The following is a 113,740-nucleotide window of genomic DNA, read 5'->3' on the forward strand; positions in this document are numbered from 1 at the left end:
CACCGAACCAACCATAAAGCCCGCATTCGCGGGCTTTGTTGTTTGTGGCGCCGGTCGGGCCTGTACTGATGCGGCCGACTCTGTCGCCTCTGCCACCGCCATGTAAAAAGCCCGCAGTTGCGGGCTTGGCTGCTTCTGTTGTCGGGCGGTCACGGGGGGTTAACGTATCGCTACGTCGCTGCCGACGGGGCTGCGAACCTGGTTCAGCAGCGTGGCGAGATGATGGTCATCATCACCCCAGTAGCCAAGGCGCGACAGGCAATCGATGGCAACCAGCGCGGCATCGCTCATGAATTGACCGTTGATGATGTGCTGTTCAACTTCCGTGAGGGGCAGCAGGATGTGTGCTTCTACTTCGCCGTCCTGATTTTGCGGAATTTCCTGTGGGCTGAGCCACAGATCAAAGACGTGCAGCCATTCGCGATGCAGGCCGCGTAACACGGGGCGTTCAGCCAGTAGCAGGGCTTGCTGTGGCAGCAGTTCGAGCTTGCTGGCAGGGATGCCGGCCTCTTCCCAGCCTTCGCGCTCGAGTGCAATCTGCAAGGTTTCGCCGGCCGCGATCCCGCCACCCATCAGGTTGTCTAGCCGATTTGGCGCCACGTCCTTGAATGGACTACGGCGGCCAATCCACATATGAATCTCACCGTTGGGCAATTGGCACAGGCCGTTCAGATGGACTGCACGGCTGGTAAGCCCCAAGGGGCGGAAAGCGGCGCGCTCCATTTCAAAGCAGGGGGTGCCGTCTTGCAGGTACGCCATGAACTTTTCATCGCGCCAGCCGTTCAGCCAGCCGCTATCGCGCCAGGTCAGCGCGGCGGTGTGCAGTTGTTGGCTGCGGCTGGTAAAGTCTGTGGCGCCGTCTAAACCATGCAACACGCCATGGCGCAGCTCAAACAAGTCTTTGTGTGCGGTGATCAGGCGTTGCAGCCACTGTTGGTTGACGCACCCAATGGACTCACCGGCAATAACGAGTGGTACATAACCACTGTTATCGTAATGAATGATCTGCTCGAGAGCACTGGCGACCGTTCGCGCTTGCATGGTTTTTCCGCGGGCATTTGACGAAGGCGACATCTTACGGATAAACGCTATGTCAGTGCAGGGGCTTTGTTTTATTTGCCGCGCTTTTTTGCTCAGACGCTTTTTACTGTTGCGATAGTTGTCAGTAGCCGATTCAGGACGGAATGAAAAGATTGGCGTGGCAATCTACCGTTGAGGGATTTGGTTGTGGCGGTGGTCGCGGCTATTCAAGTCGGCAATGCCAGTGGGCGTTGTGCTGCCGTCAATGAATTAAAGCGATATATCGGCGTACTGGTGAAGGTACGAGGAGCGGGCGCAGGAGTATGGCTGTGATCAGTAAAACAAAACGCCTTGTGCAATGGCAGCAAGGCGTGGGAGGGTGGCGTACCCGACTGGAATCGAACCAGCGACCTTCAGCTTCGGAGGCTGACACTCTATCCAACTGAGCTACGGGTACAAGCCGAGGCGCGAATATAGCGTAAGCGCATCACTGCGTCCAGTATCCATTGCGTTTGCGCAAACTTGTGGCTGGCGTGTTTTGCTTAGCCTACTCGCTTTAACGTATAATTCCCCTAATTGAAAAGTCATTATTCATCAGGTGAGGCTGGAATGAGCAACGAAACCAAAGCCCCGGGTCAGATAGTCGGCATTCTGCTGGGTGTTGTCGTGTTGGTAGTGGTGGCGATCTATCTGCTGGCCAAATTGGCTACCAGCGGCTTCGACGTCAATGCAGAAGTGATGACCAAAGAGGCTGTTGCCGCTCGCCTGAAACCGGCTGGCGAATCCGTCGCCAGCGATGCACCTCCCGGGATGAAAACCGGCGAACAGGTGTACAAAGCCATTTGTATTACCTGTCACGGCGCCGGTCTGGCCGGCTCGCCGAAGTTCGCTGATGCCGGTGCCTGGGGCGCGCGCGTAGCCAAGGGTTGGGATGTACTGACCCAGCATGCGCTGCAAGGCTTCAACGCCATGCCGGCCAAGGGCGGTGCAGCCGACCTGACCGACGACGAAGTGAAGCGTGCGGTTGCCTATATGGGCAATGCCGGTGGTGGCAAGTTCACCGAGCCGCCGGTAGGTGGTGCCGAGGCCGGTGCCGCGCTGGATCCGGCCGTAGCCGGCAAGAAGGTTTATGAAAGCGTGTGCGTTGCCTGTCATGGCTCCGGTGCTGCCGGTGCGCCGAAGTTTGGCGACAAGGCTGCCTGGGCGCCGCGCCTGCAGCCGGGTCTGGACGAAGTGGTGAAGATCGCCACCAAGGGTCTGAACGCGATGCCGCCGAAAGGTGGGTTCGGTGGCTCTGACGCCGAGTTTCGTGCCGCGGTTGAATACCTGACCAACGCCGCCAAGTAAGCTGCTCTGGCCAAAAGAAACGCCGCGATTATTCGCGGCGTTTTTGTTTGATGGCGGGCACAGGTTGGCCGCAGCGGTGCGGCCAACCTTGGGCTAGGAACCGTCGCCGCCTTTTTGCACCTTGTTGTCCAGCGAGGCCATCAGCCCGGCCAGTCGGCTCTTGCCCTCGTTCTTGCTGACAATCGGCTCGGCGCCTTTCTTGCCGAAGTGGCGTAGATCGTCGCCACTGATTTCGGCAATGAAACGCGATGGCTCCACGAACAGCCACTCGCCGCCGCGGCGGCGTTTCACGCAGTAAGTCAGCGTCAGGCCACGTTGGGCACGGGTGATGCCGACGTACATCAGCCGCCGCTCCTCCTCCACCATGCCGTTGTCGACCGACTCGCTGTGCGGCAGGATGCCTTCCTCACAGCCGACCAGAAACACATGCGGGTACTCCAGCCCCTTGGAGGCGTGCAGCGTGGACATGTGCACCGCGTCCACCTCGCCCTCGTCACGGCCTTCCAGCATGGTGATCAGCGCGATGGTCTGGGTCAGCTCTAGTAGGTTCTTGCTGTCCTGCTCGCCCTTGCGCTGCAGCCAGGCCACCAGTTCGAACACGTTCTTCCACTTGCTCTCTGCCGCCTTGGGGCTGTCCTCGCTATCGTATAGCCAGGCTTCATAGCCGATGGCCTTCAGCATTTCCATGGTCAGTTCGCCCGGCGGCTCGCGTAACGCGCGATAGGCCAGCGCGTTGATGAAGCGGCAGAACTCGGTCAGCGGTGCCAGCTGCGCCTGGTTTACCTGTAGCTGGAAGCCTTCCTCATGCGCGGCGGCGAACAGGCTGCAGTTGCGCTGCCCGGCCCAGGCGCCCAGCTTTTCCAGCGTGCCGGCCCCCACGCCACGCTTGGGCGTAGTCAGCGCACGGATGAACGCCGGGTCATCGTCCGGGTTGGTCAGCAGTCGCAGGTAGGCCAGCACGTCCTTAATTTCCGGCTTGTCGTAGAAGCTCTGCCCGCCGGCCATCTGATAGGGGATGCGCTGGTTGCGCAGCGCCTGTTCGAATACGCGCGACTGGTAATTGCCGCGGTAGAGGATGGCGTAGTCCTTGAACTCGGTGCGGTGCTCGAACTTGTGCGCCAGCAGGCGCTGTACCACCACCTCGGCCTCGTGCTCTTCGTCCTTGCATTGCACCGCATGGATCGGCTCGCCCAGTCCCAGTTCGCTCCATAGCTGCTTCTCGAACAGTTTGGGATTGTTGGCGATCACCGAGTTGGCCGCACGCAGGATGCGCGCGGTGGAGCGGTAGTTTTGCTCCAGTTTGATCACCTTCAGCCGCGGAAAGTCATGCTGCAGCAGGCGCAGGTTTTCCATGTTGGCACCGCGCCAGGCATAGATGGACTGGTCGTCGTCGCCCACCGCGGTGAACATGCCGCGTTCGCCAGTCAGCAGCTTTACCAGCTGATACTGGCAGGTGTTGGTGTCCTGATATTCGTCGATCAGCAGGTAGCGCAGCTTGTGCTGCCACTTCTGCAGCACCTCGGCGTTGCTGGACAGCAGGTTCACTGGCAGGCGGATCAGGTCGTCGAAGTCCAGTGCCTGGTAGGCGGTGAGCGTGGTCTGGTAGGCCACGTAAGTCGTGGCCGCTACCCGGTCGAATTCATTGTCCGCCGCCACCAGCGCGGCATCCGGGCCGATCAGGTCGTTCTTCCACAGCGAGATGCGGCTCTGCACCTTGCGCACTTCGTCCTTGTGGGTGGATTTGAGGATGTCGGCGATGATCTTGGCGGCGTCGTAGCTGTCGAGGATGGAGAACTGCGTCTTGTAGCCCAGGTGTGGCGCCTCCTGGCGCAGAAACTGCATGCCCAGCGAGTGGAAGGTGGACACGGTGATGCCCTTCAGCTCGCGGCTGTCCATCAGCTTGCCGACACGCTCCAGCATCTCGCGCGCCGCCTTGTTGGTAAAGGTGATGGCGGCGATGTTACGGGCGTCGAAATTCGCCTCGCGGATCATGTAGGCGATCTTCTGCGTGATGACCCGTGTTTTACCGGAGCCGGCGCCGGCCAGTACCAGCAGCGGGCCGTCCAGCGACTGGATGGCGGCGCGTTGTTGCGGGTTGAGTAAGGCGAGGGACATGGGCTGTCGTCAATCTTTCATGGTTAGCGCGCATTGTAGTGCCAGCCGGCGGGGGAGGCCATGCGCGCGACGGCGGGGCGGGCAATCCAGTATCATTCTTGCGCGGCACGAATCAGGGCCTGTTCATGATCTTTTTACGGCTGCGGCCGGCTTTTGCCGGATGCAGCACTAGGAGAGAGTCCTGCCGCAGTGTCATTCACGGCAAAGGACGATCGACAACATGGTGCGCCGGCAGAAGGCGGCCTCGAAGGGCTGGCCCGGCAAACGGCCATCTGCGGCGTTGGCCGGCTTGGCCTTAGAATGACTAAGGCCGGCACCGTCCGTCTTGCATCTGGCCATTTGGCGGGCCAGCGCAGTCGCCAAAAGATCATGAACAGGCTCTTGGCCAAGGTTGGCCGCAGCGACTGACAGGAAAACAAAATGGCCACCTATGCTATTGGTGATTTGCAGGGCTGCTTTACGCCCTTCATGGCGCTGTTGCGCCAGATAGAATTCAATCCCGGCCGCGATACGCTGTGGCTGACCGGCGATCTGGTCAACCGCGGCCCGGAATCGCTGCAGACCCTGCGCTGGGTGTTCGAGCACCAGGACTGCGTACAAACCGTGCTGGGCAACCACGACCTGCACCTGCTGGCGGTAGCCGAGGGCTATGGCAAGGTGCATGCCGACGACACCATTCAGGCGGTGCTGGATGCCGGCGACGCCAAGGTGCTGCTGGAGTGGCTGCGCTGCCAGCCGCTGATGATCTACGAGCAGGGCTTTGCCATGGTGCATGCCGGCCTGCTGCCGGAGTGGAGCGTGAAGAAAGCGCTGCGCCTCGCCGAAGAGGTGGAGGACGAGCTGGCCGGCAAGCAGCACCGCAGCTTCTTCTCCAGGCTGTACGGCAACAAGCCGCTGCGCTGGCAGGACGACCTAAAGGGCATGGACCGGCTGCGCATGATCGTCAACGTGATGACGCGCATGCGCTTCATCACCCGTGATGGCGAGCTGGATCTGGCCTACAAGGGCGAGCTGGACGGCGCACCGGCGCACCTGATCCCGTGGTTCGAGGCCGACAATCGCCGCAGCGTGGATACCCCCATCGTCTGCGGCCACTGGTCGGCGCTGGGCCTGATGCTGACCGAAGATGTGCTGGCGATCGACAGCGGTTGCCTGTGGGGCGGTAGTCTCACCGCGGTGCGGCTGGAAGACCGCGCGGTGTTTTCCTTGCCGTGCCAGGCCTACCGCGAAGTCAGCAAGTAAACGTTGGCCGCAGCGTGCGACCAACCTTGCGGTCGATGCAAAAGCCCCGCTGCATGAGCGGGGCTTTTTGCTGGGCGGCAGCGAAAGGCTTAGCTGAGTTCTTCTGCCACTTCGCGTGCCAGGTGCGGCGCCTGGGTCGGCACGATGCCGGCGATCGGCGTCGGGTTGGCCAGCTCGCGCTGCATTTGCGCGGCATCCAGCGATTTTTCCCACTTGGCGACTACCACGGTGGCCACCGCGTTGCCAATCAGGTTGGTGATGGCGCGTGCTTCGGACATGAAGCGGTCGATGCCGAGGATCAGTGCCAGGCCGGCGACCGGGATGTCCGGCACCACTGCCAGGGTAGCGGCCAGGGTCACGAAGCCGGAGCCGGTGACGCCGGCGGCGCCCTTGGAGGTCAGCAGCAGTACGCCGATGATGGTCAGCTCCTGGGTCAGCGTCAGGTCGATGTTGCAGGCCTGGGCGATGAAGATGGCGGCCATGGTCAGGTAGATCGAAGTGCCGTCTAGGTTGAAGGAGTAGCCGGTGGGCACCACCAGGCCAACCACCGGCTTGGCGCAGCCCAGCTGTTCCAGCTTGGTCATCAGGCGCGGCAGCGCGGACTCGGACGACGAGGTGCCCAGCACGATCAGCAGTTCTTCTTTGATGTACTTGATCAGCTTCCACACGCTGAAGCCGTTGGCACGGGCGATGCTGCCCAGCACCAGGCCGACGAACAGCACGCAGGTCAGGTAGAAGCTGCCCATCAGTGCGGCCAACTGCGCCAGGCTGGCCACGCCGTACTTGCCGATGGTGAAGGCCATGGCACCGAAGGCGCCGATCGGGGCCAGTTTCATGATGAAGCCGATCACCGCGAACAGCACGTGCGACACTTTTTCAAAGAAGCCCAGCACCGGCTTGCCGGATGCGCCCATCAGCGACAGGCCGGCGCCGAACAGCACCGAGAACAGCAGCACCTGCAGGATCTCGCCGTCGGCAAAGGCGCCGATCACACTGTTGGGAATGATGTGCATGATGAAGTCCACCGTGCTCTGGTCGGCGGCTTTCTCGGTGAACTTGGCGATGGCGCCGGTATCCAGCGTGGCCGGGTCGACATTCATGCCGGCGCCCGGCTTCAGCACATTCACCACGACCAGGCCGATCACCAGCGCCAGCGTGGTCACCACCTCAAAGTACAGCAACGCCTTGCCGCCGACGCGGCCAACCTTCTTCATGTCTTCCATGCCGGCAATGCCGACCACGATGGTGCAGAAAATGATCGGCGCAATCATCATCTTCACCAGCTTGATGAAGCCATCGCCCAGCGGTTTGAGCTTGGCGCCGAATTCCGGCATGAAATGGCCGACGGTGATGCCGAGGATGATGGCCACGACGACCTGGAAATACAGGCTGTGGTGAAGTTTTTTGGCTGACATAGCGCTCTCCGTGTAGTTGGCAGTGTGGCTGCCTTGTCTTGCTCGCTTGGCACGATCATGCGCGGCGAGCGGAGGGCGCAAAATTGGGAATTTCCCGATTGGGGAAAGCCGCATTGCGGAAAACCCGCATGCGGCGCGCTGGGGCGAGGTTGCCGGCTCAGGCGTCGGCGGGCAGCGCCAGCGCGGTGGCGATGGCGCGGCGCGAGCCGTCGGACAGCGCGAAGCGGCTGGCCTCCGCCGCCGGCAGCGGCGCGGTATAGCTCAGCTCCACCACCATGGCGCGGGTGGACAGGATCGCCCACAGGCTCTGGCCGAAGCTGGTATCGCCGGCATAGGCCGCCGTCGCGCAGTAGTGGCCGCCGGGCGACACGTAGCGGATTGCCACCGGCTGCACGGTGGCGCCGGCCAGGCGTGCCGCTTCGAACAGCGACGGCTTGAACGGCAGCAGGCCGGTGCCGTCCGAGGTGGTGGCCTCCGGGAACACCGCCATGCAGTCGCCGGCATGCAGCGCGCTGGCCAGCTGCTGGTTGACGCGGCTGGCGTCGCGGCGGTTGCTGCGGTCGATGAACAGGGTGCCGGCGCTCTTGATCAGGAAGCCGGCCACCGGCCAGTCGCGCAGCTCTTTCTTGGCCACGAAGCGCGATACCGTCACGCTGTTGAGCGCAAAAATATCCAGCCACGAGACGTGGTTGGCCACCACCAGCGTGTGCGGCGGATAGGTGGCCGCCGGCGCCGCGCCCTGCACTTTGACCTTGATGGCCAGGATGTGCAGCAGCTGCTGCGACCAGCGCTGGGTGATGACGGCTTTTTCCGGCTGCGACAGCCGGGGATACAGCCGGGCAATGGTGAGTACGCCGCGGCACAGGTGCAGCACGAGGCGGAGCAGGCGAAGCAGGCGGATGGGCAGGGAAGTGGTCTGGTGCACAGTAAGGACGGTTCGTGGACGGTTAATGGCAGTGTAACGTGCTTGGGTGGCAGCCGTTTTACAGCGGCTGGCAGTGCGGGCAGAAGCAGGTGCTGCGCTGCCCCTGGCGGATCTCCATGATCAGCGCGCCGCAATCGTGGCAGGGCAGCTCGCGGCGGCCGTACACCTTGTAGCTTTGCTGGAAGTAACCCGGCTTGCCCTTGGCGTCCATGAAATCGCGCAGTGTGCTGCCGCCGGCGTCGATGGCGCGCGCCAGCACCGCCTTGATCTCTGCTGCCAACCTGTCGCACTCCTCGCGGCTCAGCGAGTTGGCCGCGCGCGCCGGGTGGATGCCGGCATAGAACAGCGATTCGTTGGCGTAGATATTGCCCACCCCCACTACCACGTGGTTGTCCATGATCAGCAGCTTGATAGCGCTACCTTTGCGGCGGCTGGCGGCAAACAGTACGCCGCCGTCGAAGGCGTCGGCCAGCGGCTCCGGCCCCAGGCTGGCCAGCAGCGGGTGTGCCAGTGCCGGACCCTGCTGCCACAGCATGGCACCAAAACGGCGCGGATCGCGATAGCGCAGAACCGTTTGCCCCAGCACGATGTCTACATGGTCATGTTTTTCCGGCGGCGTACCCGGCGCCACGAAGCGCAGGCTGCCGGACATGCCCAGGTGCACGATCAGTGTGCCGTGTTCGAAATCCAGCAGCAGGTATTTGGCGCGGCGGCTGACGCTGCGCACGCGACGACCGGCAAGGTTGGCCGCCAGTTCCGGCGGAATCGGCCAGCGCAGCCGGGCCTCGCGTACGATGACTTGCAGTACGGTGGCACCTTCCAGCTGCGGGGCGACGCCGCGGCGCGTGGTTTCGACTTCTGGCAGTTCGGGCATGGCGGGTGTAGGCATGATTAACGTTAATGGCGTGGTATTCTACCCGCCTGTGATGAATACAGGTTCTGTGCATGAACGCTCTGCTCCGTCTGTTTGCCGTGCTCACGCCGCTGGCGCTGTCCGCCTGCGCCAGCCTGCATCCGTCCGCCGCGGCGGCCACTACGCCCGCAACGCAGGCGGCGGCTGCCGATGCCGACGATGACGCGGCGGTGCCGCGCGACGAGGACAACCCGGCCATTCCACATCAGCAACTGCGAGCGGAATGGTTTTATGGCCTGCTGGCCGGCGAGCTGGCAGCCCAGCGCGGTGGCGCCGCGCAGTCGGCCGAGACCTATCTGGCGCTGGCCCGCGACACGCGCGACCCGCGCATTGCCCGCCGTGCCGCCGAATTCGCGCTGTACGCTGGCCAGTTGCAAAGCGCCAGTGCCGCGCTGAGCCTGTGGTTGGAACTGGACCCGGAGGCCGAAGCGGCACGGGAGCAGCTGATCATCGCGCTGCTGCGCGCCGGCAAGCTGGTGGAGAGCCGCCCGCTGATCGACGACATGCTCAGCCGGCAACCACAACGGGCGGCCGCCATCTTCGTGCAGCTGGCACGATTGGCGGCGCGTCAGAGCGACAAGCAGGGCGCTGAGCAGCTGATCAGCGAGTTGGCCGCACGCTATCCGGACTTGCCGGAGGCGCGCTTCGCCCTGGTCGCGGTGGCAGCGGAAGCCGGTGATCAGGCGACCGTGAATGCCGAATTTGCCCGCCTGGCGCGCATTGCGCCGCAATGGGACTTGCCGGTGCTGTGGCAGGTGGACCGCCTGCGCCGCCAGTCGGCCGGTGATGCCATCAGCTTCCTCAAGCAGGAGCTGGCGCGGCGGCCGCAATCCAGTATCGATCTGAACACCAGTTATATCCGCCTGCTGGCGGGCGAGAAGCGCTTTGCCGAGGCCGAGGCGCATGCCCGCAGCCTGCAGGGGCGCTTTGCCGGCAATGCCGAATTACTGCACCTGCATGGCTTGCTGGCCTACCAGACCGGCAATTTCGCTCTGGCACGCAAGCAGCTGGAGGCCGCGCTGGCTGCGGGCTTCAATGATCCGAACACCCTGCGTTACACCCTGGGGCAGCTGGCCGATGAGCAGAAGCAGCCGGCGCTGGCGCGGCGCTGGTACCAGCAGGTGGATGGCGGTGACAATCTGCTGCCGGCACGGGTGCGGGCGGCGCAGATGCTGGTGGGGGAGGGTAAGTGGCAACAGGCCATCGACAGCCTGAACGAGCTGGCAGCCGATGCGGACAACTGGCTGCGCGTCACTCAGGCGCAATCGATGCTGGCGCGTGAGGCCAAGCAATACGATGTGGCGTTGAAGATTCTGGGCGCGGGCCTGCAGCAGTCGCCGGAGCAGGCGGATCTGTTGTACGAACGTGCGCTGCTGCTGGATCAACTGGGGCGTTCGGCCGAGGCGGAGCAGGATCTGCGCAGCGTGGTGCGGCAGAAGCCGGACGACGTCCAGGGGCTGAATGCGCTGGGTTACGTGATGGCCAACCGCGGCCTGCAGCTCAAGGAAGCGCAGGGCTATATCGAGCAGGCGCTGAAGGCCGAGCCGGACAATGCCATGATCCAGGACAGCCTGGGCTGGGTGCTGTTCAAGCAGGGACGACTGGCCGAGGCGCTGCAGCAATTGCAGGCATCCTACAGCAAGCTGCCGGATGCCGAGGTGGCCGCCCATCTGGGCGAGGTGCTGTGGGCGCTGGGCCGCAAGGATGAGGCGCGCATGGTGTGGGGTGAGGCGGGCAAGCGCGCGCCGGATGATCCGGTGTTGAAGGAAACGCTGGATCGCCTGAAGCCATGACGCTATCCCGCTGGCTGGCGTCGGCGTGCCTGCTATTGCTGGCCGCCTGCGCCACGACTCCCGAAATCGCCCAGCCGATGCCGGCCCCTGCGGCCAACGTTGTCGACAGCCCGTTCAGCGTCAGCGGCCGGCTGGCGGTGAATTATCAGGGCAAGGGCCATGTTGCCAATTTCGACTGGCAGCACACCGCTGGCAGCGATCAGCTCAACGTCAAGACGCCGATCGGCACCACGGTGGCCCGCCTGGCCCGCGATGCCGATGGCGTGCGTCTGGTGGCGGACGGCCAGGAGCGGCAGGCGGCCGATGTGGAAAGCCTGACCGAGGCGACGCTGGGTTGGCCGTTGCCGCTGTCCAACCTTGCCTGGTGGGCGCGCGGCCTGGCCGCACCCGGCATCCCCGCCGCGCAAGCCGCCGATGGCCGCCTGCAGCAGCAGGGCTGGCTGATCCGCAATCTGAAAGATGCCGCCACCAGCCAGCCGCGCCGGCTGGAGCTGGAGCGCGACGGCCTGAGCATTCGCCTGGTGTTCTCCGCGTGGCGTGCCACTGATGCTTCATCCCCGCTATCGACTCAACCATGAATCTGCATTTCCAACGTTTTCCCGCACCGGCCAAGCTCAATCTGACGCTGCTGATTACCGGCAAGCGCACCGATGGTTACCACCTGCTGGACAGTGACTTCCGTTTTATCGATTTTGGCGACGATATCGACATCGCCGTGCGCGACGATGGCTGCATCGTGCTGGAAACGCCGACGCCGGGAGTCGAGCCAGAGTCGGATCTGACCGTGCGCGCCGCACGCCTGCTGCAGCAGGCCAGTGGCAGCCGGCTGGGCGCCAGTCTGCGCGTGACCAAGCGCATCCCGATGGGCGGTGGGCTGGGTGGCGGCTCGTCCGATGCCGCCACCGTGCTACTGGCACTTAACAAGTTGTGGGGCTGTGGCCTGTCGCGTCAGCAGCTGATGACGCTTGGCGTGCAGCTGGGGGCCGATGTGCCGGTATTCATTTTTGGGCGCAATGCGCGTGCGCGCGGCATTGGCGAGCAGCTGGAGGCGATCGATTTGCCTGCGGCGTGGTATGTGGTATGCAAGCCACCGGTGTCGGTGCCGACTGGGCCTGTTTTCCAGCTGTTCTCGCAAAAGCTGTTGACAGGAGAGGTTCGATTCTCCATAATGCGAAGCCTGTTCGATGCGACGCAAAAACAAAACGATTTGCAGTCGGTCGTAACAGCAATGTATCCAGCGGTAAATGAAGCACTGAATCGGCTAAATGAGTACGGTTCGCCGTTGATGACAGGTTCGGGAGCATGCGTGTTTCTGGAGCTGGAAAGTGAAGATCAAGCAAAATCAGTATTCCAGTCCTTGTCGAAAGATATGGTCGGATTTGTTGCCAAGGGGTTAGCGACTCATCCACTGTACGACGGGGAAGCGTAAAGGATACTGGGGAGTCGCCAAGTTGGTTAAGGCACCGGATTTTGATTCCGGCATTCGAAGGTTCGAATCCTTCCTCCTCAGCCAAATCTCTGCATGACTGAAAGAATACTGGGGAGTCGCCAAGTTGGTTAAGGCACCGGATTTTGATTCCGGCATTCGAAGGTTCGAATCCTTCCTCCTCAGCCAAACTTCCAGCAGTGAAGTAAGAAAAAAAGCGTGTAAGTTTCCCTTACACGCTTTTTCTTTATCTCCCGATCCAAGGCATAGAGTTATGGCGGCATACGACAGTTTGATGGTCTTCACCGGTACCGCAAATCCGGAACTTGCACAGAACGTGGTCAAGCACCTCGACATCTCCCTCGGCCGTGCCGATGTGGGCAAGTTCAGCGATGGTGAAGTGGCAGTGGAACTGCTGGAGAACGTGCGCGGTCGCGACGTGTTCATCCTGCAGCCGACCTGTGCTCCGACCAACGATAACCTGATGGAAATCTTGACCATGGCCGACGCGCTCAAGCGCGCCTCTGCCGGTCGTATTACCGCAGCGATTCCGTACTTCGGCTACGCCCGTCAGGATCGCCGTCCGCGCTCTGCGCGCGTGCCGATCACCGCCAAACTGGTGGCCAACATGCTGACCAGCGCCGGCATCGACCGCGTACTGACCGTTGACCTGCATGCCGACCAGATCCAGGGCTTCTTCGACATGCCGGTGGACAACGTGTACGCCACCCCGGTACTGCTGAAAGATATCCGTTCGCAGCGCATTGACGACCTGATCGTGGTGAGCCCGGACGTGGGCGGCGTGGTACGCGCTCGTGCCGTGGCCAAGGCGCTGAACACCGACCTCGCCATCATCGACAAGCGTCGCCCCAAGGCCAACGTGGCCGAGGTGATGAACATCATCGGTGACATCGAAGGCCGCACCTGTCTGATCATCGATGACATGATCGACACCGCCAATACCCTGTGCAAGGCGGCTTCCGCGCTGAAAGAGCGTGGTGCCCAGCGCGTACTGGCCTATGCATCGCACGCCGTGTTCTCCGGCCAAGCCGTAGACCGCATCAATAATTCGGACATCGATCAGGTTGTGATCACCGATACCATCCCACTGGTAGCCGCTGCCAAGCAGAGCAGCCGCATCCGCGTGGTATCGATCGCCGGGCTCATCGCCGAGACCCTGCGTCGCATCAACAACGAAGAATCGGTGTCCTACCTCTTCAATGAAGAGCTGGTTTCGGCAGGCGCTGTCCTGCCGTAAACGTCGGCCCCGCTGGTCGCGGCGGGGCGGGCGACTTTCAATGAAACTGGAGTAATACTCAATGGCAATCGAACTGATCGCTGCCAAGCGCGAACTGGAAGGTACTGGTGCGAGCCGCCGCCTGCGTCGCGCTGGCCAAACCCCGGCTGTTGTTTACGGTGCAGGTAAAGAAGCCGTATCCATCACCCTGGACCACAACACCATCTACCACGCTCTGAAGAACGAAGCTTTCCACAAGGAAACCATCGAACTGGTGATCGACGGTCAGAAGGAACTGGTAAAAGTTGCCGACTTCCAACTGCACCCGTTCAAGCAGCTGGTTCTGCATCTGGACTTCGCTCGCGCGTAATGCATGCGTGCCGCTCTGTCTGACAGAGTGGTGACAGGCCCGCTGACCGGTTATCTGGCAGCGGGCTTTTCATTGGAACGACACCCATGGCGATCCGTCTGGTAGTCGGGCTGGGCAACCCCGGCCCGGAATACGAAAAAACCCGGCACAATGCCGGCTTCTGGCTGGTGGACGAGCTGGCCTGGCAGCACAAGGCCGGGCTGCGTGCCGAAAGCAAATTCTTTGGCGAGGCGGCGCGTGCCGCCGTGCCCTCCGGCGAGCTGTGGCTGCTAAAGCCGATGACCTACATGAACCTGTCCGGTCAGGCGGTGGCAGCGCTGGCGCGCTTCTACAAGATCGCGCCGGAAGAAATCCTGGTGGTGCACGACGAGCTGGACCTGCCGCCGGGTGCGGCGCGCCTGAAGCAGGGTGGCGGTCACGGTGGTCATAACGGCCTGAAAGACATCATCGCCCGCCTGGGCAGCCCCGCGTTCTGGCGGCTGCGGCTGGGCATCGGTCACCCGGGCGACCGCAATGAAGTGGCCAACTTCGTGCTGAAGAAAGCCCGTGCCGAAGAGCAGCAGGCGATCGACGATGCCCTGACCAGGTCGCTGCAGGTGATGCCGGAAGTGCTGGCCGGCAATATGGCGGCGGCGATGAAGACGCTGCACACCGCAGCCAAGTAATGTGTTGCGGCCAACCTTGGCCGCAACATTGCGCAAAATACAGGCAGCCGAAGTGTTAAAATCGCTGCCTTTGTTGCCCCGCCTCGCTGGCGGGCCGAACACAACGAGGAATTACCATGAGTCTGAAGTGCGGTATCGTCGGCCTGCCCAACGTCGGCAAGTCCACCCTGTTCAATGCGCTGACCAAGGCCGGCATCGAAGCGGCCAACTACCCGTTCTGCACCATCGAGCCGAACGTCGGCATCGTGGAAGTGCCGGATCACCGCCTGGCCGAGCTGGCCAAGATCATCAACCCGCAGAAAATCCAGCCGGCCATCGTTGAATTCGTCGACATCGCCGGCCTGGTGGCGGGCGCTTCCAAGGGCGAGGGCCTGGGCAACCAGTTCCTAGCCAACATCCGCGAGACCGACGCCATCGTCAACGTGGTGCGCTGCTTCGACGACCCGAACATCGTGCACGTGGCCGGCAAGGTAGACCCGATCGCCGACATCGAAACCATCCTCACCGAACTGGCGCTGGCCGACCTGTCCTCGGTGGAAAAGGCCGTGTCCCGCGAAGGCAAGAAAGCCAAGGCCGGCGACAAGGATGCGCGCGCGCTGGTAGCCGTGCTGGAAAAACTGGTGCCGCACCTGAACGAAGGCCAGCCGGCGCGTTCACTGGCCCTGTCCGACGAAGAAAAAGTGCTGCTCAAGCCGCTGTGCCTGCTGACCATCAAGCCGGCCATGTACGTGGCCAACGTGGCCGAGGACGGCTTCAGCAACAACCCGCTGCTGCAGCGCGTGGAAGAATACGCCGCCAAGGAAGGTGCGCCGGTGGTGGCACTGTGCGCGGCCATTGAATCCGAAATCGCCGAACTCGACGATGCCGATAAGGCCGAGTTCCTGGAAACCCTGGGCCTGGAAGAGCCGGGTCTGGATCGCCTGATCCGCGCCGGCTACAAGCTGCTGGGCCTGCAGACCTACTTCACCGCCGGGGTGAAGGAAGTGCGCGCCTGGACCATCCACATCGGCGATACCGCCCCGCAGGCGGCCGGCGTGATCCACACCGACTTCGAACGCGGCTTCATCCGTGCGCAGACCATCTCCTACGCCGACTTCATCGCCCTGGGCGGCGAAGGCAAGGCCAAGGAAGCTGGCAAGATGCGTGCCGAGGGCAAGGACTACGTGGTGCAGGATGGCGACGTACTGAACTTCCTGTTCAACGTCTAAGCGCTACGCCATAAAAACACCCCGGAGGTTGGCCGCAGGGCCGCCGTCCGGGGTGTTTGTATTGGTGCGCTGCCGAGAGCTGGCGCCGGCTGGTTTACGTGGTGACGCGTGTTGTCCGGCCGCCCCGCGGCCGGGCGCCGGCAGCGGACGCGCTTGCTACGGCACAAAACAAAAACGGCCAACCCACAGGTTGGCCGCATGGTGGAGCGAGTGGGAGTTTATTCCACGCGTTCGCCGTGCAGGACCACGTCCAGACCTTCGCGCTCTTCTTCTTCGCTGACACGCAGACCCATCACCGCATCGACGATCTTCAGCAGGATGAAGGTCAGCACGCCGCAGTAGATCGCGGTGGCGCCCACGCCGATGGCCTGGGTCATCAGGCTGCCTTCCACGCCGCCGATGTCTTTCAGCGCGAACACGCCGGTCAGCAGCGCGCCGATGATGCCGCCAACACCGTGTACACCGAAGGCGTCCAGCGAGTCGTCGTACTTCAGCATGTGTTTCAGGCTGGTGGCGCTCCAATAGCACACCACGCCGGCAACCAGGCCAATCACCAGGGCACCCTTGGCATCAACAAAGCCGGCGGCCGGGGTGATGGCCACCAGACCGGCCACTGCGCCGGACACGATACCCAGCACCGATGGTTTGCCTTTGGCGATCCATTCCGCGGCCATCCAGCCGATCGCGGCGATACCGGTGGCGACTTGTGTTGCCACCATGGCCATGGCGGCGCGACCGTCGGCAGCCACGGCGGAGCCGGCGTTGAAGCCGAACCAGCCCACCCACAGCATGGAGCCACCCACCAGGGTCAGCACCAGGTTGTGCGGCGGCATGGCTTCCTTGCCGAAGCCGACGCGTTTGCCCAGCACCAGTGCGGCAACCAGACCGGCGATACCGGCGTTGATGTGCACCACGGTGCCGCCGGCAAAGTCCAGCACGCCCTTGTCAAACATCCAGCCGCCTGGCGCCCATACCCAGTGTGCAACCGGGACATAGACCAGCAGCGACCACAGCACCATGAATACCAGCATGGAGGAGAACTTCATGCGTTCGGCAAAGGCGCCGGTAATCAGCGCCGGGGTGATGATGGCGAAGGTCATCTGGAACATCATGAACACGCCTTCCGGAATGGTTCCAGCCAGCGGGTGCACGGTCAGCTTGCCGGCATCCTTCAGGTACAGCATGCCATCCAGCAGCACACGGTCCAGGCCGCCAATCAGACTGTTGCCCGGGGTGAACGCCAGGCTGTAGCCGACGACGGTCCACAACACGGTCATCACCGCGCAGATGGCGAAGCTCTGCATCAGGGTGGCCAGTACATTTTTCTTGCGCACCATGCCGGCATAGAACAGCGCCAGGCCGGGGATGGTCATGAACAGCACCAGGGCGGTGGATGTCAGCATCCAGGCGGTATCGCCGGCGCTGATGGTGCTGGTGGCGACCAGGGTCGGAGCGCCATCCGCCAGTGCCGGCAGGGCGGTGGCCAGCGCGGCGGTGCCGGCGGCAGCAAGCAGTTTCTTGTTCATATACAGGTTCCCTCTATCGCTCTTGGTTGTGCTGGTTCAGACGGCGTCGGCACCGGTTTCACCGGTACGGATGCGCACCACCTGCTCCAGGTCGAACACGAACACCTTGCCGTCGCCGATCTTGCCGGTGCGGGCGGCGTTTTCGATCGCTTCTACCACCTGATCCAGCAGTTCATTGGCGATGGCGATTTCCAGCTTTACCTTGGGCAGGAAGTCCACGACATATTCCGCGCCGCGGTAGAGTTCGGTATGGCCTTTCTGACGGCCAAATCCTTTGACTTCGGTAACGGTGATGCCTTGCACACCGATGGCAGAAAGTGCTTCACGCACTTCGTCAAGCTTGAACGGCTTGATGATTGCACTGACCAGTTTCATGGCGACTCCTCGATAATTGCCGAATGGCTGCGTGGTTGGAGAGACGACGGCTGCTATGCATGAATCGTGCCAGAATAAAATTTCTTTTCTTTTCAATTGACTACTGCATCTTGGTGCATTCCGCGGTGCGGCGCCGCAGTTGTGCACCATTTAGGCGGTGGCTTGTGCGCCGCATTGGTGCACGGTCTGCTTTGTGCAGTTATAGAGGCTTTTTGCTAAACTCAAATTCTCTCCGCTCATGACAAAGTCAAGGTCTCGCCATGCTTAGCCAGAAACTGTTTGATGAAATCAGCAACAAGATCAGTGAAACCATCGCCGCCAGCCCAGCCAAGGACCTGGAAAAGAACGTCAAGGCCATGATGGCCGCCACCTTTACGCGCATGGATCTGGTGACGCGAGAGGAATTCGATATCCAGCAAGAGGTGCTGGCGCAGACCCGCGCCCAGCTCACCGCCATGGAGGTACGCCTGCAGCAGCTGGAAGCGGTGCTGCCGCCGGCCGTGGCGGCGCCGGAAGCCGATGCCGACGCGCCGTCGCAAGACTGAGCGATGTCGCTTGCCGTCTGTCTCAGCCGGGCACTCGCCGGCGTGCATGCGCCAGAGGTGGCGGTAGAAGTCCATCTGGCCAACGGCCTGCCGGCATTTACGCTGGTGGGGCTGCCGGATACCGAAGTAAAGGAAAGCCGCGAGCGGGTGCGCGCAGCGTTGCAGCAATCCGGTTTCGACTTTCCGGCCCGCCGCATTACGGTCAACCTGGCGCCGGCCGATCTGCCCAAGGAATCCGGCCGCTTCGATCTGCCCATCGCAGTGGCGCTGTTGGCCGCCGCCGGGCAACTGCCGGCCGAGGTGCTGAGTGGTTACGAGTTGGCGGGGGAGCTGGCGCTGGGGGGCGAATTGCGACCGGTGCGCGGTGCCTTAGCCATGGTGGCGGCGGCGCGTGACAGTGGCCGTAAATTCATCCTGCCCCGGCTTAGTGCACAGGAGGCCGCACTGGTGCAGGGGGTGGAGATATTCGCTGCCGACAGCCTGTCCGAGGTGTGCGCCCATCTGGCCGGCCTGGCGGTATTGCCGCGTTGTTCTCCGACGCTGGCCGCAAGCGGGCTGGCAACTTATCCGGATCTGCTGGATGTCCGTGGCCAGGGCGCAGCCAAGCTGGCGTTGGAGGTAGCGGCGGCTGGCGGGCACAGCCTGCTGATGCAGGGACCACCGGGTACCGGCAAGTCCATGTTGGCCGCACGGCTGCCCGGTTTGCTGCCGCCGATGGCACAGATTGAGGCGCTGGAAAGTGCGGCGGTGCAGTCGCTTGCCAGTGGCGGCTTCGTTGCCGCCAACTGGGGGCTGCGCCCCTACCGCCATCCGCATCACACGGCGTCGGCAGTGGCGCTGGTCGGCGGTGGCTCCGATCCGCGGCCGGGAGAAATTACGCTTGCCCATCGTGGGGTGCTGTTTCTCGACGAATTGCCGGAATTTGACCGCAAAGTACTCGAGGTGCTGCGGGAGCCTCTGGAAACCGGGGAAATCCATATCTCGCGCGCGGCCCGGCAAGTAACTTTTCCGGCGCGCTTCCAGCTGCTGGCGGCGATGAATCCATGCCCTTGCGGTTATTTGGGGCATGCCCGGCGCGCTTGTCGCTGTACGCCCGAACAAGTGACGCGATATCGCGCTAAAATATCGGGCCCGCTGTTGGATCGTTTTGATTTGATGGTAGAAGTAGGCAGCCTGCCGCTGGAGGAATTGCAGCAGCTGCCGGGTGGTGAAGCCAGCGCACAGGTGCGCGCCCGCGTGGTTGCTGCGCGCGAGCGCCAATGGCAGCGGCAGGGCAAGGCCAATGCCGAGTTGCAGGGTGGGGAACTGGATGACGCATGCGCTTTGCCACAGGCCGAGCGCAGCTATCTGAACCAGCTACTGGAACGGCTGGCATTGTCGGCACGTGCCTACCACCGTGTACTGCGCGTGGCGCGTACACTGGCGGATCTGCAAGAAACGGCGCTAGCCCGGACTCATTTGCTGCAGGCGGTGCAGTTCCGCCGCGGCTTGGCCGGTTTTGGCAGTAATGAATGACAGGGTCGAACCGACTCGGATCAGTGGGTTTCATGAGTAACAAAGATCATAAGAATTCACGTGGCAGCCGTAGTGCTTCGTCACGCAAGGGCGGCGGTGGCCTGATGGCCGGGGTACTGGTCGGCTTGATTATCGGCATCGGTGTGGCCGTCGGCGTGACGATGTACCTCAGCCGCTCCTCTACGCCGTTCAGCAATCTGGAACGCATGCAAGGCAAGCAGCAGGCATCGTTGCCGGAAGCCGAACTGCTGGAGCCGGGGGCCAAACTGTCCACGGTGACGCCACCGTCAGCCAAACCGGCCGCCGTGCCGGCGCCAGCATCCGCCCCGGTTGCGGTCAAGCCGGCACCGGCCACCACCACGACCCAGTCACCGGCAGATGTCGATGGCCAGCGTTTCGATTTCTACAAGATATTGCCGGGCCAGCAGGAAGCCTTGCCCAACACCGACAAGGGAACTGGCGATGCCTCCAGTGGCTCCAACACGCCAGGTCCGCGCCTGTTCTTGCAGGCGGGGGCATTCCAGTCGGAAAGCGATGCCGACAATATGAAGGCGCGACTGGCATTGATGGGGGTGGAAGCCAAAATCCAGTCGCTGTCGATGCCGGAGAAGGGGCTGATGCACCGGGTGCGTATCGGACCGTTCGAGCGCCAGGAAGAACTGGACGCGTTGCGCGCCAGATTGCGCCAGGATGGCATCGAAGTCTCTGTTGTGAAACTCCCTGCGAAATAAACGAAAGAAAACCATGAAGAAATGGCTGTTTGCAGCGTTGTTGATGGTGGCGGGCGTGGCCCAGGCCGCCATTGTGGAAGGTAAGGACTATGTGCTACTGGCCAAGCCGCAGCCGGTGGCGACGCCGGGTAAGGTGGAGGTGATCGAGTTTTTCTCGTACCACTGTGTGCATTGCTTCAATCTGGAGCCGTCGATTGCCGCCTGGTCGAAAAAGTTGCCGAAGGATGTGAGCTTCCGTCGCGAACAGATCGTCTGGGGCAAGCAGATGGAGCCGCTGGCACGCCTGTTTGCAACCTTCAACATCACCAAGACGCTGGATCGACTGCATACGCCGGCGCTGACGGCCATGGTGCAGCAACGGATCAATCTGGCTGATGAAGCGGAAATGAGCAAATGGCTGGCGACGCAGAAGGGCGTGGACAGCAAGGCCTTCATGCAGGTGTACAAATCGTTCGGCGTGAATTCGCAGGTCGCCCGTGCGACTCAAATCACCCGTGACTATGCCATTCAGGGCACGCCGACCATTGTGGTGGCGGGCAAGTACGCCACGTTGGCCGCAGAGCCGGCGCAGCTGCTGAAAGTGGTCGACGAGCTGATCATCAAGGCGCGCAGCAAATAAGCTGTCTTACGCGCTACCTTCAGGCCGCCCAGTGCGGCCTGAAATCATTTTAGAAAGGGAAAAAGTGGACACTTTGTTACTGGCGCAGGCGCTGTTACTGGGTATTGTGGAGGGTTTGACCGAGTTCCTGCCGGTGTCCAGCACCGGGCATTTGATCGTGGTCGGCGATCTGATCGGCTTTCACAATGCTGGCAAGGTATTCGAGATTGCCATCCAGTTTGGTGCCATTCTGGCGGTGCTGTTCCTGTACCGCGAGCGCTTCACTGCCGTGGTGAAGGGGCTGGGGAGTGAGCCCAAGGCACAGCGCTTTGCGGCCAACCTGATCATTGCCTTCCTGCCCGCCGCCATCATGGGGCTGTTGTTCATCAAGCAGATCAAGCTGTACCTGTTCAACCCGGTCAGCGTTGCCAGTGCGCTGGTGTTGGGCGGGCTGCTGATTCTCTATGCCGAGCGCCGGCAGCATGTGGCGCGGGTGCACGATGTAGACAATATTGGCTGGCGTGAGGCGCTCAAGATTGGCTGCGCGCAGGTCGTGGCCATGATTCCGGGTACTTCGCGCTCTGGCGCCACCATCATCGGCGGGGTATTTTTTGGCCTGGACCGCAAGGTGGCGGCCGAGTTTTCCTTCTTCCTGGCGGTGCCGACCATGTTTGCAGCCACGGTGTACGACCTCTACAAGCACCGTGACCTGTTATCGATGGCCGAGCTGCCGATGTTTGCCATCGGCTTCGTCGCGGCATTCCTGAGCGCCTTGCTGGCGGTGCGCACCTTGGTGCGTTTTGTCGGCAGCCACAGCTATGAAGTCTTTGCCTGGTACCGTATCGCTTTCGGTCTGGTGATTCTGGCGACATGGTATTGGGGCCTTGTGGACTGGACTGTATAAAAGATTTGACAGCTATCTTTAGATTGGCTATTATGTGTTCTCTCTGACGCGGGGTGGAGCAGTCTGGTAGCTCGTCGGGCTCATAACCCGAAGGTCGTAGGTTCGAATCCTGCCCCCGCAACCAAATATGAAAAGTCGCAAATCTACTGGATTTGCGACTTTTTGCATTGTTGCCCAATTGGCTAGGCTTGCTTGTCGCATGCGGTAGGCGGGGATGCAAAAAAGCCACCTTGCGGTGGCTTTTTTGCTGTGCGGCTAACGTATCAGATACGGCGGGCCAGCTCTTCTGCCTTGCCAACATAGCTGGCCGGAGTCAGTTCCAGCAGGCGGGCTTTTTCTGCCTCCGGGATTTCCAGGCCCTTGATGAAGGCGGCCAAGGTATCGCGGGTGATGCCATCCTTGCCGCGGGTCAGCTCTTTCAGCTGCTCGTACGGGTTGGGCACGCCATAGCGGCGCATCACGGTCTGGATCGGCTCGGCCAGCAGTTCCCAGGTGGCGTCCAGATCGGAAGCCAGCATGGCTGGGTTGAGTTCCAGCTTGTTCAGGCCCTTCATCAGTGCCTTGAAGCCCAGCAGGGTGTAGCCAAAGCCGACGCCCATATTGCGCAGTACGGTGGAGTCGGTCAGGTCACGCTGCCAGCGCGACAGCGGCAGTTTTTCCGCCAGGTGGTTCAGCACGGCGTTGGCCAGACCCAGATTGCCTTCGGAGTTTTCGAAGTCGATCGGATTGACCTTGTGCGGCATGGTGGAGCTGCCCACTTCGTCCTTCTTCACCTTCTGCTTGAAGTAGCCCAGCGAGATGTAACCCCATACGTCACGATCCAGGTCGATCAGGATGGTGTTGATGCGGCTCAGTTGCTGGTACAGCTCGGCCATGTAGTCGTGCGGCTCGATCTGGATGGTGTACGGGTTGAAGGTCAGGCCCAGGCCGCTGACGAAGCGCTCGGCCAGGCTTTCCCAGTCCACGCCCGGGTAGGCGACGATGTGGGCGTTGTAGTTGCCGACGGCACCATTGATCTTGCCGAGGATTTCCTGCTTCACCAGCTGCTCGCGCTGGCGCTTCAGGCGGTACACCACGTTGGCCAGCTCCTTGCCCATGGTGGACGGGGTGGCCGGCTGGCCGTGGGTGCGGCTCATCATCGGTACCGCGGCCAGGTCATGTGCCAGCGTGCTCAGTTTGGTGATGACTTCATCCAGTGCCGGCAGCATTACGGTGTTGCGTGCGGTTTTCAGCATCAGCGCATGGCTGAGGTTGTTGATGTCTTCCGAGGTGCAGGCGAAGTGGATGAACTCGCTGGCGGCCATCACTTCCGGGTTGCCGGACAGACGTTCTTTCAGCCAGTACTCGATGGCTTTCACGTCGTGGTTGGTACGCGCTTCGATGGCCTTCACTTCTTCGCCGTGCTGCACGGAGAAGTTGGCGATCACGTCGTCGATTTCACGGATGGTGGCGTCGGAGAACGGCTTTACCTCCTCGATGCCCGGTTCTGCGGCCAACATTTTCAGCCATTCCAGCTCTACCTTGATACGCGCCTTCATCAGGCCGTATTCGGAGAAGGTGGCGCGCAGTGCTTCGGCTTGGCCGGAGTAGCGGCCGTCGAGCGGGGAAAGGGCGGTCAGCGTGGTCAGATTCATCACTCAGTGCTTCCAGGTTGCTGGCCAGCTGGTGCTGGCCGGTTGCTTCAAATAAAAAACGAAAACTTAAGCGTGCAGGCGGCGGGCAATACCCGCGGCCAGGGTGTCCGCTGCCGGCGGGTTGAAGCGGAAGAACAGCTCCGGTTCGATCATTTCCAGTTCCATGATCGCCAGCTGGCCATCATTGTCGCGGATCAGGTCCACGCGGGCGTACAGTACGTCGAATGGCACTGCCGCCACGGCGGCTTCGGCGAACAGAATTTCGTCGGCGCTGGCATCGTATTGATGCACGCTGCCGCCGTGGTCATCCTGCACGCGGAAATCGCCGGCCTTGGCCGTTTTGCGGATGGCGTGGGTGTATTTGCCGTCGATGATCATCAGCGACAGCTCGCCGCTTTCCTGAATGTTGCGCTGGAACGGCTGCAACATCAGCGCTTCCTGCTCGATCAGTTCGCCGAACACGCATTCGTACTGCTCGCTGGCGGTGGCGGTAAAACGGTAGGTATGCCGCGCGGCGCCGGAGACGACGGGCTTCAGGATCACGTCCTGCCAGCCCGTTTCGGCCACGATATGCGCCAGTGAACGGGAGTCGCCTCGTTCGATATAGACTGTGGGGACGATATTGACGTCTTTTTCTGCCAGCGCACCCAGGTAGTGCTTGTCGATATTCCAGTGCACCAGTGCCGCCTCATTGAACAGGCGGGTGGTTTCACTGGCCCGCGCCAGCCACGGCGCGAATTCGCTGAAGCGGTGGTAATAATCCCAGGTGGTGCGGAATACAGCGCTGCGGCAGTCTGCCCAGTCGAAGTCCGGGTCGGCCCAGTCCTTGCGGCCAACCTTCAGCCCTTGTCTTTCCAGTGCCTGCAGTACCAGGCCGTCTTCGGTGTGTACCTGGCGGCTGTACCAGTCGGCATCGTTCAGCTGCAGCAGCTCGTGGTCGGTCAGGACGATTACGTCGTATTGCATGGTGTCTTTAAGATCCGCGCGTAAAAAACGGGCGTCCACGACGCCCGTCCTGCTATCCATTACATGCCCGGCAGCATGCCCTTCATACCCTTGAGGCCTTTCAGCATCTTGAACATGCCGCCCTTGGACGAGAACATCTTCATCATCTTCTGCATCTGCTCGAACTGTGCCAGCAGCTTGTTCACTTCTTGCACCGAGACACCGGAGCCGGTGGCGATGCGGCGCTTGCGGCTGGCCTTGATCAGCTCTGGCTTGCGGCGCTCGTCCATGGTCATGGCGTTGATGATGCCCTCGATGCGGCGCATGGATTTTTCCGCCTCGGCACCTTGTACGCCCTTGGCCAGCTGCCCCAGGTCGCCCGGCATTTTTTCCAGCATGCTGGTCATGCCGCCCATCTTTTTCATCTGCTGCATCTGGGTCTTGAAGTCTTCGAGGTCGAAGCCCTTGCCGGACTTCAGCTTCTTGGCCATTCTGGCCGCTTCTTCCTCGTCGATGCCTTTTTGTACGTCCTCGATCAGGGTCAGTACGTCACCCATGCCGAGGATACGGCCAGCCAGACGGTCGGGGTGGAACGGCTCCAGGCCGCTGACTTTTTCGCCCACGCCGATGAACTTGATCGGCTTGCCGGTGATATGGCGCACCGACAGCGCGGCACCGCCACGCGAGTCGCCATCCATCTTGGTAAGCACCACGCCGGTCAGCGGCAGCGCTTCGTTGAAGGCCTGGGCGGTGTTCACCGCGTCCTGGCCCTGCATGGCATCGACCACGAACAGGGTTTCGATCGGATTGAGGCAGGCATGCAGCGCCTTGATCTCGGCCATCATCGCTTCGTCGATGGCCAGGCGACCGGCGGTATCCACCATCAGTACGTCAAAGAAGTGGCGCTTGGCGTAATCCACGGCGGCGCGGGCGATGTCTTCCGGTTTCTGGCTGCCATCGGACGGGAACCACTCCACGCCCACCTGTTCTGCCAGCAATTTCAGCTGTTCAATCGCCGCCGGACGGTACACGTCGGCAGACACCACCAGCACTTTTTTCTTCTGCGTTTCTTTCAGTAGCTTGGCCAGCTTGCCCACCGTGGTGGTCTTACCGGCACCCTGCAGACCGGCCATCAGGATGATGGCGGGCGGAACGGCGGCCAGATTCAGCGCGTCGTTCTTTTCGCCCATCAGCTTGACCAGCTCTTCGTTCACGACGCCGATCATGGCCTGGCTTGGCGTCAGGCTGCCCAGCACCTCCTGGCCCAGCGCGCGTTCCTTGACGCTGGCAATGAAGGTTTTGACCACGGGCAGCGCCACGTCGGCCTCCAGCAGCGCCATGCGTACTTCGCGCAGCGCGTCCTGGATATTGGTTTCGCTAAGCCGCGCCTGACCGCGCAAGGTTTTCAGCGCACTGGTTAGGCGTGAGGATAGGTTGTCAAGCATGGGGTGTCCTTATGGTCTGCCAACTGCATTCTGCTTGGTGTAGACTTCTGCAATCGTCCATTTTACCACGACCCGGCGCCGGGGCGTGGCGCTCCCCCCAATCAGATGAGTGGCATCCTGTTGATTTTGGTCATTTTGCTGGTGTCCGGTTACCTCGGACTGTCCTGGCATTTCATCGGTCATTGGCGTGGCGTATCGCCGTGGCCGCGCCAGCCCGGGCGTGAACACTTCCTGTTGGGCGCGTTGCTGGTGGTGCATGCCCTGGTGTTGATGCTGCCGGTACTGCGTTTTGGGGCCTTGAGCATGGGGGTAGGCACGGCGCTTTCCCTGTTGGCTTGGATCATGTTGCTGATTTTCTGGACCGGCAGTTACTTCGCGCGCATGGATGGCTTGCAGGTTTTCCTGGTGCCGTTGGCCGCCATCGGGGTACTGATGGCCGAAGTGCTGCCGATTCCGCATACCTTATATGAGATCAATAACCCGGCTTTCCTGCTGCATCTGCTGGTGTCGCTGCTGGCGTACAGCCTGTTTGCCATTGGCGCCTTGCTGGCGGTGCTGATGCTGTTGCAGGAGCGCGCATTGCATGACCGGCGCTTTGCCTTGGCTCGCCGCATGCCACCGTTGCTGGTGCTGGAAAACCTGATGTTTCAGACGCTGGGCACCGGTTTCGTGTTGCTGACCTGCAGCCTGATCAGTGGCGTGTTCTTTGCGGAAGAGGTGTTTGGCCGCGCCGTGCCGTTGAGCCATAAGGTGGTGTTCGCATTCCTGTCCTGGCTGGTGTTTGGCGGCTTGTTACTGGGTCGCAAACTGCATGGCTGGCGTGGCCGCATCGCCATTCGCTGGACGCTGGCGGGCTTTGCGCTGTTGTTATTTGGGTATATCGGCAGCAAGGTGGTGTTGCAATTCTTTTTGCATAAATTGTAGTGTTTTGACATAGTGGTATCTCCATTTTTTGTCATGAAGACGGGAGGGTTGGCCATGAAAAAGCTATTTGCCGCATTATGTGTGCTGTTTGTAACGCTGTCGGCCTGGGCCGCAGTGAACGCCAATACCGCCACGGCGCAGCAGCTGGAAGCGCTTAACGGGATTGGCCCGGTCAAGGCCAAGGCTATTGTGGATTTCCGCACCAAGAATGGCCCATTCAAAACCTATGCCGATCTGGAAAAAGTGCCGGGCATTGGTCCGAAAACGCTGGAGAAACTGAAAACGGAGCTGGTGGTCAGTGGTGGTGCCGTGCCGCCGGCGGCACCGGCAAAAGCGGCGCCTGCCGGTACGGCCAAGGCGGCTCCGGCAACCCCGCCAGTGAAGAAACCGTAAGCGTTCCATACACAAGAAAAGGCCCGACAATGTCGGGCCTTTTTATTTTTTGCCGAACAGCGTCAGCGCCAACTCGCGCTGAGTGGCATGCTCCACGATGGGGGCCGGGTAGTCGCGTCCCAACTGAAAGTCGCTGGGTAGCGACTTGGCCTGCCACGGCGCATGTATGGCCTTGTTGTCCAGTGCGGCCAACTCCGGTACGTAGCGGCGGATGAACTTGCCTTCCGGGTCGAATTTCTCGGACTGGCTCACCGGGTTGAAAATGCGGAAGTAGGGCTGGGCATCGCAGCCGGTCGAGGCGGCCCACTGCCAGCCGCCATTGTTGGCCGCAAGATCAAAGTCCAGCAGCTTCGCCGCAAAATAGGCTTCGCCGCGGCGCCAGTCGATTAGTAGATCCTTTACCAAGAAACTGGCCGCGACCATGCGCAGGCGGTTGTGCATGAAGCCGCTGTGGTTAAGCTGGCGCATGGCGGCATCCACAATGGGGTAGCCGGTATTGCCCTGGCACCAGGCATCAAACCAGCTGTCCTGCCCAGGAAAAACCAGCTGCCGGTACTCGGCTTTGAAGCTTTGTTCGACCACAGCGGGAAAGTGCCATAGCAGTTGTTGATAGAACTCGCGCCAGATCAGCTCGTTCAGCCAGCTTTCCGCTCCCTCGCCCTCTTCACTGATTGCCAGCTGAACGGCTTCTCGTATCGAGATGGTGCCAAAGCGCAGGTGGGCGGACAGGTAGGACACACCTTTCACCGCGGGGTAATCGCGCGCGGCTTTGTAGTGCCTGATGCGCTGGGCAAAGTCCTGTAGTAACGCTTCCCCGCCCGAGCGGCCGGTTTGCAGTCGCAATAGCTGCTGCGAGGCCGCTGCAAATCCCAGTGTCGCGAGCGAGGGAAGGCCTTGTGCCGCAGAGGGTGGAGCCAGGGCGCCGGCCATCGGTGTCGGCAGGGTCTGAGCCAACGCCGGAGTGAAACGCTGGCGCCAGGCCCGTATATAAGGGGTAAAAACGGTATACGGCTTGCCTTGCTTGGTCAGTACTTCGTCTTGCTCGAAAATTACCTGGTCCTTGACGCTGCGTAGTTCACATCCCTGATCACCTAACAGTGCGGCAACTTTCGCATCGCGCTCCCGGGCGTAGGGTTCGTAATCCCGGTTGCAGTACACCGCATCGCAACGCAGTTCTGCGGCCAACTGTGGAATTAGTTGGGTCGGGTTGCCCTGCAATACGCGCAGACCGCCGCCTTGCTCGCGCAGTGTGGTGTCCAGCTCCTGTAGTGCGGCATGGATGAATGCTACTCGCCTGTCGTCATGAGGGAGATGGCGCAGGATGTTGGTATCGAAAACAAAAACGCAGTGAGTGGCTTCGTGTTGCCGCAAAGCCTGTGAAAAGGCCGCGTTGTCATAGGCGCGCAAGTCGCGTCGAAACCACATCAGGCTGGCTGATTTCATCGTGGGAGGCTCGAGGTGTCGTTAGAAAACAACGCTTTTGTAGGTGTTGTACGCATTGTTGTCTAGTGGCAACAATGAATGTTTCGTTGAAAAATTCAACTAATTCAATGGCTTGATGTTTTTTTTTGCGTGAGTGTTGAAGTGGCTATGAGTACGGGATTTGTTTTTTCGCAACGCCACGTTTATAGTCCGCCACAGATACCGCCGGAATGCCGGTGGTCTGGACAGCCCTACCGGAGCCAAGGTTTCGGATAAATCCACGGGCAATATTCGTGATCTCTGAAAGGAACACACATGAAAAAGCTGATCGTTCTGGCTACCCTGGCTGCCCTGCCGGCAGTTGCACTGGCTGACGTTACCATCTCCGGTGACATCGGTGTTTCCATTGTGAATTACAATCACAAAGACGGCGACAAGACCTCTGAAAACGCCATGAATCGTCAGACCGGCCAGATCGTATTCTCCGGTTCCGAAGACGTGGGTAACGGCCTGAAAGCTATCTGGCAAGTTGCCAACCGTATCGATGCTTCCGGCGACGAGAAAAACTCGTGGGGCGGTCGTGATACCTTCGTTGGTCTGCAGGGCGAGTTCGGTAAGGTTCGCTTTGGTAAGCTGAGCAACCCGGCTAACTCCGGTTACAGCCGTCAAGAGCCGTTCAACGAAATCTCCATTCATGGTGATGGCGTTGGTGCCGTGGCTGAACAACGTACTGCGAACACCATCCGCTTCGACAGCGCCAACTACGCCGGTTTCGAGTTTGCTGCCTCTGCTCAGCTGCGTCCGGAGTCCACTGGCCATTCTACCAGCGCGGTTGCTTATGTTAATGACGCTGGCACTCCTGCTGACACGACTGATGACTTCGCCGACATCAAATTGGTTGATGCATACAATGCCGCCGCTCCGCATGTATGGGGCGCTGGTGTGAAGTACGCCAACGGCCCGTTCAGCGCCAACTACAGCTACACCAAGCTGGTTGACACTGAGCTGACTCTGGACAGCGATGCAGAAGCTTCCGCTGTTGCTGGCTCCAATACCCGTGTACATGTAGTTAGCGCCAACTACGCCATCGGCGACCTGACCCTGGGTCTGGGCTACGCTAACGCCAAGGTTACCGCTGATGATGGTAGCTTCGGTAAGCAAGCTGGCTGGGGCGTAACTGCTACCTACGCACTGGGCAACCTGACTCCGAAGGTTTCCTACTGGAAAGAAGGCAAGCTGAAGACCGAAGACGGCGATGCGCTGGGTAGCTACAACGTATTCTCCGTTGGTGCTGACTACGCCCTGTCCAAGCGCACCAGCGCTGGTGTTGAGTTCCAATTCCAAGGCGCTCGTAAGGACTACTCTGATAACACCAAGTCCGGCAAGAAGAACACCTCTGCTGTATACCTGACCCACGCATTCTAATCATCACTTGATGATTGTGTGAGTTGTGAAAAAGGCTGCTTCGGCAGCCTTTTTTTATTGCATTCAGAAACTGCAGGGCATTGCCAAAGCTGGGTGAGCGGTTAATATGCCGCTATAACGGATAGCAGGATGCAATTCATGCAAGTGGCAGGGGGGCGTATGGAGAATGTAGCCATTTCTGGTTTGAGCCGGGCATTAGTTCAGAATGAGTTACTGCTGGCCAGTGATGCGGAGTCCATCGTCAAGCTGGCGCAGACTGGTGGTATTTCGTTTGTCGAGCAGCTGGTGCAAAGCAAGAAAATGTCGGCGCAAGAAGTGGCGCTGTTCGCCTCGGCCACCTTTGGCCTGCCTTTGTATGACCTGAGCCGGCATAATAGTGACTCAATGCCACGAGGCCTGCTGGAGCAGGATTTCATTGCAGCCAACCGTTTGTTGCCGTTGTTTCGTCGTGGCAACCGCCTGTATATCGCCATTTCCGATCCGACGCAGAGCAGCGTGCTGCATGCGATTACCTTTAAAACCGGGCTGACGGTTGAGTGTGTTGTTGTTGAAGATGATAAGCTGGGGGCGCTGGTCGGGCGTCTGGCTGAAAACTCGATGGCAGCTATCAATAGCCTGGCTGCCGAAGAGTTTGGTGAACTGGAAATTGCCGACCCGGATGCCGAGCCAAGCAGCGATGGTTTGCCTGATGTCGACGACGCCCCCGTGGTCCGCTTTGTTAACAAGCTGATGGTGGATGCGATCAATGGTGGCGCATCGGATATCCACTTTGAACCGTATGAAAAGTTCTATCGTATTCGCTACCGTGTCGATGGTGTGCTGAAAGAAGTGGCACAACCGCCGCTGGCGATCAAGGAAAAGCTGGCTTCGCGGATCAAGGTGGTATCCAAGATGGACATCTCCGAACGCCGAGTACCGCAGGATGGCCGCTTGAAGCTGGTACTGTCCAAGCACAAGGCCGTGGACTTCCGGGTAAGCACCTTGCCTACGCTGTATGGCGAGAAGATCGTGATGCGTATTCTCGATTCTTCCGCTGCATCGCTAGATATTGAACAGTTGGGCTTTGAGCCGGAACAAAAAGAGCTGCTGTTGCGGGCGATTGCCCGACCCTACGGTATGGTGCTGGTGACGGGGCCAACCGGTAGTGGTAAGACGGTGTCGCTGTATACCTGCCTGAATATCCTCAACAAGCCCGACAGCAATATATCCACCGCGGAAGATCCGGTGGAAATCAACTTGCCGGGCATCAATCAGGTCAACGTGAATGAAAAGGCGGGCCTGACGTTTGCCTCGGCGCTACGGGCTTTTCTGCGTCAGGATCCTGACATCATCATGGTGGGTGAGATTCGCGACTTTGAAACCGCGGATATTGCGATCAAAGCGGCCCAGACCGGGCACTTGGTGTTTTCAACGCTACATACCAACAATGCGCCGGCAACGCTTAACCGCTTGCTGAACATGGGCGTGGCGCCATTCAACATCGCCAGCTCGGTGCTGCTGATCATGGCGCAGCGTCTGGCACGACGTTTATGCAGCCACTGCAAGCAGCCGGTGGAAATTCCGCCGTCCGCGCTGCTGCGTGCCGGCTTCAAACAAGAAGAACTGGATGGCAATTGGACACCTTATGGTCCGGTGGGGTGTGATCAGTGCCGAGGCACCGGTTACAAAGGACGTACCGGCATTTATGAAATCATGCCGATAACCGATGCGATGATTCGACTGATCATGAGTGATGGTAATGCCGTACAGATCAATGATCTGGCACGGGAGGAAGGCATGGTTGACCTGCGTCGTGCCGGGTTGCTGAAAGTAATGCGTGGCGTGACTTCGCTAACCGAAATTGAAGCCGTAACCAACGAATAATCGACAGGATGCAAGCATGGCTGGGACGGTAAGCAAGAAAGCGGTTGCCCATATCTGGAACTGGGAAGGCAAGGATCGTACAGGCAAGTTGATCCGCGGCGAGATCCGGGCGGAGTCCGAGATCGTCGCCAAGGCGCAGCTGCGACGGCAGGGCATCAATGTCAGCAAGGTAAACAAGCGCAAGCCCAAGTTTGGCCAAAAAGTGACGGAAAAGGATGTCGCGCTGTTTACCCGTCAGTTGTCCAGCATGATGAAGGCCGGGGTGCCGTTGCTACAGGCATTCGACATTGCGGCCAAGGGCCTCAGCAATGCGCTGTTTACCCGCATTCTTCTTGATGTGCGTTCGGAAGTGGAAATCGGTAGCAGTCTGGCCGATGCCTTCCGCAAGTATCCGCTGTATTTTGACGGCCTGTTCTGCAACCTGGTCGCCGCCGGTGAGGCCGGGGGGGTGCTGGATGCGCTGCTGGAGAAGCTGGCGACCTATAAGGAAAAAGTGCTGGCGATCAAGGGCAAGATCAAGTCGGCGCTGGTGTATCCGGCAGCCATTATCGCCACGGCTTTCATTATCACGGCGGTGATCCTGATTTACGTGATTCCGGCATTCAAGGAGTTGTTTTCCAGTTTTGGTGCCGACCTGCCGACGCCGACCCTGATTGTTATCAAACTGTCGGACGTGTTTGTTGAATACTGGTGGATGATTTTTGGCACGCTTATTGGCGGTATCTGGGGCATTGCCTACACCTATAAGCGCTCGGCGAAAATGCAGGAAGGGCTTGATCGCATCATTCTGAAGGTGCCGGTGATCGGTGAAGTGGTGCGTAAGGCCACGATTGCCCGTTGGTGTCGCACGCTATCCACCATGTTTACCGCGGGTGTGCCGTTGGTTGAGGCGCTGGATTCGGTAGGTGGCGCGGCAGGCAACAAGGTGTACGCCGATGCCACCAAGGTGATCCAGAATGAGGTGATGACTGGCTCGACGCTGAATGCTTCCATGCAGCGCAGTAACCTGTTCCCCAATATGGTGTTGCAGATGACGGCCATCGGTGAGGAGTCCGGTGCGCTGGATGACATGCTGGACAAGGTTGCGGACTTCTACGAAGAAGAAGTCGACAATGCCGTGGCCTCGCTGTCCAGCCTGTTGGAACCGATGATCATGATCATTCTGGGGGTGCTGATTGGCGGCCTAGTGGTTGCCATGTACATGCCAATCTTCAAGATGGGTCAGGTGGTTGGTTGATGCTGGACGCAATCACAATGTTGCCGCAGATGGCACAAATCGGGCTGGCTCTGGTGTTTGGCTTGCTGGTTGGCAGTTTTCTCAATGTGGTGATTCATCGTCTGCCCAAGATGATGGAGCAGCGCTGGCTGGCAGAGTGCGCCGAGTTGCAGGGGCAGGAAGCGCCTGCGGCCAACTACAACCTGTTCTTTCCGCCGTCTGCCTGCGTGCATTGTCACGCGCCGATCCGTGCCTGGCAGAACATCCCCTTGCTGAGTTTCGCCCTGCAGCGTGGTCGTTGCAGTCATTGTGGCGGCGCCATCTCTTGGCGTTATCCATTGGTGGAGCTGGTTTCTGGCCTGATGCTGGCCGGGTTCGCCTGGCAGTGGGGGCTGGGGGCAACATGGGTATGGGTCAGCGTGTTCGGCCTGCTGTTGCTGGTGCTGACCCTGATCGATGCCGCCACCCAGTTGTTGCCGGATGATCTGACTCTGCCATTGTTGTGGCTGGGGCTGCTCTATAACCTGAATGATGGTTTTGTACCGCTGGAGCAGGCCGTGATCGGGGCGATGGCGGGTTATCTGACGTTGTGGAGCGTGTACTGGCTGTTCAAGCTGGCGACCGGCAAGGAAGGCATGGGCTACGGCGACTTCAAGTTGCTGGCGGCGCTGGGCGCCTGGCTGGGCTGGCAAATGCTGCCGCTTATCATCCTGCTATCTTCGCTGGTGGGAGCGCTGGTGGGTATTGGCCTGATGCTGGCTGCCCGCCACGGGCGCGGCCAACCTTTGCCTTTCGGCCCGTATCTTGCCGCCGCCGGGCTGCTGGCGTTCTTGTGGGGCAAGCCGATCATGGCTTGGTATCTGGGTGCTTAAGCCGGTTGTCGGCCTGACCGGCGGCATCGGCTCCGGCAAGTCCACGGTTGCGCAGCTGTTTGCAGAGAATGGCGTGCCCTGTGTCGATACCGATGTTGTTGCCCACCAGCTTACCGCTGCGGGCGGGGCGGCGCTGCCGGCCATCCGCACGGCCTTTGGTGATAGCGTGCTGGATGCAAATGGCGCGTTGAATCGCGCGGTAATGCGGCAGCGCGTATTTGCCGATCCGTCCGAGCGTTTACGGCTGGAGGCCATTCTGCACCCACTGATTGGTGCCGAGAGCCTGCGACAGCTGGCGCTGGCACAAGGGCCTTATGTGTTGCTGGCAGTGCCATTGCTGTTTGAAAGCCCGGCATTCCACCGCCTGGTGCGGCGGAGTCTGCTGGTGGATTGCCCGGAAGAAATGCAGCAACAGCGCGTGATGGCACGCAGCGGTTTGGCCGCAGAGCAGGTGGCGGCGATCATCGCCGCGCAGATGCCACGCCAGCAACGGCTGCAGCTGGCTGACGATGTTATTCACAATAGCGGCGAGCTGGCCGATTTGGCGCTTCAAGTTGCTGACAAACACCGCTATTATCTAGCCTGCTTTGGCTTGCCGGCTCCGGCATGACGTTACGAACCAACGGATACCCGCCGTGACCAGTTTCGAGTTCCCCATCACCGAACGAACCCGTACCTTGCTTCGCCTGGAGCAGGTGTACCAGCGGCTGGTGTTCTTTATTGCGCAGGATGAGGCCAATTGCCATCATGCAGCACTGATGGCGCTGTTCGAGGTGCTGGAGTCTGCCGGCCGCACCGAGCTGAAATCCGAGTTGTTGCAGGAGCTGGAACGGCAGAAGCTGGCACTGGAGGCCTTGCGTGATAATCCGGTGATCGCCCAGGATGCGCTGGATGCGGTGCTGGAGGAGATCGAGCATACGGCAGCCAGCCTGCTCGAGATCAGCGGCAAGTTTGGCCAGCACCTGCGCGAGAACGAGTGGCTGATGGCCATCAAGCAGCGTTCGGTGATTCCCGGCGGTACCTGTCAGTTCGACCTGCCGTCTTATCATCTGTGGTTGCAACGGGAAAGCGAAGCCCGCCGTATCGATCTGCTGCGCTGGGCGGCTCCGTTGATGCCGACGTCACGCGCCGCCACAGTGCTGCTCAAGCTGTTGCGCGACAGCGGCAAGGCCTACCAGTACACCGCGCGTCGCGGCGCCTTCCAGCAAATGTCCGGCGGCAAGGCGGTGCAGCTGATTCGCGTTTCCTACGATGCGCGCCTGCAGATCGTGCCGGAGATTTCGGCCAACAAGTACGCCCTCAACGTCCGCTTCATTCATGCTGGTACCGGCGAGGTTCGTGCCCGCCAGGTGGAGGATGATGTGGATTTCACCCTGACCTACTGTAAGTTCTGAATCATGTCGTCCGAAAAAACCGTTGCCTGCCCGCAGTGTCGCCAGGCTGTTGTCTGGGGTCCGCAAAGCCCGTACCGTCCTTTCTGCAGCGAACGTTGCCGGCTGATCGATCTGGGGCAATGGGCCGATGAAAGCTACCGCGTACCGGTATCCGGCGATGATCCGATGCGCGAGCTGGAGCAGTTGTAAGACCTGCCGCCCACAATGACAAAGCCGCCCGATGGGCGGCTTTGTCATTGTGGGCGCTGTGCGCTAGACCCGGGCGATAGCGGCGCCCTGGGCAAAGTAGCTGCGCACCCCGGACAGGATGGCGTCGGCCATCTGCTGCTGGAAGTCCGGGTCGATAAGCTTTTGCTCTTCTTCCGGATGGCTGATAAAGGCGGTTTCCACCAGGATGGAGGGAATGTCCGGCGCTTTCAGTACCGCGAAACCGGCCTGTTCCACCTTGTCCTTGTGCAGCTTGTTGAGGTTGCTCAGCCTGCCCAGCACCGATTTGCCCAGCTTCAGGCTGTCGTTGATGGTGGCGGTCTGGGTTAGGTCCAGCAGGGTATGCGCCAGGTATTTGTCCTTGCCGCCGATTTTCACGCCTCCGACCATATCGGCATCGTTCTGGGTTTTCGCCAGAAAGCGCGCCATGGTGCTGGTGGCGCCGTTTTCCGATAGCGCAAACACCGATGAGCCGCGCGCGGTGCGGTTGTCTACCGCGTCGGCATGTACCGAAATGAATAGATCGGCATTCATGCGCCGCGCCTTGGCGACGCGCACGCCCAGCGGCAGGAACACATCCTCGTCACGCGTCAGTACTGCGCGCATGTTCTTTTCGCCATCGATCAGCTTTTTCAGCTGACGACTGATCTTCAGCACCACGTCTTTTTCGCGTATGCCGCTGGGGCCGATGGCGCCAGGATCTTCACCACCGTGGCCGGGATCGATCACGATGGTGACGGTGCGACCGGGGCCGCTCTTGTCCTTGCCGCCGCGCGGGGCGCTGTTGTCCAGCTGGCCCTTGTTGTAGTCCTCCAGCAGCGCCAGCAATGGATCATCCTGCTGCGCGTCGGCCGGGTACAGATCCAGCACCAGCCGGTGCTGGTATTCGCCAACCGGTTTCAGCGAGAAAATCTGCGGTTTGACTTCGTTGCGCAGGTCCAGCACCAGTCGCACCGTGTCGTTATTGAACTGGCCGGCGCGCGCCATGCGGATGAACGGGTCGGCACTCTGAATCTGCTTGCTCAGTTCCTGCAGCACGCCGGTCAGCTGTACGCCTTCCAAGTCCACCACCAGTCGGTTGGGGTTGGCCAGCGAGAAGTGCTTGTAGCGGATTTCGCTGCTGGCTTCGATGGTGACGCGAGTGTAGGTGGACGATGGCCATACGCGCACGGCCACCACCTGGCTGGCAGCGGCCAGGCCGATGCGGCTGACCGTCAGCAGAAAGGTGGCGGCAGCGGCACCGATCAGCTTGCGGCGGTCAGAGTCTGGTAGCGGCTGAGACATGCTTTTCCTGTTTCACTGTGGGCAACAAGGCGATAGTTGCGACCGTTATCGGCAAGCTGGAGTTCCAGCGTCAGATCCGGCGACGGCAATACGCCGGCGGCTTTTTGCGGCCACTCCACGATGCAGAGCGTGTCCGTGGCCAGGTAGTCGGCAAAACCGGCGTCGAACCATTCCTGCGGGTCGTTGAAGCGGTATAAATCAAAATGATGCACGGTAGCGGCCGGCAGTGGATAACTTTCCACCAGCGTGTAGGTGGGGCTCTTTACCCTGCCGGCATGTCCCAGCCCGCGTAGCAGGCCGCGGGTAAACGTGGTTTTGCCGGCGCCCAGGTCGCCATGCAGTTGCAATTGCAGCCCGGGTTGCAGGCAGCTGGCCAGCGTCTGGCCCAGTTGCAGCGTGGCTGCTTCGTCGGCGAGAAAGCCTGCGACACTGGTATGATCCGTCGCCATGAATGAAATGTCCGCTCAAAACGAGAATTATCGCCATTTGGCTAGCCAAATCAAGGCTTGGGCGCAGGAGCTTGGCTTTGCCGATGCCCGCATCACCCGCGCCGAGCTGCCGGCCGCGGCCGAAGCCACGTTGGCCGCATGGCTGGCGGAGGGCTGCCATGGCGAAATGGACTACATGGCTCGCCACGGCATGCTGCGGCTGCGGCCGGCAGAGCTGGTGCCCGGCACACTGCGGGTGATCAGTCTGCGCATGCATTACTGGCCCGGCGAAGCCGCCGCCGCGGACGCGGTGCTGGCGGATACGTCGCGTGCCTATATCTCGCGTTATGCGCTGGGGCGGGATTATCACAAGGTATTGCGTAACCGGCTGCAAAAGCTGGCCGAGCGCATCTCCGCACATGACCCCGCGCATCAGTTCCGGGTGTTTACCGATAGCGCACCGCTGGCCGAAGTGGCACTGGCGGCACAGGCCGGGCAGGGCTGGCGCGGCAAGCACACGCTGCTGCTCAACAAGCAGCAGGGCTCCTTGTTTTTTCTGGGCGAGATTCTGACCAATCTGCCATTGCCGGAAGATGGCAGCGAAGAGGCGCACTGCGGGCGCTGCACGCGCTGCCTCGAGGTCTGCCCGACCGCTGCCATCGTGGCGCCGTACAAGGTGGATGCGCGGCGTTGCATTTCCTACCTCACCATCGAGTTGAAGGGGGTGATCCCGGAGCCACTGCGCCCGCTGATCGGCAATCGGGTTTACGGCTGCGATGACTGCCAGCTGGCCTGCCCTTGGAACCGCTTCGCGGTGCCGACGGCAGAGGCAGATTTCGCCGTGCGCCACGGGCTGGACGATGTCAGTCTGCTGGCGTTGTTCGGCTGGGACGAGGCGACCTTCCAGCAGCGCATGGCCGGTAGCCCGATTTACCGCATCGGCTACGCCAAGTGGTTGTCCAACCTGGCCGTTGGGCTGGGCAATGCCGCATACGATGCGGCCATTGTGGCCGCGTTGCGCCAGCGGCTGGAGGATGCTGATGCCTGGGTGCGCGAATCGGTGGCGTGGGCGCTGCAGCGGCAGTTGCAGGCGCAGGGACAGCCGCAGGAATAAAGGTTGGCCGCATGCGGCCAACCTTGTGTGCCTATTGCAGCGGCTTGGTGAAGTGGAACGACGAGATCACGAAACCGTAGCTCAGATACAGCTTGTGCGCCGCTGTGCGCCAGGTGCCGGAATCCAGCACCAGAAAGCCGCAGCCATGGTGCCGCGCTTCGGCCTCGCACCAGTCCAGCATCTGGCGGCCAACGCCCTGCGAGCGCACGGCCTCGTCGGTAACCAGATCATCCAGGTACAGTCGCAGGTCTTCGTAGGTATTCTCGTAGATGCGGTACAAGCCCAGCGCCACCACCTTGCCCGCGTCGTCCAGCGCGGCAATCAAGCGGGCGCCATAGCTGCAGATGCGGGCCATCTTGGCAACATAGGCATCGGCATCTGCCGGCAGCATGGGACGCAGCTGGCGGTGTACCGGCAGTGCCGCCGCCAGCAGCACCGGCTCCACGATGCGACCGTGTTCGTCGCACAGCCGAACAATGCGCAGGCTGCTCATCAGCTGGCGCGTGACGGGGCGATTACCAGCGATTCACCTTCCAGAATCACTTTGCCCTTCACCAGACATTCGGTGGCAAATTTGACGCGCTTCTTGGCCGGATCCAGCTCGGTAACTGTCACGCGGGCGGTAACGGTTTCACCGATCTTCACCGGCGCCTTGAACTTGGTGGATTGCGACAGATAGATGGTGCCGTTGCCCGGCAAACGGGTGCCGACCACGGTGGAAATCAGGCCGGCGGTCAGCATGCCGTGGGCGATGCGGGTCTTGAACATCGACGCCTCAGCGTATTCCTGGTTGATGTGGACCGGATTGTCATCACCGGATACCGCGGCAAACATCAGGATGTCGGCTTCGGTAATGGTCTTGGCGTATTCGGCGCTGTCACCGATCTTGATATCTTCAAAAAAAACCGTCATGGGGGCTCCCTGTGCAAAGTGAAAACCGCAACGGCCAGCAAAGGTTGGCCGCTGTCATTCAGCATGCGCTCCTGCCTGTGTTTTATCGTTATGACGTGCTCAATGTTGCAGCGCATTCTTGCATGCTTTCCCCCAAATGCAAATTGCGGGGAAATCGCGTAATATCTCCCCACCCCTGTTGTACTGCAGTTGCTTTGTAGTCAATTCACCAATTAAACGCTCGTTTGATAGTGCGCCTGGCGCCCGCCGCGCGGCGACACGGGACGAGTTGTTTCAACCAGAGAGTTCGCTGGAGGAATATGAAAGCTCTAGTCGCTGTGAAGCGCGTTGTTGATTACAACGTGAAAGTGCGGGTCAAGGCTGACGGCACCGATGTGGATGTCGCCAACGTCAAGATGTCGATGAACCCGTTCGACGAAATCGCGGTGGAAGAGGCCGTGCGTCTGAAGGAAGCCGGCAAGGTCACCGAGATCGTGGTGGTATCGATGGGGGTGAAGCAGTGCGAGGAAACCCTGCGCACGGCACTGGCCATGGGCGCCGACCGCGCCATCCTGGTGGAAACCGATGCCGAGCTGCAGCCGCTGGCAGTGGCCAAGCTGCTGAAGGCGGTGGCCGACAAGGAACAGCCGCAGCTGCTGATCGTCGGCAAGCAGGCCATCGACGACGATGCCAACCAGACCGGTCAGATGACCGCCGCGCTGCTGGGCTGGGCGCAAGGCACTTTCGCCTCCAAGGTGGATGTGGCTGCGGAAACCGTGGATGTGACCCGTGAAGTGGATGGCGGTCTGGAAACCGTCAAGCTGCGCCTGCCGGCGGTGGTGACCACCGACCTGCGCCTGAACGAGCCGCGCTACGTCAAGCTGCCGAACATCATGGCCGCCAAGAAAAAGCCGCTGGACAAGACCTCCCCGGCCGACCTGGGCGTCGATGTAGCCCCGCGCCTGAAGACCCTGAAAGTGGCCGAGCCTGCCAAGCGCTCCGCCGGCATCAAGGTTGCCAATGCTGCCGAACTGGTGGCCAAACTCAAGAACGAAGCAAAGGTGCTGTAAGCCATGGCTATTCTCGTTATCGCTGAACACGACAACCAGAGCCTGAAAGCAGGCACCCTCAATACCGTTACCGCTGCCGCCAAGCTGGGCGAGGTGCACGTGCTGGTAGCCGGCCACAATGCCGCCGCCGCTGCCGATGCCGCCAAATCCGTGGCTGGTGTGGCCAAGGTGCTGCTGGCCGACAACGCTGCCTACGCCCACGGCCTGGCCGAGAACGTGGCACCGCTGGTGGTGGAGCTGGCAAAGGGCTACAGCCACGTGCTGGCACCGGCTACCTCCTACGGCAAGAACCTGCTGCCGCGCGTGGCCGCGCTGCTGGACGTGGCGCAGATCTCCGACATCATCGCCATCGAAGCCGCCGACACCTTCGTGCGCCCGGTATACGCCGGCAACGTGCTGGCCACCGTGCAATCGTCTGACAGCATCAAAGTGATCACCGTGCGTACCACCGCCTTCGAAGCGGCTGGTGCCGGTGGTGCGGCCAACGTTGACGCTGTGGCTACTGCCAGCGATGCTGCGCTGTCGAGCTTTGTTGGCCAGGAGCTGACTAAGTCCGACCGCCCGGAACTGGGCGCCGCCAAGATCATCGTTTCCGGCGGTCGCGCGCTGGGTTCCGAAGCGCAGTTCAAGGCGGTGATCGAGCCGCTGGCCGACAAGCTGTCCGCCGCCGTCGGTGCCTCGCGTGCCGCGGTGGACGCCGGCTACGCGCCGAACGACTACCAGGTTGGCCAGACCGGCAAGGTGGTGGCGCCGCAGCTGTACGTGGCGGTGGGTATCTCTGGTGCCATCCAGCACCTGGCCGGCATGAAGGACTCCAAGGTGATCGTGGCGATCAACAAGGACGAAGAGGCGCCGATCTTCCAGGTGGCCGACTACGGCATCGTCGGTGACCTGTTCACCGTGGTGCCGGAACTGATCGCCGAGCTGTCCAAGTAATACCCGCAGTACCCATAAAACAAGGCGCGGCGCTACGGTGCCGCGTCAAACAAGAAAGCCGGCCATGACCGGTTCGTCTGGGGAATACCAGCCGCACATTGCTGCGGCGGGCATGTCCGTTGGCGGACAGCATGGCCGGCTTTTTTGCACGACGATGGAAGTTATAGAGGAGCGGTACCCATGATTTACAAGGCACCAAGCAAGGACATTCGTTTTGCACTTAACGAGCTGGCGGAACTGCCGGCGATCTGCACCCTGCCGGGTTACGAGGATTGCAGCGTCGAGCTGACCGACGCCATTCTGGAGGAGGGCGCCAAGTTCGCCGAGAACGTGCTGGCCCCAATCAACCGCAACGGCGACCAGGGCGCCAAGTGGGCGCCGGATTTCAGCGTGACTGCCGCCGAGGGCTTCAAGGATGCCTGGCAGCAGTACGTGGAAGCCGGCTGGGTCGGTCTGCGTGCGCCGGCCGATTACGGCGGCCAGGGGTTGCCGGCACTGGTGGCAATTGCCGCCGAGGAAATGTGGTGCTCGGCCAACCTGGCATTCTCGCTGGCGCCGCTGCTGACGCTGGGCGCGGTGGAGGCGATCAACCACCATGCCTCGGAAGAATTGAAAGCGGTCTACCTGCCGCGCATGTCCAGCGGCGAGTGGACCGGCACCATGAACCTGACCGAGCCGCAGGCCGGCTCTGATCTGGCGCAGGTGCGCAGCAAGGCGCTGCCGGTGGGCGACGGCAGCTACAAGATCAGCGGCCAGAAGATTTTCATTACCTGGGGTGAGCACGACATGGCGGACAACATCGTCCACCTGGTGCTGGCCCGTCTGCCGGATGCGCCGGCCGGGGTGAAGGGCATTTCGCTGTTCATCGTGCCCAAGTTCCTGGTCAATGCCGATGGCAGCCTGGGGGCGCGTAACGATGTGCGTTGCGTATCACTGGAGCACAAGCTGGGCATTCACGGCAGCCCTACCGCGGTGATGAGCTTCGGCGACGACGGTGGCGCTATCGGCTATCTGGTGGGTGAGGCCAACAAGGGCCTGGGTTATATGTTCACCATGATGAACCACGCCCGCCTTGGCGTCGGCGTGGAAGGTATGGCGGTGTCCGAGCGCGCCTACCAGAAGGCGGTGGAATACGCGCGTGATCGGGTACAGAGCCGCGCAGTCGGCAGCCCGGACCCGGCCGGGGTGGCCATTATTCGTCACCCGGATGTGCGCCGCATGCTGATGACCATGCGTGCACAGATCGAGGCGCAGCGTGCGCTGGCCTTCTACGCCGCTGCCGCGCTGGATCGCGCCGCACGTCACCCGGTGGCCAGCGAAGCCGCTCGCAACCAGGCGCTGGTGAACTTCCTGATCCCGATCGTTAAGGGCTGGAACACCGAGCAGGCTAACGAGATCACCAGTCTTGCGGTGCAGGTGCATGGCGGCATGGGCTTTATCGAAGAGACCGGCGTGGCGCAGTACTACCGCGATGCGCGCATCACTGCGATCTACGAGGGCACTACCGGCATCCAGGCGCTGGACCTGATCGGTCGTAAGACCGCGGCGGAAGACGGTGTTACCGCACGCTGGCTGCTGGAGGAAGTGCGCGTGACCGCCGGCAAGTTGGCCGCCGCCGGTTTCGCCAGCATGGCGGCCAACCTTGAAGCGGCGGCGAAGGATGCCGAGCGCTGCGTGGCCTTCATTCTGGACACTTTCAGTGCCAATCCGGCACTGGCCGCAGCTGGTTCGGTGCCCTTCCTCAAGCTGATGGGCATCGTGCTCGGTGGCTGGATGATGGGACGCGCCGCCTTGATCGCCCGTGCCCAGCAAGGCGACGAGGAAGCGGATGCCGAGTTCCTGGCCGCCAAACTCATCACGGCGCGCTTCTACGCTGAACATCTGCTGCCGCAGGCGAGCGGCTTGGCCGCTGCCATCGTGCACGGCGCCGATAGTGTGCTGGCACTGGATGACAGCCTGTTCTGAGTGACCTGCCAACGCCCCGCTAACGGGGCGTTTTGCTTTGTGGTCGTGGCGAAATCAGCTAGTGTTAACGAGGGCGGCCGGGCTGCTTGACGCGGGCGTCAGCCTGGCTGACGTGCGCGCCATGCAGGGAAATCGCCTGTGCTGGACCGTCGGACGGCTTGCCAAGAGCGGTTTTCGTGTTACAATCGAAAAGTTTATCCGAACGGGACATGCGCAAGCCGCGCGGTGTCCCGTTTGTTGTATAAGTGATTAAAAAAACACTATTTTCAGGAGCCAGCCAGTGACAACCGTACCCGCGATTCTTGCCTTGGCTGACGGCACGCTGTTCAAAGGCGTAGCCATCGGTGCCAATGGCCACACCGTCGGAGAGGTGGTATTCAATACCGCCATTACCGGTTATCAGGAGATCCTTACCGATCCGTCCTATACCCGGCAGATCGTCACCCTGACTTATCCGCATATTGGTAATGTCGGCGCGAACTCGGAAGACACCGAGTCCCGCGCCGTTTTTGCATCCGGTCTGATCATTCGTGATCTGCCGCTGTTGCACAGCAACTTCCGTGCGGAAGCCTCGCTGTCGGATTACCTCAAGCAGAACAACGTTGTCGCCATCGCCGACATCGATACCCGCAAACTTACTCGTCTGCTGCGTGAAAAAGGCGCCCAGGCCGGCTGCATCATGGCCGGTGACATCGACGAAGCGAAAGCTGTCGAGCTGGCGCGCGGTTTTGGCAGCATGGCCGGCCAGGATCTGGCGCAGGTCGTTAGCTGCGAGCAGCCGTACCAGTGGACTACCCGCGAGTGGCGCTTGGGCCAGGGCTACAGCACCCAGACCGATACGCCGTTCCATGTGGTGGCCTACGACTTCGGTGTGAAGCACAACATTCTGCGCATGCTGGCAGAGCGTGGCTGCAAACTCACCGTGGTACCGGCCAAGACCCCGGCCAAGGACGTGCTGGCGTTGAATCCGAACGGCGTGTTCCTCTCCAACGGCCCGGGCGATCCGGAACCGTGCGACTACGCCATCACCGCCATTCGCGACATTCTGGATACCAAGCTGCCGGTATTCGGCATCTGCCTCGGTCACCAGTTGCTGGGGCTGGCCACCGGCGGCAAGACTTCCAAGATGAAGTTCGGCCACCACGGTGCCAATCACCCGGTGCAGGATCTGGATTCCGGCCGCGTGATGATCACCAGCCAGAACCACGGCTTCCAGGTGGATGAAACCAGCCTGCCGGCCAATGTACGCATTACGCACCGTTCGCTGTTCGACGGTACCGTACAGGGTATCGCGTTGACCGACCGCCCAGCGTTCTCGTTCCAGGGCCACCCGGAAGCGAGTCCGGGCCCGGAAGATGTGGCCTATCTGTTCGACCGCTTCATCGCCGCCATGGCCGAGCGTCAACCCGCCTGATCTAAGGAGCGCATCATGTTTGGCATTACCGACCTGACTACCTACATCCTCGGCACCATCTTCATTGTGCTGCTGCCGGGCCCTAATTCGATGTATGTGCTGTCCGTGGCCGCCCAGCGCGGCGTCAAGGCCGGTTTTGCCGGAGCCGCCGGCGTATTCGTCGGCGACTTCATCCTGATGACGCTGGCCGCCACTGGCGCAGCCGGCTTGCTGAAAGCCAATCCGGCGCTGTTCGCCGTGGTCAAGTACCTTGGCGGCGGCTACCTGGCGTGGGTAGGCATCAACATGCTGCGCGGCGCGGTGCGGGCGCTGCGCAACAGCAGTCGTGCCGAAGCTGGCACACCCCAGACAGTGAATGCGGCCAACCCGTTCGTACGGGCACTGGTCATCAGCCTGATGAACCCCAAGGCCATCCTGTTCTTCGTGTCCTTCTTCGTGCAGTTTGTTGATCCGGCCTACGCCTACCCGGCGCTGACCTTCGCCATCCTCGGCGGCATCCTGCAGTGCTTCAGCGTGCTGTATCTGACCGCCATCATTGTCGCCGGCTTCCGTCTGGCCGCCGCATTCCGTCGCCGCCGCAAGTTGGCCGCATCGCTGTCCGGCACCGCGGGCGCGATGTTTGTCGGTTTTGGCGCCAAGTTGGCCGCAGCAAGCCTGTGAACTGAATCATTGAATTGAATTGAGCGAATACGATGCCGAAACGTACTGATATCAAGAGCATTCTCATTATTGGCGCTGGCCCGATCGTTATCGGCCAGGCGTGCGAATTCGACTACTCCGGCGCCCAGGCCTGCAAGGCGCTGCGGGAAGAGGGTTACAAAGTCATTCTGGTGAACTCCAACCCGGCCACCATCATGACCGACCCGAACATGGCCGACGTCACCTACATCGAGCCGATTACCTGGCCGGTGGTGGAAAAGATCATCGCCAAGGAGCGTCCGGACGCGATCCTGCCGACCATGGGCGGCCAGACCGCGCTGAACTGTGCACTGGACCTGGCGCGCAACGGCGTGCTGGAGAAGTACAAGGTGGAGCTGATCGGTGCTACCGAAGACGCCATCGACAAGGCGGAAGACCGCGGCCGCTTCAAGGAAGCCATGGCCAAGATCGGCCTGTCCTGCCCGCTGTCCTTCGTCTGTCATACCATGGAAGAGTCGCTGGAGGCGCAGGCTAAGGTTGGCTTCCCGACCCTGATCCGCCCGTCGTTCACCATGGGCGGTTCCGGCGGTGGCATCGCCTACAACAAGGAAGAGTTCCTGGCCATCTGCGAGCGCGGTTTCGAAGCGTCGCCGACCCACGAGCTGCTGATCGAACAATCCGTACTCGGCTGGAAAGAGTACGAGATGGAAGTGGTGCGCGATCGCAACGACAACTGCATCATCATCTGCTCGATCGAAAACTTCGACCCGATGGGCGTGCACACCGGCGACTCCATCACCGTGGCCCCGGCGCAGACGCTGACCGACAAGGAATATCAGATCATGCGCAATGCCTCGCTGGCAGTGCTGCGTGAAATCGGCGTCGATACCGGCGGTTCCAACGTGCAGTTCGCCACCAACCCGGACACCGGCGAGATGATCGTGATCGAGATGAACCCGCGTGTGTCGCGTTCCTCGGCGCTGGCCTCCAAGGCTACCGGCTTCCCGATCGCCAAAGTGGCCGCCAAGCTGGCGGTGGGTTACACCCTGGACGAACTGCGCAACGAGATCACCGGCGGTGCCACCCCGGCCTCGTTCGAGCCGTCCATCGACTACGTGGTAACCAAGATCCCGCGTTTCGCCTTCGAGAAATTCCCGCAGGCCGACGACCGCCTGACCACGCAGATGAAATCGGTGGGCGAAGTGATGGCCATGGGCCGCACGCTGCAGGAATCGATGCAGAAAGCGCTGCGCGGCCTGGAAACCGGCTTGTCCGGTTTCAACCCGGTGACCAGCAACGAAGAAACCATCCGTCACGAACTGGGTGCCCCCGGTCCGGAACGCATTCTGTACGTGGCCGACGCCTTCCGCATCGGCATGAGCCGTGACGACATCTTCGCCGTCAGCAAGATCGACCCGTGGTTCCTGGCGCAGATCGAAGATCTGATCGGCGAAGAGCAAGCACTGGCCGGCCGCAAGGTGGACAGCCTAGGCTACGACGAACTGCGTCGCCTGAAGCGCAAGGGCTTCTCCGACCGCCGTCTGGGCGAGCTGCTGGGCACCGACCAAGCTGCCGTGCGTGCGCATCGCTGGAGCCTGCAGCTGCACCCGGTGTACAAGCGGGTGGATACCTGCGCCGCCGAATTCGCCACCAACACCGCCTATATGTACTCCACCTACGAGGAAGAGTGCGAGTCTGCACCGACCGATCGCAAGAAGGTGATGGTACTGGGTGGCGGCCCGAACCGTATCGGCCAGGGTATCGAGTTCGACTACTGCTGCGTGCATGCCGCGCTGGCGCTGCGCGAGTCCGGCTTCGAGACCATCATGGTCAACTGCAACCCGGAAACCGTGTCCACCGACTACGATACCTCTGACCGTCTGTATTTCGAGCCGCTGACGCTGGAAGACGTGCTGGAAATCTGCCGTGTGGAAAAACCGTTCGGCGTGATCGTGCAGTACGGCGGCCAGACCCCGCTGAAACTGGCGCGTGCGCTGGAAGCCAACGGCGTGCCCATCATTGGCACCAGCCCGGACATGATCGATGCCGCCGAAGACCGCGAGCGCTTCCAGCTGCTGCTGAACGACCTGGGTCTGAAGCAGCCGCCGAACCGCACCGCGCGCAACCCGGTGGATGCCATGCGTCTGGCCGAGGAAATCGGCTACCCGCTGGTGGTGCGTCCGTCCTACGTGCTGGGTGGCCGCGCGATGGAAATCGTGCACGAGCCGGCCGATCTGGAACGCTACATGCGCGAAGCGGTGAAGGTGTCCAACGACAGCCCGGTGCTGCTGGACCGCTTCCTCAATGACGCCATCGAAGTGGATGTGGACTGCATCTCCGACGGTGAGAACGTGGTAATCGGTGGCATCATGCAGCATATCGAACAGGCTGGTGTGCACTCCGGTGACTCCGCCTGCTCGCTGCCGCCATACAGCCTGTTCCCGGCAGTGCAGGACGAGATCCGCCGCCAGACCGAGGCCATGGCCCGTGCGCTGAACGTGGTAGGCCTGATGAACGTGCAGTTCGCCATCCAGGGCGACACCATCTACGTGCTGGAAGTGAACCCGCGCGCGTCGCGGACCGTGCCGTTCGTGTCCAAGGTAACCTCGGTACCGCTGGCCAAGATCGCCGCCCGTGCCATGGCCGGCATCAGCCTGACCGAGCAGGGCTTCACCAAGGAAGTGGTGCCGCCGTACTACGCGGTGAAGGAAGCGGTATTCCCGTTCATCAAGTTCCCGGGCGTGGATACCATCCTGGGACCGGAGATGAAGTCCACCGGTGAAGTGATGGGGGTTGGCCGCACCTTTGCCGAAGCCTTCGTCAAGAGCCAACTGGGTGCCGGCGACAAGCTGCCACGTACCGGCAAGGTATTCCTGTCGCTGCGTCAGAGCGACAAGGAAGGTGGCGTGGAAGTGGCGCGCGAACTGCAGAAGCTGGGCTTTGGCGTATGCGCTACCCGCGGTACCGCCAAGGCGCTGGCCGAGGCGGGCATCGTGGTGCAGGTGGTGAACAAGGTTAACGAAGGCCGCCCGCACATTGTCGACATGATCAAGAATGGCGAAATCGACATCCTGGTGAATACCGTGGACGAGAAACGCCAGGCGATCCAGGACAGCCACGCCATCCGCCGCTCCGCGCTGCAGATGCGCGTGCCGCAGTACACCACCCTGGCTGGTGCCAAGGCCGTGTGCGTTGGCCTATCGCACGTTGACGATTTCGATGTCTACAGTGTGCAGCAGCTGCACGCCGAAGTGCAGGGTTAAGCGGTACTGCCTGCGGCCAACCTTTGAACCGCAGGCAAAATCCCGTTACAATTCGCGCTGACAACATCGTCCGCCAAGCCGCCGTCCTGTACGGCGGCTTGCGCTTTTATCATGGGGCGGGAAGGCCCCCCGGAGAACAGAACATGATCAAAGTCCCGCTGACCGTACGTGGCGCCGAGCTACTCAAGGCCGAATTGCAGCGCCTGAAAAGCGTGGAGCGTCCGTCGGTAATCGAGGCTATCGCCGAAGCGCGTTCCCATGGCGATCTGTCGGAAAACGCCGAATACGATGCCGCCAAGGAGCGCCAGGCGTTCGTGGAAGGGCGCATTGCCGAGCTGGAAGCCAAGCTTTCCAACGCCCAGATCATTGACCCGAACGATCTGGATGCCGATGGCCGCATCGTGTTTGCCGCCACCGTCAAGCTGCTGGATCTGGAAAGCGAAGACGAAGTGACCTACCAGATCGTGGGTGACGATGAGGCGGACATCAAGGATGGCAAGGTGTCGATCAATTCGCCGATCGCCCGCGCGCTGATCGGCAAGGAAGGCGGCGACGTGGCCGAAGTACAGGCCCCGGGCGGCATCCGCGAATACGAGATTCTGGACGTACTCTACATCTGAGCTGCCGCAGGGCACGCTGGCCGCTAAGCCGGCCGGACAGGGGGTTGCATGAACGGTTTGCGTGAAATTGCCCGTACCTTGTGGATTGGCGGCATGTGGGTGGTGGGCATTATCGTGGCGCCGGTACTGTTTTCGGCGCTGAATAATGCCACCGCCGGCATGGTGGCTGGCCGCCTGTTTGCCGCCATCGCCTGGGTCGGGCTGGTATGTAGTGTGTTCCTGATGGTGGAGCTGGTGCTGCGCAATGGCGCGCGGGCGCTGAAGAGTGCGCCGTTCTGGCTGCTGGTGGGGATGCTGGTGTGCATCATCATCAACCATTTCGCGGTGACGCCGATCATTGCCGGGCTGAAGGCGCAGATGAACCATGCGGCGGAAGGCTTGTTTGGCGGCGGCTTCGCCACTTGGCACGCCATTTCCAGCCTGATTTATCTGGTGCAGAGCCTGATGGGGTTGATGTACATCCTGAGCAACGACAACTGAGCGTTGCGGCCAACAAAAAAGCGGTGGCATGCCACCGCTTTTTTCTCGTGCCGGACACCGCGTTTACGGTTACGGGCGTGCCTTCAGCGCTTTCTTGCTCTTGGGCAGCTCGATCAGCTGCTTGTCGGACGGGCGGTACAGCACCAGCAGTTTGCCGATATGCTGTACTTGGCCGGCTCCCAGCTCGTCGCTGATTTGTTCGTACATCGCCACGCGGGCATCGCGGTCGTCGCCCTGTACGCGAACTTTAATCAGCTCGTGAGCGTCCAGGTTGATGGCGATTTCGCGGATAACCGACTCGGTCAGGCCGTTGTTGCCGATCATCACCACCGGGCTCAGCGAGTGGGCCAGACCTTTCAGGTATTGGCGCTGGACTGTGGTCAGTTCAATTTTCATGTATTGCTTCAAGTTTCAGATTAAAAAGCGATTTTACTAGACTTTAGCCTAATCCCCAACGGGGATTTTCGATGCAGGAATTCATCATGGCACGCAGCAAAACCAGTAATGCCTGGCTGAAAGAACACGTTAACGATTCATATGTGCAGATGGCGCAAAAGGATGGCTACCGTGCCCGTGCCGCCTACAAGCTGCTGGAAATCAACGACAAGGACAAATTGATCCGCCCCGGCACGGTACTGGCTGACCTGGGTTCGGCACCCGGTAGCTGGTCGCAGGTGGCGGCGCGTATCGTCGGCGACAGCGGCAAGGTATTCGCGCTAGACATCCTGCCGATGGACCCGATTGCCGATGTGGCATTCATCCAGGGCGATTTTCGCGAACAGGAAGTGCTGGAAGAATTCGTCGCCTTGCTGGGCGGGCGCGAACTTGATCTTGTAATTTCCGACATGGCGCCCAATATCTCCGGGATGAGCAGCATCGATCAGGCGCGCAGTTTTCACCTGACCGAGCTGGCGCTGGAATTTGCTCGCGATCACCTGAAACCCGGCGGGAGCTTTCTCGTCAAAGTGTTCCAGGGGAGCGAATTTCAGGATTACATGAAAGCCATGCGCGAATTGTTTACCGAAGTGGTAACGCGCAAGCCCAAGGCTTCGCGCGATCGCTCCAGTGAAATCTACCTGCTGGGCAAGGGCCGTCGCTGACAGCCTGCCTGCCCCGGTTTACAATCAGATAACCATTTACCTTGTCAGGGCACATAGGAGCACGCTCTTGTGAACAATATCGGTAAGAATATAGCGATCTGGGTGATCATCGGTCTGGTGCTGATGACCGTGTTTAACCAGTTCACCAAACGTCAGGAAACGCAGAACCAGATCGAGTATTCGCAGTTCATCAGCGATGTCGAAACTGGCAAGGTGCAGTCCCTTACTATCGAAGGCAACCCGTTGCGCGGGCAGTGGATTCGCGGCAAGCGCAACGACGGCTCGCAGTTCAGCGCGTTTGCGCCGCTGGATACCAAGCTGGTGGACGTGCTGATCAATAACAACGTGCGCTTCTCCGCCAAGCCGGAAGAAGAGCCGTCGATGCTGATGAACATCTTCATCAGCTGGTTCCCGATGCTGCTGCTGATCGGCGTATGGTTCTTCTTCATGCGCCAGATGCAGGGCGGTGGCAAGGGCGGCGCGTTCTCGTTCGGCAAGAGCAAGGCGCGCATGCTGGATCAGGACACCAACACCGTGACCTTTGCCGATGTGGCCGGTTGTGACGAGGCCAAGGAAGAGGTGAAGGAGATCGTCGATTACCTGCGCGATCCGACCCGCTACCAGAGCCTGGGTGGCCGCATTCCGCGCGGCATCCTGCTGGCAGGCAGCCCGGGTACCGGTAAGACACTGCTGGCCAAGGCCATCGCCGGCGAAGCCAAGGTGCCGTTCTTCAGCATTTCCGGTTCCGATTTCGTGGAAATGTTCGTTGGTGTCGGCGCCTCCCGCGTGCGCGACATGTTCGAACAGGCCAAGAAAAACGCGCCGTGCATCATCTTCATCGATGAAATCGATGCGGTTGGCCGCCAGCGTGGCGCCGGCCTCGGCGGTGGCAACGACGAACGCGAACAGACCCTCAACCAGCTGCTGGTGGAGATGGACGGCTTCGAAACCAACCAGACCGTAATCGTGATCGCCGCCACCAACCGTCCGGACGTACTGGACCCGGCGCTGCAGCGTCCTGGCCGTTTCGACCGTCAGGTGGTAGTGCCGTTGCCGGATATCCGCGGTCGTGAGCAGATCCTGGGCGTGCATATGCGCAAGGTGCCGATTGCCGCCGACGTGGATGCTGCAATCATCGCGCGCGGTACGCCGGGTTTTTCCGGTGCCGATCTCGCCAACCTGGTGAATGAAGCGGCGCTGTTTGCCGCCCGCCGCAACAAGCGCCTGGTGGATATGCTGGACTTCGAGTCCGCCAAGGACAAGATCATGATGGGCGCCGAGCGCAGATCTATGGTGATGTCCGAGGAAGAGAAGAAAAACACTGCTTACCACGAGTCTGGCCATGCGGTGGTTGCCAAGCTGTTGCCCAAGTCCGATCCGGTGCACAAGGTCACCATCATCCCGCGTGGCCGTGCACTGGGCGTGACCATGCAGCTGCCGGAAGAAGACCGCTACGCCTACGATCGTGGCTATCTGCTGGACCGTATCGCCATCCTGTTCGGCGGCCGTATTGCCGAAGAGCTGTTCATGAACCAGATGACCACCGGCGCCAGCAACGACTTCGAACGTGCCACCCAGATGGCGCGCGATATGGTGACCCGCTACGGCATGTCCGACAAGCTGGGGCCGATGGTGTACGGCGAAAACGAGGGTGAAGTGTTCCTTGGCCGTTCCATCACCACTCACAAGAACCTGTCGGAAGCAACGCTGCAGCAGGTCGATCTGGAGATCCGCCGCATCATCGACCAGCAGTACTCGCTGGCGCGCCGTCTGCTGGACGAGAACCGCGACAAGGTGGAAGCGATGACCGCAGCGCTGCTGGAGTGGGAAACCATTGACGCCGAGCAGATCAACGACATCATGGATGGTCGCCCGCCGCGTCCGCCGAAACCGGGCGGCGGTTTCGCCAAGCCGGAGCCGAAGAGCCCGCCGCCAGCACCGGAAGCCAGCACCACGCCGGCTCAGGAACTGTAAGCGCCCACGGCTTGCCAAGCCCAAGGCCGCAGCTTTAAGCTGCGGCCTGTTTTTTTGCTTCTGCCGCAGCCTCTGCGGCGGCGTCAGTCACTCCTCACGCGGTGCGGCCAACATGCAGCCATTTGTTTGCGGGCGTTTCACGCTCGATCTGTCTCGTCCCCTGGTGATGGGCATTCTCAATGTCACCCCCGATTCCTTTTCCGATGGCGGCCGCTACGACCGGCTGGACGTGGCGCTGGCGCGAGCCGAAGCGTTGCTGGCCGAGGGCGCGGATATCCTCGACATCGGTGGTGAGTCCACCCGCCCGGGCGCGCCGTTCGTCAGCTCGGAGGAAGAGCTGCAGCGCGTGTTGCCGGTGCTGGAAAAGCTGGCGGCGCTGAATGTGCCGTTGTCGCTGGATACCCGCCGCACCAGTGTGATGCAGGCGGCGCTGCAGGCCGGCGCGGTGGATCTGATCAACGATGTGTCGGCGCTGGAAGACGACGGCGCGCTGGCATTGGTGGCTGCGGCCAACGTTGGTATCTGCCTGATGCACAAGCAGGGCAACCCGGACAATATGCAGCACAAGCCCATCTATCAGGATGTGGTGGAAGAAGTCGGTGACTACCTGGCGCGCCGCGTGGCGTTGTGCCGCGAGCAGGGCGTGGCCGCCGAGCGGCTGCTGGCCGACCCCGGCTTCGGCTTTGGCAAGACGCTGCAACACAATCTGGACCTGCTGCGCGAACTGCCACGGCTGGAAGCGCTGGCCGGCGCGCCATTGCTGGTGGGCATGTCGCGCAAGTCCATGCTGGGCGCCATTACCGGCGAGCCGCAACCGGACCAGCGCCTGGGCGCCAGCGTGGCGGTGGCACTGTTAGCCGCCCAGCGCGGGGCGAAGATCATCCGCGTGCACGACGTGAAAGCCACGCGTCAGGCACTGCAGGTATGGCAGGCGCTGGCCGATTCCGAATAACCAATGTGGCTGTCCGCCGGCAGGGCGCCGGCGGTAAAATGGCCGCCATACGCAATACAAGGGGCTAACAATGGGCCGTAAATATTTTGGTACCGACGGAGTGCGCGGCGAAGTCGGCAAGTTTCCGATCACCCCGGACTTCGTACTGCGCCTGGGCTACGCCGCCGGCAAAGTGCTGGTCGACCACGAGCGCCAGGAACATCCGACGGTGATCATCGGCAAGGACACGCGCATCTCCGGCTACATGCTGGAGGCGGCGCTGCAGGCCGGTCTTACCGCCGCCGGGGTCAATGTGCTGTTGACCGGGCCGCTGCCGACGCCCGGCATCGCCTACCTGACGCGCGCGCTGCGGCTGTCGGCCGGGGTGATGATTTCCGCCTCGCACAACCCGTACCAGGATAACGGCATCAAGTTCTTCGCCGAAGGCGGCAAGAAGCTGGACGATGCGCTGGAGCTGCAGATCGAGGCGATGCTGGATTCGCCGATGGAGACCAGCCCATCGCGCGAACTGGGCCGCGCCCGGCGCATCGACGGCGCTGCCGAGCGCTACATCGAGTTCTGCAAGAGCACCTTCCCTAACGAGCTGAACCTCAAGGGCATGAAGCTGGTGGTGGACTGCGCGCACGGCGCTACCTATCACATCGCGCCCAAGGTGTTCCACGAGCTGGGCGCCGAGCTGATCACCATCGGCGGCGAGCCGAACGGCTACAACATCAACGATGGCGTCGGGGCGACGCACCCGGAAGCGGTGGCGGCGGCGGTGCAGGCGCATGGTGCCGATTTCGGTATCTCGCTGGATGGCGACGGCGACCGCCTGATGATGGCGGATCGTGATGGCAAGCTGTACGACGGCGACCAGTTGATCTACGTGGTGGCCAAGGCGCGTGCGGCGCGCGGCCAACTGCACGGCGGCGTGGTGGGCACGGTGATGACCAATCTGGCAATGGAGCTGGCGCTGCAGCAGCAGGGCATCCCGTTTGGTCGCGCCAAGGTGGGCGACCGCTACGTGCTGGAAATGCTGCATGCCAACGGCTGGCAGGTGGGGGGCGAAGCCTCCGGCCACATCCTGTGCCTGGACAAGCACAGCACCGGCGACGGCATCATCTCCTGCCTGCAAGTGTTGGCCGCATGCAAGGAGCTGGGCAAGGATCTGGCCACCATCTGCAATGACTGGCAGCCGTTCCCGCAGACGATGATCAACGTACGGCTGAACGGCCAGGACTGGCAGCGTGCCAGCGCCGCGCAGCACGAGGCCGCCACGGCGGCGCTGGCGGGGCGTGGCCGCGTGGTATTGCGCCCGTCCGGTACCGAGCCGGTGGTGCGGGTGATGGTGGAAGCCGACGATGCCGGTCTGGCTGCCCACTGGGCCGAGGCGATTGCCGCGGCGATTCGTGCCGCCTGATGGCGTGGTCTGCCGACAAGCCGCCGCTGGCGGCTTTTTTCATGCCCGCGGTGCGGTTGCGGTCAACCCTGCGGCGATGGCGGTTTTCTTGCCCTGCAGCAAGTTCGTTAAGCGGTGGCCAAGGGGCGCTGTGTTATGATGGCTGCCGTTTCAGAACTGCCTCGACGTGTCCGCCAGCGCGGATGCGCTTCCCGCCGGAAGCGACGTTGATGCGGCTTCGACCGATCAACGGTTTGTCAGGCTGACATGGATATCCTGCAGATTCTCCTCGATTTGTTCACTGGTTACGGTTATCTGGCTGTCTTCCTCGTGTTGCTGGTCTGTGGTTTTGGCGTGCCGATTCCAGAAGACATCACACTGGTGGCGGGCGGCATCATTTCCGGGCTGGGCTATACCAATGTGCACTGGATGTTCGTGGTGGGCATGGCCGGCGTGCTGGTAGGCGACGGCATCATGTTTTTTGCCGGGCGCTTTTTTGGCCACCGCGTGCTGCGTTTCCGCCCGATTGCCAAGGTTATGACACCGGCGCGCTTTGAAGCGGTGCAGGAAAAGTTTGCCAAATACGGTAACTGGGTGCTGTTCGTTGCCCGCTTCCTGCCGGGGCTGCGCACGCCGATCTTCCTTACCGCCGGCCTGACGCGGCGCATCCCCTACTGGCGCTTTTTGCTGATGGACGGCTTTGCCGCGCTGATTTCGGTGCCGATCTGGGTGTACCTGGGCTATCTTGGCGCCAGCAACCATCAATGGCTGATGGCGATGGTGCACCGTGGCCAGGCCGGCATCCTGATCGTGCTGGGCGTGCTGGCGCTGGTGCTGACCGTGGTATGGTGGCGCAAGCGCCGCGCCGCGCAGCAACAATCGTCCTGAGCCGCCTAGCAGCCAGCAAAAAGCCCCGCCTGTTGAGCGGGGCTTTTTACATTGCCTGCGGCGGGATCAGCCAACCTGCAGCAACTCTACTTCAAACACCAAGGTGGCGTTGGGCGGAATCACGCCGCCAGCGCCACGGGCGCCGTAACCCAGTTCCGCCGGGATGGTGAGCTTGCGTTTGCCGCCCACTTTCATGCCCTGCACGCCCTGGTCCCAGCCCTTGATCACGTAACCGGCGCCCAGCGGAAAGCTGAACGGCTGGAAACGGTCCTTGCTGGAGTCGAATTTGCTGCCATCGGTCAGCCAGCCGGTGTAGTGCACGGTCACTTCCTTGCCGGTCTGTGCCTCGATGCCGTCGCCAACGACCAGGTCTTCGATGATCAGTTCTGCCATTGTTATGTCCTCGTTGCTGCAGTGAGTCAGGAGCCGGCCATTCTACCGCGTGCGACGGCGTGCGGTAAGACCGATGTTGTCTTTGCAGCTCAATGGCTTATAACGGTACAAGTCGTCGGTTCAACCACGCTCCTGTCAGCAAAGGGGAACAACCATGGACATTACCCACCTGCCCAGTAATGAGCATATCGTCGTCAAGCATGTTTCTGTCGGCCAGCCGTTGCAGTGGCTGAAGCTGGGATGGCAGGATCTGAAGCGCGCGCCGGCCGATGCAATGTTTTACGGCGCCGCGTTCGTGTTGATGGGCTACCTGCTCAATATGTATTTCAGCTACGCCCCCGAGTACATGATTACCCTGGCCGCGCTGTTCCTGCTGGCCGGGCCGTTCATGGCCATCGGCCTGTACGACATCTCGCGCCAGCTGGAGGCCTTCAACGGCGGCCGTGTGCGCCTGGCGCACAGCATGGCGGCCTGGCGCAGCAATATGCCCGGCTTCTCGCTGTTTGCCGTGCTGCTGGCGGTGATGGTGTTTGGCTGGTTCCGCGTGTCGCTGCTGATGTTTGCGCTGTTCTATGAAGGCAGCGTGCCAACGTTGGATACCCTGGTGGCCAATGCCTTCACCCAGGAAAATATCGGCTTCCTGCTGGCGTGGTTCGGTACCGGCTTCCTGTTTGCCGCCGCCGTGTTCTCGCTGAGCGTGTGCGCCATTCCCATGCTGCTGGATAAAGAGGTGGATACCATTACCGCCATGGTGATGAGCGTGCAGGCGGTGTATCACAATCTGCTGACGATGCTGGTGTGGGCGGCTATCATCGTGGCTCTGACCGCGATCGGGTTTGCCACCCAGTTTGTCGGGCTGCTGCTGATCACCCCGCTGATCGGCCTGTCCAGCTGGCATGCCTATCGTGCCCTGATCACTTACGAGCACTAGACCCGCCAGCACATGACCGCACCCTCCATCGTGTTTCTGGACCGGGACAGCTTGCCTGTCCCGGTTCCCGTTTGTAGCCTGCCACATCACTATCGTGAATATCCCGCCACCCGCCGCGAGCAAATCGTGGCGCACTGTGCCGATGCCGACATCGTCATCAGCAACAAGGTGCCGTTCGATACCGCCACGTTGGCTGCATTGCCGCGCCTGCGGATGCTGGCCATTGCCGCCACCGGCTACAACCACATCGATCTGGAAACCTGCCGTCAGCAGGGCATTGCGGTGGCCAATATCCGCCACTACGGCGACGAGACCGTGGCCGAGCATGCCTTCATGCTGATGATGGCTCTGATGCGCAACCTGCCGGCCTACCAGCGCGACGTCGCCGCCGGCGTGTGGCAGAACGCGGCGCAGTTCTGCCATTTCGGCGCACCGATCCGCGATCTGAAGGGCGCCACGCTGGGCATCTTCGGTAGCGGCGGCATCGGCCAGGAAATGGCGGTGCGGGCCCGTGCCTTCGGCATGCGGGTGCAGTTCGGCGAACGCAAGGGTGCCGCCGTGGTACGCGACGGCTACGTCTCGTTCGATACCCTGCTGGCCAGCTCCGACGTGATCTCGCTGCATTGCCCGCTGAATGACGATACCCGCAACCTGATCGGCGAACGCGAACTGCAGGCGATGAAGCCGGGTGCGGTGCTGGTGAACACCGCTCGCGGCGGCCTGGTGGACGAAGACGCGCTGGTGGCGGCGTTGAAGTATGGCCAGCTAGGCGGCGCCGGTTTCGATGTGCTGTCGGTGGAGCCGCCGCGCGACGGCAACCCGCTGCTGAAGGCGCGGCTGCCGCACCTGATCGTCACCCCGCATGTCGGCTGGGCCAGCCGCGAAGCGATGGAGCGCCTGGCCGCCCAGCTGATGGGCAATATCGAAGCATTCCTGCGCGGAGAGCGGCAGCACCGGCTGGATTGAACGGCCGCCGCTGCTATCACCGCATCAGCAAACCCGCCTGGAGGCGGGTTTTTTATTGTGCGCCAAGGTGGCTGCGAGCCTGTGGCAGCGGTGGGGCCGTGACTGGGTTGCCCGCGGTCGCAGGGCGTCTGGTTGGCAATGCCGGCTGCTAACGGTAGCTGTCGCGTTGATCGCGAGTGGAGGGCAGCGCTAGCGCGGGTGGCGCAGCAGGCGGCTTGCGGCCAACGTGGCGTTGGTTGGCTGGCGTGGTAGCCGGCAGCGGCTGGTACACCGGCTTGCAAAAGCAGGGGGGCTTGACCATAACAAAGGGACCGGCAAAGCGGTCCCTGGCAGTGGTGGCCCGGAGCGGCACCTAGTCGTCCATGTCCTTCAGGTTGAGGCGGCGTTCGTGTTCCGGGTCCAGCCCCAGCTTGCCGCGAATGCAGCTCAGGTACACGTTGACATCCGGCCCGCCACCGTAGCGTTGCGCCTGCCAGATCATCTCGCCCAGACAGTCGATCACCTCGTGCTGGGCGTCGTGTTCGTTGCCGTGCTTGCTCAGCAGTTGCTGGTACAGCGCGCGGATGCCGAACGGCTGGTCGATGGACAGTTGTTCCTCTACCGCCAGGTGCATGCTCATGTGCATGAAGGGGTTGGTTTCGCCCTGTTCCGGCAGCCATTCGCGCTCGCCGTACTGCTCGGGGCGGGCCAGGATGGCGTGGTATTCGGGATGGGCGGCAATTACGCTGGCCAGCAGCTTTTCCAGGTCACTCAGCGGGTGGCCGGCTTGCTGCTTGTTCCAGGTATCGAAAAAGAAACGGCGGGCATCCTGCCGGCTGGGTGCGAACATAATTGTTGACTGAATAACTCGGAAAAGCAGCATTATACGAGGGCATTCCCACCATGACCACGCTTGCCAACTTTACGGCCAATCTGGGCGATGGCCGCCAGCAGCCATTGGCCGACTACCTCGGGCAGGTGGTGCTGATCGTCAACACCGCCAGCGAGTGCGGCTACACCCGCCAGTATGCCGGCCTGCAGGAGCTGCAGGAGGCTCTGGTCACGCGCGGCTTTACCGTGCTGGGCTTTCCTTGCAACCAGTTTGGCGGCCAGGAGCCGGGCGAGGCCGCCGAGATTGAGGCTTTTTGCAGTACGCGTTTCGGCGTGGCGTTTCCACTGTTCGCCAAGGGCGACGTCAACGGTGCTGCTGCCAGCCCTCTATGGCAGTGGCTGACCGGTGCGGCCAACGGCCATCCGCACCCGGTGAAGTGGAACTTCACCAAGTTCCTGATCGACCGCAGGGGGCGGCTGGTGAAGCGTTACGAGCCGGCTGCCGAACCGCACGAGCTGCTGCCGGATATCGAGGTGCTGCTCAACGCCGCCGGCTGAATACTGGCCCTGCGGCGGCACAAAACAATGCGGCCAACCTGGTGGCAGGTTGGCCGCATTGTGCGTTATCGCCGGCGCTTACTTGCGGGTGAACACGATATCCCATACCCCGTGCCCCAGGCGAATGCCACGGGCTTCGAACTTGGTCAGCGGGCGATAGGCCGGGCGCGGCGCGTAGGCTTCAGCAGTGTTCTGCAGCTCGGCATTGGCGCTGAACACTTCCATGATCTGGATGGCGTAGTCTTCCCAGTCGGTGGCGGCATGCAGGTAGCCGCCCGGCTTGAGCTTCTTCACCAGTTTTTCGATGAATGGCACCTGGATCAGGCGGCGCTTGTTGTGGCGCTTCTTGTGCCACGGGTCCGGAAAGAAAATATGCACGCCGTCCAGGCAGCCATCCGGCAGCATATGGTCCATCACCTCTACCGCATCGTGGCGGATCAGGCGCAGGTTGCCCAGCTGCTGTTCTCCGATCAGCTTGCACAGATTGCCCACGCCGGGCGAATGCACTTCGACGCCCAGGTAGTCGTTTTGCGGGTTGGCCGCAGCGATTTCGGCGGTGGCAGTACCCATGCCGAAGCCGATTTCCATGATTTTCGGCGCTTCACGGCCGAATGCCTGTGCCAGATCCAGCGCCTGCGGCTGGTAGTCGATACCCCAGCGCGGCATGCCTTCGTCGATGGCGCGCTGTTGCGAGGCGGTCAGATGGCCCTGACGCAGTACAAAGCTGCGAATGGCGCGGTTGAAGGCCGGATTTTCCATGCTCGTCACTCAAAAACTGCAAAAAGATCGCGATGTTACCGAATCTTGCGCCGCGCGGGTAGGGTGCCGCGCATGCGGCCAACCTTGGTCGTGCGACTAAAGTTCGCGCAGCAGCGCATCCACCGTCGGGTAGCGCAGGCAGCCCGGCAACTCGCGCAGCAGGCGCGCATTGCTTAGCCGCCGCGACTCGGCCATGAACGACCACAGGCCGGGCGACACTTGCTGCTGTACCTGCGCGCGTGACAGGCGTGGCAGCCGCGGGTAGCCAAGCGTGTCCGCCAGCTTGTCGTACCACTCGCCCACCGCCAGCGGCAGGCTGTCGCTGGCGTTGTAGACCCGGATGCCGCCACGCGTCTGCCGCAAAGCGGCGGCGCACAGCCGCGCCAGGTCGTCGGCATGGATATGGTTGCTGATGCTGTCTTCGTCGGCGGCAATCAGCGGTGCCTGGCTGGCAAAGCGCGATAGCGGCAGGCGCTCGGCGGCGTAGATGCCGGGCGCGCGCAGGATGGTCAGCGCGCAGCCATGCAGCATGGCAAAGGCGCGCAGCTGACGTTCCGCATCCACCCGCCGCTGGGCGCGCGGGCTTTGCGGCTGCAGCGGCCGGCTCTCGTCCAGCCAGTCGCCGGCGGCATTGCCATACACGCCGCTGGTGCTGATGTAGACGAAACGCTGTGGTAGACTCGCCGTTTTTGCCAGTTGCGACAATACCTTGCGCAATCTGGGGTCATGCTGGCCGCTGTCCGGCGGTGGTGCCGTGTACAGCACGGCGTCGGCGAGGCCAGCCAGCCGCGACAGGCTGCGGCCAACGTCCAGATCTGCCAGTAGCGGTAGCGCGCCAAGTTCGCGCCATTGCGCGCATTGCTCCGGGCGGCGCAGCAGCGCGATGATGCGCCAGTGGCGTGTTAACAGCGGCAGGGCGCGCCGGGCGATATCGCCGGCGCCAATGATGAGCAAGGTTCGCATACCGGTCATTCTAGCGAGAGTTTAAGGGAACGAGATGACGTGTCAGGTAAAGGTGCTTCCCAGCGGCCATTCTTTTGCCGTAGAAGCGCATGAAACCATTCTGGAAGCGGCACTGCGCCAAAATGTCGGCTTGCCGTACGGTTGCCGCGATGGCGCCTGCGGCGCCTGCAAGGGCAAGGTTGTCGACGGTGAGGTGGAACATGGTGGCGCGCAGGACAAGGCGCTGTCGGCCGCCGATCGCGCACAGGGCTTGGCGCTGTTCTGCTGCGCCAAGCCCAAGGGCGACATCACCATCGAGGCGCGCGAGCTGGCCGGCATTGGCGACATCCAGATCAAGACCCTGCCGTGCCGTGTCGAGTCGATAGACAAGATTCATGACGTCGCGGTGCTCAAGCTCAAGCTGCCGGTGTCCGAGCGTCTGCAGTTCATGGCCGGTCAGTACATCGACATCCTGATGAAGGACGGCAAGAAGCGCAGCTTCTCCATTGCCAATGCGCCGCACGACGATGCTTTCATCGAATTGCACATCCGCCACCAGCCGGGCGGCTCGTTCTCCGACTACGTGTTCAGCGCGATGAAGGAAAAGGAGATCATGCGCTTCAAGGGCCCGCTGGGTTCGTTCTGTCTGCGCGAGGATTCCGACAAGCCGATGATCATGGTGGCCAGCGGCACTGGTTTTGCGCCGATCAAGGGCATCATCGAGCATGCCATCCACCACGGCATTACCCGCCCGATCGTGTTCTACTGGGGGGCCCGCACCCCGGCTGACCTGTACATGGCAGAGCTGGCGGCCAAGTGGCAGGCGGAGAACAGCAACATCACCTTCATCCCGGTGGTCTCCGATGCCTTGCCGGAACACAACTGGCTTGGTCGCCGCGGCTTTGTGCACCAGGCAGTGCTGGATGACTTCGAATCGCTGGCCGGCTACCAGGTCTATGCCTGCGGCGCGCCGATCATGGTGGAGGCTGCACACAAGTCCTTCATCGGTGAGCGCAGCCTGTCTGAAGACGAGTTCTTCTCCGATGCCTTCTTCCTGTCCAAGGACATGAGCGGCAGCAAGTAAGTTGGCTGCATGGCCTGTGCCATGTCAGCCAGCAGTGAAAAGCCACCGCATGCGGTGGCTTTTTTGTTGCCGCTGCGCATGGACGGCGAGCGCCCGGCAATACCGCATTGCATGGCAAGCGGCGCACTTGCCGCAGGCGGGTAGCTGGCTTGCCCGGGTAAATAAAAAGGACTTGCAGATGTTTCTGCAAGTCCTTGATTTTCCATGGTGGGCCCTGCGGGGCTCGAACCCGCGACCAAAGGATTATGAGTCCTCTGCTCTAACCAACTGAGCTAAAGGCCCCAGAGCTGGCAATTATACCAGATGGAAAGCCTTATTGGTTACCCGGCTCGTTGTCCAGGAAGCTGCGCAGCCGCTCGGAACGTGTCGGGTGGCGCAGTTTGCGCAGTGCCTTGGCTTCGATCTGGCGGATGCGTTCGCGGGTCACATCAAACTGTTTGCCCACTTCTTCCAGCGTGTGGTCGGTGTTCATGTCGATGCCGAAACGCATGCGCAGCACCTTGGCTTCGCGCGGTGTCAGCGAGTCGAGCACTTCCTTGGTGGCATCGCGCAGGCTGGCGTACATGGCCGCTTCCGCCGGGGCTACAGTCACCGAGTCTTCGATGAAGTCGCCCAGGTGGCTGTCGTCGTCGTCGCCGATCGGGGTTTCCATCGAGATAGGCTCTTTGGAAATCTTCATGATCTTGCGAATCTTGTCTTCCGGCATTTCCATCTTTTCCGCCAGTTCTGCCGGGTCCGGTTCGCGACCGGATTCCTGCAGGATTTGACGGCTGATGCGATTCATCTTGTTGATGGTCTCGATCATGTGCACCGGGATGCGGATGGTGCGTGCCTGGTCGGCAATGGAGCGGGTGATGGCCTGACGAATCCACCAGGTGGCATAGGTGGAGAACTTGTAGCCACGGCGGTATTCAAACTTGTCCACCGCCTTCATCAGACCGATGTTGCCTTCCTGGATCAGATCGAGGAACTGCAGGCCGCGGTTGGTGTACTTCTTGGCAATGGAAATCACCAGGCGTAGGTTGGCCTCGATCATTTCGCGCTTGGCCAGGCGTGCCTTGGTTTCGCCCGACGACATGCGGCGATTGATTTCCTTCAGCTGATCGATACTCATCAGTGCCTGCTTTTGCAGGTCAGCAATCTTGCTTTGCTTTTCGATGATGGCGTACTTGAAGCGCGACAGGGTCTCGGACCAGTCCTTGCCGTTGTCGATCTCTTTTTCCACCCAGTCGAGATTGCACTCGTTGCCCGGGAAGGACTTGATGAAGTGATCGCGCTTCATGCGCACGCGGGTAACACAGATATCCTGGATCTCGCGTTCCAGCTTGCGGATGCCGTTAACGCGTTCACGCAGCTTGTCGCACAGGCTTTCGATCTGGCGGGTGGAGAAGCGGATACCCATGAACAGCTCGGTAATGGCTTCCTGGGCGGCAATATATTGCTTGCTGCCGTAACCGTGCTTGTCCAGTGCAACCAACAGGGTGTCGTAGTGTTCACGAATCTGCGCGAAGTGGGCGAGCGCTTCCTGCTTCAGTTCTTCCAGGTTGGCTTCGTTGATCGCGGCGGTGTCTTCTACCGTCTCTTCGTCTTCTTCGTCTTCTTCGTCTTCATCCACTTCGGCGTCGTCAACGGCAGGCTCGCTGAATTCCACCACCGGCGCGGTTTCCGCTTCCGGATCGATCATGGCGTCGATGATTTCGTCGATACGCAGTTCGCCGGCCTCTACCTGGCTGATCAGGGCCAGTACTTCGGCAACCGAACCCGGGCAGGCGGACAGCGCCTGGATCATGAACTTCAGGCCTTCTTCGATCCGCTTGGCGATGACGATCTCGCCTTCGCGAGTCAGCAGCTCTACCGAACCCATTTCGCGCATGTACATGCGCACCGGGTCGGTGGTGCGGCCGAACTCGGAATCAACGGACGAAAGGGCAGCTTCAGCTTCTTCCACTGCATCTTCATCGGCCACCGGCGGGGTGGCATCGGACATCAGCAGGGTTTCTGCATCCGGGGCTTCTTCATAGACCTGAATGCCAAGGCCACCGATCATGGTGACGATGTTTTCGATCTGTTCGGCGTCGGAAACATCTTCGGGCAGGTGGTCGTTGATCTCAGCGTAGGTGAGGTAACCACGTTCCTTGCCCAGCGCAATCAGCTGGCGCAGCCGTTTGCGCTGCTCTTCCAAGCTCATTGGCTCGGTTGCCGGTTCGTTGTTCTGTTTTTTGGTATCGGGAGATAACGCCATTTGGTTTCCTGCTCGAAAAAAGCCGAAAAAAACAATTGATTATAACACAACTATGTGTTTTCCGTCTGGCTCAGCCGCCGGTGGGACGGGTGCGGCGAGCAAGCAGGGTGCGCAGTAGTTGTAGCTCTTCCTGACTCAGGTGTTCATAGCCCTTGTTGGACAGCGCGGTGACCAGATCGTGGTCGTAGCGCGCCATCAGGCGGGCAAAGCCTTGCACAAAATTTTCCCGGTCGCGATCGTCGGGGTTGGCAAACTCCTCCGGCTCGCGCAGCGATTCCTGCAGCACGGAGTCGATGATGGCTTCGTGCTCGGTGTGGCGGAACGACTCCGCCAGTTGTGCGCTGCTGGGTTGCACCTCGCTGGCCTGGATGCGTTCGATGATGGCAACCAGCGTCGCCATCTCGCCTTCGTAGATCTGGCTTTCGCGGACGTCGATATGGTGTGCCCAGTCCGGATTCATCAGTGCCCATTTGATTTCGCGCCTTACCATGGGTGTACTGCTTGGACGGTTGGAGTCGCGTGGCAGCTGATAGTTGCGGCGGCCCTTGCGCTCGCTGCGCGGTTTGCCCAGCAGCATGTCCAGCTCATCGACGTCGACCTGGGCCAGTTCGGCCAGGCGCTTTCTGATGATATAGCCCAACATGGGGGCGGCTATCTGATCCAGCAAGGGTTTAGCCTGCTTGATCAGTTCGGTGCGGCCTTCCGGCGAGGAGAGGTCGATGTCGGCACACAGCTGGCGGATGAAGTAGGCGGACAGCGGGATGCTTTGTTCTTTCAGCGCCAGCTCGAACGCCTCGCGGCCGAATTCGCGGATGTAGCTGTCCGGATCATGTTCCTGCGGCAGGAACAGGAAGTGCAGCGCCTTGCCGTCCACCAGCTGCGGCAGGCTGTTTTCCAGCGCGCGCCAAGCGGCTTTCTGTCCGGCCTTGTCGCCGTCGAAGCAGAAATACACCTGATCGGCGTGGCGCAGCAGCTTGCGTACGTGCTCGCCGCTGGTGGCGGTGCCCAGCGTGGCCACGGCGTAGTCCACGCCGAACTGCGCCAGCGCCACCACGTCCATATAGCCTTCCACCACCAGTACGGAGCCGACGTTGCGAACCGCTTGCCGCGCTTCGTACAGGCCGTACAGCTCGCGTCCCTTTTCAAACAGCGCGGTCTCGGGTGAGTTCAGGTACTTGGGTTCGCCCTTGCCCAGTACGCGGCCGCCAAAGCCGATGATGGCGCCGCGCTGGTTGCGGATCGGAAACATCACCCGGTCGCGGAAGCGGTCGTAGCGGCGGCCGCTGTCTTCGGCCACGATCACCAGGCCGCTGTCCACCAGTGCACTATCGTTGTAGTCGCTGACGATGGCTTCCAGATTCTGCCAGCCGTCCGGTGCATAGCCCAGACCGTAGCGGGCGGCAATCTCGCCGGTCAGGCCGCGGCCTTTCAGGTAGGCGATGGCATTGGGCGCGCTTTTCAGTTGCTGCTTGTAGAACGCGGCGGCGCGGGTAAGAGCGTCTTCCAGCGACAGCTGCTTGGCGCGGGCGACGCGTACCGCCTCGGGGTTGGCCGCACGCTCTTGCTGCGGCACTGGCATGCCGATGCTTTCGGCCAGAAACTTCACCGCGTCGACAAACGGCAACCCCTGGTATTCCATCACAAAGCCGATGGCGGAGCCGTGCGCACCGCAGCCGAAGCAGTGGTAGAACTGCTTGCTGGGGCTGACAGTGAAGGAAGGCGACTTTTCCTTGTGGAACGGGCAGCAGGCCATGTAGTTCTGGCCACCCTTTTTCAGCGGGACGCAACGATCCACCACGTCGACGATGTCGACGCGGGCCAAGAGCTGATCGATGAAGTCCTGCGGAATCATCCGGCGGGCTTAACCTGCCAGCTTGGCTTTGATGCGTGCCGACACCGCGCCCATATCGGCGCGGCCAACTACCTGCGGTTTCACCGCGCCGACAACCTTGCCCATGTCCTTGGCGCCGGCCGCGCCGGTGCTGGCGATGGCGGCGTCGATAATGCTCTCGATCTGGGCTTCGCTCAGCGGCTGCGGCATGTAGTCCTGCAGTACCACCAGTTCCGCCTGTTCCTTGGCCGCCAGGTCCGGGCGATTGCCGGCTTCGTACTGGCTGATGGAGTCGCGGCGTTGCTTGACCATCTTGTCGATCACGGCGCTGATGGCGGCATCGTCCAGCTCGATGCGTTCGTCCACTTCCTTCTGCTTGATGGCGGCCATCAGCAGGCGGATGGTGGCCAGGCGCTCGGTGTCGCGGGCTTTCATCGCGGTTTTCATGTCGTCGGCAATGCGGGCTTTCAGGCTCATGATCGTGTCCAGGCTAAAGGCAAAGTTGGCCGCAATGCTTGCGGCCAACGTAAATGACAAAACCGCAGGACACTCCTGCGGTTTTTTGGCGAGCAGCCGTTAAAGCTTAGTACAGCTTCGGCGGCAGTTGCTGGCTGCGGATGCGCTTGTAGTGACGCTTCACGGCAGCAGCTTTCTTGCGCTTGCGCTCAGCGGTCGGCTTCTCGTAGAACTCGCGGGCGCGCAGTTCGGTCAGCAGACCGGTTTTTTCGATTGCGCGCTTGAAGCGACGCATTGCAACTTCAAACGGCTCATTCTCTTTAACGCGGATAGTCGGCATTTAGCTGAAGTCCTTAAATTCTTTGGCTTGAGGCGAATGTCATGAAGAGTTCGCCCCGAGGGAAATGACTATTGTAAACAACGTTGTAGCTTTTGTAAAAGCTGGATGCGTGGCAACGGCTAAAAGTGTGCACTGCGCATCATCCCTGACGGGAAGAGATCACCCCCTCACGTGGCGAGCTAGGCGTCGCCGAATAAAAGCGTTTAGGCATCCGTCCGGCCAGATAGGCTTCACGCCCGGCCTGGACTCCCAGTTTCATGGCCATTGCCATCCGCACAGGGTCTTGTGCGGCGGCAATGGCGGTATTCATCAGTACGCCGTCACAGCCAAGTTCCATGGCGATGGCGGCGTCAGAGGCGGTGCCGACACCGGCATCCACCAATACAGGTACCTGCGATTGCTCGATGATGAGCTGCAGGTTCCACGGGTTCAGAATTCCCATGCCGGAGCCGATCAGGCTGGCCAGCGGCATGATGGCGCAACAGCCGATCTGCTCCAGTTCGCGGGCGACAATCGGGTCGTCCGAGGTGTACACCATCACGTCGAAGCCTTCCTTGACCAGCGTCTCGGCAGCCTTCAGCGTTTCGCGCACATTGGGGAACAGGTTGTTCGGGTCACCCAGTACTTCCAGTTTGACCAGTCGGTGGTCGTCCAGCAGTTCGCGGGCAAGGCGCAGAGTGCGTACCGCATCCTCGGCGCTGTAGCAGCCCGCCGTGTTGGGCAGCAGTGTATACCGGTTTTTCGGCAAAAAGTCGAGCAAATTCGGCTCATTCTGGTTCTGGCCGAGGTTTACGCGCCGAATGGCGACAGTAACGATGTCGCAGCCGGAAGCATCCAGCGCTGCCGCTGTCTGCTGGAAATCCCGGTATTTGCCGGTGCCGACCAGCAGGCGGGATTGGTAGGTGTTGCCGGCAATAACCAGTGCGTCTTGTGGCACGCTGCTGTCCCTTCTAGATGTTGGTTCTGGTGTCCGAAATCAGCCGCCGCCCACTGCCACCACAATTTCCAGTGCATCACCTTCGTTCAGTGGCGTGCTGGCATGCAGGCTGCGCGGCACGATTTCGCCGTTGCATTCGATGGCGATGCGTTTGCCGCCCAGATCGAGGGCTGAGACCAGCGCGGAAAGGGTGGTAATGGTGGCGTCGAACTGGCGGCTTTCGCCGTTGAGCTGGATAGTGGGCATGTCTGCTTAGCGTCGTTCTGCGCGCTGCACCACATCCACCTGTCGCACAGCAGCGAGCACCTTTTCCAGGTGCGGCAGGTTCTCCACCTGCAGGCGGAAGTGAATGTGGATGTAGCCGTCGTTACTGTGATTGTCCTGCGTGTCCACCGTCTCGATATTGGCCGAGGCGTGCGAAATGGCGGCGGCGATGTCGGCCAGTGCGCCACGCTGGTTGAATGCGATGATGCTGATGTTGACGCCGAACATGCGCTCTTTTTGTGCTTCCCAGCGTACTTCCAGCAGCTTGTCGGCTTCGATACGCTGCACGTTGCTGCAATCGCTGCGGTGGATCATCAGCCCCTGATCCTTGCGGATCACGCCGACGATCTGGTCGCCCGGAATCGGATTGCAGCAGTTGGACAGATGGATGCCACCGCTTTCGTTGCCACGTACCGCGATCGGGCCGATGCTCTGTTCGCCCGGCTGCTGGCCGGAAAGCTCCAGCAGTTTGCGCGCCACCACGGCGGCCAACTGTTTGCCGGTGCCGATGTCGATCAGCACGTCGTTGAAGCGGCGATTGTGCTCACCCAGCTTGCGCATCAGGGTGTCTTCCAGCTCGGGGGTGAGTTCCAGCTCAAACGGCGACAGCGCGCTGGCAGCCTGGCGCAGCAACTTCTGCCCCAGCAGCACCGCGTCCTGCTGTTGCAGGGTTTTCAGGTAATTGCGGATGCCCGAGCGGGCGCGGCCGCTCTGTACGAAATTCAGCCACGACGGGTTGGGCTTGGCCTGGGTGGAGGTGATGATCTCCACCGTGTCGCCATTGCGCAGCGCGGTGCGTAGCGGCACCAGGTTGTGGTTGACGCGGGCGGCGATGCAGCGGTGGCCGACGTCGGTATGCACCGCATAGGCGAAGTCAACCGGGGTAGAGCCTTGCGGCAGCACGATGATCTTGCCCTTGGGGGTGAACACGTACAGCTCGTCCGGGAACAGGTCGATCTTGATGTGTTCCAGGAATTCAACCGCGTCTTCGCTTTCCGCCTGCATGTCGAGGATGCTCTGCAGCCACTGGTGGGTGCGCTGCTTGGCGGCATCGATGCTGGCGTCACCGGATTTATACATCCAGTGCGAGGCAATGCCAGCTTCCGCCACCGCGTTCATTTCGCGGGTGCGGATCTGCATTTCCACTGGGGTGCCGAACGGGCCGAACAGGGTGGTGTGCAGGCTCTGGTAGCCATTGCCCTTGGGGATGGCGATGTAATCCTTGAACTTGCCCGGAATCGGCTTGTACAGGCTGTGCAGCGCGCCCAGCGCCAGGTAGCAACTGGGGTTGTCCTTGACGATGATGCGGAAGCCGTAGATGTCCAGCACCTCGGAAAACGACAGGTGTTTTTCCTGCATTTTCTTGTAGATGCTGTAGAGATTCTTTTCGCGACCCTTGATGGTGGCCTCGATATTGGACTCCACCAGCCGCTGGCTGACGGCGCGCAGAATCTTGTCCACCACTTCACGGCGATTGCCGCGGGCGGCGCGTACCGCCTTGGATAGCACTTGGTAACGGTGCGGGTACAGATGCTTGAACGCCAGATCCTGCAGCTCGCGATAGACCTTGTTCAGGCCGATGCGGTTGGCGATCGGTGCGTAGATTTCCAGCGTTTCCAGCGCGATGCGCTGGCGCTTGTCTTCGCGCATGGCGTCCAGTGTGCGCATATTGTGCAGCCGGTCCGCCAGTTTGACGATGATGACGCGGATGTCGCGCGCCATCGCCAGTACCATCTTGCGGAAGTTTTCCGCCTGCGCGGTTTCCTTGCTCTGGAATTCCAGCTTTTCCAGCTTGGACAGCCCGTCCACCAGATCGGCGATGGTGCGGCCGAACTGCTCCACCAGTGTGGGCTTGGTGACGCCGGTGTCTTCCAGCACGTCGTGCATCAGCGCTGCGGCCAACCCTTGGGCATCCAGCCGCCACTCGCTGAGCATGGTGGCTACCGCCAGCGGGTGGGTAATGTATGGTTCGCCGCTTTTGCGGGTCTGGCCTTCATGCGCCTCGCGCGCGGTCTCAAACGCCTGACGCAGCAGTTGCACGTCTTCCGGCTTCAGATACTGCGCCGCCGCCTCGAACAGGGCCGCCGCCTCGGACTCGACGAGGGCGTGGTAGTCAATGGCGGCGGTTTCCATGCTCATGAATCAGATCAGCTCTTGGTGCGGGTCAGTACTTCGCTGCCAACGTGGCCGTCGGCGATTTCTTTCAGCGCCACCACGGTGGGCTTGTTACGGCCTTGTTCCACGAAGGAGGTGGCGCCGGAAGCAATCTGGCGCGCGCGATAAGCGGCTGCCAGGGTCAGATCGAAACGGTTCTGGATGCGTTCCAGGCAATCGTCAACAGTGATACGGGCCATGATGAATCTCACTTACAAGAATGGACAAACGATAAGGGATTGCACGCGCCGGATAAAGCCCTAGCGCGGCGATTGCATCGCGGCGATGGCATCGCCGTGACGCGACAACTGCTTGCCGGCCTGCAGGCGCTGGCAGCGGATGACGCTGATCAGGTCCTGGCGGGCGGTGGCGAAGTCATCGTTGACGATCACGTAGTCGTAATCGGCAACCAGGTCGATTTCGGCGCGGGCCTCGGACAGGCGGCGGGCGATCACGTCCTCGCTGTCGGTGGCGCGACCGCGCAGGCGGCTTTCCAGTACCGCAATCGACGGCGGCAGGATGAACACCGCGACCGCTTCCGGGAATACCTTGCGCACCTGGCGCGCACCCTGCCAGTCGATCTCCAGCAGCACGTCGTGGCCTGCGGCCAACCTTTCGCGCAGCCAGCGCGCGCTGGTGCCGTAATAGTTGCCGTAGACCTCGGCGTATTCCAGGAAGTCGCCTTCCGCAATCATGCCCTCGAAACGGCTGCGATCGACAAAGTGGTAGCTCTTGCCGTTCACCTCACCCTCGCGCGGCGCGCGGGTGGTGTACGACACCGACAGCTCGACGCCGGGTTCGGCTTGGAGCAGTGCGGCGACCAGCGAGGTCTTGCCGGCGCCGGAGGGGGCAACCACGATGAAAATCGTGCCTTGAGCTTGCGACATGAAACGGATCCCGAAACTGACTGAGCAATATTTCAGGATACCACAAGCGTCGGGCACGATTAAAGTCGCCCCACTGCCAGTAAAGGCAAACAACAAACAATTGTTTCAGGGTAGAATCGCGCGTTTTTCAACATGTTACGTCCGTTGCGAGGACGAGGGAGCGCACAAGATGCTGCTGGAAAGCTTTTTCAAGCTTAAAGAGCACGGCACCGACGTTAAGACCGAGGTGATTGCCGGCTTTACCACCTTCCTGACGATGGCTTACATCGTCATCGTCAATCCGGCCATCCTGTCGATTACCGGCATGGATTTCAATGCCGTGTTCGTGGCCACCTGCCTGGCCGCGGCGCTGGGCACCGGCATCATGGGTCTGGTGGCCAACTACCCGATCGCGCTGGCGCCGGGCATGGGCCTGAACGCCTACTTCACCTTCACCGTGGTGAAGGGCATGGGCGTGCCGTGGCAAGCGGCGCTGGGCGCGGTATTCATCTCTGGCATCGTGTTCCTGGCGGTGAGCCTGTTCAAGGTGCGGGAAGCGATCGTCAACGCCATTCCGCAGTCGCTGAAGTTCGCGATTTCCGCCGGTGTCGGCCTGTTCCTCGCCATCATCGCGCTGAAGAACGCCGGTGTGGTGGTGGATCACCCGGCCACGCTGGTGACGCTGGGCGATCTGCATGACCCGCGCGTGCTGCTGGCGATTCTGGGCTTCTTCATCATCGTGGCGCTGGAATACCGCCGCGTGCATGGCTCCATCATCATCGGCATCCTGACCGTGACCGCGCTGTCGATCGCGCTGGGCCTGTCCAAGTTCGAAGGCGTGGTAGCGCCGGTGCCGAGCATGGCGCCGACCTTCATGCACATGGATCTGAACGGCGCGCTGACCGCCGGCCTGCTGGGCGTGATCTTCGTGTTCTTCTTCGTCGACCTGTTCGACACCACCGGCACCCTGGTGGGCGTGTCGCACCGCGCCGGCCTGCTGGACAAGGACGGCAAGCTGCCGCGCCTGAAGCGCGCGCTGATGGCCGACTCGGTGGCGATTACCGCCGGTGCGGTGATGGGGACTTCGTCCACTACCGCCTATATTGAATCGGCAGCCGGCACCGCCGTGGGTGGCCGTACCGGTCTGACCGCCGTGGTGGTGGCGATCCTGTTCCTGGCCTGCCTGTGGATTTCGCCGCTGGCCAAGACGGTACCGGCTTACGCCACCGCGCCGGCACTGTGCTACGTCGCCGTGCTGATGACCCGCGGTCTGGCCGAGATCAACTGGGACGACCTGACCGAGTCCGCCCCGGCGGTGATGACCGCGGTGGCGATGCCGTTCACCTTCTCGATCGCCGACGGTATCGCGTTCGGCTTCATCAGCTACGCCGCCATCAAGATTCTGTCCGGCCGTTTTGCCGACTTGAAGCCGGCGGTGCTGGTGATTGCCGGCCTGTGGGTCGTGAAACTGGCGATGTTCTAAGGTAGCAAGATGGAAAACCTCAGCAATCTGGATTACGCCAGCTATCTCAAGGGCTGGATTCGCACCGTGCCGAACTGGCCGCACGAGGGGGTGATGTTCCGCGACATCACGCCGCTGCTGCAGAATCCCAAGACCTTCCGCATGCTGATCGACGTGTTCGTGCACCGCTATATGGGCGAGAACATCGACATGGTGGCGGGGCTGGACGCGCGCGGCTTCATCATTGGTTCGGTGCTGGCCTACGAGCTGAACGTCGGCTTCATTCCCATCCGCAAGAAGGGCAAGCTGCCGTTCACCACGGTGGAAGAGGAATACGAGCTGGAATACGGCAACGCCACGGTGGAGATGCATACCGACGCCTGCAAGCCGGGCGACCGCGTGGTGCTGGTGGATGACCTGATCGCCACCGGCGGCACCATGATGGCCGGCTACAAGCTGCTGCACCGCATGGGCGCGGAGGTGGTCGAAACCGCGGCCATCATCGAACTGCCGGAGCTGGGCGGCGGGCAGTTGATGCGCGAGGCACAGGTGCCATTGTTCACCGTGTGTACTTTCGAAGGGCTGTAAGCCAGTCTGGCTGGGTAAAAAGGCGCTGCATTTGCAGCGCCTTTTTTTTGCATCCAGGGTTGGCCGCATGCTTGCGGCCAACCCTGCGGCGGCCGGCATAGTATGGTGCGCCGCATCTGCCGGGGCCGGCTGCGCCGAGCCGGCGCTGGTACTGGCTGGCAACAGCTGTGCAAGCGCCGTGGCCGCCAGCGCCAAGGTTGGCCGCATGCGGCCAACCTTGTTACAGCCGGAAGCGCGCCAGCAGTGCCTGCAACTCGTCCGCCAGCCGGCGCAGTTCGCCCACCGCGCTGTTGGCGTGCTGCAGCGAGGCATCGGTGTCGTCGGTCATGGCGTGGATGTGCTCGATGTGGCGCGCAATCTCGCGGCTGGCGCCGGATTGCTCGGCGGTGGCCTGGGCGATATCGGTAACGGTGCCGAGCACGCCGCGGTTGTGTTCGCGGATCTGCTCGATGGCGCCGGCGGCACGCTCGGCCAGGGTGACGCCGTTTTCCACCTGGCGGATGGCATCGTCCATGCTGCCAGAGGCGCTGGCGGTTTCCTCCTGGATCTGGCGGATGCTGCCGGCGATTTCCACCGTGGCGCCGGCGGTGCGTTCGGCCAGCTTGCGCACCTCGTCGGCCACCACGGCGAAGCCGCGGCCCTGCTCGCCGGCACGCGCGGCCTCGATGGCGGCGTTGAGCGCCAGCAGATTGGTCTGCTCGGCGATGTCTTTGATCACCTGCACGATGCCGCTGATCTGGGTGGAGCGGTTCTCCAGGTGCTCCAGCACGCTGCCGACGCTGCGGATGGTGTCGGCGATGCGGCCTATTTCGCGGGCGGTGGAATGCACGCTGTCGGCGACTTGCTCGGCTTCGTCGCCGGCGTCGTGTACCGCGCGCTCGGCCTGGTTGGCGGCCTCGGCAATGCGACCGATGCTGCTGGACAGCTGCGCCACGCTGCTGGCGGTGGAGGTGGCGGCGCGGGCCTGCTGGCCGGAGTGGGTGCTGATGTCGCTGGTTTCACTGGCCAGCGCCGCCACCGCGTCGTGCACCTGCTCGGTGCGCTCGCGCACCTCCAGCAGCATCTGCCGCAGCGACTGGCTGAAGCGGTTGAAGGCGCCGGCCGAGGCGCCGATCTCGTCGTGGCCGCTGATCGCCAGCTGGCGGGTGAGGTCGCCGTCACCGCTGGACAGCTCGGACAGCGCGGTCTGTAGCCGGCTCAACGGCGCAATCAGCCGCCGCAGTAGCAGCCCCAGTGCCAGCAGGATGATGGGCAGCGCCGCCAGGCTGAGCAGCGCCGATTTGATGATGGCGGCGCGGATGTCGGCAAAGGCGCTGTGCTGCGGGATGGAGATGCGCAGTGCCCACGGATGGGCAGTGCGGCCAACCTGTATCGGCTGGATGAAGTGCAGGCTGCCGTCGGCGCGGTAGTCGTAGGATTGTCCGGCGCGAATTGCCGCCCTGGCGGCCGGCGGCAGCGTGTTGTCGGCCTTGCCGACTGCCGCCTTGTCCGGCGCGCCCAGCACCAGGCCGCTATTGGCATAGATGGTCATATAGCCATCGCCATATGGCTGCACCGCGCTGGCCAGCTGCTGCAGCTGCCCCAGCGCCATGTCCAGGCCGGCGACGCCGACAAACTGGCCGTTGCGTAGCACCGGGTAGGACAGGGTGGCCATCAGCACCTTGATGTCGCGGTCTTCGTACGGCTCGGTCAGCACTGGCTGGCGCAGCGTCTTGGGGCCGGCGTAGTACTCGTCGCTGTCGACATTGTCGGCACCCCATACCACGCCTTCCTTGCCTTCCTTGCGATACCAGTACACGCCGGCGCGGCCATTGGCGCCGTTTTCCGGCTTGCCGGCCAGTTCGCTGTCGCGCGGGTCCAGGCTGTTGGGTTCCCACAGCGTGAAGATGCCGACGGCTTCCGGGTGCTGCGGCAACAGTGCGCGGGTCTGGGCGCTGGCCAGCTGGCGCGGTTGCGGCGTGCCGCTGTCCGGCAGCGCCTGCATGGCGGCGGCCAAGCCTTCCACCGCGGTGTAGCTGCGTTCCAGCAGCATGCTGAGCTTGTTGGCCTCGCCCTGCGCCTGGGTGCGCGCCTGTTGCAATACGCTGTCTTCGGCTTGTTGCAGGGCCAGCCAGCTGTTCAGGCCGGTGATGGCGGCAAAGCCGATCAGTACCAGCAGGCCGGCCCCCGTCAGCAGCTTGGCCTTGATACTCTTGGGCATGCTGTTTCTCCGTGTTTAATTTAATCAATGCCTATTGCTGTCCGGGTGCTTCGTTAGGCAATTTCGCGACCTTTTCAAGTCGTAATCATTATTGTTTGATCAAATTATGGTAAACGCGGGATGAAAATCAGCAAAGCTTTATCTGGGTGTTTAAAAAAATAAAAGCCCCTTGCGGGGCTTGGTGTGGTATCCGTGGGCCGGAAGTCAGCCGACGCGGGTGATATTGGCGCCCACGCCGTTGAGCTTGGCTTCGATATGCTCGTAGCCGCGGTCCAGGTGATAGATGCGGTCGACGGTGGTTTCCCCCTCGGCGGCCAGGCCAGCGATCACCAGGCTGGCGGAGGCGCGTAGGTCGGTGGCCATCACGGTGGCACCGGACAGCTTGTCCACGCCCTTGACGATGGCGGTATTGCCTTCCACTTCGATACTGGCGCCCATGCGGTTCAGCTCCGGCACGTGCATGAAGCGGTTTTCGAAGATGGTTTCGGTCATCACCGCCGCACCTTCGGCGATGGTGTTCAGCGTCATCATTTGCGCCTGCATGTCGGTGGGGAAGCCCGGGTGCGGCATGGTGCGCACGTTGACCGCTTTCGGGCGGCGCTTCATGTCCAGCGAGATCCAGTCGTCGCCGCACTCGATGACGGCGCCGGTTTCCGCCAGCTTGTCCAAGATCACGTCCATGGCGCGCGGCGCAGCATTGCGCAGCACCACGTGGCCGCGGGTCATGGCGCCGGCCACCAGGAAGGTGCCGGCCTCGATGCGATCCGGCATTACCGCGTATTCGGCGCCGTGCAGGCGTTCCACGCCTTCCACCACCATCTTGTCGCTGCCGATGCCCTGGATGCGCGCACCCATCGCCACCAGGCAGTTGGCCAGATCCACCACTTCCGGTTCGCGCGCGGCGTTTTCCAGGATGGTGGTGCCTTCTGCCAGCGCGGCGGCCATCAGCAGGTTCTCGGTGCCACCGACGGTGACCATGTCCATCACGATATGCGCACCGCGCAGGCGCTTGGCCTTGGCCTTCACATAACCGTGCTCGATGGAAATCTCGGCACCCATGGCCACCAGGCCCTTGATGTGCTGATCCACTGGGCGGCTACCGATGGCGCAGCCGCCGGGTAGCGACACGGTAGCTTCGCCGTAGCGCGCCAGCATCGGGCCCAGCACCAGGATGGAGGCACGCATGGTTTTCACCAGCTCGTACGGCGCCACCAGGGTGTCCAGGCTGGCGGCGGTGATTTCCACTTCCTGCACGTTATCGGTCATCACCCGAACGCCCATGCCCTGCAGCAGCTTCTGGGTGGTGAACACGTCGCGCAGCATCGGCACGTTGGAGAGTTTCAGGGTGTCGGCCGTCAGCAGGCCTGCACACAGGATGGGCAGCGCGGCGTTCTTGGCGCCGGAGACGCGGATTTCGCCATTGAGCGGGCCAGCGCCGCCCTGGATGACCAGTTTGTCCATTATTCGATTCAGCCTTGTTGTTGCGCCCACTCTTCCGGGCTCAGCGTTTTCATCGACAGCGCATGAATTTCCGCACGCATGCGGTCGCCCAGCGCCTTGTATACCAGTTGATGACGCTGGACGCGATTGCGGCCGGAAAATTCCGGGCTGACGATCACGGCGTCGAAATGGGTGCCGTCGTCGCCGTTGACCTGGATGAAGTCACAGGGCAGGCCGGCGCTGATGACGTCCTGGATGTAAGTTGCACTAACCATGGAAGTATCCTGTCTGAAAGCTATTGTTGTCGGCGCGCGGCGTACTGCCGCGCGGCCGGATATAACGTCGTTACTGGCGTAATTTGTAACCGCTGCGCAGCAAATGCAAGGCCCAGGCGGACAGTAGCAAAAAGCTGCCCGCCACCACCGCTGCGGCCAACCACGGCGACACATCGGCCTGGCCGAAGAAGCCGTAGCGGAAACCGTCGATCATGTAGAACACCGGGTTCAGGTGCGACACGGCTTTCCACAATGGCGGCAGCCCGGCGATGGAATAGAACACGCCGGACAGGAAAGTCAGCGGCATGATGATGAAGTTCTGGAACGCGGCCAACTGGTCGAACTTGTCCGCCCAGATGCCGGCGATGATGCCCAGCGTGCCCAGCACGCCGCAGCCGAGAGCGGCGAACAATAGCACCCACAGCGGATTGGCCGGCAACGGTAGCCCGAACCAGGCGGTGACCAGTAGCACGCCGGCGCCCACCACCATGCCGCGCACCACCGAAGCCAGCAGATAAGCGGCGAAGAACTCCAGCGCCGACAACGGCGGCAGCAGCAGGAACACGATATTGCCGGTGATCTTGGACTGGATCAGGCTGGACGAGCTGTTGGCAAAAGCGTTCTGCGCCATCGACATCATCGCCAGGCCCGGGATCAGGAACGCGGTATAGCTCACCCCCGGATAGGCCTCCACATGCCGCGACAGCACGTGCGAGAAGATCAGCTGGTACAACAGGGCGGTGAGCACCGGGGCGGCCACGGTCTGGAACGCGACTTTCCAGAAGCGCAGGATTTCTTTCTTGAACAGGGTCAGGAAGCCTTGCATCACGGCTTACCCCCGTGCATCAGTTCCACGAATACCTGCTCCAGGTCGGTTTCATGCACCGACAGTTCGCGCACTTCCACCGCGGCCAGCCGCAGCTGGCGCAGCACGTCCTCCAGCCGGCCGATCTCCGGCAGGGTGAGGATGTGGCGGCCGTCGGCCTCGCGGGCCTGGAAGTCTGCGGCCAACGTTGCCGGCAGCGCGCCGGACAGTTTCAGCGCGATTTCGCGGCTGGCACTGCGCGACAGCAGCTTGTCCTTGGCTTCCAGCGCGATCAGGCGGCCTTTCTTCATCATGGCGATGCGGCTGCACAGCGCCTCGGCTTCTTCCAGGTAGTGGGTGGTCAGCACGATGGTGTGGCCGGCATCGTTCAGCTCTTGCACAAAGGCCCACAGGCTCTGGCGCAGCTCCACGTCCACGCCGGCGGTGGGTTCGTCCAGCACGATCACCGGCGGACGGTGCACCAGCGCCTGCGCCACCATCACCCGGCGCTTCATGCCGCCGGACAGCGCGCGCATATTGGTATTGGCCTTGTCGGTCAGCCCCAGCTTGAACAGCAGCTCGTCGACCCAGGCATCGTTGTGGCGGATGCCGAAGTAGCCGGACTGGAACACCAGGGTTTCGCGCACGGTGAAGAACGGGTCGAACACCAACTCCTGCGGCACCACGCCCAGCTGCATGCGCGCGGCGCGCGTCTCGGTCACGGCGTCGTGACCCATGATGCGGATGTGGCCGCTGTCCGGGCGCGACAGGCCGCCCATGGCGGAAATCAGGGTGGTTTTGCCGGCACCGTTGGGGCCTAGCAGGGCAAAGAACTCGCCGTGGGCAACCGTGAAGCTGATGTCATCCAGGGCCTGCAGCGTGCCAAAACGCTTGCTGACCGACTCGATGCTAATCGCGTGGCTCATTGATATCAGGGGACTGTAAATACGGGAAAGCCCGGCAGTATACGCGAATCAGGGCTCCACTGCAGTGGCATCTAGCCAGCAGTGATCACGGAAAATCCCTACAAAATAAGGGCTTAACAGATTGCAGACATGCTGGTGAACAGTGTTGTCTTCCGGATTGATCATCCAGCTGTGACACAGCCCACCGTACAGTGAGTGCAGCCCCAGCGCGGCCAGCCGCGGCTGAATGCCGTCACGCAGCTGGCCGGCCTGGGCGGCCTCTTCCAGCACCTGCTGCAGCATGCTCTGCTTTTCCTGGGTCCAGCTGATCTGCTCCAGCAGCAGCGGCGCCATCTCGCCGACCTGTTCGCAGCCGATATGGTGGATGCCGCAGATGCGGCGCAGCCGTTCGTTGCTGCGCACCAGCTCGAACATGCCGGTGGCGTGGCGCCACAGCCGCACCGCCGGGTTGATGCCGGTATCCAGCAGCAGCGCGTCCATGTGCTCCAGTTCGGGTTTGATACGGTCGCAGATGGCGGTGAACAGGGCCAGCTTGTTGTCGAAATGCCAGTAGATCGCGCCACGGGTCAGCCCCGCCGCGGTGGCGATATCGGCCAGCGACGTAGCAGCCACGCCTTTCTCCCAGAACACGCGTTCAGCGGTATCCAGTAGCAGGTGGCGGGTTTGTTCGGCTTCTTCTCGGGTCTTGCGGGCCATGATGGGGACAGGGTTTTTGCGGCGGGCGTAAGAATAGCGATAAACGCCAGGCAACGCAGCCGCTTTGTTTACATACGTACACGGATGTATGTATTATTCGCCATCTTTACGCTGCTGCCAATGTTCTTATCGTTAATAACTGTCAATGACATGCGATTTACTGGCCAAGCTGGCAATATGCAGGCATGCCGATTGCAACTGCTTAAACTACTGTGAAACATGTCGGCGACCAGCCAGTTTGGCTGCTTGATTTATAGCGCCTGGCCGTAGCGTCAAAAGCCTTACTTACCAAGCACCATCATCAGGACCCTCACCCATCAAGGAGCCCTCCGTGATAACCATCAAGCCTAGCCACACGCTGGTATTGCTGCCGCTGGCAGCCCTGCTTGCTGCCTGCGGCCAACAGCAGGCCCAACACGCCGGCGCCGGCGGCAATATGCCACCGATGCCGGTGAGCGTAGTGGAAATGAAGCCGGCCGATGTGCCGGTCACCACCGAATACGTGGCACAGACCAGCGGTTCGCGTGAAGTGGAAGTGCGCGCCCGCGTGTCCGGCATCCTGCAAAAACGTGCCTACACCGAGGGCGCGGCGGTGAAAGCCGGCGAGCTGCTGTTCCAGATCGACCAGGCGCCGTACCAGGCGGCGATGGAGCAGGCCGCCGCGGCGCTGAAGCTGGAAGACGCCAAGCTGATCCGTGCGCAGCAGGATTACGACCGCGTGCTGCCGCTGTTCAAGGAAAACGCCGTCAGCCAGAAAGACCGCGACGATGCGGTGGCCGCGCTGGCCAGCGCCAAGGCCTCGGTCGCCGCCGCGCGCGCCGCCTTGAAAACCGCGCAGATCAACCTGGACTACACCCGAGTGACCGCGCCGATTTCTGGCATCACCAGTGCCGAGGTGCGCTCCGAAGGCAGCCTGGTGCAGGCCGGCGAAGGCAGCCTGCTGACCAAGATCTCGCAGCTGGACCCGATCTACGTGAAGTTCTCGCTGTCCGACAACGACGTGCTGAAGAACCAGAAGCTGTCCAGCGAAGGCAAGCTGCGCCTGCCGAGCGGCAACCGCTACACCGTGTCGCTGAAGCTGCCGGATGGCAGCCAGTACGGCCGCGACGGCGTGATCGACTTTGCCGACCGTGTCATCGACCCGGCCACCGGCACTTCGGCCGCGCGCGCCACCTTTGCCAACCCGCAGAACCAGTTGCGTGCCGGCCAGTTTGTGCGCGTGGAACTGAAGGGCGCAGTGCGCGTCAGCGCGCTGGTGGTGCCGCAGCAGGCGGTGCTGTCCACCCAGCAGGGCAAGCTGGTGTGGGTGGTGGGCAAGGACAATAAGGTGGAACCGCGTCCGCTGCAGCTGGCAGACACGCCGGCGGCCAACGGTGGCTTCATCGTGGAAAACGGGCTGAAAGCCGGCGACAAGGTGATCGTGGATAATCTGATCAAGCTGCGTCCGGGGGCCAGCGTGGCGCCGCAGGCCGCCAAGGCCGCCGCTTCGGCGCCGGCGCAAGGCTAAGGCGGGGGAGCACACACTATGTTCTCAGCCTTTTTCATTCGCCGGCCGATCTTCGCGTCGGTGCTGTCCATCGTCATCGTGCTGGCCGGCTTCTTCGGCATGCGTGCGTTGCCGATCGAACAGTACCCGCAGATCGTGCCGCCATCGGTGGCGATTACCACCGCCTATCCGGGCGCCTCGGCCGAGGTGATCGCCGAGACCGTGGCCTCGCCGCTGGAGCAGGCCATCAACGGCGTGGACGACATGCTGTACCTGCAGTCGTCCAGCGCCAGTAACGGGCGGCTGACGGTGACGGTTACCTTCAAGATCGGCACCAACCCCGATCAGGCTGCCATCAACGTCAACAACCGCGTGCAGTCGGCGCTGAGCACCCTGCCGGAAGAAGTGCGCCGCCAGGGCGTGAACGTGCGCAAGCAGGCGGCCACCTTCCTGCAGGTGGTGGCGCTGTATTCGCCGGACCAGCGCTTCGACACCCTGTTCATGAGCAACTACGCGTTGTTGAACGTGGTGGACGAACTGAAGCGCATTCCGGGCGTGGGGCAGGTGACCAACTTTGCCGGCCAGGACTACGCCATGCGCATCTGGCTGAAGCCGGACCGGCTGGCGCAGCTGGGCATGACGCCAAGCGATGTGGCCAAGGCTATCCGCGAGCAGAACGCGCAGTTTGCCGCCGGCAAGATTGGCGCCACGCCGACCGAGGGCAAGCCTGACTTCACCTATACCATCACTACTCAGGGCCGCTTCACCGACGCCGCCGAGTTCGAGAACATCATCCTGCGCGCCGGCAGCGAAGGCGCCAAGGTGCGGCTGAAAGATGTGGCGCGGGTGGAACTGGGCGCGTTGTCGTACGACTTCTTCGGCAAGTACAACGGCAAATCCACCATCCCGATCGGTATCAACCTGGCGCCGGGCGCCAACCAGCTGGACACCGCCAAGGCGGTGGAAGCCAAGATGGCCGAGTTGGCCACCCGCTTCCCGCAGGGGCTGTCCTACACCATTCCGTACGACACCACCCGCTTCGTGGAAGTGTCGATCGAGGAGGTGGTGAAGACGCTGGGCGAAGCGATGGTGCTGGTGTTCGCGGTGGTGTACCTGTTCCTGCAGAACTGGCGCGCCACGCTGATCCCGGGCCTGGCGGTGCCGGTGTCCATCGTCGGCACCTTTGCCGGTATGTACCTGCTGGGCTATTCCATCAACACCCTGACGCTGTTCGGCATGGTGCTGGCCATCGGTATCGTGGTCGATGACGCCATCGTGGTCTTGGAGAACGTCGAGCGCATCATGATGCAGGAGGGCAAGCCACCGTACGAAGCCACCCTGCAGGCGATGAAGGAAGTCAGCGGCCCGGTGGTAGCCATCGTGCTGGTGCTGTGTGCGGTGTTCATCCCGGTGGCGTTCCTCGGCGGTATCGCCGGCGAGATGTATCGCCAGTTCGCCATCACCATCGCCATCTCGGTGACCATCTCCGGCATCGTGGCGCTGACGCTGACTCCGGCGCTGTGCGCGCTGATGCTCAAGCCGGAGCACCAGCACAGCAACCGTTTCTTCGAAGCCTTCAACCGCTTCTTTGACCGCCTCACCAGCCGCTACAGCAGTGGCGTGGCCTTCTTGCTGCGTCGCGCGGTGCTGGCGATGGTCATCTTCGGCGTGCTGATCGGCGCCTCGGTGTGGCTGTTCAAGCTGGTGCCGTCGTCGCTGGCGCCGGAAGAAGACCAGGGCTACGTGATTGCCGCCACCATCTTGCCGGACGGCGCCGCCATCAACCGCACGCTGGGGGTGATGAGTAGCTTCGACAAGCAGATTGCGGCCAACCCGGCGGTGAAGGACGTGATGAGCTTTGCCGGTTTCGACATCCTGTCCGGCTCCAACCGCAGCAACACCGGGGTGACCTTCATCACCCTCAAGCCGTGGAACGAGCGCCATGCGCCGGGCCTGTCGGCGCAGGCGGTGGTGGGCGACGTGTTCGGCAAGGGCATGCGCGTACCGGAAGGCCTGGTGCTGGCATTCAACCCGCCGCCGATTTCCGGCATGTCCTCCACCGGCGGTTTTGAAGCCTACCTGCAGAACCGCGCCGGCGCGTCTTCCGGCGAGCTGGCAGGCCTGGCGCAGAAGCTGATGATGGAAGCGGCCAAGCGGCCGGAGCTGGCCGGGGTGCAGACCACCTTCTCCGCCAACGTGCCGCAGCTGAATGTGAAGCTGGACCGCGACAAGGCCAAGGCACTGGGCGTGGCGGTGAGCGACGTGTTCGATGCCATGAGCAGCACCTTCGGCTCGCTGTACGTCAACGACTTCAGCAAGTTCGGGCGCATCTTCACCGTGCAGCTGCAATCCGAGGCCAACTATCGCGACAGCGTGGCCGACCTGGCCAATGTGTTCGTGCGCTCCAGCAGCGGGCAGATGATTCCGCTGACCAGCCTGGTGTCGGTGGAACAGCGTACCGGCCCGGAAATCGTCGAGCGCTATAACGCCTTCCCGTCCGCCAAATTCGTTGGCGGCCCGGCGCCGGGCTACAGCTCGGGTCAGGCGCTGGCGGCGATGGAGCAGGTGGCGCAGGAAGTGCTGCCCGATGGCTACACCCTGGCGTGGACCGGCTCGGCGTTCCAGGAAAAATCCACCGGCGGTTCCTCGTCGATGGTGTTCGTGGTGGCGCTGGTGATGGTGTTCCTGATCCTGGCGGCGCAGTATGAACGCTGGAGCCTGCCGATCGCGGTGCTGACCGCGGTGCCGTTCGCGGTGTTCGGCGCGCTGCTGGCGACCTGGCTGCGTGGCCTCGCCAACGACGTGTACTTCCAGGTGGCGCTGGTGACGCTGATCGGCCTGGCGGCCAAGAATGCCATCCTGATCGTGGAGTTCGCGGTGCTGAAGATGGAAGAAGGCATGGCACTGGGGCAGGCAGCCATTGAGGCGGCCAAGCTGCGCTTCCGCCCGATCGTGATGACCTCGCTGGCCTTCATCCTGGGTTGCGTGCCGCTGGCCATTTCCAGCGGTGCCGGCTCGGCCAGCCGCCACGCCATCGGTACCGGCGTGATCGGCGGCATGTTGGCCGCAACCTTCATCGCCGCGCTGTTTATCCCGCTGTTCTTCAAACTGATCATGCAATTGAGTCAAGGCAAGCAGAAACAGGAAGGAGCCGACCATGACGCCTAAACATGCCCTGATGCCGCTGCTGCTGCTGGCGCTGGTGCTGTCCGGCTGCGCCGCGGTGGGCCCGGATTACCAGCGCCCGGCGCTGGAACTGCCGGCCGGCCAGCAGGTGCCCCGCGTGGATGCCAGCTGGTGGCAGAGCTTCGGCGACAGCCAGCTGAACGCGCTGATCGACGAAGCACTGCGCTACAACCGCGACCTGCAGCAGACCGCGGCGCGGGTGGACGAGGCGGCGGCGGCGCTGGGCAGCGCCCGCGCCAGCCAGCTGCCGCGCGTGGATGCCAAGCTGGCCAGCACCCGCACGCAAAGCTCGGAATACAGCAGCGCCAGCGGAGCGCTGTACAGCGCCCATCAGGCCGGGTTGAACGCCAGCTGGGAGCTGGACCTGTGGGGCAAGCTTGCCCGCCAGCGCGAAGCGGCGGCGGCCAGCCTGACGGCCAGCGAATACACGCTGGCGGCCGCGCGGCTGTCGCTGGCGGCGCAGGTCAGCAATGCCTACTTCCAGCTGCTGGCGTTCGACGCCCAGCTGGCGGCGGCACAGGCCACGCTGAAGGGGCGCGAGGACAGCTTCCTGCTGCGCCAGAAGCGCTTCAACGGCGGAATGACCTCGGAGCTGGAGCTGAAGCAGGCGGAAGCCGAGCTGGCCTCGGCGCAGGCGGCGGTGCCCAAGCTCAGCCAGGCCGTGGACAAGAGCGAACATGCGCTGGCGGTGCTGTTGGGCCGCTCGCCGCGGGCGCTGCTGCAGGCGCCGAGCCGTGGCAAGCCACTGGAGCGCCTGGCGGAAGCGCCGAGCGTGCCGGGTGACCTGCCGTCCGACCTGCTGCTGCGCCGCCCGGACATCGCTGCGGCGGAACAGCAGCTGATTGCGGCCAACGCCCGCATCGGCGTGGCGCGTGCCGCCTACTTCCCCAGCATCGGCCTGTCCGCCGGCATCGGCAGCGAAAGCCTGAAGCTGGCGCAGCTGTTCAGCGGCCCGGCACAGGTGTGGAACTTTGCCGGCAACCTGACTGCACCGATCTTCAACAACGGTGCCATCGCCGCCGATGTCTCCGCCGCCAATGCACGGCAGAAACAGGCACTGGCCGGCTATGAAAAGGCGGTGCAAGCCGCGTTTGCCGACACGCTGGATGCACTCACCGCGGTGCGCAGCAGCCGCGAGTCGGAGCTGGCGCAGCGCAAGCAGCTGGATGCCATGCGCGAGGCACTCCGTCTGGCGCGCCTGCGCTACGACAACGGCTACAGCAGCTATCTGGAAGTGCTGGATGCCGAGCGCAGCGTGTTCCAGCTGGAGCAGTCGCTGGCCGATGCCCGTCTGGCCCGCCTGCAGGCGGCGGTAAGCCTGTACACCGCGCTGGGTGGCGGCTGGCAGCCTGGTTGAGGCGCGTCTGCGCCGGGTAAACAAAAGCCACCGCTTGCGGTGGCTTTTTTACTGTGGCGGCCAAGCTGGGGGCGGCCAACCGTTGTGCCGGCGCGCGCCGGGCGGCTTGCATTAATGCCGCGGCTGAGGGATGATTATCCGAGTAAATTAGTCGGATATTAATCATGTCGATCACCTCTTCCGCGCCTGCCATCGCGCAGGATGACAAATTCACCACCGAGCGCATCAGCTGGCTGCAGCGCTGGAGCGACAAGCTGCTGAGTTTCCGCCTGACGCGGCCGGACGGCTTCCGCTTTACCCCCGGCCAGTTCGCCCGGCTGGGACATGTGCTGGACGATGGCAGCATGGTGTGGCGCGCGTATTCCATGGTGTCGGCGCCGTGGGACGAGCACCTGGAGTTTTACTCCATCGTGGTACCGGACGGGCAGTTCACCAGCCGGCTGGCGCGCCTGGGCGAGGGCGACCGCGTGCTGCTGGAGCGCAAGGCCACCGGTTTCTTTACCGCCGACCGACTACCGGATGGCGAGCAGCTGTGGCTGCTGGCCACCGGCACCGGGCTGGCGCCGTACCTGTCCATCCTGCAGCAGGAAGACGTGTGGCAGCGCTTCGCCCACATCGTGCTGGTGCATTGCGTGCGTGAAGGGGTGGAGCTGGCCTACCGCGACGAGATCGCCGCGCTGCGCGATCACCCGCTGCATGGCGATGCCTACGGCCACAAGCTGCAATACCTGCCGGTGGTGACGCGCGAGGCGGTGCCGGGGGCGCTGTCCGGGCGCATTCCGGCCATGCTGGCCGACGGCAGCCTGGCGGCGGCGGCGGGGCTGGTCATCAGCCCGGAAGCCTCGCGCTTCATGATCTGCGGCAACCCGCGCATGGTGATGGATACCTACCGCCAGTTGCAGCAGCAGGGCTGCCGGTTGGCAAGGTTGGCCGCACCGGGGCAGGTGGTGCTGGAAAACGGCTGGTAAGGCGTGCTATTCCACGCGTGAATTTGTATAGATAAATATGTTCGAAGCCGGCGCTGGAGAGGCGCCGGCGAATTTGTTAAAGTGCCATTCGTTTTATTGATCTGCCGATCAATAGCTTTGAGGAATAAAGATGAAAAAGACTCTGCTGACCCTGTCGCTGTTGGGCCTGACCGCCAACGTGTTCGCCGCCGACCTGCTGGATACCGTGCATCAGCGCGGCACCCTGAAAATCGCGCTGGAAGGCACCTACCCGCCGTTCAACTTCAAGGACAAAGAGCAGAAGCTGACCGGCTTCGAAGTGGAACTGGGCGAGGCGCTGGCCAAGAAGCTGAAGCTGAAGCCGGAATTCATCACCGGCGAATGGAGCGGCCTGCTGGCCGGCCTGCAGGGCGGCAAGTTCGACGTGGTGCTGAACCAGGTGTCCATCACCGACAAGCGCAAGGAAGTGTTCGACTTCTCGGTGCCGTACACCATCTCCAGCGCGCAGCTGATCGTGCGCAAGGACGAGAAGCGCAGCTTCAAGAGCCTGGCTGATCTGGCCGGCAAGAAAATGGGCGTGACCCAGGGCAGCAACTACGCCGAGATGGTGAAGGCGCAGGGCGGCATCGAGTCCAAGTTCTACCCGTCGGCACCGGAAATCCTGCAGGACCTGGCGCTGGGCCGCATCGACGCCGCCGTCAACGACAGCCTGCTGATCCCGTTCGCGCTGAAAGAAGCCAAGCTGCCGCTGAAAGCCGGCGCACCGGTGGGCGGCGCTACCCAGATGGGCATCCCGTTTGCCAAGGGCAACCCCAAGTTCAAGACCGCCATCGATGGCGCGCTGAACGCGCTGTACAAGGACGGCAGCTTCAAGAAGATTTCCGTCAAGTGGTTTGGCATTGATGTGTCCAAGGCCCCGACCGCACGCTAAAATCGGCGCCTGAACCACGCCTCCGCGTAGTGCGGAGGCGTTTGTATTTGTGGACCAAGCTACGCGGCCCGTGCGGGCGGCGGGGAAGGAAACAACATGGATTGGCTGCAACTGGCCCAAGACGCGTTGCCGGTGCTGATCAAGGGCGCCGGGCTGACGCTGTTCTTTGCCGTGATCTCCATGGTGCTGGGGCTGGTACTGGGCTTCGTGGTGGCGCTGCTGCGCGTGGCGCGCGTGCCGGTGCTGGCGCCGCTGGTGGCATTCTACGTCAGCGCCATGCGCGGTACGCCGCTGTTGGTGCAGATTTTTGTCATCTACTACGGCCTGCCGTCGGTGGGTATCGAGTTCGAGCCGGTGACCGCCGGGGTGCTGGCGCTGACGCTGAACGTGGCCGCCTACCTGTCGGAAAGTCTGCGCGGCGCCATTGCCGGTGTCGATCGCGGCCAGTGGGATGCGGCGATGTCGCTGGGCTTGTCCTGGTGGCAGGGCATGCGCTACGTGGTGGCGCCGCAGGCGCTGCGCCTGGCGGTGCCCAGCCTGGCCAACAGCCTGATCTCGCTGATCAAGGACACCTCGCTGGTGTCGGTGATCACCGTGTCCGAGCTGATGATGAGCACCAAGGACCTGATCGCGCAGACCTTCCAGCCCTTGCCGCTGTACCTGATGGCCGCCGCCATCTACTGGGTACTGAGCGCGGTGTTCGAACAGGTGCAGAAGCGGGTGGAAGTCAAACTGCAGCGCGCCTACCAGCGCTGATTACGCTTGCGGCCAACGTTGGCCGCAAGACTGAAGACTACGGAGTTGCTGATGAAATTCGCCACCAAGGCCGTCCATGCCGGCTACGACTACCACGGCCACCAGCGCGCGCTGATGCCGCCGATCTACCAGACCTCCGCCTTTGCGCATGACGAAGTCGGCGAGCAGCTGGATTTCGCCTACTCGCGCACCGGCACTCCGACGCGCGCGGTGCTGGAAGCCAACCTGGCGGCACTGGAAGGCGCCGCGCACGGCCTGGCGTTCGCCAGCGGCATGGCGGCGGTGGATGCGGTATTGCGCGCCACGCTGCAGCCGGGCGACGAAGTGATCGCCGTGGCCGACCTGTACGGTGGCGCCTACCGCGTGCTGACCAAGGTGATGGCGGCGCAGGGCATCACCGTCACCTTTGCCGATCTGACCGATGCGGCCAACCTCGCGCCGCTGATCGGTAGCAACACCAAGCTGCTGTGGCTGGAGTCGCCCACCAACCCGCTGCTGAACCTGGTGGACATCAGCGCGCTGTCGGCCGTCGCGCACCAGCACGGGGTGAAAGTGGCGGTGGACAGCACCTTCGCCACCCCCTACCTGCAGAACCCGCTGCAACTGGGCGCCGACATCGTGGTGCACTCCGCCACCAAATACCTGGGCGGCCATTCCGACGTGCTGCTGGGGCTGGTGGCGGTGAGCGATAGCGAGCTGTACAAGGCGATCAAGTTCATCCAGAACGCCGCCGGCGCGGTGCCGGGGCCGCAGGACTGCTTCCTGACCCTGCGCGGCATCAAGACGCTGGCGTTGCGCATGGAGCGCCACTGCGACAACGCCGAGAAAGTGGCTGCCTTCCTGCAGACCCATCCGGCCATCGAGCAGGTGTTCTTCCCTGGCCTGCTGGCGCACCCGGGTCACGAGCTGGCCAAGCGGCAGATGCGTCGTTTCGGCGGTATCGTCACCGTGTACCTGAAGGACAACAGCCGCGCCGCCGCCAGCCGCATCGCCGGTAAGCTGCAGCTGTTCATGCTGGCTGAATCGCTGGGCGGGGTGGAGTCGCTGGTCAACCACAGCTACACCATGTCGCACGGCGGCATGCCGCCGGAGCAGAAGGCGGCGCTGGGCATCCGCGACGGCCAGCTGCGGCTGTCCATCGGTATCGAGGACATCGACGACATCCTGGCCGATCTGGCACAGGCGCTGGCGGACTGAGTCACCGCCCGCACGGAAAAGCAGAAGGCCACGCCCGATGGGCGTGGCCTTCTGCCTTGCGGCTGCGGCCAACGTTGGCCGCACGCTACTTACTTGAACATCGCCGCGTTGGCGTCGATGGCTGCCAGCGCGCACTGCTCGTCCAGGTTGCCGCCCGGCGCGCCGCCGATGCCGATGGCGCCGATCACTTCATTGCCGACCTTCAGCGGTACGCCACCGCCCAGCAGCAGGAAGCCCGGAATATCGGTGAGGTTGGCCGCGCCCGGGTTCTTCTGCGCGTTTTCCATCATTGCCAGCGTCGGGGCCTTGGCGGAGGCGGAGGTGAAGGCCTTGGCCTGGCTGGCGGCGATGGTGTGGGCGCCGGCGTTGTCGGCACGGGCGAAGGCTTTCAGGTTGCCGGCGCGGTCTACCACGCTGACACCGACGTTCCAGCCCTTGGCCTGGCACTGCGCCACGGCGTCGGCGGCCAGCTTGTGGGCATCGGCCAGCGAGATGTTGCGTTCGGTCAGCGGGGCGGCCTGGGCCAGGGTGGCGGCGGCGAGCAGCAGGGCGGTGCAGGTGGTGCGGATCATGGTGAAGCTCCTGTTCGTTGTGGGGCGAGGGATGGCTTCATGTTAGGCAAACATCTGCCGCGGCAACATTCGGTCGATTACGCCGCGGCCTCCGTAGTGTTACGGAGGCCGGGTTGGCCGCAAGCCATGACTGGTTTGCGGCCAACGTGTTTTGGTGGTGGGGAATCCGCTGCGCGGATGATGATTGAAGTCGCCGGTTCCGCCCGGCGGACGGGCCAGGGGGTGTGCCGTCGCCCCCTCGCGACCCCGCTCGCCCCAATGGTCCGCGAAATCCCGGCAAAACAGGCCCGCGCAAGGCGCCGCTGATTCGCCGCTTGCTAACGGCGCGCGGCTCAAGCAGCGTCTTAAAACCTTGCGCAGACCTGTTTTCCCGGCGCTCCCCGTGGGGCAGTCGGGCGCTTCACAACGTTGGCCGCATGTTTTGTACCGGCTGGACAAGCAAGGTGGTCGCTAGCGGCTTGTGTCCGCCAGCAGCACCAGGTAGTGGCGGATCAGCTGCGCCAGGGTGTCTACCTCCAGCTTGGCGAATACATTGGCGCGGTAGGTTTCTACCGTGCGTGGCGACAGCGCCAGTTCGCGGGCGATTTCCTTGTTGCTCAGGCCGTCGGCAATGCGCTGCAGCACGTCCAGTTCGCGGCCGGACAGACGCGCCAGCTTCTGCCGTGCGGCCAACGTTGCCGCCTGCCGCTCGCGGCTGCCGATGTGCTGGCGCACCGCTTTTTGCACCGTGTCGAGGAACAGGTCGTCGTCCACCGGCTTCTGCAGGAATTCCACCGCGCCGCTCTTGAACGCGCGGCGGCACAGATCGACGTTGCCGTGGCCGGTGAGCATGATCACCGGCAGGTCGCTGTCGGCGGCCAGCCGCTCCAGCACGTCCAGCCCGCTCATGCCGGGCATGCGGATGTCCAGCACCACGCAGCCGATGGCGCCGCGGTCGTGGTGGGCGAGAAAGGTCAGCGGGTCGGCGTGGCCTTCGCTGCGCAGGCCGACGCTGCGCAGCAGCAGCGCCAGCGCGTCGCGCACCGCGTCGTCGTCATCCAGCAGGTAGATCAGCGGGGATTGCTTGTCGTGGTTCATGCGTGGTTCTCCGTCGCCAGCGGCAGGCTCAGGGTGAAGCAGGCGCCGCCGGCCGGCAGGTTGGCCGCGGTGAGCTGGCCGTGCATGCCGTGCGCCAGGGTTTCGCTCAGGCTGAGCCCCAGTCCCATGCCGCCTGCGCGGGTGGTGAAAAAGGGCTGGAACAGCCGTGGCAGCACCTCGGGCGCGATACCCGGCCCGTCGTCGCTGACGGTGAGCCAGTAGCGCTTGCCCAGTGCTTCACCCTGCAGCCGGATGTGGCCGCCGCGGCTGCCCAGCGCATCGGCGGCGTTCTGCACCAGGTTGTGCAGGATCTGCTCCAGCGCCACTGCTTCGGCCTGCACGCGGGCGTCCGGGCTGGCGTTGTGCCAGCTGAGGGCGATCTTGCGCGCCGCCAGTTCGTCGTGGCGCAGGGTCAGCAGGGAGTCCAGCAGCGGCTGCGGGTCCAGCACCGCGCTGCCGCCACCGCCGGGCTGCGTCACCATGGCGCGCAGGCGGCCAACGATGTCGGCGGCGCGACGAGCCTGGGCGGCACTGGTCTGCAGTGCCTGGCGCACGGTGGCGCGTTCGTCTTCGTCATCCAGCATGCGCTCGGCGGCACGCACATTGGCGAGGATGGCGGTCAGCGGCTGGTTCAGCTCGTGGGCGATGCCGGCGGCCATCTCGCCCAGCGTGCCCAGGCGGTTGAGGTTGGCCAGCCGCGCCTGTTCTTCGGCCTGACGCCGCTGCCGCCGCGCCTGCAGCCGGGCGCGCAGCACCGCCAGCAGCAGCGCCAGCACGGTGGCCAGCGCCAGCCAGCGTCCCCACGGCCACTCGGCCGGGGTCAGTATGCGCCGGCTGTGAAAGGCGAACGGCTGGCTGGCGGCAGCCAGGGTCTTGTCGATGCCCAGCGGCCAACCCCACGGCGCCGGTGTGGGCTGCCTGGCGAGCAGCGCCAGCTCGCCGCCCGGCAGTGCCAGGCTGATGCGCCCCAGCGCCGGCGGCCAGTCGCCGTCGCCCAGCAGGCGGCGGGCGTCGATCAGCAGGCTCCAGCCGGAGCCATCCACCAGCCAGTAGCGCTGGCGGTCGGCCGCCAGCAGCTGTGGCCGCTGCTGCCGCTGTGCTTGCTGTACTGCGGTGGGCAGGCCGGCGGGCATCGCTGCTTCACCCTGCCAGTGGTCGGCGCGCAGGCGGCCGATGGCGGCCAGCTGCGGCAGTGCCGGTTGCAGGCCGGCCAGCAGGCGGGCAGTGGGGGGCGCGTTGTCCAGCTGCGCCAGGGTGGTCAGCACGGCGTCGTGCTGCACGGTTTTCTGGCTGAGCAGGCGGTGGGCGATGCTGCTGTCCTGGAGGAAGCGTTCCTGCAGGTCGCGCAGCGCGAAATAGCCGAGCAGGGCGCCGCCCAGCGCACAGGCCAGCAGCCACCATAACAAGGCGCGACGCAGGGGCAGGGTAGTCATGGCGGCATTATGGCATGGTGCCGCGGCGGTCTTGCTCCGTAGCGCTACGGAGGCGCGGCTCAGGGCAGGTAGTGGCGGGCGATACGGCGGGCTTCGCCGTTCTGCTGCAGCTGCTCCAGGGCGGTGGCCAGCTTGTTGGCCGGCAGCGCGGTGGTGGCGCGGTTGCAGCCGAGCCAGGAATCGGCGCGTGCCAGCGGTAGCACCTGCCTGATTGCCATGTGCTGCTGCTGCGCGTAATAGCGCGCCACCACGTCATGCACCGCCCACAGGTCGACGGCGCGATCCTGCAGCATCAGCAGGCTGTCGGCCGGGGTGCGGGTGGTGCTGTACGGCAGCTTGCGTTCCTTGAGGCGGTTTTCGGCGGTGGTGCCCAGCATCACCACGATGCGCAGGCGGGTGGCTGCCGCCAGGCTGGTCGGCGCGGCGACGTCATTCAGGGCGAACAGCCCCAGTTCGCCACGGTGGATCAGGCCGACCCAGCGGAACAGCGCTTCGCGCTCCGGGGCGCGGGTGAGCGGGTAGGCGCAGGTATTGACGGTGTTCTGCGCGGCCTGCTGCGCCCGCTTCCACGGCAGGTTGCTGCGGATGTCCAGGCTGACGCCGCTGACGCGCGCAGCGTGCTGCAACAGGTCATAACCGATGCCGCTGTGCTGCTTGCCATCGCTCACCATGCTCAGCGGCGGGTAGTCGGTGGTGTAGATGGTGAGGTCGTACGCCGGCAGGGCCGGCGCCGCCAGCAGCAGGCTGGCAAGCGCGAGGGGTTTCATGGCATCGGCTCCGCGATGGCAGTGGTTCATTATGGCCGTTGCACCGTGGGCTACAAGCCAAGCGGCCAACCTGGCAGGGCAAGGTTGGCCGCTTGGTTCAGACCCGGGGTGCTCAGGCGCGCACGCAGTCCACGCAGTAGGTCTTGTTGCCGTCGATCTCGGTGGCCACCAGGCCATGCACGTCGGTTTCGAAGCCCGGCAGCTGGCGGTTGAACGCCTGCACGAAACGCAGGTAGTCAACGATGGTCTGGTTGAACACCTCGCCCGGAATCAGCAGCGGGATGCCCGGCGGATACGGCGTCAGCAGCACGGCGGTGACGCGGCCTTCCAGCTGGTCCACCGGCACGCGCTCGATGTCGCGGTGCGCCATCTTGGCGAACGCTTCGCCCGGGCGCATTGCCGGCGCCATTTCCGACAGGTAGATCTCGGTGGTCAGGCGGGCAATATCGTGCTCGCCGTACAGGCGGTGAATCTTCAGGCACAGGTCCTTGAGGCCGACGCGCTCGTACTGCGGGTACTTGGCGACGAATTCCGGCATCACGCGCCACAGCGGCTGGTTCTTGTCGAAATCGTCCTTGAACTGCTGCAGCAGCGAGATCATGGTGTTCCAGCGGCCCTTGGTGATGCCGATGGTGAACATGATGAAGAAGCTGTACAGGCCGGTTTTTTCCACCACCACACCGTGTTCGGTCAGGTACTTGGTGACGATGGCGGCCGGGATGCCCAGCTCCTCGAAGCTGCCGTCCAGTGCCAGGCCCGGGGTCAGGATGGTGGCCTTGATCGGGTCCAGCATGTTGAAGCCGTCTTCGATGCCGGCAAAGCCGTGCCAGCTGTCTTCCGGTTTCAGCGTCCAGTCGGCCGGGTCGCAGATGCCGTCATCGGACAGCGCATCCGGGCCCCACACGCGGAACCACCAGTCGTCGCCGTATTCTTCGTCCACCTTGCGCATGGCGCGGCGGAAGTCCAGCGCCTCCACCAGCGATTCTTCCACCAGTGCCTGGCCACCCGGCTGCTCCATCATGGCCGCGGCCACATCGCAGCTGGCGATGATGGCGTACTGCGGGCTGGTGGAGGTGTGCATCAGGTAGGCTTCGTTGAAGCTCATGGTGTCCAGCTTGCGGTTCTCCGGGTCCTGCACCAGGATCTGCGACGCCTGCGAGATGCCGGCCAGCAGCTTGTGGGTGGACTGGGTGGAGAAGATCATCGACTCCTTGCAGCGTGGGCGGCCCTCGCCGATGGCGTGGAAGTCGCCATAGAAGTCGTGGAAGCTGGCGTGCGGCAGCCAGGCTTCGTCAAAGTGCAGGGTGTCCACCTCACCGTCCAGAATGCCCTTGATCTCCTCGACGTTGTACAGGATGCCGTCGTAGGTGGACTGGGTGAGGGTGAGGATGCGCGGCTTGGCGCCCGGGTTCTTGGCCAGCGCTTCGCGGGCAAACGGGTTGGCCGCAATCTTGGCGCGGATCGCTTCCAGCGAGAACTCGCTCTTCGGAATCGGGCCGATGATGCCGTAGTGGTTGCGCGTCGGCATCAGGAACACCGGGATCGCCCCGGTCATGATGATGGCGTGCAGGTTGGACTTGTGACAGTTGCGGTCCACCAGCACGATGTCGCCGGCGGCCACGGTGCTGTGCCAGACGATCTTGTTACTGGTGGAGGTGCCGTTGGTGACGAAGAACAGGTGGTCGCAGCTGAAGATGCGCGCCGCGTTGCGCTCCGACGCCGCTACCGGGCCGGTGTGGTCCAGCAGCTGGCCCAGTTCGTCCACCGCGTTGCACACGTCGGCGCGCAGCATGTTTTCGCCAAAGAACTGGTGGAACATCTGGCCTACCGGCGATTTCAGGAACGCCACGCCGCCGGAGTGCCCCGGGCAGTGCCAGCTGTAGGAACCGTCGTAAGCGTAGTTCACCAGCGCGCGGAAGAACGGTGGTGCCAGGCTGTCCAGGTAGCTCTTGGCCTCGCGGATGATGTGGCGCGCCACGAACTCCGGGGTGTCCTCATGCATGTGGATGAAGCCGTGCAGCTCGCGCAGGATGTCGTTGGGGATGTGGCGCGCGGTGCGGGTTTCGCCGTACAGGTATACCGGGATGTCCGGGTTGCGGCGGCGGATCTCGGCGACAAAGCCGTACAGGCCGCCCAGGGCTGCCTCGGCATCCTCGTCGGTCTGGAACTCCTCGTCATCGATGGACAGGATGAAACCGGCGGCGCGGCTCTGCTGCTGGGCGAACGAGGTCAGATCGCCATAGCTGGTGTAGCCGATGACGTCCATGCCTTCAGCCTTGATGGCGTCGGCCAGTTCACGGATGCCGGAACCGCTGGTGTTCTCGGAGCGGAAGTCCTCGTCGATGATGACGATGGGGAAGTGAAAACGCATACCTGAGTCCTTAGTTGCTTTAACTCGGACACAATCTGGCTGCGTAAAGACCGCATGGGCAGAGCGTGAACCATGCAGGGTGCATCCACATGGCTCTTGGCACCTGTAACGCCGCTGGCGGCCTTCACGGCATGGCCGGAAGTGTCACTCGGTGCGCGTTGGGGCACAGTTCTGTACGTACGACGTGATGCCGCCGCCCTGGATGGCTGGCCTTGAGGCGCGTTGTTTTTACCAGCTGCAGTCAGAAATCGGGGGAGACTGCAACCGGAACAAAGGGGCGCTTTGCACCGCGGTCCGCACTGGGAGGCAAGCCTCCTTCACGTCTGCCGGCTTAGGGTGTTGTCTACCGGCGGGCAAGGTTGGCCGCACCGGAAAACACCTTCGAATAACCCAAGAAAGCGCGCATTGTAGCGGCATTGTCGGCCTTCATGTTGCGCAGCAGTATTACAACGCGGATTTTTCTCGCTGCGGCCTGCCGCCCCGCCGGGCGCGCTGCCCAGATGGCATGTGTTGCCGCCCGGCCGGCACTTGCGACGCGCTCCGCCGGCGATTGCCGAGCTGCAGGCTTCGGCGCCGCACTCGCGCGGCCGTAGTCGGCAAATCAATGGCTTAGTGCTGTCGCCGTGCTGCTGGCGCGCGCGGCGCCGGAGTGGGGGCTGCGAGACTGCCGGGTGGTTAGTGCTTGTCTGGCGGTGGTGACAGGTGTTGTTTTTTCTTCAAGCGACGGCGGTACAGTTGCCAGGCGCGCAGCAGGACGCTGGCGGCGGCGAACAGCAGCAAGGCGGTGAGCGGCAGCGCTGCCAGGTAGGGGAACACGCTGATGGCAATGGCCAGTAGCAGCAGTACCAGGCCGATGCTGAGAAAGGCGCTGGCTTCGCTGTCGTCCACGTCGCGGGTGCCGCGCACGGCGCTGTCCAGCACCACGCCGATGCGCGCCGCCTGGCGGGCGGCGGCGGCGGCGCTGACGGCGGCCTGTTGCCGCAGCGGCAGGCGCTGCTGCCGGGCGCGGGTACGCGCCGGTACCGGCCGGCGACGTTGGCCGCCGAGCACGATCTCGGTGGCGTTGTCCAAGTCATGCAGGAAACGCTGTGCCATGGTGTCGGCGACGCCGGCATCCTCGATCGCCAGGTCGATTTCGCGATTGGCCAGCCAGCTGGACAGGTTCAGGTTACTGGAGCCGATGCGCGCCCAGCGCTCGTCAGCCACCGCGGTCTTGGCATGCACCATCGGGCCGTTCCATTCGAACACCCGCACCCCGGCTTCCAGCAGCGGGCGGTACTGGGTGCGCGACACGGTGGCGATCCAGGCGATGTCGCTGGCGCGCGGTACCAAGAGGCGCACGTCCACGCCGTCACGTGCGGCGTGTTGCAGGGCGGTGAGATAGGCGCTGGTACCCATGAAATAGGCGTCGGTCAGCCACAGCCGCTCGCGGGCGAAGCCGGCGATCAGCAGATCCAGCCGCATCAGGTTGGCGGTGGCCGGGGTGGTCGCGATCAGCCGCGCAGCGATGCTGCCGCGGTTTTCCGGCGCCGGCAGCGGCGGCAGTGTCAGCGGGCCGCCGCCGCATTGCTCCCAGCTGTCGGCAAAGGCGGCCATGGCGTCTGCCAGCAGCGGGCCGGCCAGGCGCAGGCCGGTGTCGCGCCAGTCGTTCCAGCGCGAGCTGGCGCACAGCCCGCCGATGAAGGCCAGCTCGCCGTCGACGATGATCAGCTTGCGGTGATCGCGCCCCAGCAGGCGCAGGCCGCGGGTCAGCCCCGGCGCCTGCCACACCCGCAGCTGGGCGCCGGCCTGCTGCAGCGGCTTGAAAAAGCCGCGGTAGTGCTCGCGCCAGCAGCCCAGCCAGTCATATAGCAGATAGACCTGTACCCCGGCCCGGGCCTTGTCGCACAGCAGCGCGCGCAACTGGCGGCCAAAATCGTCGTTGGCAAACAGATACATCTCTACCTGCACCACCCGTTTTGCCTGGCGAATGGCGTCCAGCCAGGCGGCAAAGTTGGCCGCAGCATCGAACAGCACGTCGACCTGATTGCCGGCCACCAGCGGCGCGCCGGCCGAGCGTGCCAGGGCCTGTTCGGCCATCTGGCGGAACAGCGGCGATGACGCCGAGTGGTGATGAAAAAATGCCATATGTTTACTGTCGGACAATATTTGGAATTCAGTATTTTGTAGGGGTGAAAATACAGTGTTTGGCTGTCGTTTTTTTGAAGGTTGATGTCCCTATAACGTAAAGTTTGCGCCTTATGCTGCTGGCGAAATTTGCCAAAAAACAAGCATAACTTATTGATTTTATTCTGATAATGCGTCGCACAAAAAGCGGTTGCAGGTCAGCTATCTTGACCTTAGAATCAAAGGCATTCGCTTCACATTATAAGCAGGGACAAACGATGGACAGACAGCGTTGGCTGGAGGGCACCCTATACAGCCCAGATTTCGAACAGGACAGCTGCGGCTTTGGCTTGATTGCTCAGCTGGACGACAAACCTTCGCATTGGCTGGTGCAGACCGCCATTTCTTCGCTGGCCAAGCTGACCCACCGCGGCGCGGTGGCGGCAGACGGCAAGTCGGGTGATGGCTGTGGCCTGCTGTTCCGCAAGCCGGACGGCTTCCTGCGCGAAGTGGCGGCCGAAGCCGGCATCACGCTGAAGGCGACCTACGCCGCCGGCCTGGTGTTCAGCCATCCGCAGGATGGCGAACGCAGCCGCAACCGGGTGAAAGAATACCTGGAAAGCCAGGGACTGGAAGTGGCCGGCTTCCGCGAGGTGCCTATCGATCTGGACGCCTGTGGCGAACAGGCGATGGCGTCGCTGCCGAGTTTCCACCAGGTGTTCGTCAACTGCCCGTTCGGCATGGACGAGCTGGCGTTCCAGCGTCGCCTGTACATGGGCCGTCGCCTGGCCGAAAAAGCCAACAAGGCCGACGATCCGTACTTCTATATCCCGACACTGTCGCCGCATACGCTGTCGTACAAGGGTCTGGTGACACCGGAGAACCTGCACAAGTTCTACCTGGACCTGTCCGACCCGCGCTTCGAGTCCAGCCTGGCGGTGTTCCACCAGCGCTTCTCCACCAACACCTGGCCGCAGTGGAAACTGGCGCAGCCGTTCCGCTTCCTGGCGCACAACGGTGAAATCAACACCGTACAGGGCAACCGCAACTGGGCGCGCGCGCGCGAGCGCATCATGACCTCGCCGCACATCGACATGGACAGCATCCGCCCGATCGTGCAGACCGACGGCTCCGACTCCATGTCGCTGGACAACATGCTGGAAGGCCTGCTGATGGGCGGCATTCCGCTGTTCCGCGCGCTGCGCCTTTTGGTGCCGCCGGCATGGCAGAACGTGGACAGCACCGACAAGGACCTGCGCGCGTTCTACGAATTCAACTCCATGCATATGGAGCCGTGGGACGGCCCGGCCGGTATCGTGCTGACCGACGGCCGCTACGCCGGCTGTATGCTGGACCGTAACGGCCTGCGTCCGGCGCGCTGGGTGCTGACCAAGGACAATATCCTTACCATCGCCTCCGAAGTCGGCGTCTGGGACTACAAGCCGGAAGACGTGGTGAAGAAGGGCCGTGTGAAGCCAGGCCAGCTGTTCGCCGCCGACCTGCAGACCGGCGAGATCCTGTATCCGGAAGACATCGACGCGCAGCTGAAATCCGCCAAGCCGTATCGGCAGTGGATCAAGGACGCCGGTTCGCGTCTGGAACTGTCGATGGAAGACGATGCCGGCCTGGAAGCGTGGCCGAAGGAGCAACTGCTCACCTTCCAGAAACTGTTCAACATCAGCTTTGAAGAGCGCGACCAGATCCTGCGCGTACTGGCTGAGGAAGGCCAGGAAGCCGTCGGCTCCATGGGTGACGACACCCCGATGGCGGTGCTGAGCCAGAAGGTGCGCTCGCCGTTCGATTACCTGCGCCAGCAGTTTGCGCAGGTGACCAACCCGCCGATCGACCCGATCCGCGAAGCCATCGTGATGTCGCTGAACACCGTGTTCGGCCCCGAGCGCAATATGTTCGAGGAGACTGCCGAGCACGCCAAGCGACTGGAAGTGCGCAGCCCGGTGCTGTCGCGCGAGAAGTTCGTGCGCATCACCACCCGCACCGAGCCATACCTGAAAGCCACCACTTTCGACCTGTGCTATGACCCGGCGGAAACCACGCTGGAAGACGCCATTCGCAAGCTGTGCGCCCACGTGGTGGAAGCGGTGCAGGAAGGCTCCGTGATCGTGGTGCTGTCCGACCGCACCATTGCGGGCAACCGTCTGCCGATTCATGCACTGTTCGCCACCGGCGCCGTGCACCACGCGCTGATCGACAGCGGCCTGCGCTGCAAGGCCAACATCCTGCTGGAAACCGGTACCGTGCGCGACCCGCACCAGATGGCGGCGCTGATCGGCTACGGTGCCACCGCGGTGTACCCGTATCTGGCGTACCAGACCATTGTCGATCTGGTGCAGACCGGCGACGTGAGCCTGCGCGTCAACGAAGCGCTGCAGCACTATCGCAAGGGCATCAACAAGGGCCTGATGAAGGTGCTGTCCAAGATGGGGATTTCCACCATCGCCAGCTACCGCGGTGCCCAGCTGTTCGAAGGCATCGGCCTGCATGAAAACGTGGTGGCGCTGTGCCTGAAAGGCACTGTATCGCGTATCTCCGGCGCCAACTTCGAAGACTTCGAAGACGACCAGAAAAAACTGTCCAAGCTGGCGTTCAACCCGATGCGCCAGATCACCCAGGGCGGTCTGCTCAAGTACGTGCATGGCGAGGAATACCATGCCTACAACCCGGACGTGGTGCAGGTACTGCAAAAAGCGGTGCAGAACACCGATTACGATGCCTACAAGCAGTACGCCGAGTTGGTGAACAGCCGCCCGGTGGCGATGTTCCGCGACCTGATGGAACTGAAGCTGGACGGCATCACCCCGATCTCCATCGACGAGGTGGAGCCGGTGGAAAGCATTCTCAAACGTTTCGACTCCGCCGGCATGTCGCTGGGCGCGCTGTCGCCGGAAGCGCACGAGGCGATGGCTACCGCCATGAACCGCCTGGGTGGCCGCTCCAACTCCGGTGAGGGCGGTGAAGACCCGGCGCGTTACGGCACCGAGAAGATGTCCAAGATCAAGCAGGTGGCCTCCGGCCGCTTTGGCGTCACCCCGCACTACCTGGTGAATGCCGAAGTGCTGCAGATCAAGGTGGCGCAGGGCGCCAAGCCGGGCGAGGGCGGTCAGCTGCCGGGCGACAAGGTATCGCCGCTGATCGCCAAGCTGCGTTGCTCCAAGCCGGGTATCAGCCTGATCTCGCCGCCGCCGCACCACGACATCTACTCGATTGAAGATCTGGCGCAGCTGATTTTCGACCTGAAGCAGGTGAACCCGAAAGCGCTGGTGTCGGTGAAACTGGTGGCCGAGCCAGGTGTGGGCACCATTGCCGCCGGCGTGGCCAAGGCCTATGCCGACCTGATCACCATCTCCGGTTACGACGGCGGTACCGGCGCCAGCCCGCTGACCTCGGTGAAATATGCCGGTAGCCCGTGGGAACTGGGTCTGTCCGAAGCGCAGCAGGTGCTGCGTGCCAACGGTCTGCGTGGCCGCGTGCGCATGCAGACCGACGGCGGTCTGAAGACTGGCCTCGACGTGATCAAGGCTGCGTTGATGGGCGCGGAGAGCTTCGGCTTCGGTACCGGCCCGATGATCGCGCTGGGCTGCAAGTTCCTGCGTATCTGCCACCTGAACAACTGCGCCACCGGCGTGGCCACCCAGGAAGTGAAGCTGCGTTCCAAGTACTTCATCGGCCTGCCGGAAATGGTGATGAACTACTTCCTGTTCATCGCGCAGGAAACCCGTGAGTGGATGGCCAAGCTGGGCGCCCGCAACATGGAAGAGCTGATTGGCCGCATGGACTTGCTGGCGCTGCGCGAAGGCGCCACCGGCAAGCAGCAGAAGCTGGACCTGTCGCCGCTGCTGTCGCAAGGCAGTGTGCCGGACAGTGTGCCGCGCTACTGCGTGACCGACTCCAATCCGTCGTTCGACAAGGGCGAGTTTGCCGAGCAGGTGCTGCAGGATGCGCTGCCGGCCATCCACAACAAGCAGATGCTGGCGCTGTCCTACCGCATCGAGAACACCCACCGCTCTATCGGTGCTCGCCTGTCCGGTGAGATCGCCCGTGTACACGGTGCCGCTGGCCTGCCGTTCGGCTGCCTGAAGGTGAAGTTCCATGGCTCCGCCGGTCAGAGCTTCGGCGTGTGGAACGCTTCCGGCCTGCACCTGGAGCTGGAAGGCGATGCCAACGATTACGTCGGCAAGGGCATGGCCGGTGGCCGTGTGGTGATCTACCCGCCGAAGGACGCCGCCTACAAGTCGGACGAATCCATCATCGTCGGTAACACCTGCCTGTACGGCGCCACCGGCGGCCAGCTGTTCGCGGCCGGCGTGGCGGGCGAGCGTTTCGCGGTGCGTAACTCCGGCGCCTTGGCCGTCATCGAAGGTGCGGGCGACCACTGCTGCGAATACATGACCGGCGGCAGCATCATCGTGCTGGGCGAGACTGGCTACAACTTCGGTGCCGGCATGACCGGCGGCTTCGCCTTCGTGTACGACCGGGCCGAGAAGTTTGCCTACCGCTACAACAACGAGCTGGTGGACATCCACCTGATCAATGGCGAAGCGATGGGCATGTACCGTGCCTACCTGCTGGAGAAGATTGCCAAGCACGTGGAACTGACCGGCTCCGAAACCGGCCGTGCCATGCTGGAGAACTTCGACGATTACGTCGATTACTTCTGGCTGGTGAAGCCGAAGGCCGCCAAGCTCGACAGCCTGCTGAAAGACTAAAGGGACGGGCGGCATGTCCGCCCCTTTACACAGAAATACCGATGTGCGGCCAACGTTGGCCGCATCATCAGAGGAACGGAATCATGGGTGACGTTTTCCAGTTCATGAAGCTCTCGCGCAACCCTGGCGACAAGGTAGAAGTCGCGGTGCGCAAGATCGAATTCAAAGAAATTTATACCCCGCTGCACACAGTGGATGCTGCCGAGCAGGCCGGGCGCTGCCTGTCCTGTGGCAACCCCTACTGCGAGTGGGAATGCCCGGTGCACAACTACATCCCCAACTGGCTGAAGCTGGTGAACGAGGGCAAGCTGTTCGAAGCAGCCGAAATGTCGCACAAGACCAACAGCCTGCCGGAGATCTGTGGCCGCGTCTGCCCGCAGGATCGCCTGTGCGAGGGGGCCTGCACCCTGGAGCAGGGCGGCTTCGGTGCCGTAACCATCGGTAGCATCGAGAAATTCATCACCGATGAAGCCTACAAGGCTGGCTGGCGCCCGGACATGTCCAAGGTGGTGTGGAGCGACAAGAAAGTCGCCATCATCGGTGCCGGCCCGGCCGGCCTTGGCTGTGCCGACGTGCTGGTGCGCAACGGCGTGCGCCCGGTGGTGTTCGACCGTTATGAGGAAATCGGCGGCCTGCTTACTTTCGGCATTCCGGAGTTCAAGCTGGAGAAGAGCGTGGTGCAGCGTCGCCGCGAAATCATGGAAGGCATGGGGGTAGAGTTCCGTCTCAACACCGAGATCGGCCGCGACATCCAGATCGAAGAGCTGCTCAGCCAGTACGACGCCGTGTTCATGGGCATGGGCGCCTACAAGTACATGAAAGGCGGCTTTGAAGGCGAAAGCCTGCCGGGCGTGCTGGAAGCGCTACCGTTCCTGATCAACAACGTGCGCCAGTGCCTGGACACCCTGCCGGCCGGCGAAGCCCCGGTGTCGATGGAAGGCAAACGCGTCGTGGTGCTGGGTGGTGGTGACACCGCCATGGACTGCAACCGCACCTCCATCCGCCAGGGCGCCAAGAAGGTAATCTGTGCCTACCGCCGCGACGAGGCCAACATGCCGGGTTCCAAGCGCGAAGTGAACAACGCGCGCGAGGAGGGTGTGGAATTCCTGTGGAATCGTCAGCCGATGGGCATCGAACAGGCCGCCGACGGCAGCCTGCGCCTGAAACTGGCGGAAACCCGCCTCGGTGCACCGGATGCCAAGGGGCGCCGCAACGCCGAGATCGTGCCGGGTAGCGAAGAAGTGATCGAATGCGACCACGTCATCATCGCCTTCGGCTTCCAGGTCGAAGCCGCTGATTGGTTCGAACGCCAGGGCATTGCCACTGCGGCCAACGGTCGTACCCTTGCCAGCAGTAATGGCGAGATCAAGTACCAGACCAGTAACCCGAAAATCTTCGCGGGCGGCGACCAGGTACGCGGTGCCGATCTGGTGGTGCGTGCGGTGTTCGAAGGTCGTCAGGCGGCGGAGGGGATGCTGAGCTACATGCAGGTGTGGTAGTTAAGGTTGCTGTTCCAAATAAAACCCACCTCATGGTGGGTTTTATTTTTTTGTATTATCTAGCATGGTTGGTAGCATGCTCAGACATTTTTTATTTAAATTACGGCGGCCCTTGTCAAAAAACCAACCCCATTTGTTGAAGTATTTTATGGTAGATATTATGTGATATTTGAGTAGCTTGGTTTTTTTGTATGAATCTTTTTGAAACTCATGACATACGGTCGCAACAGGTATGTAGCAAGTTCCGTAGTTATCTGCAAACCGTCTTGCTAAATCAACGTCTTCCATGTACATAAAAAACCGCTCATCAAAACCGTCTAGTGCTATTAGTGCAGTAGAGCGGCAGAACATAAAACAGCCAGAAAGAGATGGCGCAAAAAAAGGCTGATTAAAGTCCGCGTGTTGCAGTAAGTAGTGCGGGTCGGTAAATTTTGCGAGCGGAGGGAAGAAGCGTCTGGCAAAGAGATCAATTGGCGATGGTAATAGTTTGCACAGTTCCTGCCTACTGCCGTCAGGGTAGGCAATTTGTGGCATATATAACCCTGCAGGGTAGTTTTCCACTTCATCGAGAATAGCCTTTATTGTGCTTTTCCCAAAATTAATGTCGGGATTGCAGATTATGAAATAGTCACTTTTGTCAGCAAACTGCCGGATGGCCAAGTTGTGTGCACGACCAAATCCAATATTATATGGGGCTTTAATATAGTGGAATCGACTATCTCTAATGTCGTTGGCCCAGTCAGAACCTCCATTATCTACCAAAATGATTCTGCTGACCTCTGGCTGATTGGTCAGCGAGTCAAGGGTTTTGTTTAGATCTTGTGGAGTATGGCGAAATAAAACAATGGATGCGGTGACTGAGATCATCTTCATTGCAGTGGCCCCAATCGTCCGCGGATGGCATCAGTAATGCCCCGAGTCATCATTTTTATGTCTGTAATCTTGTTGTCAGAAAGAAGTGCCATTCCAAAAAAATAAAGCAATACTTTTTTTATTAGGTGACGCTGGTGCTGAATTTTGTCAAGAAGTACTCCGCGTAGCGCTAGGTGAAGCCCATTTCTGACGATGAAGTAATTTCTAAATGGGGAATGAATAGTGACTATTTTTTTACCTATTTTACGCGAACAATCACCTAGTTGATGGTTGATAGTTACATTGAAAGTTCCGTAGATAGAGAATCCGGCATTTATAGCTCTCCAACACCACTCCATATCAACCCAATCTATAAATAAATCTGGATTCATTAGACCGACTTGGTTGATGGCTTCTGTTGGAATTAATGTGCCTGAAGCAATTAGCTGAGAAACTTCAATTGCTCCTGATTTCAAGGATATTTGATGCAATTCGCCATTCTTGTATTTTACAAATGAAGGTGGGGTGTCCGGCTTATTTTCATCGTAATAGGCGGGGCCAATGGCGGCTACTTTTTCCCCTCTTGCTTGAAGTTCCTTTAGTTCACTTAGCATTTCTAAAAAAAAGTTGCTTGGGTAGACGGTGTCTTGATCGCTGAGTAAAATATAATCGGTATGATTTTTTAAGGCCAGTTGAATTCCAATGTTTTGAGCTTTTGCAATTCCATAATTTTCTTCAAGGCATATATAATTTATCCCGCTTGTGCTTGAGTGAAGTTGATAGGAAGTATTGTTGATTTTTTTTATTGGAGTGTTGTCAATGATAACTATTTCTAGTTTATTTTTTGTTAGGGAGTCGATGGTTAATTTTAATTGATAAGCATCAGGAAGATATGTTACCAGTATGGCGGTGCATTGCATTTTTTATGTTTCCGTGTTCGGGTGGTGTTGTTTCTATTTTCAGAACTGGACTTGCCTTAGACTTTCGAGGTTGAGCATTGACTGCGATTAACTCCATGCCGGGAAGTGCCTCTGTATCAGTGCTCACAAAAGCAGTTTGGCTAAGGTCTCTCACCATCAGTTTTATGCCTATTCGCATTCAACAGCAGGCAAAGAATTGTATTGTAATCCGACTGTACTGGTAAAATTCACTTTAGCCTTTTGTAAGGGGGGGGCGACCAAACCCTTAGGCTAGACCGCTGCCCTCGGTTTTTAGCAGCTCTAAGTTTGGTGACAATTAAGGTGCAAATTCCTAACATTTCTATGTCGATGCCGCAATGCACATTGCGTTATTAGCGACGGCTGTCGGTGCAATGCTTTCTAGGCTATCTTCGACTGTTATGGAGTGCCTTGGCGTCGCAACTGCTGTAGCTAAGTGGCTCTGGTTGGCTTATAACCACTCATGCCATCGTGCTCACAGATTTGGGCGAGCTACGGGGAGACTCCTTTACTTTTCATGCCGTGTATAAACTTCCCAATTGGTGCTGGGGGCTATGTTGTAGGGTGGCCCATTCGGTTAGGTGCTATTACTAGTCAAAGCCATTGAATAATAATTCCTACGACGCGGTAGGCTAAAAATCAAAAAACTTTCTCAACCTGCGCCATAGCATGATATACCTACCAATAAAAATGCGTAAATGGTTAATGAAGACTACATCGAGAAGGCCAAGTCGCTCAAAAAAACTAAGTTTGTATGCGTCAAATTTAAACAATTTAAATTGTATGTGTCGTCTATGTTTTTTTCCAGAATTGGAGTCTATCAAAAGTTTTTGATATAATTTAACAAAGTCAGCCTTTAGTAACGGATTTATATGGTCCGATGTAGAGATGCCGCCAAGTTGATATTTGATGACTGGTCTATCCATAAGGTGGATTCGAAAACCAGAACTTAATAATTTGATATAAAAAGGAAAGTCTTCGAGAAGATGATAGTTTTCATCAAATGAGTCAGTTATTTTAAATAATTCTCTATGGTAATATGTGCTGGCGCCACTTATTACATTTCCGTTCTTATACATGTAGCTGAGCAATTTCGACTGGTCTTCACTCATGAACAGTGGGTCAAGCCTCGCACTCGGAGCCCTATACAATTCCTTGGAGAAACCCTTTTCATAAATAACTCGTCGGCCAGTCACTACTAGGCACTGATTGTTATTGAAAAAATCAACAATTGAGTGGATTGTATACTCATCATAAAGGGCATCGTCCACTCCTAAAGGAATAATTATATCTCCGCATAAATTGGTAAGTACTGAATTTAAATGTTTAACAGTTCCCAGGTTTTGGTTTTGACGGAGAATTTTATGACGAATTTTTTTATTAGTTCTGGAGATTTCGTCTATGAGGTAATTTAGTTTTCTGCAATCAAAACAGGGGCTTGCGTCATCTGATATAATCAGCTCGACTTCTAGTTCGTCAGGGATTTTCTGTGAAAAAATACTTTGTAAAGCGGGTTTGATTAATTCTTGATTTTTGTATAATAAAATAAAAATCGACACTGTTCTGATCATCGCATTTCCTGGGCTATATGTAGAATCTCTTTAGATTTAATGAAACAAAAATGAAGTATAAGGTATAATTAATGGTGTAGGCGATGCATACGCCAATGGCGTTGAATTGGGTGGCGAGAATATAAGAAAAAAATACGAAAGTTGAAGAGAAAACCAGTTCAGATCCTATAAACCACTTTACGGCGCCACGCGAAATCATAGGATAAGCTACCAACCAGCTTGCAATTTTTATCACATCGCCAGTTAATTGAACTGCAAATAAATTTGAGGCTGGGCGGAAATCTTTTGTAAATAATGAAACAATGATCCATTCGCGCGATAAATAAATCAGCAGCCCAGCTAAAGCGACTAAAGGTACTATCAGCCTGCCAGTCACCCAGATTTCTCGCTTTATTTCATCCGGTGTACTCAAGGAGGATAGTTTAGGTAGATAGTATGTGCTCAATGCAACTGTGATAACACCAAGGTACACTTCTGAAATTTTGTATACCGCCTGCCATTGTCCAGCAGTGTCCCAGCCAGAATGGTCAACTAAAAATCTCCGTGCCAAGATCAAAGATAGCGGGCCGCAAATTGAGCTTGTCACTGCCATGGCAACATATGCGCCTATCTCGCGGAATTTCCTCATGTCAGGCCTGCCGAACCACAGTCGCCTGTGCATCCAAGGCTCATGCCGTACGAGCAGTAACAGCACTGCCCCTGATACCGCCGAGGTGACTGCTGCTGCCGCCAAAGCACCTGAAGTTGCGTAAGACCAGATCAAAATGAGCATTAATATTGTCGAACAAACGACCGAGATCATACCTGAAATGACATAGCGTCTATAATTTTGCATGCCATTCAGAACTGACGTAAACAATGTGCTCAATCCAGCAAGAGGTAAGACACATCCGGCTAAGATAATTACCCAATTGTATTGATATGTTGAAAACAATAAGCCGGACAATTGATATGAAAAAGCACAAACGAGGGGGATGGCTAATATCAGCATCACAATTAGCCAATGTATGCTGGCGCGCCACCAAGGTGCACAAAATTCGTGTCCGAGAGCTTGGTTTGCCGCTGTGTAGCGAACGACTCCATTGCTTACTGGTGCGCTCACTACACTAGTTAAGGCACCGACAAACCCCTGGACTTGCCCTAACATTGCTATACCTGCTGGTCCAGTTTGAACCGCTACTACCTTTGCAATCACAAATCCGCATGACATGCGCAATAGGGTCAGCAGGCCGCTAAAAAATGTAACAGACAATAACTTTTTCATGTTAATTCAGCCCGCACGGCGGCAATCACCTGTTCCACCTCGGTGTTACTAAGGGTGGGCCCCATCGGTAGGCTGAGTACTTGGTCATGCAAGCGTTCGGACAATGGAAAGGCACCACGATTCAACCCCAGCCAGGCATAGGCAGGCTGCAAATGTGGCGCGACTGGGTAATGAATCATGGTACCAATCCCCCGCTCAGCCAACGCCTGCTGCAGGACTGTGCGCTGTGTAGAGCGAACAACGAACAGATGCCACGCCGCCTCAATCTGCGCCGGTACCTGCGGCAGCATCAAGTCACATCCCTGCAAGCCAGTAAAATAGCGCGCTGCCACATCTCGTCTTCTCACCGTTTCTTGGTCCAGGTGTTGCAGCTTCACGCGCAAAAATGCCGCCTGCAATTCATCTAGGCGGCAGTTGAATCCACTAACTTCATTGTGATATTTGACTCGCGACCCGTAATTCGCTAACACTCGCACCTTGTCGGCCAGTTTGGCATCGTTAGTAGTTACTGCACCGGCATCGCCTAGAGCCCCGAGATTTTTGCCGGGATAAAAACTGAAACCGGCAGCATGACCCAGCGTTCCGACACGGCGACCTTTGTAACACGCACCATGTGCCTGAGCAGCATCTTCGATCACTTTCAAATCATGCTTTTCAGCCAGAGCCATGATCGGATCCATGTCAGCAGGCTGCCCATACAAGTGCACCACCAAAATGGCACGGGTACGTGGCGTGATCGCTTCAGCAATGCAGGCCGGGTCAATATTGAAGGTGTCCACGCAAGGCTCAACCGGGATGGGGGTCGCACCAGCATACGTTACGGCAAGCCATGTGGCGATATAGGTATTGGCCGGGACAATCACCTCATCGCCTTGACCAATCCCATAAGCTCGTAAAATCAGATGCAGGGCGTCCAGGCCATTACTCACACCCACTGCATGGGTGGCACCACAATATGCAGCAAACTCTTCTTCGAATGCTTTTACTTCTTCGCCAAGAATATACCAACCTGAATCTAGTACCTTAGCAAAGGCTGCCTTCAATTCATCTGCGTATTGCAGATTGATTGCTTTAAGATCAAGAAAATTGATCATTACAAATTCCACTCATAAAAATCAACAGCCAAACCGCGCGCTCCGAAGCCTTCCTTTTGGGCAATCAACCCCTGATTTAAATACTTGCCCGCATCTTCAGTTGATATGCCAAAGCTAAAGAAATTTTTCCCGTCTGAGGTTGCGCGATGAATCAGTGTCTCAAGCAAATAATCCATCGCCCCTATCTGTCTTGCAGTTTGCGACGCGGCCAAATACTGCGTATGCACAATCCTGCCAAAATCAAACAAACAGGCTGCGGTCAGTAATTCGCCATCAAGATAGACTCCATGCAAACGCAGCTTCTCCGGGAAACGGTTGGACAACAGCTGCAACTCGGCCGGGCTATGTACCGGAACAGCATTGTGCTTGACAAGTGCCGTACTTAAAAGCGCATGAAATACTTCCACATCATCTAACGGCATGCACACCAAGCTCCGTGCAGCTGCCTTTTTCAATAAATTCTTTCGTGAGTCGGATAGCTTTGGCCTGCTGATCAGATCAATCACGCTCGAAAGATCTCGGCGAATCAGTTTTGCCCCTTGGCGATGCAGAAAATAAATATCTTCCTCACAAAAATTGACTGAAAAGCACCATGGTACTTTCTTGTATATCACACTATGCATTCCCGCAGCACGATAGTGTGTTGCCATCACAGAAAAAGCAGATTCAATATCCGTACTTTTTGCGTTAACTGTGGTAATCAAACCACCATATGTCAGCCCTTGATGACTATACACAGTGCCGTCGCAACAATTGGCAGGAAACACGGCCAGCATGCTGTTGCCTCGATAAAATACCAAGGATGCATCGTGAAACCGGTCCGCATGATAATCCATGAAATCCCGCTCAAACATGAATAATGGGGTGCGGGATTTTTGTAAAAACTCGTTCCAGTCCGCCCGCATCTCCGGAGAGTATGGGCGGACCTGTATTGCATCTACCATCAAACACCCTTCACTTTTACGTACCAAGCAACGTGCTGGCAAGGCGTGCAACACCAAAGCCATCTACACCCATCTGGTTGCCGTTGTAAAACATCCAGGTTTCCCGCTCCCCAGCCAGCAATGCCGGATAGCATAAGGTTTGTGAGTCCCATCCGCTCTCAGACAGGGTAATGCCAAGCGGGGCTTGATCCTCCTCCCAAGTGATCCCATCGTAGCTACGAAAGGCGACCGGGAAATAGTCCCCTAAAACCGAACCTTTAGTGGCATACATCAAATAGTTACCATCAAGCAGGCGATAAACCTTCGGCCTACCAATGCGGTAGTCTGGATAATCACACTGGACGCAAATTTTAGAGTGACGCGGAATATTCAGCAGATCTTTTGTTTCGGTGTAGCAAATATGATAACGGGGGTAAGGAACACCATTGATCATTTCCCAGCCGTCTCCCTGGGCGAACCAGAGTCGCCAGATGCCGTTTTCAAACCTCGCGGTATGAATCGCACCGATAAATGCCTGACCATCTGCGCGCCCAAGCACAGGAGATTCACACAGGCGCATAAAGGTGTTTCCGCCATCCCTGGAAATAGCAACCCCAGAAAATGCTAGGAATTTGGCTTTTTTCACCAGCTGAAAGCCAACATAGAACAAATACACATCGTCTCCGGCCTGAACGACATCTCCCATGATCAGACCATTGTCGTCAAAGCAGCCATCACGACCAATATTCAATACGGGGTGTTCTGAAATGGCAGAGACAATCTGCGGATTTGCAGCAGCAACATCTACATAGCCGATGCGACTAATGCCATCGGTATCCCTAAAGCCTGCAAAGACACGGATGGTTTCCGCATTTAACCTGAATGGCTGAGGCGTAAGCGCAGAGTTGTTCCTCCACATTTCATTGGAATGTTGATCCGCCTGATACACCAGCCCAAGTTTTTCCCATATCATGATCAAATACCCGCTTCAAAGCTACTTTTCCCTGGGACAGCTCTAGCCGGGTTGCCCACATAAATTCGTTCTGCTTCTGTATCTTTGACGATCAATGACCCAGAGCCGACTAGGCAATGCGTTCCAATCTTTATGTTATCGTTTAATGTCGAATTGACACCAAGGAATGATCCGCTACCAATGTCGCAGTAACCAGAGACCACTACATGAGAAGTCAAGAAGCAATGATCATGAATCACTGTGCGATGCCCTATATGATTGCCGCTCCATAAAATGCAATTGTTGCCAATTCGCGTAAATGGTTGTATGACGTTGTTTTCGAAAATGAAAGTGTTTTCACCAATTACTGCGTTATGCCACGTAAAGGCACGCGAGCTGACATAACTGGCAAAACGAAACCCTAGTTGCTTCATCTCCAAATATAAACGCATGCGCAAACGATTCATGTCACTAGCTGGAATTCCAATAAAAGCAAGAAATTCGGATGCCGGGTATTTTTGTTCCACCTCTTCAAGAGCAGTCACTGGCAGCCCAAAAAGGGTGGTTTCCTTGATATATTCACGGTTTACACAAAAACCAACCACCTCATGCTCGGAATCATGCGTAAAATACTCATAGGCAATTTGCGCAAACTCACCGGCTCCTACAATGAACAACTTGCTCATGCCTGCCTCACTGTCTTTATGAAAATATCATAGTCACGAATATAATCACTCTCATCGTAATGCTGATCTGCTAGCACCAGCAATACGCAATCTTCGCTGAACTGATACATCTCACGCCAAATTAATGAATCAATAATCAAACCCTGAGTTGGGTCGTCCAGCAGTATATTGATTTTTTCTTTGCCATCATCCAGCAGAATACGGCAGGAGCCGCGTACCGCAATCAACATTTGTTTGAGTTTGTGATGTGCGTGCAAGCCACGCCTGATCTCGGGCTGGGTAGCAAACAAGTAATATACCCGGCGTATTTCAAACGGCACATTTTTAGCGTCTTCTAGTGCGACTAGAGCGCCTCGCGCATCACCGTGCGTCTGCAATTGTACTAGCTGAATTTTCATGCGAGCCTCCTTCGAGATGCGCAAAAAATGGCGCAGCCGCATCCTTGGCAGACAGTGACGGTTCTCCCCCCTCCAGTGGCCAGCCAATCGCTAGTTCGGGGTCGTTCCAGCGGATGGAGCCTTCACTGTGTGGAGCATAGTAATTGTTGGTCTTGTACAAAAACTCTGCTTCATCGGATAGCGTCAAGAAACCATGCGCAAATCCTTCCGGAATCCACAGCTGTCGTTTGTTTTCCGCTGACAAATTTACCCCAACCCACTGGCCGAAAGTCGGTGACGACTTGCGGATGTCCACAGCCACGTCGAAGACTTCGCCCACCACGCAGCGTACCAGCTTGACTTGTGCATGGGGCGCTAACTGGTAGTGCAGCCCGCGCAGTACTCCTTTAACTGAACGGGAGTGGTTGTCTTGTACGAAATCGACCTTGTGGCCAATGGCTTCCTCAAAGCGCTTCTGATTGAAACTTTCGAAGAAAACCCCCCGGTCGTCGCCAAATACGGCTGGTTCAATGATTTTGACGTCCGAAATTGCGGTATCGATAATTTTCATGAATAGGCTTGCTTTCTTACTTCAGCAGCTGCAGAAGGTATTGCCCGTAGGCATTTTTCTTCAGCGGTTGTGCCAGCTGTTCCAGTTGGTCTGCGTTAATCCATTGCTGAACATAGGCTATTTCTTCTAGGCAGGCTACTTTCAGTCCCTGTCGATTTTCTACGGTAGC

104 protein-coding genes and 5 tRNA genes (1 of these 109 cut by a window edge) are annotated in these 113,740 nt (G+C 61.0%); 55 read left to right on the top strand and 54 right to left on the bottom strand.

Translation table 11 applies throughout. From position 1 onward, the window contains the following. Window positions 1–159: 159 nt before the first annotated feature. A complete protein-coding gene (locus ABNW52_RS16875; protein ID WP_349590359.1) occupies window positions 160–1,041 on the bottom strand; it encodes an NUDIX hydrolase in 882 nt (293 codons plus the stop codon). Window positions 1,042–1,400: 359 nt separating this feature from the next. Further along, window positions 1,401–1,477, bottom strand: a tRNA-Arg gene (locus ABNW52_RS16880). 152 nt (window positions 1,478–1,629) lie between these two features. Here ABNW52_RS16880 and ABNW52_RS16885 point away from each other — a divergent pair. Further along, window positions 1,630–2,367, top strand: a complete 738-nt coding sequence (locus tag ABNW52_RS16885) for a c-type cytochrome (RefSeq protein ID WP_349590362.1) — start codon at window positions 1,630–1,632, stop codon at window positions 2,365–2,367. Window positions 2,368–2,460: 93 nt separating this feature from the next. Here ABNW52_RS16885 and ABNW52_RS16890 read toward each other — a convergent pair whose 3' ends face one another. Beyond that, window positions 2,461–4,482, bottom strand: coding sequence for a UvrD-helicase domain-containing protein (locus ABNW52_RS16890; RefSeq protein ID WP_349590364.1), 2,022 nt, complete (start codon window positions 4,480–4,482; stop codon window positions 2,461–2,463). Between the two features lie 420 nt (window positions 4,483–4,902). On the opposite strand from ABNW52_RS16890, the gene ABNW52_RS16895 reads away from it, so the two are divergent. After that, entirely contained in the window at window positions 4,903–5,724 is an 822-nt protein-coding gene (locus ABNW52_RS16895) for a symmetrical bis(5'-nucleosyl)-tetraphosphatase (protein WP_349590367.1), read from the top strand. An 89-nt stretch (window positions 5,725–5,813) separates the two neighbouring features. On the opposite strand, the gene ABNW52_RS16900 is transcribed toward ABNW52_RS16895, so the two are convergent. From ABNW52_RS16900 to mutM, 3 genes are all read right to left on the bottom strand, one after another. Further along, entirely contained in the window at window positions 5,814–7,139 is a 1,326-nt protein-coding gene (locus ABNW52_RS16900; RefSeq protein WP_349590369.1) for a dicarboxylate/amino acid:cation symporter, read from the bottom strand. 157 nt (window positions 7,140–7,296) lie between these two features. Continuing rightward, window positions 7,297–8,064 (bottom strand): lysophospholipid acyltransferase family protein, encoded by a 768-nt coding sequence (locus ABNW52_RS16905; RefSeq protein ID WP_349590371.1) that lies wholly within the window; start codon window positions 8,062–8,064, stop codon window positions 7,297–7,299. A gap of 58 nt (window positions 8,065–8,122) precedes the next feature. Then, on the bottom strand, window positions 8,123–8,938 hold the full coding sequence (mutM, locus tag ABNW52_RS16910) for a bifunctional DNA-formamidopyrimidine glycosylase/DNA-(apurinic or apyrimidinic site) lyase (RefSeq protein ID WP_349590373.1): 816 nt from the start codon (window positions 8,936–8,938) through the stop codon (window positions 8,123–8,125). Window positions 8,939–9,009: 71 nt separating this feature from the next. Here mutM and ABNW52_RS16915 point away from each other — a divergent pair, with 71 nt between their 5' ends. The 9 genes from ABNW52_RS16915 (at window position 9,010) to ychF (ending at window position 15,676) form a co-directional block, all read left to right on the top strand. Further along, window positions 9,010–10,770, top strand: a complete 1,761-nt coding sequence (locus ABNW52_RS16915; protein WP_349590376.1) for a tetratricopeptide repeat protein — start codon at window positions 9,010–9,012, stop codon at window positions 10,768–10,770. Beyond that, entirely contained in the window at window positions 10,767–11,348 is a 582-nt protein-coding gene (lolB, locus tag ABNW52_RS16920; protein ID WP_349590379.1) for a lipoprotein insertase outer membrane protein LolB, read from the top strand. Before ABNW52_RS16915 ends, lolB begins: the two co-directional genes overlap by 4 nt. Beyond that, window positions 11,345–12,199, top strand: a complete 855-nt coding sequence (gene ispE, locus ABNW52_RS16925; protein WP_349590382.1) for a 4-(cytidine 5'-diphospho)-2-C-methyl-D-erythritol kinase — start codon at window positions 11,345–11,347, stop codon at window positions 12,197–12,199. Before lolB ends, ispE begins: the two co-directional genes overlap by 4 nt. A gap of 7 nt (window positions 12,200–12,206) precedes the next feature. Next, window positions 12,207–12,283: transfer RNA gene (locus tag ABNW52_RS16930), tRNA-Gln, on the top strand. Window positions 12,284–12,308: 25 nt separating this feature from the next. Then, window positions 12,309–12,385, top strand: a tRNA-Gln gene (locus tag ABNW52_RS16935). An 85-nt stretch (window positions 12,386–12,470) separates the two neighbouring features. Beyond that, the gene (locus ABNW52_RS16940) at window positions 12,471–13,454 is read left to right on the top strand and encodes a ribose-phosphate pyrophosphokinase (RefSeq protein WP_349590384.1); all 984 of its coding nucleotides are present in this window, start codon (window positions 12,471–12,473) and stop codon (window positions 13,452–13,454) included. Between the two features lie 61 nt (window positions 13,455–13,515). Further along, window positions 13,516–13,803 (top strand): 50S ribosomal protein L25, encoded by a 288-nt coding sequence (rplY, locus tag ABNW52_RS16945; RefSeq protein ID WP_349590386.1) that lies wholly within the window; start codon window positions 13,516–13,518, stop codon window positions 13,801–13,803. Between the two features lie 86 nt (window positions 13,804–13,889). Next, window positions 13,890–14,468, top strand: coding sequence for an aminoacyl-tRNA hydrolase (gene pth, locus ABNW52_RS16950; protein ID WP_349590388.1), 579 nt, complete (start codon window positions 13,890–13,892; stop codon window positions 14,466–14,468). Between the two features lie 116 nt (window positions 14,469–14,584). Beyond that, the gene (gene ychF, locus ABNW52_RS16955; protein WP_349590390.1) at window positions 14,585–15,676 is read left to right on the top strand and encodes a redox-regulated ATPase YchF; all 1,092 of its coding nucleotides are present in this window, start codon (window positions 14,585–14,587) and stop codon (window positions 15,674–15,676) included. 218 nt (window positions 15,677–15,894) lie between these two features. Here ychF and ABNW52_RS16960 read toward each other — a convergent pair whose 3' ends face one another. Continuing rightward, complete coding sequence (locus ABNW52_RS16960) at window positions 15,895–17,202, bottom strand: ammonium transporter (protein WP_349590392.1); 1,308 nt, start codon at window positions 17,200–17,202, stop codon at window positions 15,895–15,897. A 36-nt stretch (window positions 17,203–17,238) separates the two neighbouring features. Beyond that, a complete protein-coding gene (gene glnK, locus ABNW52_RS16965) occupies window positions 17,239–17,577 on the bottom strand; it encodes a P-II family nitrogen regulator (RefSeq protein WP_174874891.1) in 339 nt (112 codons plus the stop codon). Window positions 17,578–17,837: 260 nt separating this feature from the next. Between glnK and ABNW52_RS16970 the strand changes: the two genes are divergently transcribed. From ABNW52_RS16970 to ABNW52_RS16995, 6 genes are all read left to right on the top strand, one after another. Continuing rightward, window positions 17,838–18,122, top strand: a complete 285-nt coding sequence (locus ABNW52_RS16970; protein ID WP_349590395.1) for an accessory factor UbiK family protein — start codon at window positions 17,838–17,840, stop codon at window positions 18,120–18,122. A 3-nt stretch (window positions 18,123–18,125) separates the two neighbouring features. Continuing rightward, a complete protein-coding gene (locus ABNW52_RS16975) occupies window positions 18,126–19,637 on the top strand; it encodes a YifB family Mg chelatase-like AAA ATPase (protein WP_349590398.1) in 1,512 nt (503 codons plus the stop codon). Between the two features lie 32 nt (window positions 19,638–19,669). Next, on the top strand, window positions 19,670–20,368 hold the full coding sequence (locus ABNW52_RS16980) for an SPOR domain-containing protein (protein ID WP_349590400.1): 699 nt from the start codon (window positions 19,670–19,672) through the stop codon (window positions 20,366–20,368). 13 nt (window positions 20,369–20,381) lie between these two features. After that, the gene (locus ABNW52_RS16985) at window positions 20,382–20,987 is read left to right on the top strand and encodes a thiol:disulfide interchange protein DsbA/DsbL (protein WP_349590402.1); all 606 of its coding nucleotides are present in this window, start codon (window positions 20,382–20,384) and stop codon (window positions 20,985–20,987) included. Between the two features lie 64 nt (window positions 20,988–21,051). Beyond that, window positions 21,052–21,870 (top strand): undecaprenyl-diphosphate phosphatase, encoded by an 819-nt coding sequence (locus tag ABNW52_RS16990; RefSeq protein ID WP_349590405.1) that lies wholly within the window; start codon window positions 21,052–21,054, stop codon window positions 21,868–21,870. Window positions 21,871–21,917: 47 nt separating this feature from the next. Further along, window positions 21,918–21,994 (top strand) — tRNA-Met (locus ABNW52_RS16995). 139 nt (window positions 21,995–22,133) lie between these two features. Here the strand turns inward: ABNW52_RS16995 and purB are convergent. The 3 genes from purB to ffh all read right to left on the bottom strand — a co-directional run bounded on the left by purB (window position 22,134) and on the right by ffh (window position 25,894). Then, window positions 22,134–23,504: an adenylosuccinate lyase gene (gene purB, locus ABNW52_RS17000; protein WP_349590407.1), complete on the bottom strand. Its 1,371-nt coding sequence runs from the start codon at window positions 23,502–23,504 to the stop codon at window positions 22,134–22,136. A gap of 66 nt (window positions 23,505–23,570) precedes the next feature. Continuing rightward, window positions 23,571–24,470, bottom strand: coding sequence for an ATP-grasp domain-containing protein (locus tag ABNW52_RS17005; RefSeq protein WP_349590410.1), 900 nt, complete (start codon window positions 24,468–24,470; stop codon window positions 23,571–23,573). A gap of 59 nt (window positions 24,471–24,529) precedes the next feature. Then, window positions 24,530–25,894 carry a signal recognition particle protein gene (gene ffh / locus ABNW52_RS17010; RefSeq protein ID WP_349590412.1) on the bottom strand — a complete coding sequence of 455 codons (1,365 nt, stop codon included), beginning with the start codon at window positions 25,892–25,894 and terminating at the stop codon, window positions 24,530–24,532. A 120-nt stretch (window positions 25,895–26,014) separates the two neighbouring features. Between ffh and ABNW52_RS17015 the strand changes: the two genes are divergently transcribed. Further along, window positions 26,015–26,818 (top strand): cytochrome C assembly family protein, encoded by an 804-nt coding sequence (locus tag ABNW52_RS17015; protein WP_349590414.1) that lies wholly within the window; start codon window positions 26,015–26,017, stop codon window positions 26,816–26,818. 54 nt (window positions 26,819–26,872) lie between these two features. Further along, window positions 26,873–27,211 (top strand): ComEA family DNA-binding protein, encoded by a 339-nt coding sequence (locus ABNW52_RS17020; RefSeq protein WP_349590417.1) that lies wholly within the window; start codon window positions 26,873–26,875, stop codon window positions 27,209–27,211. A 42-nt stretch (window positions 27,212–27,253) separates the two neighbouring features. On the opposite strand, the gene ABNW52_RS17025 is transcribed toward ABNW52_RS17020, so the two are convergent. Then, complete coding sequence (locus ABNW52_RS17025; protein ID WP_349590419.1) at window positions 27,254–28,654, bottom strand: cryptochrome/photolyase family protein; 1,401 nt, start codon at window positions 28,652–28,654, stop codon at window positions 27,254–27,256. A 294-nt stretch (window positions 28,655–28,948) separates the two neighbouring features. Between ABNW52_RS17025 and ABNW52_RS17030 the strand changes: the two genes are divergently transcribed. The 7 genes from ABNW52_RS17030 to yacG all read left to right on the top strand — a co-directional run bounded on the left by ABNW52_RS17030 (window position 28,949) and on the right by yacG (window position 35,592). Further along, entirely contained in the window at window positions 28,949–30,058 is a 1,110-nt protein-coding gene (locus ABNW52_RS17030; RefSeq protein WP_349590421.1) for a porin, read from the top strand. Window positions 30,059–30,196: 138 nt separating this feature from the next. Continuing rightward, complete coding sequence (gene pilB / locus ABNW52_RS17035; protein ID WP_349590702.1) at window positions 30,197–31,921, top strand: type IV-A pilus assembly ATPase PilB; 1,725 nt, start codon at window positions 30,197–30,199, stop codon at window positions 31,919–31,921. A gap of 16 nt (window positions 31,922–31,937) precedes the next feature. After that, window positions 31,938–33,158: a type II secretion system F family protein gene (locus tag ABNW52_RS17040; protein WP_349590423.1), complete on the top strand. Its 1,221-nt coding sequence runs from the start codon at window positions 31,938–31,940 to the stop codon at window positions 33,156–33,158. Further along, entirely contained in the window at window positions 33,158–34,009 is an 852-nt protein-coding gene (locus tag ABNW52_RS17045) for a prepilin peptidase (protein WP_349590425.1), read from the top strand. The genes ABNW52_RS17040 and ABNW52_RS17045 overlap by 1 nt, the downstream gene beginning before the upstream one ends. Continuing rightward, entirely contained in the window at window positions 34,002–34,619 is a 618-nt protein-coding gene (gene coaE, locus ABNW52_RS17050) for a dephospho-CoA kinase (RefSeq protein WP_349590428.1), read from the top strand. Before ABNW52_RS17045 ends, coaE begins: the two co-directional genes overlap by 8 nt. Before the next feature lie 25 nt (window positions 34,620–34,644). Continuing rightward, window positions 34,645–35,403, top strand: a complete 759-nt coding sequence (gene zapD, locus ABNW52_RS17055; RefSeq protein WP_349590430.1) for a cell division protein ZapD — start codon at window positions 34,645–34,647, stop codon at window positions 35,401–35,403. Window positions 35,404–35,406: 3 nt separating this feature from the next. Beyond that, on the top strand, window positions 35,407–35,592 hold the full coding sequence (gene yacG, locus ABNW52_RS17060) for a DNA gyrase inhibitor YacG (protein ID WP_349590433.1): 186 nt from the start codon (window positions 35,407–35,409) through the stop codon (window positions 35,590–35,592). A gap of 63 nt (window positions 35,593–35,655) precedes the next feature. On the opposite strand, the gene ABNW52_RS17065 is transcribed toward yacG, so the two are convergent. Further along, entirely contained in the window at window positions 35,656–36,894 is a 1,239-nt protein-coding gene (locus ABNW52_RS17065) for an N-acetylmuramoyl-L-alanine amidase (RefSeq protein WP_349590435.1), read from the bottom strand. Further along, window positions 36,855–37,343 (bottom strand): tRNA (adenosine(37)-N6)-threonylcarbamoyltransferase complex ATPase subunit type 1 TsaE, encoded by a 489-nt coding sequence (tsaE, locus tag ABNW52_RS17070; RefSeq protein WP_349590438.1) that lies wholly within the window; start codon window positions 37,341–37,343, stop codon window positions 36,855–36,857. The genes ABNW52_RS17065 and tsaE overlap by 40 nt, the downstream gene beginning before the upstream one ends. A gap of 37 nt (window positions 37,344–37,380) precedes the next feature. Between tsaE and queG the strand changes: the two genes are divergently transcribed. Further along, window positions 37,381–38,436: a tRNA epoxyqueuosine(34) reductase QueG gene (queG, locus tag ABNW52_RS17075; RefSeq protein ID WP_349590441.1), complete on the top strand. Its 1,056-nt coding sequence runs from the start codon at window positions 37,381–37,383 to the stop codon at window positions 38,434–38,436. Window positions 38,437–38,467: 31 nt separating this feature from the next. Here queG and ABNW52_RS17080 read toward each other — a convergent pair whose 3' ends face one another. After that, window positions 38,468–38,929: a GNAT family N-acetyltransferase gene (locus ABNW52_RS17080; RefSeq protein ID WP_349590443.1), complete on the bottom strand. Its 462-nt coding sequence runs from the start codon at window positions 38,927–38,929 to the stop codon at window positions 38,468–38,470. After that, on the bottom strand, window positions 38,929–39,348 hold the full coding sequence (locus tag ABNW52_RS17085; protein ID WP_349590445.1) for a MaoC family dehydratase: 420 nt from the start codon (window positions 39,346–39,348) through the stop codon (window positions 38,929–38,931). Before ABNW52_RS17085 ends, ABNW52_RS17080 begins: the two co-directional genes overlap by 1 nt. Window positions 39,349–39,647: 299 nt before the next feature. On the opposite strand from ABNW52_RS17085, the gene ABNW52_RS17090 reads away from it, so the two are divergent. From ABNW52_RS17090 to ABNW52_RS17125, 8 genes are all read left to right on the top strand, one after another. Further along, window positions 39,648–40,397 carry an electron transfer flavoprotein subunit beta/FixA family protein gene (locus ABNW52_RS17090; RefSeq protein WP_349590448.1) on the top strand — a complete coding sequence of 250 codons (750 nt, stop codon included), beginning with the start codon at window positions 39,648–39,650 and terminating at the stop codon, window positions 40,395–40,397. Between the two features lie 3 nt (window positions 40,398–40,400). Further along, entirely contained in the window at window positions 40,401–41,333 is a 933-nt protein-coding gene (locus tag ABNW52_RS17095; protein ID WP_349590451.1) for an electron transfer flavoprotein subunit alpha/FixB family protein, read from the top strand. A gap of 180 nt (window positions 41,334–41,513) precedes the next feature. Next, window positions 41,514–43,298, top strand: a complete 1,785-nt coding sequence (locus tag ABNW52_RS17100; RefSeq protein WP_349590454.1) for an acyl-CoA dehydrogenase — start codon at window positions 41,514–41,516, stop codon at window positions 43,296–43,298. A gap of 280 nt (window positions 43,299–43,578) precedes the next feature. Then, window positions 43,579–44,712 carry a glutamine-hydrolyzing carbamoyl-phosphate synthase small subunit gene (carA, locus tag ABNW52_RS17105; RefSeq protein ID WP_349590457.1) on the top strand — a complete coding sequence of 378 codons (1,134 nt, stop codon included), beginning with the start codon at window positions 43,579–43,581 and terminating at the stop codon, window positions 44,710–44,712. 15 nt (window positions 44,713–44,727) lie between these two features. Then, window positions 44,728–45,372, top strand: coding sequence for a leucine efflux protein LeuE (gene leuE, locus ABNW52_RS17110; protein ID WP_349590460.1), 645 nt, complete (start codon window positions 44,728–44,730; stop codon window positions 45,370–45,372). Between the two features lie 32 nt (window positions 45,373–45,404). Then, window positions 45,405–48,614, top strand: coding sequence for a carbamoyl-phosphate synthase large subunit (gene carB, locus ABNW52_RS17115; protein ID WP_349590462.1), 3,210 nt, complete (start codon window positions 45,405–45,407; stop codon window positions 48,612–48,614). A 143-nt stretch (window positions 48,615–48,757) separates the two neighbouring features. Beyond that, window positions 48,758–49,234 carry a transcription elongation factor GreA gene (gene greA / locus ABNW52_RS17120; protein WP_349590464.1) on the top strand — a complete coding sequence of 159 codons (477 nt, stop codon included), beginning with the start codon at window positions 48,758–48,760 and terminating at the stop codon, window positions 49,232–49,234. A gap of 48 nt (window positions 49,235–49,282) precedes the next feature. After that, window positions 49,283–49,714, top strand: coding sequence for a DUF4149 domain-containing protein (locus ABNW52_RS17125; protein WP_349590467.1), 432 nt, complete (start codon window positions 49,283–49,285; stop codon window positions 49,712–49,714). Between the two features lie 69 nt (window positions 49,715–49,783). Here ABNW52_RS17125 and yhbY read toward each other — a convergent pair whose 3' ends face one another. Continuing rightward, window positions 49,784–50,110, bottom strand: coding sequence for a ribosome assembly RNA-binding protein YhbY (gene yhbY, locus ABNW52_RS17130; protein WP_386108376.1), 327 nt, complete (start codon window positions 50,108–50,110; stop codon window positions 49,784–49,786). A gap of 83 nt (window positions 50,111–50,193) precedes the next feature. Between yhbY and rlmE the strand changes: the two genes are divergently transcribed. The 5 genes from rlmE to ABNW52_RS17155 all read left to right on the top strand — a co-directional run bounded on the left by rlmE (window position 50,194) and on the right by ABNW52_RS17155 (window position 56,009). After that, complete coding sequence (gene rlmE, locus ABNW52_RS17135; RefSeq protein ID WP_349590707.1) at window positions 50,194–50,814, top strand: 23S rRNA (uridine(2552)-2'-O)-methyltransferase RlmE; 621 nt, start codon at window positions 50,194–50,196, stop codon at window positions 50,812–50,814. 69 nt (window positions 50,815–50,883) lie between these two features. Beyond that, window positions 50,884–52,788 (top strand): ATP-dependent zinc metalloprotease FtsH, encoded by a 1,905-nt coding sequence (gene ftsH / locus ABNW52_RS17140; protein WP_349590470.1) that lies wholly within the window; start codon window positions 50,884–50,886, stop codon window positions 52,786–52,788. A gap of 112 nt (window positions 52,789–52,900) precedes the next feature. Next, the gene (gene folP / locus ABNW52_RS17145; protein ID WP_349590472.1) at window positions 52,901–53,740 is read left to right on the top strand and encodes a dihydropteroate synthase; all 840 of its coding nucleotides are present in this window, start codon (window positions 52,901–52,903) and stop codon (window positions 53,738–53,740) included. Window positions 53,741–53,810: 70 nt separating this feature from the next. Then, window positions 53,811–55,142 (top strand): phosphoglucosamine mutase, encoded by a 1,332-nt coding sequence (glmM, locus tag ABNW52_RS17150; RefSeq protein WP_349590475.1) that lies wholly within the window; start codon window positions 53,811–53,813, stop codon window positions 55,140–55,142. 246 nt (window positions 55,143–55,388) lie between these two features. Then, a complete protein-coding gene (locus ABNW52_RS17155) occupies window positions 55,389–56,009 on the top strand; it encodes a DedA family protein (RefSeq protein WP_349590478.1) in 621 nt (206 codons plus the stop codon). A gap of 66 nt (window positions 56,010–56,075) precedes the next feature. Here ABNW52_RS17155 and ABNW52_RS17160 read toward each other — a convergent pair whose 3' ends face one another. Next, the gene (locus ABNW52_RS17160) at window positions 56,076–56,402 is read right to left on the bottom strand and encodes an FKBP-type peptidyl-prolyl cis-trans isomerase (RefSeq protein WP_349590480.1); all 327 of its coding nucleotides are present in this window, start codon (window positions 56,400–56,402) and stop codon (window positions 56,076–56,078) included. Window positions 56,403–56,556: 154 nt separating this feature from the next. Between ABNW52_RS17160 and ABNW52_RS17165 the strand changes: the two genes are divergently transcribed. Beyond that, window positions 56,557–57,333: a DUF2189 domain-containing protein gene (locus ABNW52_RS17165; RefSeq protein ID WP_349590483.1), complete on the top strand. Its 777-nt coding sequence runs from the start codon at window positions 56,557–56,559 to the stop codon at window positions 57,331–57,333. Window positions 57,334–57,345: 12 nt separating this feature from the next. After that, on the top strand, window positions 57,346–58,299 hold the full coding sequence (locus ABNW52_RS17170; RefSeq protein ID WP_349590486.1) for a D-2-hydroxyacid dehydrogenase: 954 nt from the start codon (window positions 57,346–57,348) through the stop codon (window positions 58,297–58,299). Window positions 58,300–58,651: 352 nt separating this feature from the next. Here ABNW52_RS17170 and ABNW52_RS17175 read toward each other — a convergent pair whose 3' ends face one another. After that, window positions 58,652–59,128 carry a DUF1841 family protein gene (locus ABNW52_RS17175; protein WP_349590489.1) on the bottom strand — a complete coding sequence of 159 codons (477 nt, stop codon included), beginning with the start codon at window positions 59,126–59,128 and terminating at the stop codon, window positions 58,652–58,654. A 53-nt stretch (window positions 59,129–59,181) separates the two neighbouring features. Between ABNW52_RS17175 and ABNW52_RS17180 the strand changes: the two genes are divergently transcribed. Next, window positions 59,182–59,667, top strand: a complete 486-nt coding sequence (locus ABNW52_RS17180) for a glutathione peroxidase (protein ID WP_349590492.1) — start codon at window positions 59,182–59,184, stop codon at window positions 59,665–59,667. Window positions 59,668–59,745: 78 nt separating this feature from the next. Here ABNW52_RS17180 and trmB read toward each other — a convergent pair whose 3' ends face one another. Continuing rightward, a complete protein-coding gene (gene trmB, locus ABNW52_RS17185) occupies window positions 59,746–60,426 on the bottom strand; it encodes a tRNA (guanosine(46)-N7)-methyltransferase TrmB (RefSeq protein ID WP_349590495.1) in 681 nt (226 codons plus the stop codon). A 96-nt stretch (window positions 60,427–60,522) separates the two neighbouring features. Continuing rightward, the gene (locus ABNW52_RS17190; protein ID WP_349590498.1) at window positions 60,523–61,389 is read right to left on the bottom strand and encodes an SDR family oxidoreductase; all 867 of its coding nucleotides are present in this window, start codon (window positions 61,387–61,389) and stop codon (window positions 60,523–60,525) included. 34 nt (window positions 61,390–61,423) lie between these two features. Here ABNW52_RS17190 and ABNW52_RS17195 point away from each other — a divergent pair, with 34 nt between their 5' ends. Next, window positions 61,424–62,452: a CDP-6-deoxy-delta-3,4-glucoseen reductase gene (locus ABNW52_RS17195; protein ID WP_349590501.1), complete on the top strand. Its 1,029-nt coding sequence runs from the start codon at window positions 61,424–61,426 to the stop codon at window positions 62,450–62,452. Between the two features lie 205 nt (window positions 62,453–62,657). Here ABNW52_RS17195 and ABNW52_RS17200 read toward each other — a convergent pair. The 10 genes from ABNW52_RS17200 to gmk form a co-directional block, all read right to left on the bottom strand. After that, a tRNA-Ile gene (locus ABNW52_RS17200) sits at window positions 62,658–62,734 on the bottom strand. Between the two features lie 31 nt (window positions 62,735–62,765). Beyond that, window positions 62,766–64,694 (bottom strand): RNA polymerase sigma factor RpoD, encoded by a 1,929-nt coding sequence (gene rpoD, locus ABNW52_RS17205; protein WP_349590504.1) that lies wholly within the window; start codon window positions 64,692–64,694, stop codon window positions 62,766–62,768. Between the two features lie 70 nt (window positions 64,695–64,764). After that, window positions 64,765–66,546, bottom strand: a complete 1,782-nt coding sequence (dnaG, locus tag ABNW52_RS17210; protein WP_349590507.1) for a DNA primase — start codon at window positions 66,544–66,546, stop codon at window positions 64,765–64,767. A gap of 9 nt (window positions 66,547–66,555) precedes the next feature. Then, window positions 66,556–67,002, bottom strand: coding sequence for a GatB/YqeY domain-containing protein (locus ABNW52_RS17215; RefSeq protein WP_349590510.1), 447 nt, complete (start codon window positions 67,000–67,002; stop codon window positions 66,556–66,558). A gap of 106 nt (window positions 67,003–67,108) precedes the next feature. Then, window positions 67,109–67,321 (bottom strand): 30S ribosomal protein S21, encoded by a 213-nt coding sequence (gene rpsU / locus ABNW52_RS17220; RefSeq protein ID WP_088966472.1) that lies wholly within the window; start codon window positions 67,319–67,321, stop codon window positions 67,109–67,111. Window positions 67,322–67,460: 139 nt separating this feature from the next. Next, window positions 67,461–68,258: a thiazole synthase gene (locus ABNW52_RS17225; protein ID WP_349590513.1), complete on the bottom strand. Its 798-nt coding sequence runs from the start codon at window positions 68,256–68,258 to the stop codon at window positions 67,461–67,463. 39 nt (window positions 68,259–68,297) lie between these two features. Continuing rightward, entirely contained in the window at window positions 68,298–68,504 is a 207-nt protein-coding gene (thiS, locus tag ABNW52_RS17230) for a sulfur carrier protein ThiS (RefSeq protein WP_349590516.1), read from the bottom strand. 6 nt (window positions 68,505–68,510) lie between these two features. Then, window positions 68,511–70,661, bottom strand: a complete 2,151-nt coding sequence (locus ABNW52_RS17235; protein WP_349590519.1) for a RelA/SpoT family protein — start codon at window positions 70,659–70,661, stop codon at window positions 68,511–68,513. Between the two features lie 8 nt (window positions 70,662–70,669). Next, window positions 70,670–70,876, bottom strand: coding sequence for a DNA-directed RNA polymerase subunit omega (gene rpoZ / locus ABNW52_RS17240; protein ID WP_174875977.1), 207 nt, complete (start codon window positions 70,874–70,876; stop codon window positions 70,670–70,672). 60 nt (window positions 70,877–70,936) lie between these two features. Beyond that, window positions 70,937–71,563 carry a guanylate kinase gene (gene gmk / locus ABNW52_RS17245; protein ID WP_349590522.1) on the bottom strand — a complete coding sequence of 209 codons (627 nt, stop codon included), beginning with the start codon at window positions 71,561–71,563 and terminating at the stop codon, window positions 70,937–70,939. Between the two features lie 169 nt (window positions 71,564–71,732). Between gmk and ABNW52_RS17250 the strand changes: the two genes are divergently transcribed. Both ABNW52_RS17250 and ABNW52_RS17255 read left to right on the top strand, forming a co-directional pair. After that, complete coding sequence (locus ABNW52_RS17250) at window positions 71,733–73,025, top strand: NCS2 family permease (protein WP_349590524.1); 1,293 nt, start codon at window positions 71,733–71,735, stop codon at window positions 73,023–73,025. A gap of 9 nt (window positions 73,026–73,034) precedes the next feature. Further along, window positions 73,035–73,592, top strand: a complete 558-nt coding sequence (locus ABNW52_RS17255; protein ID WP_349590527.1) for an adenine phosphoribosyltransferase — start codon at window positions 73,035–73,037, stop codon at window positions 73,590–73,592. Between the two features lie 220 nt (window positions 73,593–73,812). Here the strand turns inward: ABNW52_RS17255 and ABNW52_RS17260 are convergent, their stop codons facing one another. From ABNW52_RS17260 to ABNW52_RS17285, 6 genes are all read right to left on the bottom strand, one after another. Beyond that, window positions 73,813–75,792, bottom strand: coding sequence for a methyl-accepting chemotaxis protein (locus ABNW52_RS17260; protein ID WP_349590529.1), 1,980 nt, complete (start codon window positions 75,790–75,792; stop codon window positions 73,813–73,815). A 204-nt stretch (window positions 75,793–75,996) separates the two neighbouring features. After that, window positions 75,997–77,253 (bottom strand): UDP-N-acetylglucosamine 1-carboxyvinyltransferase, encoded by a 1,257-nt coding sequence (gene murA, locus ABNW52_RS17265; protein WP_349590531.1) that lies wholly within the window; start codon window positions 77,251–77,253, stop codon window positions 75,997–75,999. 8 nt (window positions 77,254–77,261) lie between these two features. Beyond that, a complete protein-coding gene (locus ABNW52_RS17270; RefSeq protein WP_349590533.1) occupies window positions 77,262–77,507 on the bottom strand; it encodes a BolA family protein in 246 nt (81 codons plus the stop codon). Between the two features lie 70 nt (window positions 77,508–77,577). Then, window positions 77,578–78,333 carry an ABC transporter permease gene (locus ABNW52_RS17275; RefSeq protein WP_349590709.1) on the bottom strand — a complete coding sequence of 252 codons (756 nt, stop codon included), beginning with the start codon at window positions 78,331–78,333 and terminating at the stop codon, window positions 77,578–77,580. Further along, window positions 78,333–79,238 (bottom strand): ABC transporter ATP-binding protein, encoded by a 906-nt coding sequence (locus ABNW52_RS17280; protein ID WP_349590535.1) that lies wholly within the window; start codon window positions 79,236–79,238, stop codon window positions 78,333–78,335. The genes ABNW52_RS17275 and ABNW52_RS17280 overlap by 1 nt, the downstream gene beginning before the upstream one ends. 48 nt (window positions 79,239–79,286) lie before the next feature. Continuing rightward, window positions 79,287–79,934: a TetR family transcriptional regulator gene (locus tag ABNW52_RS17285; RefSeq protein ID WP_349590537.1), complete on the bottom strand. Its 648-nt coding sequence runs from the start codon at window positions 79,932–79,934 to the stop codon at window positions 79,287–79,289. A gap of 331 nt (window positions 79,935–80,265) precedes the next feature. On the opposite strand from ABNW52_RS17285, the gene ABNW52_RS17290 reads away from it, so the two are divergent. The 7 genes from ABNW52_RS17290 to ABNW52_RS17320 all read left to right on the top strand — a co-directional run bounded on the left by ABNW52_RS17290 (window position 80,266) and on the right by ABNW52_RS17320 (window position 89,794). Further along, window positions 80,266–81,441: an efflux RND transporter periplasmic adaptor subunit gene (locus ABNW52_RS17290; protein ID WP_349590539.1), complete on the top strand. Its 1,176-nt coding sequence runs from the start codon at window positions 80,266–80,268 to the stop codon at window positions 81,439–81,441. 18 nt (window positions 81,442–81,459) lie between these two features. Further along, window positions 81,460–84,588 carry an efflux RND transporter permease subunit gene (locus ABNW52_RS17295; protein WP_349590541.1) on the top strand — a complete coding sequence of 1,043 codons (3,129 nt, stop codon included), beginning with the start codon at window positions 81,460–81,462 and terminating at the stop codon, window positions 84,586–84,588. After that, window positions 84,578–85,963 (top strand): efflux transporter outer membrane subunit, encoded by a 1,386-nt coding sequence (locus tag ABNW52_RS17300; protein WP_349590542.1) that lies wholly within the window; start codon window positions 84,578–84,580, stop codon window positions 85,961–85,963. Before ABNW52_RS17295 ends, ABNW52_RS17300 begins: the two co-directional genes overlap by 11 nt. A gap of 164 nt (window positions 85,964–86,127) precedes the next feature. Continuing rightward, window positions 86,128–86,931, top strand: coding sequence for a ferredoxin--NADP reductase (locus ABNW52_RS17305; RefSeq protein ID WP_349590544.1), 804 nt, complete (start codon window positions 86,128–86,130; stop codon window positions 86,929–86,931). A 130-nt stretch (window positions 86,932–87,061) separates the two neighbouring features. Then, window positions 87,062–87,841 (top strand): transporter substrate-binding domain-containing protein, encoded by a 780-nt coding sequence (locus ABNW52_RS17310; RefSeq protein WP_349590546.1) that lies wholly within the window; start codon window positions 87,062–87,064, stop codon window positions 87,839–87,841. Between the two features lie 96 nt (window positions 87,842–87,937). Beyond that, a complete protein-coding gene (locus ABNW52_RS17315; protein WP_349590549.1) occupies window positions 87,938–88,597 on the top strand; it encodes an amino acid ABC transporter permease in 660 nt (219 codons plus the stop codon). Window positions 88,598–88,648: 51 nt separating this feature from the next. Next, window positions 88,649–89,794 carry a trans-sulfuration enzyme family protein gene (locus tag ABNW52_RS17320; protein WP_349590551.1) on the top strand — a complete coding sequence of 382 codons (1,146 nt, stop codon included), beginning with the start codon at window positions 88,649–88,651 and terminating at the stop codon, window positions 89,792–89,794. Between the two features lie 89 nt (window positions 89,795–89,883). Here ABNW52_RS17320 and ABNW52_RS17325 read toward each other — a convergent pair whose 3' ends face one another. The 6 genes from ABNW52_RS17325 to ABNW52_RS17350 form a co-directional block, all read right to left on the bottom strand. Continuing rightward, window positions 89,884–90,366 (bottom strand): GlcG/HbpS family heme-binding protein, encoded by a 483-nt coding sequence (locus tag ABNW52_RS17325; RefSeq protein ID WP_349590553.1) that lies wholly within the window; start codon window positions 90,364–90,366, stop codon window positions 89,884–89,886. 450 nt (window positions 90,367–90,816) lie between these two features. Next, window positions 90,817–91,443: a response regulator transcription factor gene (locus tag ABNW52_RS17330; protein ID WP_349590555.1), complete on the bottom strand. Its 627-nt coding sequence runs from the start codon at window positions 91,441–91,443 to the stop codon at window positions 90,817–90,819. Continuing rightward, a complete protein-coding gene (locus ABNW52_RS17335) occupies window positions 91,440–92,876 on the bottom strand; it encodes a sensor histidine kinase (protein ID WP_349590557.1) in 1,437 nt (478 codons plus the stop codon). The genes ABNW52_RS17330 and ABNW52_RS17335 overlap by 4 nt, the downstream gene beginning before the upstream one ends. Before the next feature lie 59 nt (window positions 92,877–92,935). Next, the gene (locus tag ABNW52_RS17340; protein WP_349590560.1) at window positions 92,936–93,643 is read right to left on the bottom strand and encodes a substrate-binding periplasmic protein; all 708 of its coding nucleotides are present in this window, start codon (window positions 93,641–93,643) and stop codon (window positions 92,936–92,938) included. Between the two features lie 112 nt (window positions 93,644–93,755). After that, a complete protein-coding gene (locus tag ABNW52_RS17345; RefSeq protein WP_349590562.1) occupies window positions 93,756–96,014 on the bottom strand; it encodes an arginine/lysine/ornithine decarboxylase in 2,259 nt (752 codons plus the stop codon). 675 nt (window positions 96,015–96,689) lie between these two features. After that, the gene (locus tag ABNW52_RS17350) at window positions 96,690–98,141 is read right to left on the bottom strand and encodes a phospholipase D-like domain-containing protein (protein WP_349590565.1); all 1,452 of its coding nucleotides are present in this window, start codon (window positions 98,139–98,141) and stop codon (window positions 96,690–96,692) included. A gap of 257 nt (window positions 98,142–98,398) precedes the next feature. Here ABNW52_RS17350 and gltB point away from each other — a divergent pair, with 257 nt between their 5' ends. Further along, on the top strand, window positions 98,399–102,844 hold the full coding sequence (gene gltB / locus ABNW52_RS17355; protein ID WP_349590567.1) for a glutamate synthase large subunit: 4,446 nt from the start codon (window positions 98,399–98,401) through the stop codon (window positions 102,842–102,844). Window positions 102,845–102,927: 83 nt separating this feature from the next. Continuing rightward, entirely contained in the window at window positions 102,928–104,343 is a 1,416-nt protein-coding gene (locus ABNW52_RS17360; protein WP_349590569.1) for an FAD-dependent oxidoreductase, read from the top strand. 42 nt (window positions 104,344–104,385) lie between these two features. On the opposite strand, the gene ABNW52_RS17365 is transcribed toward ABNW52_RS17360, so the two are convergent. The 11 genes from ABNW52_RS17365 to rfbA all read right to left on the bottom strand — a co-directional run. Continuing rightward, entirely contained in the window at window positions 104,386–105,216 is an 831-nt protein-coding gene (locus tag ABNW52_RS17365; protein WP_349590571.1) for a glycosyltransferase family 2 protein, read from the bottom strand. Then, entirely contained in the window at window positions 105,213–106,115 is a 903-nt protein-coding gene (locus ABNW52_RS17370; RefSeq protein WP_349590574.1) for a glycosyltransferase family 2 protein, read from the bottom strand. The genes ABNW52_RS17365 and ABNW52_RS17370 overlap by 4 nt, the downstream gene beginning before the upstream one ends. Before the next feature lie 650 nt (window positions 106,116–106,765). After that, complete coding sequence (locus tag ABNW52_RS17375; RefSeq protein ID WP_349590577.1) at window positions 106,766–107,704, bottom strand: glycosyltransferase family 2 protein; 939 nt, start codon at window positions 107,702–107,704, stop codon at window positions 106,766–106,768. A 13-nt stretch (window positions 107,705–107,717) separates the two neighbouring features. Beyond that, on the bottom strand, window positions 107,718–108,968 hold the full coding sequence (locus ABNW52_RS17380; protein WP_349590580.1) for an O-antigen translocase: 1,251 nt from the start codon (window positions 108,966–108,968) through the stop codon (window positions 107,718–107,720). Further along, window positions 108,965–110,062: a DegT/DnrJ/EryC1/StrS family aminotransferase gene (locus ABNW52_RS17385; RefSeq protein WP_349590583.1), complete on the bottom strand. Its 1,098-nt coding sequence runs from the start codon at window positions 110,060–110,062 to the stop codon at window positions 108,965–108,967. Before ABNW52_RS17385 ends, ABNW52_RS17380 begins: the two co-directional genes overlap by 4 nt. Continuing rightward, a complete protein-coding gene (locus ABNW52_RS17390; protein WP_349590586.1) occupies window positions 110,062–111,069 on the bottom strand; it encodes a GNAT family N-acetyltransferase in 1,008 nt (335 codons plus the stop codon). Before ABNW52_RS17390 ends, ABNW52_RS17385 begins: the two co-directional genes overlap by 1 nt. After that, a complete protein-coding gene (locus ABNW52_RS17395) occupies window positions 111,023–111,958 on the bottom strand; it encodes a hypothetical protein (protein ID WP_349590589.1) in 936 nt (311 codons plus the stop codon). The genes ABNW52_RS17390 and ABNW52_RS17395 overlap by 47 nt, the downstream gene beginning before the upstream one ends. A gap of 2 nt (window positions 111,959–111,960) precedes the next feature. After that, window positions 111,961–112,623, bottom strand: a complete 663-nt coding sequence (locus ABNW52_RS17400; protein ID WP_349590591.1) for an acetyltransferase — start codon at window positions 112,621–112,623, stop codon at window positions 111,961–111,963. Beyond that, entirely contained in the window at window positions 112,620–113,021 is a 402-nt protein-coding gene (locus tag ABNW52_RS17405; protein WP_349590594.1) for a sugar 3,4-ketoisomerase, read from the bottom strand. Before ABNW52_RS17405 ends, ABNW52_RS17400 begins: the two co-directional genes overlap by 4 nt. Beyond that, on the bottom strand, window positions 112,984–113,571 hold the full coding sequence (gene rfbC / locus ABNW52_RS17410; RefSeq protein WP_349590596.1) for a dTDP-4-dehydrorhamnose 3,5-epimerase: 588 nt from the start codon (window positions 113,569–113,571) through the stop codon (window positions 112,984–112,986). The genes ABNW52_RS17405 and rfbC overlap by 38 nt, the downstream gene beginning before the upstream one ends. A 16-nt stretch (window positions 113,572–113,587) precedes the next feature. Beyond that, window positions 113,588–113,740, bottom strand: the 3' portion of a protein-coding gene (rfbA, locus tag ABNW52_RS17415) for a glucose-1-phosphate thymidylyltransferase RfbA (protein ID WP_349590598.1). Its footprint extends 717 nt past the window's final position; 153 of the gene's 870 nt are visible here — the last part of the coding sequence; its start codon lies beyond the right edge, outside the window — the gene reads right to left on this strand; the stop codon is at window positions 113,588–113,590.

It is taken from the genome of Vogesella oryzagri (assembly GCF_040148885.1).
Taxonomy (GTDB): Bacteria; Pseudomonadota; Gammaproteobacteria; order Burkholderiales; family Chromobacteriaceae; genus Vogesella; species Vogesella oryzagri.

Bases quoted from the DNA above. Each gene is read 5' to 3' on its own strand.
- folP (WP_349590472.1), top strand. From the start codon at position 52,901: ATGCAGCCATTTGTTTGCGGGCGTTTCACGCTCGATCTGTCTCGTCCC.
- ABNW52_RS17280 (WP_349590535.1), bottom strand. From the start codon at position 79,238: ATGAGCCACGCGATTAGCATCGAGTCGGTCAGCAAGCGTTTTGGCACG.
- ABNW52_RS17235 (WP_349590519.1), bottom strand. From the start codon at position 70,661: ATGAGCATGGAAACCGCCGCCATTGACTACCACGCCCTCGTCGAGTCC.
- ABNW52_RS17040 (WP_349590423.1), top strand. From the start codon at position 31,938: ATGGCTGGGACGGTAAGCAAGAAAGCGGTTGCCCATATCTGGAACTGG.
- ABNW52_RS17175 (WP_349590489.1), bottom strand. From the start codon at position 59,128: ATGTTCGCACCCAGCCGGCAGGATGCCCGCCGTTTCTTTTTCGATACC.
- yacG (WP_349590433.1), top strand. From the start codon at position 35,407: ATGTCGTCCGAAAAAACCGTTGCCTGCCCGCAGTGTCGCCAGGCTGTT.
- rfbC (WP_349590596.1), bottom strand. From the start codon at position 113,571: ATGAAAATTATCGATACCGCAATTTCGGACGTCAAAATCATTGAACCA.
- ABNW52_RS17045 (WP_349590425.1), top strand. From the start codon at position 33,158: ATGCTGGACGCAATCACAATGTTGCCGCAGATGGCACAAATCGGGCTG.
- ABNW52_RS17285 (WP_349590537.1), bottom strand. From the start codon at position 79,934: ATGGCCCGCAAGACCCGAGAAGAAGCCGAACAAACCCGCCACCTGCTA.
- ABNW52_RS16885 (WP_349590362.1), top strand. From the start codon at position 1,630: ATGAGCAACGAAACCAAAGCCCCGGGTCAGATAGTCGGCATTCTGCTG.
- yhbY (WP_386108376.1), bottom strand. From the start codon at position 50,110: ATGAAAATTGAACTGACCACAGTCCAGCGCCAATACCTGAAAGGTCTG.
- ABNW52_RS16915 (WP_349590376.1), top strand. From the start codon at position 9,010: ATGAACGCTCTGCTCCGTCTGTTTGCCGTGCTCACGCCGCTGGCGCTG.
- ABNW52_RS17275 (WP_349590709.1), bottom strand. From the start codon at position 78,333: ATGCAAGGCTTCCTGACCCTGTTCAAGAAAGAAATCCTGCGCTTCTGG.
- ABNW52_RS16960 (WP_349590392.1), bottom strand. From the start codon at position 17,202: ATGAACAAGAAACTGCTTGCTGCCGCCGGCACCGCCGCGCTGGCCACC.
- ABNW52_RS17325 (WP_349590553.1), bottom strand. From the start codon at position 90,366: ATGATCCGCACCACCTGCACCGCCCTGCTGCTCGCCGCCGCCACCCTG.
- mutM (WP_349590373.1), bottom strand. From the start codon at position 8,938: ATGCCCGAACTGCCAGAAGTCGAAACCACGCGCCGCGGCGTCGCCCCG.
- ABNW52_RS17080 (WP_349590443.1), bottom strand. From the start codon at position 38,929: ATGAGCAGCCTGCGCATTGTTCGGCTGTGCGACGAACACGGTCGCATC.
- ABNW52_RS17155 (WP_349590478.1), top strand. From the start codon at position 55,389: ATGGATATCCTGCAGATTCTCCTCGATTTGTTCACTGGTTACGGTTAT.
- ABNW52_RS17295 (WP_349590541.1), top strand. From the start codon at position 81,460: ATGTTCTCAGCCTTTTTCATTCGCCGGCCGATCTTCGCGTCGGTGCTG.
- ABNW52_RS17165 (WP_349590483.1), top strand. From the start codon at position 56,557: ATGGACATTACCCACCTGCCCAGTAATGAGCATATCGTCGTCAAGCAT.
- ABNW52_RS17395 (WP_349590589.1), bottom strand. From the start codon at position 111,958: ATGATATGGGAAAAACTTGGGCTGGTGTATCAGGCGGATCAACATTCC.
- ABNW52_RS16900 (WP_349590369.1), bottom strand. From the start codon at position 7,139: ATGTCAGCCAAAAAACTTCACCACAGCCTGTATTTCCAGGTCGTCGTG.
- purB (WP_349590407.1), bottom strand. From the start codon at position 23,504: ATGAATCTGACCACGCTGACCGCCCTTTCCCCGCTCGACGGCCGCTAC.
- trmB (WP_349590495.1), bottom strand. From the start codon at position 60,426: ATGGAAAATCCGGCCTTCAACCGCGCCATTCGCAGCTTTGTACTGCGT.
- ABNW52_RS17375 (WP_349590577.1), bottom strand. From the start codon at position 107,704: ATGATCAGAACAGTGTCGATTTTTATTTTATTATACAAAAATCAAGAA.
- ABNW52_RS17065 (WP_349590435.1), bottom strand. From the start codon at position 36,894: ATGTCTCAGCCGCTACCAGACTCTGACCGCCGCAAGCTGATCGGTGCC.
- ABNW52_RS17380 (WP_349590580.1), bottom strand. From the start codon at position 108,968: ATGAAAAAGTTATTGTCTGTTACATTTTTTAGCGGCCTGCTGACCCTA.
- ABNW52_RS17125 (WP_349590467.1), top strand. From the start codon at position 49,283: ATGAACGGTTTGCGTGAAATTGCCCGTACCTTGTGGATTGGCGGCATG.
- ABNW52_RS17020 (WP_349590417.1), top strand. From the start codon at position 26,873: ATGAAAAAGCTATTTGCCGCATTATGTGTGCTGTTTGTAACGCTGTCG.
- murA (WP_349590531.1), bottom strand. From the start codon at position 77,253: ATGGACAAACTGGTCATCCAGGGCGGCGCTGGCCCGCTCAATGGCGAA.
- ABNW52_RS17320 (WP_349590551.1), top strand. From the start codon at position 88,649: ATGAAATTCGCCACCAAGGCCGTCCATGCCGGCTACGACTACCACGGC.
- ABNW52_RS17345 (WP_349590562.1), bottom strand. From the start codon at position 96,014: ATGCGTTTTCACTTCCCCATCGTCATCATCGACGAGGACTTCCGCTCC.
- ABNW52_RS17095 (WP_349590451.1), top strand. From the start codon at position 40,401: ATGGCTATTCTCGTTATCGCTGAACACGACAACCAGAGCCTGAAAGCA.
- ispE (WP_349590382.1), top strand. From the start codon at position 11,345: ATGAATCTGCATTTCCAACGTTTTCCCGCACCGGCCAAGCTCAATCTG.
- gmk (WP_349590522.1), bottom strand. From the start codon at position 71,563: ATGTCGCAAGCTCAAGGCACGATTTTCATCGTGGTTGCCCCCTCCGGC.
- ffh (WP_349590412.1), bottom strand. From the start codon at position 25,894: ATGCTTGACAACCTATCCTCACGCCTAACCAGTGCGCTGAAAACCTTG.
- ABNW52_RS17330 (WP_349590555.1), bottom strand. From the start codon at position 91,443: ATGAACCACGACAAGCAATCCCCGCTGATCTACCTGCTGGATGACGAC.
- ABNW52_RS17160 (WP_349590480.1), bottom strand. From the start codon at position 56,402: ATGGCAGAACTGATCATCGAAGACCTGGTCGTTGGCGACGGCATCGAG.
- ABNW52_RS17030 (WP_349590421.1), top strand. From the start codon at position 28,949: ATGAAAAAGCTGATCGTTCTGGCTACCCTGGCTGCCCTGCCGGCAGTT.
- carB (WP_349590462.1), top strand. From the start codon at position 45,405: ATGCCGAAACGTACTGATATCAAGAGCATTCTCATTATTGGCGCTGGC.
- ABNW52_RS17300 (WP_349590542.1), top strand. From the start codon at position 84,578: ATGACGCCTAAACATGCCCTGATGCCGCTGCTGCTGCTGGCGCTGGTG.
- rplY (WP_349590386.1), top strand. From the start codon at position 13,516: ATGGCAATCGAACTGATCGCTGCCAAGCGCGAACTGGAAGGTACTGGT.
- ABNW52_RS17005 (WP_349590410.1), bottom strand. From the start codon at position 24,470: ATGCAATACGACGTAATCGTCCTGACCGACCACGAGCTGCTGCAGCTG.
- ABNW52_RS17190 (WP_349590498.1), bottom strand. From the start codon at position 61,389: ATGCGAACCTTGCTCATCATTGGCGCCGGCGATATCGCCCGGCGCGCC.
- ABNW52_RS17260 (WP_349590529.1), bottom strand. From the start codon at position 75,792: ATGCCCAAGAGTATCAAGGCCAAGCTGCTGACGGGGGCCGGCCTGCTG.
- ABNW52_RS17215 (WP_349590510.1), bottom strand. From the start codon at position 67,002: ATGAGCCTGAAAGCCCGCATTGCCGACGACATGAAAACCGCGATGAAA.
- ABNW52_RS17180 (WP_349590492.1), top strand. From the start codon at position 59,182: ATGACCACGCTTGCCAACTTTACGGCCAATCTGGGCGATGGCCGCCAG.
- glmM (WP_349590475.1), top strand. From the start codon at position 53,811: ATGGGCCGTAAATATTTTGGTACCGACGGAGTGCGCGGCGAAGTCGGC.
- ABNW52_RS17365 (WP_349590571.1), bottom strand. From the start codon at position 105,216: ATGAAGATGATCTCAGTCACCGCATCCATTGTTTTATTTCGCCATACT.
- ABNW52_RS17085 (WP_349590445.1), bottom strand. From the start codon at position 39,348: ATGACGGTTTTTTTTGAAGATATCAAGATCGGTGACAGCGCCGAATAC.
- ABNW52_RS16975 (WP_349590398.1), top strand. From the start codon at position 18,126: ATGTCGCTTGCCGTCTGTCTCAGCCGGGCACTCGCCGGCGTGCATGCG.
- ABNW52_RS17025 (WP_349590419.1), bottom strand. From the start codon at position 28,654: ATGAAATCAGCCAGCCTGATGTGGTTTCGACGCGACTTGCGCGCCTAT.
- ABNW52_RS16940 (WP_349590384.1), top strand. From the start codon at position 12,471: ATGGCGGCATACGACAGTTTGATGGTCTTCACCGGTACCGCAAATCCG.
- ABNW52_RS17390 (WP_349590586.1), bottom strand. From the start codon at position 111,069: ATGGCTTTGGTGTTGCACGCCTTGCCAGCACGTTGCTTGGTACGTAAA.
- glnK (WP_174874891.1), bottom strand. From the start codon at position 17,577: ATGAAACTGGTCAGTGCAATCATCAAGCCGTTCAAGCTTGACGAAGTG.
- ABNW52_RS16970 (WP_349590395.1), top strand. From the start codon at position 17,838: ATGCTTAGCCAGAAACTGTTTGATGAAATCAGCAACAAGATCAGTGAA.
- ABNW52_RS16985 (WP_349590402.1), top strand. From the start codon at position 20,382: ATGAAGAAATGGCTGTTTGCAGCGTTGTTGATGGTGGCGGGCGTGGCC.
- ABNW52_RS16895 (WP_349590367.1), top strand. From the start codon at position 4,903: ATGGCCACCTATGCTATTGGTGATTTGCAGGGCTGCTTTACGCCCTTC.
- ABNW52_RS17340 (WP_349590560.1), bottom strand. From the start codon at position 93,643: ATGAAACCCCTCGCGCTTGCCAGCCTGCTGCTGGCGGCGCCGGCCCTG.
- pilB (WP_349590702.1), top strand. From the start codon at position 30,197: ATGCAAGTGGCAGGGGGGCGTATGGAGAATGTAGCCATTTCTGGTTTG.
- thiS (WP_349590516.1), bottom strand. From the start codon at position 68,504: ATGCCCACTATCCAGCTCAACGGCGAAAGCCGCCAGTTCGACGCCACC.
- leuE (WP_349590460.1), top strand. From the start codon at position 44,728: ATGTTTGGCATTACCGACCTGACTACCTACATCCTCGGCACCATCTTC.
- ABNW52_RS16890 (WP_349590364.1), bottom strand. From the start codon at position 4,482: ATGTCCCTCGCCTTACTCAACCCGCAACAACGCGCCGCCATCCAGTCG.
- ABNW52_RS16875 (WP_349590359.1), bottom strand. From the start codon at position 1,041: ATGCAAGCGCGAACGGTCGCCAGTGCTCTCGAGCAGATCATTCATTAC.
- greA (WP_349590464.1), top strand. From the start codon at position 48,758: ATGATCAAAGTCCCGCTGACCGTACGTGGCGCCGAGCTACTCAAGGCC.
- ABNW52_RS16980 (WP_349590400.1), top strand. From the start codon at position 19,670: ATGAGTAACAAAGATCATAAGAATTCACGTGGCAGCCGTAGTGCTTCG.
- rpoZ (WP_174875977.1), bottom strand. From the start codon at position 70,876: ATGGCCCGTATCACTGTTGACGATTGCCTGGAACGCATCCAGAACCGT.
- ABNW52_RS17170 (WP_349590486.1), top strand. From the start codon at position 57,346: ATGACCGCACCCTCCATCGTGTTTCTGGACCGGGACAGCTTGCCTGTC.
- ABNW52_RS17315 (WP_349590549.1), top strand. From the start codon at position 87,938: ATGGATTGGCTGCAACTGGCCCAAGACGCGTTGCCGGTGCTGATCAAG.
- ABNW52_RS17270 (WP_349590533.1), bottom strand. From the start codon at position 77,507: ATGGTTAGTGCAACTTACATCCAGGACGTCATCAGCGCCGGCCTGCCC.
- lolB (WP_349590379.1), top strand. From the start codon at position 10,767: ATGACGCTATCCCGCTGGCTGGCGTCGGCGTGCCTGCTATTGCTGGCC.
- ABNW52_RS17385 (WP_349590583.1), bottom strand. From the start codon at position 110,062: ATGATCAATTTTCTTGATCTTAAAGCAATCAATCTGCAATACGCAGAT.
- gltB (WP_349590567.1), top strand. From the start codon at position 98,399: ATGGACAGACAGCGTTGGCTGGAGGGCACCCTATACAGCCCAGATTTC.
- ABNW52_RS17255 (WP_349590527.1), top strand. From the start codon at position 73,035: ATGGAAAACCTCAGCAATCTGGATTACGCCAGCTATCTCAAGGGCTGG.
- ABNW52_RS17405 (WP_349590594.1), bottom strand. From the start codon at position 113,021: ATGAAAATTCAGCTAGTACAATTGCAGACGCACGGTGATGCGCGAGGC.
- rpoD (WP_349590504.1), bottom strand. From the start codon at position 64,694: ATGGCGTTATCTCCCGATACCAAAAAACAGAACAACGAACCGGCAACC.
- ABNW52_RS17360 (WP_349590569.1), top strand. From the start codon at position 102,928: ATGGGTGACGTTTTCCAGTTCATGAAGCTCTCGCGCAACCCTGGCGAC.
- dnaG (WP_349590507.1), bottom strand. From the start codon at position 66,546: ATGATTCCGCAGGACTTCATCGATCAGCTCTTGGCCCGCGTCGACATC.
- ABNW52_RS17310 (WP_349590546.1), top strand. From the start codon at position 87,062: ATGAAAAAGACTCTGCTGACCCTGTCGCTGTTGGGCCTGACCGCCAAC.
- ABNW52_RS17195 (WP_349590501.1), top strand. From the start codon at position 61,424: ATGACGTGTCAGGTAAAGGTGCTTCCCAGCGGCCATTCTTTTGCCGTA.
- ABNW52_RS17090 (WP_349590448.1), top strand. From the start codon at position 39,648: ATGAAAGCTCTAGTCGCTGTGAAGCGCGTTGTTGATTACAACGTGAAA.
- tsaE (WP_349590438.1), bottom strand. From the start codon at position 37,343: ATGGCGACGGATCATACCAGTGTCGCAGGCTTTCTCGCCGACGAAGCA.
- ABNW52_RS17370 (WP_349590574.1), bottom strand. From the start codon at position 106,115: ATGCAATGCACCGCCATACTGGTAACATATCTTCCTGATGCTTATCAA.
- ABNW52_RS17350 (WP_349590565.1), bottom strand. From the start codon at position 98,141: ATGGCATTTTTTCATCACCACTCGGCGTCATCGCCGCTGTTCCGCCAG.
- ABNW52_RS17250 (WP_349590524.1), top strand. From the start codon at position 71,733: ATGCTGCTGGAAAGCTTTTTCAAGCTTAAAGAGCACGGCACCGACGTT.
- ABNW52_RS17100 (WP_349590454.1), top strand. From the start codon at position 41,514: ATGATTTACAAGGCACCAAGCAAGGACATTCGTTTTGCACTTAACGAG.
- ychF (WP_349590390.1), top strand. From the start codon at position 14,585: ATGAGTCTGAAGTGCGGTATCGTCGGCCTGCCCAACGTCGGCAAGTCC.
- pth (WP_349590388.1), top strand. From the start codon at position 13,890: ATGGCGATCCGTCTGGTAGTCGGGCTGGGCAACCCCGGCCCGGAATAC.
- rpsU (WP_088966472.1), bottom strand. From the start codon at position 67,321: ATGCCGACTATCCGCGTTAAAGAGAATGAGCCGTTTGAAGTTGCAATG.
- ABNW52_RS17400 (WP_349590591.1), bottom strand. From the start codon at position 112,623: ATGAGCAAGTTGTTCATTGTAGGAGCCGGTGAGTTTGCGCAAATTGCC.
- ABNW52_RS17305 (WP_349590544.1), top strand. From the start codon at position 86,128: ATGTCGATCACCTCTTCCGCGCCTGCCATCGCGCAGGATGACAAATTC.
- ABNW52_RS17335 (WP_349590557.1), bottom strand. From the start codon at position 92,876: ATGACTACCCTGCCCCTGCGTCGCGCCTTGTTATGGTGGCTGCTGGCC.